The sequence below is a fragment of the Pantoea sp. RCC30.1 genome, assembly GCF_058148845.1.
Genome location: NZ_JBXUHX010000011.1, coordinates 1 through 115343 on the forward strand (window position 1 = coordinate 1; position 115343 = coordinate 115343).

Consider the following 115343-nt stretch of genomic DNA (forward strand, 5'->3'; position numbering starts at 1 on the left):
GTGTAGATGATGGGCATCATCTCTTCGAGATGGTTATCCAGCAGGCGGTAAAACAGCGTTTCGTTGGTGTCCTGAATGTTGCGCAGGTAGACATGCTTATCGTTATTGTTCTTGAAGTCCTGGAACTGACGCCAGGCACGCTGCGCCTGCTCTTCAATCGATTCCACTGCTTCTGGCAGCAGACCGTTGAGGTTGAATTCGTTACGTTCTTCGATGCTAAAGGCGCTGCCTTTGTTCAGCAGGGGGAATTCCAGCAAAATCGGGCCAGCATAAGGGATATACAGCGGGCGTTTACTTTCGTAGTCGAGTTCCATGCAGTGATGCTCCGGTTGCAGTGTTGTCTGGCGTCACGCCGGAAAGGTAGCGCCAGTTTTCTTACCCGTTATAGCTCAGACTGCAGGCCCGGCAGCGGCAGGGTAACCGCTGCGTAAACATTCACGACCGTGCTGCCATCCTGCAACCTGAATTATTCAGAGTAATTTGTGATGACGTGAATTCTGGCGCCAGATCCTATGAAATTTCCCACAGAAGTACAGCGTTTGTTCATAAAAGCTCACAAAACTGTGGCCTCTCTGACAGCGGGTTATGCTTTGTACAGCGTCACCTGCAGCAGCTCACCGCAACCAAATGTTGCAAGCGTCGCCTGCGTGGCGGCGAACTGGCTTAACGTGGCATTTTCCACTTCAGCTAATACCGCTTTTTTTATCTGACGAACATCGCCGCCCTGCATGTTCAGCAGGACCAGTGCCGCCTGAAGGGGCGGGAAGCTCGGGTTAAACGCGGCGTTTTCCGCATAGCGACCGGCGACAATCGCGCCATCCGTGGTGAGCAGCGCAACACCGGCGTGGGACTGACTATAGGGTGCGTGGCTGGCATTGGCGGCGGCAACGGCGGCTTGTACCAGTTCATCGCCCTCGGCCACATAACCGTGATCGACTTTGTCCATCAGGAAGGTCGTGATGTCGAGATCGCGTGGTCCAAAGGCATCCGGCAGATAATCAGCCAGGGTGCTGATCGCACGTTGTGGCAGGCTGATACGAATTCTGGTGCCGCTGTTCAGCTCGTTCATAAACTGACGGCAGTGACCGCATGGCGTGTAGTTAACGGTGATGCTCTCAAGCTGGCGTTCGCCACGCAGCCACGCATGGGTAATGGCGCTCTGCTCGGCGTGAACCGTCTGCTGCATCGGCGTGCCGACAAATTCCATGTTAGCCCCGAAGTACCAGTTGCCGCTGACGCCCCGGGCAATCGCCCCGACGTTAAAATGCGATACGGTAGCAACGGCACAGGACGCCGCCAGGGGCAGCAGCGCCAGCGCCAGCGCATCGGCATCCATTTGTGTCTGTTGTTGCAGTGAGGCGACCTGGTCGGCGCTCAGCACCGCATGGAAGTCAGGATCGTCCAGCAGGGGAGCGAGTGCAGTTTGCAGCGTTAACGGCAATGCCTCAAAAACGGAGAGGAAACGGGATTGCATGTGAGCCTCATTAAATTCAGCAGGGCGATGTGCCAGTCACCGGTTTATATGTGATCCACATCGCTCTGACAATGTAACCTGTGTTGCATGTTTTAACTTTGCGAGATCTCTCGCAAACTTTCAGCCAAACCAGTGCATCAGCAGCGGAAAAATAAACGGCGCCAGCAGTGAGGTGATGATGCCGCAGATCACCAGCGCCAGTGAGCTGAATGCCCCTTCCTGGTAATCAAGTTCGGCAGCGCGCGCCGTGCCGAGGGCATGTGACGCATTACCCATCGCCAGTCCGCGCGCCGCTTTAGACTTCACGCCCAGCAGATTCAGTACCGTGTGTCCGAACACCGCACCCAGTACCCCGGCAATCAGCACACAGATGGCGCTGATGGCGGGAATACCATGCAGCGAACCGGAAACGGCCATCGCGATGGGCGTGGTAACGGATTTAGGCACGATGGTGGCGGCAATTTCAGGCGTGGCACCCATCCACAGGGCAATGGCGGTGCCTGACGTCATGGCGGTCAGGCTGCCGATAAAGCAGACGCCAATAATCGACTTCCAGCGGGCGCGGATCTGATGCATCTGCTCATACAGCGGCAGTGCCAGCGCGACCACGGCCGGTTGCAGCAGCTGATTGAGAATCTCACTGCCCGCGAAATAGCGCGAGTAGGGGAGCTGTAACAGCAGCAGTATCGGGATAATAATCGCCATCGCAACCAGCAGCGGATTAAGCAGTGAGATTTTGAGCCGTATTGCCAGCTTGCGCGCCAAAAAAAAGGCCGCCAGCGTCAGTGGCAGTGACCACCACATTTCACTCATCGGCAGACTCTCCGGCCGGACGGCGGCTGTGAAGCTGGTGGGCGCTTACGCCAACAATGGAGAGGACCAGCAGGGTGCTGACGACACAGGAGACAACGATTGGGCCAAACTGCGCGGTCAGAATATCGGTGTAGCTCATCACCCCGACGCTGATCGGCACAAACAGCAGCGCCATATAGCGAATCAGCAGATGGCAGCCCGGTTTCACCCAACTGACCGGCAGAATCTGCGAGGCGAGCATGGCGAACAGAATTAACATCCCAAGGATGCTGCCGGGCAGTTTAATGGGCAGCCACGAAGCGATGCCGATTCCGGCATATAAGCAAAGATAAATGATGATAAAGGCGCGAAGATAACGTCCGCAGACAGACAGCACGGTGAGCATGGCAGGCTCCTGTTTTCACTGAGCTTCATCATACGCATTAACCGCTTAGCGTGCTAGCGATCACATTTATGGGGTGATGTGGCAGGATCAGGCAAACAATTCCGGGAAACGAAGTGTGATGGGGGGGGTGGAAATACAGAGTAGGAGAGATAACCCTTCGCGCCAGGGATAAGGCGCGAAGGGTAACAGAACGGCACTACGCTAAGCAGTTTAAGCCGCTAAGTACAGACTATTACTTAACTGGCATACCCGGCACAGCACCGCTGTCGACGGACAACACGAACAGATCTTTTCCGCCCGGACCCGCTGACAGCACCATGCCTTCGGAGATACCGAAGCGCATTTTACGTGGCGCCAGGTTGGCCACGATGATGGTCATTTTACCGACCAGCACAGAGGGGTCAGGATAGGCGGCGCGGATGCCCGAGAAAATCTGACGCTTTTCACCGCCCAGGTCGAGCTGCAGACGCAGCAGCTTGTCCGAACCGTCAACCAGTTCCGCCTGCTCGATCAGCGCGACGCGCATATCGACTTTGGCGAAATCGTCGATGGTGATGGTCTCACCGACCGGCGAATCTGCCAGCGGGCCGGTTGCGGCTGGTGCACTCGCTGCGGCAGCATCCTCTTTCGAGGCCTCAATCAGTCCCTCAACCTTCGCCATTTCAATGCGGCTGTAGAGCGCTTTGAACGGCGCAACCTGATGATCCAGCAGCGGCTGCGCAATGGCATCCCAGCTTAGTTCACAGTTCAGGAAGCCTTCTGCGCGGGCGCTCAGGGATGGCAGCACCGGCTTCAGCCAGGTCATCAGAATGCGGAACAGGTTAATGCCCATTGAGCAGATAGCCTGCAGGTCGGCATCACGGCCTTCCTGCTTCGCGACCACCCACGGAGCCTGTTCATCGACATAACGGTTCGCCAGGTCTGCCAGCGCCATGATCTCGCGGATAGCACGGCTGTATTCGCGCGCTGCCCAGGCGTCACCAATCTTCTCTGACGCATCAGCGAAGGTCTGATAGAGCGCCGGATCGGCCAGCTCTGCCGCCAGTTTGCCGTCAAAGCGTTTGGTGATGAAGCCCGCATTACGTGATGCCAGGTTAACCACTTTGTTAACGATGTCAGCATTAACACGCTGCACGAAATCTTCCAGATTCAGGTCGATATCGTCGATACGTGAAGAGAGTTTCGCCGCGTAATAGTAACGCAGGCTGTCGGCATCCAGGTGTTGCAGCCAGGTGCTGGCTTTAATAAAGGTGCCGCGCGACTTCGACATCTTGGCACCGTTAACGGTGACATAGCCGTGTACAAACAGGTTGTTTGGCTTGCGGAAGTTGCTGCCTTCCAGCATCGCTGGCCAGAACAGGCTGTGGAAGTAGACGATATCTTTACCGATGAAGTGATACAGCTCGGTAGTAGAGTCTTTACGCCAGAATTCGTCGAAGTCGATGTCGCCGCGCTTTTCGCACAGGTTCTTGAACGAGCCCATGTAGCCAATAGGCGCATCCAGCCAGACATAAAAATATTTGCCTGGCGCGTCTGGAATTTCAAAGCCGAAGTAAGGCGCGTCGCGGGAGATATCCCACTGCTGCAGGCCCGATTCAAACCACTCCTGCATTTTGTTCGCTACCTGATCCTGCAGCGCACCCGAGCGGGTCCAGGCCTGCAGCATGGCGCTGAACGATGGCAGATCAAAGAAGAAATGTTCAGAGTCGCGCAGAACCGGCGTCGCGCCAGAGACCACGGATTTTGGCTCGATCAGCTCGGTCGGGCTGTAGGTCGCGCCACACACTTCGCAGTTATCGCCATACTGATCGGCAGATTTACATTTCGGGCAGGTGCCTTTCACAAAACGGTCCGGCAGGAACATCCCTTTTTCCGGATCGTAAAGCTGGGAAATCGTGCGGTTCTTAATAAAACCGTTCTCTTTCAGACGACCGTAAATCAGCGCAGAAAGCTCGCGGTTTTCGTCGCCGTGAGTCGAGTGATAGTTGTCATAGCTGACGTTGAAACCGGCAAAGTCGGCTTCATGCTCGCTTTTCATTTCTGCAATCATCTGCTCCGGCGCAATACCCAGCTGCTGAGCTTTCAGCATGATAGGCGTGCCGTGCGCATCATCGGCGCAGATGAAATAAACCTGATTGCCACGCATTCGTTGATAACGCACCCAAATGTCTGCCTGGATATGCTCGAGCATGTGGCCGAGATGGATTGATCCGTTCGCGTATGGCAGTGCGCACGTTACCAGAATTTTTTTAGCGACTTGAGTCATAGTTTGCGTAGCTTTCTGTTGATTGAAAAAACGGGCTTAGATGGTAACTGAAGGCTTCACCTGCGTAAACACAAGGGATTCACCCCCGGCAGGCGCCGCAGATCCACGAGCATCTGATATCATTGAGAATACATCGCTGAAACCCAGCGTAAGCACAGCAGAAATAAGGAGCAGGGGATGACAGCACAATCCCGGGAACCGCATACGCCAGAGGGCCTGCGCGCCATCGTGGCGGGCGTATTGAGAAGCTTTGAGCATCCGACCCTTAAACAGAATCTTACGGCGTTGAAGGCGTTGCATCATGTGGCGCAGCTTGACGGTACGCTGCATGTGGAACTGCTGATGCCGTTTGCGTGGGCCAGCGGATTCGACGTCCTGAAAGAGCAGGTGAGTGCCGAACTGCTGCGTCAGACCGGCGCACGCGCTATTGACTGGCGACTCAGCCATGACATTGCGACCCTGAAGCGGGTGAAAAACCAGCCGGGCGTTAACGGCGTTAAAAACATTATTGCGGTCAGCTCCGGTAAAGGCGGCGTGGGTAAATCCAGTACCGCCGTGAATATGGCGCTGGCGCTGGCAGCCGAGGGTGCAAGGGTCGGCATTCTTGACGCGGATATCTATGGCCCGTCTGTGCCGAACATGCTTGGCACCCAGGATCAACGGCCAACCTCGCCGGATGGTACTCATATGGCGCCGATCATGGCACACGGGCTGGCAACTAACTCCATTGGGTATCTGGTCACGGATGACAATGCGATGGTGTGGCGCGGGCCGATGGCCAGCAAAGCGCTGATGCAGCTGCTGAATGAGACCCTGTGGCCGGAGCTGGATTATCTGGTACTGGATATGCCGCCCGGCACCGGCGACATTCAGCTGACGCTGGCGCAGAACGTGCCGGTGACCGGCGCGCTGGTGGTCACGACGCCGCAGGATATCGCCCTGATTGATGCCCGCAAAGGGCTGGTGATGTTTGAAAAGGTCAATGTGCCGGTGCTGGGCGTGGTGGAGAACATGAGCCTGCATATCTGCAGTCAGTGTGGCTTCCATGAGCCGATTTTCGGCACCGGCGGCGCACAGAAACTGGTCGAGGATTACCAGACGCAACTGCTGGCCCAGCTGCCACTGCACATTGATCTGCGCGAAGATCTTGATGAAGGCGAACCGACGGTGATTCGTCGGCCCGATAGCGAGTTTACCGCGCTCTATCGCCAGCTGGCCGGACGCGTTGCGGCCCAACTTTACTGGCAGGGAGAAGTTATCCCCGGCGATATCGCCTTCCGCGCGCTTTAAGCCCGACCCGACCCGCTGGCATAGTGCGAGGCCAGCGGGTAGTGCATTAATACGTAGCCGCCGTGCTCACCTTCACCCTGTGAAATCATCTTCCAGCCATGTTTCAGGTAGAAGGCCTGTGCCGCTTTGTTCTTCTGCAGGCACTTCAGCGCGCCGGTTGAAGTAAAGCGCGCCTCTACCGCCTCCAGCAATGCGCTACCCACGCCGCGACCCTGCCAGTCAGGATCGACATAGAGGCTGTGCAGGAAGTTATCGTTCTCCAGCAGGCCCGCAAATCCGACGCGCTGGCCGTCAGCTTCCGCGACCAGTACGGTTTCCCCCAGAATCACTCCATCAAAATCTTCCAGCTGCCACTCGCTGCCGTCCAGCCAGCGCCAGTTGTGTCGTCGCGCCGCCAGAAATAGCGTACGCAGAAAAGGACGATCGGCTTCCGTAAACGGACGAATCTCCACAGGTCAGCTCCCTTTTAATCCGGTCTTACAAAACTAGCAGCGATTCGCGGAGAGAGGCGTAAAAGATAAAGCGGGTTAAATGTCATGTAAATCGCTGTACACTGCCTGTCGGGCCAGAGAGCATCAAGCTCTCAGCGTTTGATAGCTTTCGTTAATCAGATTGATAACGTCTGCATATTAGATGTTGGCCCGAAAATTATGTAACCTGCATCACATATTTTAACGGAGGCCACCAGATGTCTATTATCAATACCAAAATCAAGCCGTTCAAAAACGCTGCATTCAAAAACGGCGAATTCATCGACGTAACCGAGAAAGACGTTGAAGGTAAATGGAGTGTGTTCTTCTTCTATCCAGCTGACTTCACCTTCGTCTGCCCGACTGAGCTGGGTGACGTGGCTGATCACTACGAAGAGTTCCAGAAACTGGGCGTAGATATCTACTCCGTTTCTACCGACACCCACTTTACCCACAAAGCCTGGCACGGTTCTTCTGAAACCATCGCGAAGATCAAATACACGATGATCGGTGACCCGACTGGCGCGCTGACCCGTAACTTCGAAATCATGCGTGAAGATGAAGGTCTGGCTGACCGTGGTACCTTTATCGTTGACCCGGAAGGCGTTATCCAGGCAATCGAAATCACTGCTGAAGGCATTGGCCGTGACGCATCTGACCTGCTGCGCAAAGTGAAAGCGGCTCAGTACGTGGCTTCTCACCCAGGTGAAGTGTGCCCGGCTAAATGGAAAGAAGGTGATGCTACACTGGCTCCGTCTCTGGACCTGGTTGGCAAAATCTAATTCCGCTTCGGCCTTTCGACCATTCTCCAATCGGGTGCTGCGGCACCCGATTTTTTGACCAGGATATCACTATGCTCGACACAAATTTGAAAACCCAGCTCAAGGCTTACCTTGAGAAATTAACCAAACCTGTTGAGTTGATTGCCACGCTGGACGAGGGTGCAAAATCAACCGAGATCCGTGAATTGTTGGTTGATATCGCCGGTTTGTCTGACAAAGTCAGCTTCCGCGAAGAGAACGATCGTCAGGTGCGTAAGCCCTCATTTCTGATCACCAACCCAGGTTCGAACAGCGGCCCGCGTTTTGCCGGTTCACCTCTGGGTCACGAATTTACCTCACTGGTGCTGGCACTGTTACAGACCGGTGGGCATCCGTCGAAAGAAGCACAGAGCCTGCTGGATCAGATCGCCGCCCTGGACAGTGACTTCCATTTCGAAACTTACTATTCACTCTCATGCCATAACTGCCCCGACGTCGTCCAGGCGCTGAACCTGATGGCGGTGATTAACCCGCGCATCAGCCACACCGCTATTGACGGTGGCCTGTTCCAGAACGAGATTCAGGAACGCAATGTGATGGGCGTGCCAGCGGTTTACCTGAATGGTAAAGAGTTTGGTCAGGGCCGCATGAGCCTGGCGGAAATCGTCAGCAAAGTAGACACCAACGCGGATAAACGTGCAGCGGAAGAGCTGAACAAGCGTGACGCCTATGAAGTCCTGATTATCGGCAGTGGCCCGGCGGGCGCAGCGGCAGCCATCTACTCAGCGCGTAAGGGTATCCGTACTGGCCTGATGGGCGAACGTTTTGGCGGCCAGGTGCTGGACACGGTGGATATCGAAAACTATATCTCCGTCCCAAAAACCGAAGGAGCAAAACTGGCGGGTTCACTGCGCGCGCACGTTGATGATTACAACGTGGATGTCATTGAAAGCCAGAGCGCCATCAAACTGATCCCGGCTGCGAAGGAGGGCGGACTGCACGCCATCGAAACCGCCTCCGGCGCAGTGCTGAAATCACGTAGCATCATTCTGGCAACCGGCGCACGCTGGCGTAACATGGGCGTGCCGGGTGAAGAAGAGTATCGCACCAAAGGCGTAACCTACTGCCCGCACTGTGATGGCCCGCTGTTTAAAGGCAAGCGCACGGCAGTGATCGGCGGCGGTAACTCCGGCGTTGAAGCGGCCATTGACCTGGCCGGTATTGTTGAACACGTTACGCTGCTGGAATTTGCCGGTGAGATGCGTGCCGACCAGGTGCTGCAGGATAAACTGCGCAGCCTGAAGAATGTTGATGTGATCCTGAACGCGCAGACCACCGAAGTGAAAGGTGACGGCACCAAAGTGACGGGTCTGCACTATATCGACCGTACCACGCAGACCACCCATGAGCTGCCGCTTTCCGGTATCTTCGTTCAGATCGGTCTGTTGCCAAATACCCCATGGCTGGAAGGCGCAGTTGAGCGCAACAAAATGGGTGAGATCATCATCGATGGTAAATGTGAAACCAGCCTGAAAGGCGTGTTCGCAGCGGGCGACTGCACCACCGTGCCGTACAAGCAGATCATCATCGCCAGCGGCGAAGGTGCAAAAGCTTCACTGAGTGCTTTTGACTATCTGATTCGTACTAAATCGGCTGAATAACATTGAGTTAGCCAGACAACAGCCCTTCAGCATTCGTGCTGAGGGGCTTTTTTTATTAGCCTGTTAATAGCCTGCCAGCGTCATCAGCATCATCCAGACTGGCGTCGTCACCGCCGCAAACACCGTAGAGAAGAGCATGCTGGCCGCCGCCGGGCCGGTAATGACATTAAACTTCTGCGACATCAGATAGACGTTAACCCCGACAGCCATCGACCCCAGCAGCACCACCACTTTACTCTCCAGCGGCGGCAGACCGCTCAGCCACGCGATAGCCCATACCGTCATCGGTTGCAGCACCAGCTTCAGCAGGCAGATGGTATAGCTCTCTTTTAAGCCATCCCGCACCCGATAGTGCGCCAGACTCATGCCCAGCGTGACCAGCGATAGGGGCGCAGCCAGCGAAGCCAGCATTTTTAGCGGTTCCGCGGCCAGCAGCGGCAAGGGGCGTTGCAGAAAACTCCAGGCCGTTCCGCTAAGAATGCCGATGATCAGCGGATTCTTCAGCACCCCGATCAGGGTGCGCCAGAGACCTTCCAGCGAGAAGCTGCCCTGTTTTGCCCATTCAACCGAAACGGTCAGTAAGGTCCAGAGGATCAGGCTATTAAACACCAGCACCAGCGCCACCGGGGGCAGGGCTTCTGGCCCAAGCAGTACCGTCGCTACCGGGATCCCCAGCATCACGTTATTGGAAAAGATGCCCCCCAGCGCAAAGACCGAAGCCGCCACGCCATCCAGATTAAACAGCCTTGTTGCCAGCAACCGTCCCACGATAAACACCAGCAGGCAACCGCCGAAGAAGGCCAGTAACAGGCGTGCATCCACCGGCGGGCTTTGCGAAAAGGTACTCATCACCCGAAACAGCATGCAGGGCAGGGCGACGTTAAATACAAAGCGGTTCATCCCTTCGCTGATGCTGGCGGGCCATTTTCCGAGGCGCGTAAGGCAGTATCCCAGCAGGATAAGGATAAACAGCGGGGCTGAGAGGTAAATTTGATGGCTTAAGCTTTCAAACAGCAGTGACATAGAGAGAGTCTGGTCAGACGATGATTAGTTACCAGACTAACAAATTGCTAACTAACTGTTAACTGTAACGGTGCCTGGAATAACCGTTGCCGGGACGCTAACCCAACCAGCGGCGCGCCTGCTGATCGCTGATGTCGCGATAATAGACCCGGTGAATAATTTCGCCACAGCCTTTGCAGCGGGCGGAAATATAGGTGGAGAGATACTGTCTGCCATTAGATGCCACGGCACCCTTGCGTTCAATATTAATATCCTGCCATCGATGGCGGTGTGGAATAAGCGCTAAAAATCGCATCATACATCCCGAATAGTATGAAGTTCCGCTTCAGAAGTTTTCTAACTCCATGAAATAAAGTGTTTTTTACGATGATGCTGCAAGCAGGTTAATTATTATGGGGTAACCAAAGTAACTGCGGGAAATATTACCCATCCGGGTAATAAGCGGGACTACCTATAAAGAGGTATCTTGTTAACCCGCAGCATTAAGCCTTTTTTTGCACTCTCAGGCGTTGATCGGGATCATGTGAATTGTTTCAGTTCTGATTATTTCCCAGGCGGGAGTCCCTTGCTTTCGCTGCGCGGCTTGCCTATGCTGCAAGCCGTAACATGACTCGGGGTGCCGCTTTCCTCACGGAAAGGGCTGAGAAAAACCCGCTGACCTGAACTGGATAATGCCAGCGTAGTCTGGCTGTTATCCATTGAAAATCAAAAAAAATTTCTAGCTTTAACGTCCTGTTTTGATAGTTCATTACTCAATGAGGCTTTCAGAATGGGCCACAGAACCATACGTCACACCATCACACGCAACGGGATTTATTACGTTCGTTTTCGCCTGCCCGGTAATAAATATTTTCGCAAGTCTCTGGAGACTGACAGCTACACCCAGGCTCAGTTGCTCATGTCTTTTGCTTCTCCTGTAATTCCTCTGGTTCAACGTGGAACCATCCAACCGGATCACTTCGGTAAGCGTCTTTCTGAGTATGGCAATCGCTTGAAACAGCAAAAAGATCGCTGGATTGCACATCAGTTTCTCAATTACGCGCTGCACAATATCCAGCCGATGGTAGTTCAGGAATACCGGGAGACTGTTAACCCCGGCAGTTACCAAGCCACAAAAGCAAGACGAGCTAAAAGAAGTGCTAACGCTGGCTGGCGCGTGGAATATGTACAAAAAGGAGAAGGCTCAGAACTGGATGAAGGCTATTTCTCAAGCCAATGAGCGTTTTATGGAAGTCCTGTTCATTGTCCTTGGCGCATCAACCGATGTAACGACCATCTCAAAACAAGATATCAAGCAGGTGATGGAAGTTGTTGAAAACTTGCCTAAGCGCGTTGTGCAACCTTATCGGTCGATGACTGTTCAGCAACTGATCGAGTGTGATGATGTGCCGCCTGAAGATTTGGTAGGCGCTGAGTCTATCCACAAGCATTTGAAGATTTATAAATCGCTGTTCAAAACCTTCCTGACTGACAATAAAGATATTCTGGAGAAGTCTCCGACTGATGGAGTAGTCGCCGCGCCCTCGAAAGTGAGGTTTGGCGCATACAGTGCGGCAGAAATGAGAAAGTTTGTGGGGTGGGCGCTCAAGCAGCCTGACGGCTGGCAGAAGTGGAGTACTCTGTTGTTGGCGTATACGGGAGCCAGAAGAGGGGAGATTGCCAGGCTGGATAAATCACAGATCAAATTTGATGAAGATAGCCAGCGGCACTATCTCCTGATCGCTGAAGGAGGACAGGGCAAAACTGAGAACGCGACAAGACAGGTGGTGATCCACCCCAAACTGATCGAGTGGGGTTTTCTTGATTTCGTTAATCGACAGTGGAAAGAGAAAATCTTCTCATCTGTGTCTGGCAAGAATATGCCGAAGATCGGCAAGGTCTTGGTTGATGTCCGTGATCAGCTTGGTATTCCGTATCTTGATGATTATGGACAGCGGCGGCTAGTTCACAGTTTCCGGCATATCATGATTTCAATCTGTTTAGCTGGCTGGGTTGGTACCTTAGCGCACCTGCAACAGGTGGTAGGTCATGAGAAGAGCGGCTCAGGAATCACCAAGCGCTATCTTCATACGTTCCCGCTTTCCACGGTTTGTTATGTGATCGATGGCTTATGTTGGGAGTAGATCAAAATCTTGTGTGTTTTAGACTGTTCCCGGAAGAAAACCTTCCCCAACCCGATTGCATAGGTGTACGATTAGCGATTAATACCTATACAAAATAAAGGGTTACTGATGGATACAGTAGAAGAGCTAAACGGAACGTACTTCTATGCGGGAAAATCGAATCTTACCGCCTCTGAACTCTTTTTCATGGTGTTTATCTTCAACACGGCTGATCAGTTCGGCATTAAAGACATTGCCGCAATCTATGCACTGTATGCGGGTATGAATGACCAGGATACTCGGACTAAACCGGAAACGGCCCTAAAAGGAACCTCCAGACTTTCAAAAGGCGTGAGGAAAGTATTCGGAAATAGAATGTTCCCGTTCGGGTTGAAAATGCCTACATGGATCGGCGGTTATACTCCGTGGACTGTAAAACGCAGGATGGTGAGGAAGGTTGGTACATGGGTAGGCCGTACTATTCCGTTAGTCGGCGAGGTCGTTCTTTTGGCTGATGTTTCACAGATTACCTACAATTCGATCCGCGAATACAACACCATAGCGCGGGGCGATGATAAATTATGGTGATCGGTGAGGATGACATTGAACAACGTGTATTACACATGTTTTCTGTTCGTGCTGGTGCTTACATGTTCAGGAAAAAGAAGTACGACACGTACACGGCAGAATCAAACATTCATTTTGATGTGCAGTTTGATCAGGATGATGTTGAAGAGTTTGTTGACGATTTCGCCAAAGAATTTGGCGTAGACATGTCAGGTTTTCATCTTGAAACCTACTACCCCGAAGTTAAATTTTCATGGAATCCATTCAAGAAACCTGATCCTGTAGATGTGCCTGATTTCACGATTGACATGTTTATTAAATCGGCTAAAGCCGGGAAATGGTTATACGACTAATTGCAAAGAGCGTTAAAAATGGCTGTACCTGTACACCTGATTTTGAAAGATGATGGCGGATCGCAGATTATGGGATCGTGTGATGTTCACGGAAGGGATGGAAGTATAGAGCTACGCAGCTTGCAACATGGCGTAATTATCCCTGGACCCTGTACACGAGATTGTGTAAATGCCTTTTCTCAGAAGTGACCGTCCAGGCGGTTACCGAACTCGATAATAAAGCGGCTCATTGCCATACGCCAGTCCCTCAGTGGCATCGTCCATTTTTGCGACGCTGCCTGGATTGCCAGCCACACAACCTTCTTCACTGAGTCGTCCGTCGGGAACACCTTACGCTTTTTAATCGCATGACGGATCACGCTGTTCAGCGACTCGATGGCATTCGTTGTGTAGATGACTTTACGGATGTCCGCCGGGTAAGCGAAGAACGTCGCCAGGTTGGTCCAGTTTGCCTGCCAGCTCCGGCTTATCTGCGGGTAGCCGCTGTCCCATGCGCTGGCGAACGCCTCCAGCGCCTGCTGGCCTGCTTCTTCCGTGGGGGCCTGATAGATGGCTTTCAGGTCGCGGGTGACGGCTTTGTAGTCCTTCCAGGAGACGAACCGCAGGCTGTTGCGCACCATATGCACGATGCACAGCTGGATGCGGGCTTCCGGATATACCGTGTTGATGGCGTCCGGGAAGCCTTTCAGGCCGTCGACACAGGCGATGAGGATATCGTTCAGGCCGCGGTTTTTGAGTTCTGTCAGCACATTGAGCCAGAACTTCGCGCCCTCGTTTTCGGCCAGCCACATACCCAGTAGTTCTTTCTGGCCTTCGATGTTGATACCCAGCGCCAGGAACACGGATTTATTGATGACGCGACTGTCCTGCCGGACTTTCAGGACGATACAGTCAAGATAAACTATGGGATAGACTGCATCCAGTGGACGATTCTGACATTCGGTAACCTGTTCCATCACCGCGTCAGTGACCTTCGATACCAGCGCCGGTGAGTCGTCTGCGTCATACAGCTCTTTGAACGCGGCCGCTATTTCGCGGGTGGTCATCCCTCTGGCGTACAATGATAAAATCTGGTTATCCATGCCAGTGATTCGGGTCTGATTCTTCTTCACCAGTTGAGGTTCGAAGGAACCATCACGATCACGTGGCGTACGCAGTTCCAGAGGACCATCACCGGTGGTAACGGTCTTTGTGGAGTAACCGTTGCGGGAGTTGGAACCCGGTTTAGGCTGGTTTTTATCGTAGCCGAGATGGTGGGACATTTGGGCGTTGAGAGCCGCCTCAACGCTGATTTTCTTCAGCAGGCGATCAAACTGGCTGAGATCGTCAGGGGTTTTGAGATTTTTGGCCAGTTCGTTAGCCAGAGCCTGCAATTGTTTTTCGTCCATAAATTAACCTTCATTTGATGCTGGATTGAACATATCAAAATCAGGCAATTACACAAATTTATGTACAGGCTCTATCCCTACAGATCCCCTCACTGGTAAAGTTACTGGCTCCCGTCAACACTGCTCTTTCAACTTCACCAAAGAGATTGATAGTTCATCGCCGTATCTGTTCAAAGCTGTTGCCACAGGCCAGACGCTCAAAAGCGCTGAGTTCAATTTCTATAGAATCAATTACAGTCACGTCGCCGGATTGCTACTCAGCGTCAGACCCTGCGTGATGAACTAATTTCTGATGAAGGTATCCGCCAGTATCTGAAATTCCGTGCTACTAAAGAAGAGTACCTCGCCCGCGCTTTATTTGCCGGACAGGTTTTATCCCCGTTTACCCAAGACTGCCCTGTGCTGGATTTTGAGGATGAATTCGTTCAGACCATAGCAACAGCATCGATCGATGCCACCAAAACAGGTAATGATGGATACTGCCGCGAACAACATGCGTTTTGCTCTTGGTGGTTGGTTGAGTTCAATGCGTGGTGTAGTTGTTCTGTGCTCTCCGGAAGCGTACAAGGCGATCAAGTTCCATCCGTCTATGCTGACTCTAATCAATCATGGTGTGCTGCCGGATAGCAATTTGTTTAACGGTAGTGTTAAGGCAAGTCTGCCAGCATTCCAGGCGATGACAATTGACGGGCTGACCTTTGTTAATACTGGTCTGCTATATCGTGAATTCATTCCGGCAGGACAGGCCTTCATGGTTCCGGTATTCGGTGCAAACAACATTGTCGGGAGTGATTTGCAGTCTTTTGAAATCTATCATGGCCCTGCATCTCGTGATTCTCGTTTGGCGGCAGAAGGAGCAGAAAGTCTTTTCTTCCAGTATTCATGGGAGGATCATCTGCACAATACCACTATCCAATCCGAGTACGATCTGCTGCCAATTTGCTATAACCAGTCGATGATTACCCGTCTGACTGTGAACACTACAGAGGCATAACAGACAGCGTTAGTTTTTGGGGGCGATTTGCTCCCCGCCGCATTTACAGATGAAGAGGAGATATACATATGAGAATCACAATTTCAGGTGTTGGCGGATTGCCTTTGGTGGTCTCACACGTCAAGACGCTGGAGGATAACGATCTGATTAATGTCAGTGGGCTATGTAGGGCGCTGGGAGATATTCTGCGCTCTTCATTTCTCGATAAGGTCGAGCGACTAGGATTTGAGGGGGCTATCAAGCATTACCTCAACGAACAGCGACAACGAAAAGTAAACACCAAATGAGGCTGGGGCAACCCGGCCTTTTTTGTGCCTGTCGTTTGCTATTGGGTCACTTCTTGGGACGCGATGCGGTGCACTTGCCATTTAAGAGGGGGTTGCGTCTTTGACTTCCTGCTGGCAGGATCCTGATCAGGGATTAACGGGACGTTAATCGCAAGCTTTTGATTTTGATTTAAATGACTCGGGGTGCCCTTCTTTGTGAAGGCTGAGAAATACCCGTATTACCTGATCTGGATAATGCCAGCGTAGGGAAGTCTGATGCCTGACCGCATTCGCCTTCTTGTTCGCCGGTTGGGAGCTACGATGACACATCAATCTCAACACCTTTCTGCCGCGCACTTCGCGCCCCTTCTGCATACTTTCCGCCGTCAGTCACCGCTGGTGCACTGCATGACCAATGACGTGGTGCAGAACTTCACCGCCAATGTGTTGCTGGCACTCCATGCCTCACCGGCAATGGTGATCGATGCTGACGAAGCCGCAGAGTTCAGCCGCTTTGCCGATGCGCTGTTGATTAACGTGGGCACCTTAACCCGCGAGCGCCAGCAGGCGATGCAAGCTGCTGTGACGGCGGCTAACCAGGCCGGAACCCCCTGGACGCTTGATCCGGTCGCCGTTGGCGCGCTGACGCTGCGTAGTGACTTCTGTCAGCAACTGCTGAGCCAGCAACCGGCGGTGATTCGCGGCAATGCGTCAGAGATTCTGGCGCTGGCACAGCAGGCCAGTGGCGGGCGCGGTGTCGATACGCTGCATCAGGCGGATGCAGCACTCAATGCGGCCCAACAGCTCGCGGAAACCTGGAGCACGCTGGTGGTCGTCACCGGTGAAGTGGACTACGCCACCGATGGTCAGCGACTCCTTGCTGTATACGGTGGAAACCCCTTAATGACACGGGTAGTCGGGACCGGCTGCGCCCTCTCCGCCGTGGTAGCGGGCTTCAGTAGTCTGCCAGGTGATCGGTTATTGAACGTCGCCGCCGCCTGCCAGGTCATGGCCCTGGCGGGAGAAAAGGCAGCGGCGCAGGCGTCCGGGCCGGGCAGTTTTGCCACCGCGTTTATTGATTCACTCTGGACGCTGGAGGGGAAATCATGAAGCGCATCAATGCTCTGACGATTGCTGGCACCGATCCCAGCGGCGGCGCAGGGATTCAGGCCGATCTCAAGACCTTCTCCGCTCTGGGAGCCTATGGCACCAGCGTCATTACCGCGCTGGTGGCACAAAATACGCAGGGTGTGCAGTCGGTTTATCGCATTGAACCGAACTTTGTTGCCGCCCAGCTCGATTCGGTCCTGGATGACGTGCGCATCGACAGCGCAAAAATCGGCATGCTGTCCGAAACGGCCATCGTGGAGCAGGTTGCGTCCCGGCTGAGGCGTGCTGAGATCCCCTTTGTGGTGCTGGATACGGTCATGGTCGCGAAAAGTGGTGATGCGCTGCTCTCGCCAGACGCCGTGGCCAGCGTACGAGAGCTGTTGTTGCCGCAGGTTTCACTGATTACGCCTAATCTTCCGGAAGCGGCGGCGTTGCTGGATTGCGGCATTGCCACCGATGAGGCGGAGATGCGCGAGCAGGGGCGGGCCTTGCTGGCACTGGGCTGTCAGGCTGTGCTGATGAAGGGCGGTCACCTGGCGGCGGCGGAGAGCCCGGACTGGCTGATTACGCATTCCGCAGAGCAGCGATTCAGTACGTCGCGCGTGAATACGCGTCATACACACGGCACCGGCTGTACGCTGTCGGCTGCTTTAGCTGCGTTGCGTCCGCGCCATGCTGACTGGGCAGAGACGATTGGGGAAGCCAAAAACTGGTTACAGCAGGCGCTGTTACAGGCGGATTCGCTGGAGGTCGGGAAGGGCATCGGGCCGGTTCACCATTTTCATCAATGGTGGTAACGACGAAGGCCCGCATCGACCAGGTAATTGGGCGGTGCGGGCGGTTTCAGGTTCAGGGTGCTTCAAACCAGGCGCTGTTTCGCTCGGCAATCGGGGTGATAGAGAAGATCATCTCCTGCAGATGACGACGCATTGCCGCTTCGGCGGCGTCGGCGTCGTGACACTTCAGTGCGGCAAAAATCTCTTCATGCTGCTCAATCAGCTTGTCCGGTGGAGAGACTTCACTCAGCGTAAGAAACCGCACCCGGTCCATGGCCGCTTTGATGTTCTCAACCGTTTCCCAGGCCAGCTTACAGTCAATGCTTTCAGCAATCAGGCGATGAAACTCATCGTCCAGAGTGAGAAAAGCCTGGCTGTCATGCCGCTCAGCGGCCATGCGCTGCAGCTGCAGGTTATGCTCCAGCGCCATCAGAGCCGGATCGGTAATCTCCAGTGCCGCACGGCGAACCACCGAAACCTCTACTGCCTCCCGGATAAAGCGGCCATCCGCCACCCGCTTAGCGGAGATTTTGCGCACGAAGGTGCCACGCTGCGGCAATACCTGTACCAGTCCGGCTTCGGCCAGCTTGATGAACGCTTCGCGCACCGGCTGGCGTGAAACGTTGAAGCGCGCGGACACCTCTTTTTCCGAGAGCAGCGAGCCCGGCTGAATTGCGCAGGTGACGATATCTTTGCGCAGATAACGGTAAATCTGCTGATTCACCGGTTCGCTGGTAGTAATGGTATAGGCGATCGACATGCAGCAATATCCATATTACGGCTGGCAGGGGCCAGCACGATGGGAAAGTGTCAGTCTAATCAGGGCGCTGCGTCTGCGCCAGCGCTTTGTTACAGCGCCTTCAGCCGCGGTTAAGACACTGATGCACCGTGGCGCGAGCTCCCAGAGTCGTCAGTCTCTGATACCAGTCAGTCAGCCGGGCAACCACATCGGCGTTTTGCAGCAGATCCTCGCCAAACACTTCCCGAATGGAGAGCAGCGCCCGCACACGAGCCTCGCCATCGTCGCTGGCGGCAACGCACTCAGCCAGTTGCTTCTGCATCGGGTCGCGGATCTCAATCGGCTGACCCTGTTCATCAATACCGCCGACATAGCGCATCCAGCCCGCCACGCCCAGCAGCAGCAGGTCGCAGTCGCTGCCACGCTGCAGGTGCCAGCGCAGACTATCGAGCATGCGCTGTGGCAATTTCTGCGTGCCGTCAGTGGCAATCTGGCCGGTGCGATGCTTAATGGCGCGGTTTTCATAACGGGCAATCAGTGAATCGGCGTAGGCGTTGAGATCCACACCCTGAGTGCGCAGTGTCGGTGCCTGCTCATCGATCATCAGTGAACGGGCGGCGGCGCGGAAATGGGGATCGGCCACACAGTCGCTGATGTACTCATAACCTGCCAGGAAGCCGAGATAGGCCAGGAAAGAGTGGCTGCCATTCAGCATGCGCAGTTTCATCTCTTCATAGGGCAGGACATCGCTGACCAGTTCTGCGCCCGCTTTTTCCCACGCCGGACGACCATTGACAAAGTTATCTTCAATCACCCACTGAAAAAAGGGCTCCGCTTCAACTGCAACCGGGTCATCGGATCCCAGACGCGCGCTTAGAGCCGCAAACGCTGCATCGGTCATGGCCGGAACGATACGATCCACCATGGTTGAGGGGAAAGTAATGTGTTGCTGAATATAGTCTGCCAGCGCCGGATCCTGATGCTGTGCCAGTTGCACAACAACGTTGCGGGTCACGTGGCCATTTTCCGGCATATTGTCACAGGACATCACGCTAAAGGCAGGTAAACCCCGATCCCGTCGGCGGCGAATCGCGGCCAGAATCAGACCGGGTAGCGATCGCGGCGAATGCGGATTCTGCAGGTCATGCACGATATCGGGATGATCGGGATTTAAATTGCCACTGGCAGGCTGGTGGCAATAGCCTTTCTCGGTGACGGTCATGGAGACAATCGCCACTTCAGGCTGGATCATGGCATTGATTACTGCCTCAATACCGTCACTTTTACCGTGTAGTGCCTGAGTAATGATGCCAATCACCCGGGTATGCAATGAATCATCAGCCATCTCGGTGAGGGTATAAAGCAGATGCTGCTCACGCAGGGCCTCAATCAACGCGCCGCTGTTGAGATTAACTTCACAATACCCCCAGTCGCTGCCCTGTTCAGCCAGCTTATCGCTGCAGAGCGCCTGATGAGCGCGATGAAACGCACCAAAACCGATATGTACCATGCGGGTTTTTAACTGGCTGCGGTCGTATGCGGGGCGCGTGACCTCAGCGGGCAGGCGATCAATCTGTAACATAGTCCATCCTTATGCCAAACGGGGCGCAAAGCGCCCCGAAATCATACATCTGTTAGCGAAACAACACTCAGACCGAAACCGGTTTACCCCCGGTTTTCGGACTGCGAATCACAAATAACACCAGGAAGGCACCCAGCGCGGCGACACAGCCCGCAAGGATAAACGCGCTATCGAATTTACCGGTGTGCTGAACAATAAACCCGGTGACGATTGGCCCGATGATGCCGGAGAGGCTACCCACCAGATGGATAAAGCCGCTGATGCTGCCGATACGGCTCTTATGCACCACATCCTGAATAATTGCCCAGTAGATTGCGCCGGTGATGTAGAGAAAGAAAATCGACACCGACATCATAATTACCGCAGGCACCACATCTTTTATCGTACCCGCCAGCGCCACACAAATTGCGGCGGCCAGCAGTGAGACAACCAGCACAATTTTGCGGGACAACAACAGCTTGCCGGTGATGTTAAAGATCTTATCGGAGATCCAGCCACCCAGCGCCAGGCCAACGAAACCGACGATCCACGGGATCATGGTGGTGATGCTCATCGATTTGATATCCAGGCCGTGCGCCTGCACCAGGTAAGCCGGGAACCAGCTCAGGAAGAAGAACAGAATGTAGTTGTAGCAGAAGAAGGCAAAAGCGGTGACCAGGATAATCGGCTGGCGCAGGTAGTATCCAAACGGATGAGACGTTTCTGACAGATCAACCTCATCATTCGGGTTCGTTGCTTTCAGGCGATCAATCAGCAGACGTTCCTCTTCGCTGACGCGCTTGCTCTTCGCCGGATTGTCAGCGGCGAAGAAGAGCCAGAACGCCATCCACACCAGACCGATACAGCAGACAATCACAAACGCCGGACGCCAGCCGTAGGCCAGGGCCAGATAACCAATGATCGGACCGGCGACCGCGCCGCCCAGCGGGGAACCGGCACTCAGCAAGCCCATCGCCGTCGCCGCCTGTTTTTTCGGGAACCAGCCGTTAATCGCTTTGTTGGCTGAGGAGCAGATCGGGCCTTCAGCCATGCCGAATAGCACTCGCAGGATCAGCAGCGACCAGAAGCCGGTAGCCAGGGCGGTCATGCCGCAGAAAATGGACCAGGCACCTACCGCCACAGCCAGCACGATTTTGGGGCCATAGCGGTCAGTAGCAAGGCCGCCAAGGAAGTTAAACAGGGCATAGCCGAAAAAGAAGCTGCCGAAAATCATGCCGAACTGCTCAGCATTGATCGCCAGATCTTTTTCCACCAGCGGCACCGTCAGCGACAGGGCGACACGATCGAGGTAGTTAATCATGTAAACCAGGAACAGCAGCAAAACGAGGGTCCAGCGCAGATTCTTGAACATACAAACTCCGTGATCTGTTTTATCTTTATAGTCATGCCGGTGGGTACGCACCGGCTGAGGAGACCTGGTGTTCAGCGGATAATTAACCCATCTGAAGTATGACTTTGCAGCAGGTGCGCGGATCTTTTTCAAACAGGGTCATCGCGCGCTCAATCTCCTGCAGCGGGAAGTAGTGCGTGACCAGTTTCTCTGGCTGGATTAACCCTTTATTCATCCATTCGATCACCTGTGGGAAACGATTGCTGTTAAGACGTGAGGTAAACAGCGACAGCTCCTTGCTGGTCAGGCTCTGCTGAGTAATGCTGCACGGCTCGCCGGAGAAGCCCAGCAGGCCGATGCGCGCGGCCGGTGAGGCGAGAGCAGCCGCTTCAGCCAGAATGGCGGGATGGCAGGCCGCATCAATAATCAGCGTCGGCTGCACGCCCTCAAGCTGTGCCGCCAAAGGGATTTCGCTGTTATCGAACAGTTGATCGGCACCGCTCTGCTCTGCAAGTGCCAGACGTTCCGGCAGGCGGTCCACCACCATTACTTTTTTAACTTTATAGACGCCCTTTAGCACCTGAATCGCAGTGAGCCCCATCGGACCGGCACCATAAATCAGCGCCACATCATCAGGCTGTGGTTTGAGGAATGCCGTGATGTTAGCCGCGATAGTGAAAGGCTCAACCAGACTGGCGAGTTTGTCGGGAATCGAGTCCGGCAGGCAAAAGGCATTTTTCGCCGGAGCCAGCGCAAATTCGCTGAAGCCGCCGTCGCGGTGCACGCCAATTACCTGCAGTGTGGTACAGACATTGGGGCGGCCCACCGAGCAGGGATAGCAGCTGCCGCAGCTCACCACCGGATCCACCGCCACGCGGTCGCCCAGCCGTGCCGGATCAACGCCGTCGCCTACCGCGTCGATGACGCCAAAAAATTCGTGACCAATCACCCGTGGATATTTCGCGAACGGGTTATGACCGTGCCAGATATGCACATCAGAACCGCAGATACTGGCATAAGCCACTTTGACCCGGACTTCGCCCGCTGCAGGTTGAGGCAGTGGACGTTCAGCTACCACCAGTTCACCCGGCTGTTCAATAACAACGCTTTTCATCAGCTTCTCCTTACCAGTTCCACAGGGTGCCATCTTCAAGACGGGCGACCGGGAGATAGGCAGGTTCATAGGGATATTTCGACGCCAGTTTCTCGTTGAATTCAATGCCGAGGCCTGGCTTGTCGCCTGGATGCATGTAGCCCTGGTCAAAGGTCCAGTTTGCCTCAAACAACTCCATCATCTGTTCGGAGAAGCCCATGTACTCCTGCACACCGAAGTTCGGCACCCAGAGGTCAAAGTGCAGTGCAGCCGCCATGCAAACAGGGGAGAGATCGGATGGACCGTGCGAGCCGGTGCGAACCTGATAGAGCGAAGCAAAATCAGCGATACGCCGCATACCGGTAATGCCGCCCGCATGCGTGATGGTGGTGCGTATGTAGTCGATCAGCTGCTCTTCAATCAGCTGCTTACAATCCCAGATACTATTGAACACTTCGCCCACCGCAATTGGCGTGACGGTGTGCTGACGGATCAGACGGAAGCACTCCTGATTCTCAGCAGGCGTCGGATCTTCCATCCAGAACAGGCGATAATCTTCCACACTCTTACCAAAACGCGCCGCTTCAATCGGCGTCAGGCGATGGTGCATGTCATGCAGCAGATGTTCATCGAAACCAAACTTGTCTCGGATCGCGGCAAAGAGTTTTGGGGTGAAATCGAGGTATTTCTCGGTAGACCAGAGCTGCTCTTCGGGCCAGTTACCTTTGGTTGCAGGCTCATAGGCCAGACCTTTGCCTTTCGCCATACCGTAGGTGGTTTTCATGCCCGGTACGCCGCACTGTGCGCGAATTGCTTTGAAGCCCAGCTCTTTGTGCTTCGCGTAGTCATCCATCACTTCATCAATGGAGTGGCCGGTGGTGTGGCAATAGACCATCACGCCGGTGCGTGATGCGCCACCCAGCAGCTGATAAACCGGCATATTGGCGGCTTTGCCTTTGATATCCCACAGTGCCATATCGACGGCGGAGATAGCGGACATGGTGACCGGGCCACGACGCCAGTAAGCGCCCTTGTAAAAATATTGCCAGATGTCTTCGATCTGATGCGCATCACGGCCAATCAGCTGCGGGCAGACGTGATCTTTCAGGTAGGAGGCGACCGGTAATTCACGGCCATTCAGTGTGGCATCGCCAATGCCAGTCAAACCCTGATCGGTAGTGATCTTCACGGTGACAAAGTTTCTGCCTGCGCAGGTTACAAATACTTCTGCCTTTACAATTTTCATCCTGGTTGCCTTAAGTCAGCGTTCAATGATGAAAAAGTACGCTGTTTAATACTACCATACAAGTTGGGGTGGCAGAGTTGTGAACGGAATCACAGAGTGTTTACACTGCCAGAAAATGCCCGTTAAGGGGTGATAAAGCGAGGCTGCAGAGAGGAAGTTATGAAGAAAATGAGCGCTATTGGCAGGAGAAGAAAAAGGGGCTTTCGCCCCTGATATCGGTTCAGGCAAGCAGCGCGCACTGTGGCGGCAGTCGGCAGCTCAGCGCACCCGCCATCACCTCAATCACGAATTCGCGTCCTGAAAGCGGCTCGCCATCGAGGTTAAAGGTCATCTCATGTGGAGAACGGATCGTCAGTGACTCCAGTTGCGTGGTGACGATGCCGGGATTGTCATCGTCGCCAGTCAGCGAGTGCAGCAGAGTCGGCAGCAACTCCTGCGCGGTGACAATGCTGACGTCCAGTCGGCCATCATTGATCAGGGCAGAAGGGCATAACCGCTGACCGCCGCCCGCCTGACGCCCATTACCGATACCGATCACCAGCGCATCACCCTGCCAGGCGAAATCGGGACCGCTGATCTCGCAGGTATCCGGTTTAAGGGTATCCATACGCATCAGGCCGTGAATAAAGTAGGAAACGCCGCCCAGCGCTGACTTCAGCTTTTCCGGGGTTTCGGTGGTGATGCGTGTGCCAAATCCACCCGTTGCCATGTTGATGAAGTAGTGATCCTGGTTCACTCTGGCCAGATCGATGGTGCTGGCTGTGCCCTGAATCGCCAGACGCAGTGCCGGTTCCATCTCTTCCGGGATGCCCACGCTGGTGGCAAAGTCGTTGGCAGTGCCCAGCGGCAGGATACCCAGCACCGGACGATGATCGGCACTGGATGCCGCCAGCGCCGTTGCAATCTCGTTGATCGTGCCATCACCACCGCCCGCCACCACGGTTTCGGCCTTCAGCGCAATCGCCTCTTTGACGTACCTGTCGCCATCACCTTTTTCAAAAGTGACACGCACCGCAATATCAAAGCCGTCTTCACGCAGGGTGGTAATAGCTTCGCGCAGATCGTCATTACCTGCGCCTTTCCCATTCAGGATGAGCAGCGTAAGCGGTTTATTATCCATTTTGCGTTCCTTGAAGATCTACAGAGTAAGAAGGGAATTTATAACATAGCTGCCAGCAGTAAATAATTGGCGAAAGAGAGAAAAAAGAAAACCCGCACGGGGGAGCCGGGCGGGTAAATGAGGTGGTTCCAGGTAAATCTGCCGTTTGTTGTTACTCATTAGCAGCAGGCGGGACTATAAAGCAGCCCTGTACAGGGGTCTGTGATCCTGTTCTGATTTCCTCAAAATGTTTCCGTTAGTAAACGATTATGTGGGTCCCGGGTATCTTCGCCGTGATCGAAGTTGCGCAGGAGCAGCGCAAACCGCAGATCGACCTCTTCTGGCACCCGCAGCCAGACGCGATGGCCGTCGCCCGGCGCAACCTCAGTGGGTTCACCGCGCGCATTCTGCAACGCATCCAGCTGGCAATTCAGGTTTCCTTCGGGCGTCATGATCTCCACGCTATCGTGCAGCATAAATTTGTTTTTCACCGCCACTTCAGCCCATTCGCTCCGGCGCTCGCCAGTAAATTCGCCGACAAACTGCTGGCGATCGGACACGGAAAAGCCCTGCTGATAATTCTGGTAGCTGTCGTGAGTATGACGGCGCAGGAAACCTTCGGTGTAGCCGCGATGCGCCAGGCCTTCCAGCGTTAACAGCAGTGACGGGTCGAACGGCTTCCCGGCAGCGGCATCATCAATCGCCCGGCGATACACCTGGGCGGTGCGGGCGCAGTAGTAATAGGACTTGGTGCGTCCCTCGATTTTCAGCGAATGAACGCCCATCTCGCTGAGCCGCTCCACATGCGCGACCGCGCGCAGATCCCGTGAGTTCATGATGTAGGTGCCGTGTTCATCTTCGAACGCGCTCATCACCTCGCCGGGCTTCATCTTCTCTTCCAGCAAAAACACCTTGTCAGTGGGCTGACCGATCCCCAGCGTTGGCGTGACATCCTGCACTGCGACAGGCGTGTGAATACCGACGATATTCCCCACCTCATCCTGCTGGCCTTCCGCCACTTTATACTCCCAACGGCAGGCGTTGGTGCAGGTGCCCTGATTCGGGTCGCGCTTATTCATATAGCCCGACAGCAGGCAGCGACCGGAATAGGCCATGCAGAGCGCGCCATGAACGAAGACTTCCAACTCCATCTCCGGCACCTGCTGGCGGATCTCGGCGATCTCTTCCAGCGACAGCTCGCGTGACAGAATCACCCGGCTCAGCCCCATCTGCTGCCAGAATTTCACCGTGGCCCAGTTGACCGCATTGGCCTGCACCGACAGATGAATCGGCATCGCCGGAAAGGCGTCGCGCACCAGCATAATCAGGCCGGGATCGGACATGATCAGCGCGTCGGGCTGCATCGCCACCACTGGCGTCAGATCGCGAATAAAGGTTTTCAGCTTGGCATTGTGTGGCGCTATGTTGACCACCACGTAGAATTTTTTGCCCAGCGCGTGCGCTTCATTGATGCCCAGCGCGAGGTTTTCATGGGTGAATTCGTTGTTGCGCACCCGCAGGCTGTAGCGCGGCTGTCCGGCATAAACGGCATCGGCACCATAAGCAAAGGCGTAACGCATATTCTTCAGCGTGCCGGCGGGGGAAAGCAGTTCGGGTTTCATGATGTTCTCACTGATGTCAGGTCAGTATGCCGGCTTAAGCGGCAGGTGCAGGGCCATTAAGCCCTGCAAAGGGTGCGGAATTGTAGGCAGTGAGAAAAGGGAAGTAAATTGATCGGGATCAAACTAGATCAAATGACAGGCATCGGCTTCCCAGCGATAGCCCATGCCGTAGACGGCGCGAATAAAAGGCTGCTCGCTGTCGAGGTTCTCCAGCTTGCGCCGCAGGTTCTTAATATGGCTGTCGATGGTGCGGTCCGTGACCACCCGGTAGTCATCATAGAGATGATTGAGCAGCTGTTCGCGTGAAAAGACTTTGCCCGGTTCCAGCGACAGCGTTTTCAGCAGGCGGAACTCCGCCGGTGTGAGATCCAGCGGCTTTTCGCGCCAGCTGGCGAAGAAGCGGCTCTCATCGACCCGAAGTAACGAGGCGCTCTGCGGCTCTTCCGCCGAACGTCTGACCCGGCGCAGAATCGTTTTGACCCGCGCCACCACTTCACGCGGGCTGAAGGGTTTGCAGATGTAGTCATCCGCGCCCAGTTCCAGCCCCAGCAACCGATCGATCTCCTCGGTGCGGGCGGTGACCATAATAATCGGCAGCTCGGAATGACGGCGGATTTCGCGGCACAGCGTTAAGCCATCGGTACCCGGCAGCATCAAATCCAGCAGCATCAGATCGGGCGGCGTCTGGCGCACATATTCCAGCACCGCGTTGCCGTCGGCGATGTGATGGGTGCGGTAGTTCGAGGCGTGCAGATAATCGATCATCAGCTGCGCCAGTTTCGGCTCATCTTCGACCACCAGAATCAGCGGGTCAGGGTTTTCCATGCTCATAAGCGTCTACACAAGGGGAACATAGCGCAAGTGTAGCGCGATTTTCAGTCCACCTAAATCAGAGTGCGTCGCATGAATATCGCCGCCGTGGGCGTCCGCGATATTTTTACAGATGGCCAGTCCGAGGCCCGAGCCACCGCTGGCGCGATTGCGCGAGCCTTCGGTGCGGAAGAATCGCTCGAAAATCTGCGCCTGATGTTCCCTGTCGACGCCGGGTGCGCTGTCATCAAAATCGATGCACCAGTTGGGAGCCTCATACTTCAGCGTCACTTCAACCCGGCCGCCGCTGTCGGTGTAGCGCAGGCTGTTCTCCAGCAGGTTAGTGAACAACTGCATCAGGCGATCGGGATCGCCAAAGAACGGGGCGTTATCGGGCAGATTCAGCTTCAGCGTCAGGCCATGCGCACGATAGCGTTCGGCAAAGCTGCCCGCGGTCACCTCCAGCAACTGAACCAGATCGGTCGCCTGTTTACGGTAGGCGAGGGCGCCCTCATCCGACAACGACAGCTGATGCAGATCGTCAACCAGCTTGGTCAGCACCACCACTTCGCTCTGCAGCGAGACGATCGCTTCCGGCGTCAGTTTGCGCACCCCATCCTGCATCGCTTCCAGTTCACCACGCAGGATCGCCAGCGGCGTGCGCAGCTCATGGGAGATGTCGGCCATAAAGGCGCGGCGCATGCTTTCGTTTTTCTCCAGCGAGCTGGCAAGAAGGTTGAAGTCACCGGCCAGCTGGCCCAGTTCATCACGGCTGCTGACCTCGACCCGGGTAGCAAAATTACCGGCTGCCAGATGATGAGTGCCGTCCACCAGCCGTTTTACCGGAGCCAGCAGGCCACGCGCCATCAGCCAGGTCGCCAGCGCCGCCAGCAGGGTCGACAGCCCCACGATAATCCAGCTGGTACGCCGCTGCTGTTGATCAAAGTTAATGTCGGTACTGCGCGTCAGCCGCTCCGGCGGCGAGCCAATCACCCAGCCGACCACTTTATGGTTACTGGTGGTAATGTTGCGTCGCGTGCCTTCGGGCGGCACCGGCGATTTTGGTCCGGCCAGCACTTTATACTGCTGGTCGAGGATCCAGAACTGAGTGCGCCAGCCGTGCGGCGGCAGCTGACTGCTGCTGTCGGGATTCTGCTCCAGCGAACGCAGCATGGTGAAGACCAGCCGATCGTTGTGGCGCAGAAAATCCCAGTTGCCGTGCTGCTCATACTGATCGGCCAGCGCATCGCTGAGCAGATTTAACCGCTGTTCGTTGCCGCGCTTGATGTAGTCGACAAAGCCGTGTTCGAAACTGAGGCGAACTCCCCAGTGCATGGTGATCAGCACCAGCATGCAGGTGGCGAAAATCGCCATAAACAGTTTGGCACCGATGCCCAGGCGCAGGTTGAGTCTCATTTTTTTCTCCGGCGTCGCAGATCGACATTGGTATTCACCTGTGGCGGGACACGCCAGAACACCAGCGCGGGCAGGATGATAATCAGCGACATGCACAGGTAGGTGTAAATAAACATCTGATGTTCCGCCGCGCTGTTCGCCGCGCTCTCCTGAGCAAAGGCGCCCAGCAGCAGCCCGGCGATGGTGACGCCGATACTCATCGACAGCTGCATAATCATCGACAGCAGGCTGTTGCCGCTGGACGCCAGCTCATCGGGCAGCTCCTTCAGCGTCAGGGTATTCATCGAAGAGAAGCGAATGGCGTTGACCATACCCTGCAGAAACAGCACCAGCGGCAGCAGCCAGACCCAGCCCATCAGCGCCACCAGCGGGAACAGCAGAACCACCAGCGCCAGCGCCACGGTCGACATCACCAGCACGTTGCGGTAGCCGTAAAGATTGACGATGCGTACCACAATGCGCTTCATCCCCATATTGCCCAGTACCATCGGAATCATCATCAGACCGGCGTGAAACGGGCTGTAGCCCATGCCGAGCTGCAGAAAGATAGGCGTCATAAAGGGCAGCATGCCGCTGCCGATGCGGCCGGTAAAGCTGCCGAGCAGGCCAATGGAGTAAACGCGATTATCGAACAGCTTCAGGCTGAACAGCGCATTGTCATTGCCGCGCGCATGCATCAGGTAGAACAGCAGAGAGAACATGCCGATGAGGATCATCGCACCCAGCAGCAGCGGAGAGCCGCCACTGCTGCGCTGACCATCCAGCGCCAGTGTCAGGGTTGCCATGCCGGCGGCCAGCAGGATAAAGCCACCGAAATCAAAGCGCCGCGTCTGCATGCTGTAGTTGGGCATCAGCATCAGAGTGGCGATAGCGCCTGCGATGCCGACCGGGATGTTGATCAGAAAGATCCAGTGCCAGCTGGCGTACTCCACCAGCACACCGCCCAGCGCCGGACCCAGCAGCGGGCCGATCTGGCCGGGAAGAGTCACAAAGGTCATGGCGGACATATACTGCTCCCGCGGCACGATTTTCATCACCGTCAGGCGACCCACCGGCACCATCATGGCCCCGCCAATCCCCTGAACCACGCGCGACAGCACAAGCTGATCCAGCGTGCCGGAAAGGGCGCACAGCAGCGAGCCGAGGCTGAACAGCAGAATCGCGCAGAAGAAGATGTTACGCACGCCAAAGCGATCCGCCAGCCAGCCGCTGACCGGCAGCATCACCGCCACCGTCAGCACGTAATAGACGATCACCGAGTGCATGTGCAGCGGGCTGACACCCAGGTCATGCGCCATCGACGGGATCGCGGTATTCACGATAGTGGTATCCAGCGTCTGCATAAAGAAGCCGATGGCAACTATCCACAGTTGCCAGCGGACGTTAGTGCTCTGCGTAGTCATCGATCCCCCCGATAAAGACGTCACGCCCCATGCCTGCCGACTTCGCACCCATTACGGCTGCTGCGCGGCGGCCAGCGGGCGTTTTTTGCGCCGCAGTTTATCCATCATTAAATAGACCACCGGCGTGGTGTAGAGCGTCAGCAGCTGGCTCATCACCAGACCACCCGCGATGGTAATCCCCAGCGGCTGTCGCAGTTCGGCACCGTCGCCGCTGCTCAGCACCAGCGGCAGCGCGCCAAACAGCGCCGCCAGCGTGGTCATCATAATCGGCCGGAAGCGCAACAGGCATGCCTGGAAAATCGCCTCCCGCGCGCTGAGCTGGCCGTTGCGCTCGGCCTCCAGTGCAAAATCGACCATCATGATGGCGTTCTTTTTCACAATACCGATCAGCAGCAGAATACCGATCAGTGCGATCAGGCTGAAGGGCGTATCGAACAGTTCCAGCGCCAGCAGCGCACCGACACCCGCCGAGGGGAGGGTAGAGAGAATCGTCAGCGGATGCACATAGCTCTCATAGAGTATCCCCAGCACAATATAGACTGCCGCAATCGCCGCCAGCATCAGCCAGAGCTGGTTGCTTTGCGACTGCTCAAACACCTGCGCCGTACCGGCAAAGCTGCCGCGCACGCTGGAGGGCACGCCAATCGCGGTCATGGTGCGTTCAATGGCCTCCGACGCCTGCGACAGCGACACCCCTTCCGGCAGGTTGAATGAGATGGTCGAGGCCGCCGACAGCCCCTGGTGGTTCACCGACAGCGGCGCATTAGCGGGCTGCCACTGGGCGAACCACGACAGCGGAATCGCTTTACCTTCGCTGTTTATCACGAACATCTGCGACAGGGCGCTGATATCCTGGGTATAGCGTGGATCGACCTCCATCACCACTTTGTACTGGTTAAGCGGCTGGTAGATGGTGGAGATCTGCCGCTGACCAAAGGCGTTATTCAGCAGGGCATTGGCCTGAGAGACGTCGATGCCAAGCCGCGCCATGCTTTCCCGGTCATAGGTCAGCGCCATCTCGCTGCCTTTATCCTGCTGATCGGAGTTCACATCGGCCAGCTGCGGCAGGGCGGCGAACGCCTCGCGGATTTTCGGCTCCCACGTCCGCAGCGCGCTGAGATCGTCCGACAGCAGTGAATATTGATAAGCGGCGTTCGATTCCCGCCCGCCTGCGCGCAGATCCTGCACCGCATTCAGATAGAGACTGGCACCCGGCTCTTTTGCCAGTTTAGTGCGCAGCCGGGCGATTATCTCAAGGGCACTCTCTTTGCGCTCCGACAGCGGCTTCAGCGAGATAAACATCGAGCCGCTGTTGGTCCGCATCCCGCCGGTAAAGCCCACCACGCTTTCTACTGCCGGATCGGCCCCGACAATCTCCATGAAATCCTGCAGCTTGCTGCGCATCGCCTGAAACGAAATGCTCTGGTCGGCAGAGATAAAGCCGGAGAGTCGCCCGGTGTCCTGCTCCGGCATAAAGGTTTTCGGGATATGAACAAACAGCCAGCCGGTCAGGGCGATGGTAGCGAAAAAGAGCAGTAGCACCCAGCGCGCATGGTTCAGCACCACGCTCAGCGACCGGCCATAGCCCTGCTGGATCGCCATCAGCAGCCGACCCACGCCGCGCTGACGCGGCTGGCTGCGCGGCGCGTGTGGCTTCAGCAGATAAGCGCACATTACCGGCGTCAGGGTGACCGAGATAAACAGCGAGATAAGAATCGACACCGACAGCGTAATGGAAAATTCAGAGAAGAAGCGGCCAATCAGCCCGCCAATCATCAGCAGCGGCAGGAACACCGCAATCAGCGACAGGCTCATCGACAGCACGGTAAAGCCGACTTCCCGCACCCCTTTCAGCGCGGCGGCCAGCGGTTTCATGCCGGCTTCCACGTGGCGGGCAATATTCTCCAGCACCACAATCGCATCATCCACCACAAAGCCAGTGGCGATGGTCAGTGCCATCAGCGACAGGTTATTCAGGCTGAAGCCGCACAGGTACATCGCGGCGAAGGTGCCGATCAGCGAAACCGGCACGGCTACGGCGGGGATCAGCGTGGCGCGGCCTGAGCGCAGGAACACAAACACCACCAGAATCACCAGCGCCACGGCGATGATCAGCGACTGCTCCACTTCATGCAGCGAGGCGCGAATAGTGGGCGAGCGATCCTGAGCAATCTCGAGATCAATGGCGGCGGGGATTACCTCATGCAGCAGCGGCATTTCGGCGCGTATGCGGTCCACCGTGTCGATGACGTTAGCTTCAGGGGTTTTACGGATCAGCAGCAGCACCGCGGGTTTACCGCGCGACATCCCGGCGTTGCGCACGTCCTGAACCGAGTCCTCGACGGTCGCCACGTCCGACAGCCTGACCGCCGCGCCGTTGTTGTAGTGCACCACCAGCGGCTGATATTCATGGGCGGTCTGCAGCGCGTCATTGGTGCGTAACTGCCAGCGCTGTTGCGGATCATCCAGCGCACCCTGTGGCCGTCGCTGATTGGCGTTGGAGATGGCGGTGCGCACCGCATCCAGCGAGACGCCCTGATTAAACAGCGCCTGGGGATTCAGCGCCACGCGCACCGCTGGCAGTGAGCTGCCGCCCACGGTGACGTCGCCCACACCCTCAATCTGTGACAACTTCTGCGCCAGCTGGGTCGAGGCGTAGTCGTAGAGCTGACCGGGATTGTAGGTATCCGAGGTCAGCGTCATGATCATAATCGGCGCATCGGAAGGGTTTACTTTGCGATAGGTCGGACGCGACGGCATGCCGGTCGGCAGCAGGCTTTGCGCCGCATTAATCGCGGCCTGCACATCGCGCGCTGCGCCGTTGATGTCGCGGTCAAAATCAAACACCAGAATGATGCGGGTGCTGCCCAGCGAACTGGTGGAGGTCATTTCACTGACACCCGCGATGCGTCCCAGCGAGCGTTCCAGCGGCGTGGCTACCGACGACGCCATGATCTCAGGTGAAGCACCCGGCAGTGACGCCGAAATAACGATCACCGGGAAATCGACCTGCGGCAGCGGCGCCACCGGCAGCAGGCGAAAACCCAGTATCCCGGCCAGGGCGATGGCCAGCGTCAGCAGGGTGGTGGCGACGGGCCGATGGATGAACAGGGCAAAGAACTTCACTCTGCGGCCTCCGTGCGGCCAAAGCGGCGACGGGTGGCGTGCGACAGGCGGTCAAACAGCAGGTAGATTACCGGTGTGGTGAACAGCGTCAGCACCTGGCTCAGAATCAGGCCGCCGACCATCGCAATCCCCAGCGGATGACGCAGTTCGGCACCGACGCCGGAGCTGAGCATCAGCGGCAGTGCCCCGAGCAGGGCCGCCAGCGTGGTCATCAGAATCGGCCGGAAGCGCAGCAGGCAGGCCTGATAGATGGCATCAACAGGCTTCATGCCCTGTTCGCGCTCAGCCGCCAGCGCAAAGTCGATCATCATGATGGCGTTCTTTTTCACGATGCCGATCAGCAGGATGATGCCGATAATCGCCACGATATCCAGCTCATTGCCGCTGAGCATCAGCGCCAGCAGCGCGCCGACACCCGCCGTGGGCAGCGTCGAGAGAATGGTGATCGGGTGGATAAAGCTCTCATAGAGCACGCCCAGCACGATGTACATCGCCACAATGGCCGCCACAATCAGCCAGACGGTGCTGCTCAGCGCCGCCTCAAACGCCAGCGTGCTGCCCTGGAACTGGGTCATCAGCTCAGCGGGCATGCCAAGCTGCGCTTCCGCCTGCGACACCGCCTTCACCGCATCTTCCAGCGAATAGCCGTCAGCCACGTTAAAGGAGAAGGTCGCCGACGGGAACTGGTCGAGATGATTAATGCTCAGCGGCGTGTGACGCTGTTCAATGCGGGCGATGGCGCTCAGCGGCACACTGCCGCCATCGCTGCTGTTAAGGCGAATCGCATCCAGACTCGCCAGCCCCGGTGTGGCGCTATTGTCCTGCTCCAGCACCACACGATACTGATTCGCCTGGGTGTAGATGGTGGAGATGAGCCGCTGACCAAACGCGTTGTAAAGCGCGTTATCGACGTCAGCCATGCTGATGCCGAGGCGGCTGGCGCTGTCGCGGTCAACGTTGACATAGGCTTCCAGTCCCTGGTCCTGCCAGTCACTGCTGACATCGCGCAGCTGTGGCAGGGTGCTGAGTCGGGTCAGCAACGCTGGAACCCAGGTGCTGAGCGACGACAGTGAACCCGATTGGAGCGTGAACTGGTAGGGCATGCGGCTCGCCTGAGTATCAATGGTGAGATCCTGCACCGCCTGCAGCCACAGCTGCACGCCCGGCAACTGGCTGACCTGCTGTTGAAGGCGCTGCTGAATGGCCGGAATGCGGTCGTCACGCTGATCCAGCGGCTTGAGGTTGATCTGCAGCCGCGCACTGTTTAGCGAAGCATTGGTGCCATCCACGCCGACAAACGAGGTCATGCTCTCCACCGCCGGATCTTTCATGATGATGGAGGCAACATCGCGGGTGCGCTGCGCCATGCTGGCGTAGGAGACCGACTGCGGTGCCTGCAGCGTACCCTGGATAATGCTGTTGTCCTGCTGCGGGAAAAAGCCTTTCGGGATTATCATCCACAGCAGCAGCGTCAGCACCAGGGTGCCAAGCGCGACCGACAGCGTCAGCCAGGGATGATTCAGCACCCGTTTCAGGCCGCGGCCATAGGCGGCCACGATACGATCAAACATCGCCTCGCTGGCCCGGGAAAAGCGGTTCTGTTTGCGCAGCGACTCCGCGCTCAGCATTCTGGCGCACATCATCGGTGTCAGAGTCAGCGACACCACCGCGGAAATCAGAATCGCCACCGCCAGCGTCACAGCAAATTCGCGGAACAGGCGGCCAATCACGTCGCCCATAAACAGCAGCGGGATCAGCACTGCAATCAGTGAGAAGGTGAGGGAGATGATGGTAAAGCCGATCTCGCCGGCACCTTTCAGCGCGGCGGTGAGAGGCTTTTCCCCTTTCTCGATATAGCGTGAGATGTTCTCAATCACCACGATGGCATCATCGACCACAAAGCCGGTGGCGATGGTCAGCGCCATCAGCGTCAGGTTATTAATGGAAAAGCCAAGGAAGTACATCGCCGCAAAAGTGCCGATCAACGACAGGGGCACCGCCACCGCCGGGATCAGCGTGGCGGGCACGTTGCGCAGGAACAGATAGATAATCATCACCACCAGCGCCATCGCCAGTATCAGCTCAAACTGCGTGTCGTTGACCGATGCGCGAATATTAGTGGTGCGATCGGTGAGCAGTTTAACTTCTACCGACTTCGGCAGAGCAGCGGTCAGAGCGGGCAACATGGCACGGATGTTATCTGCCGTAGCGATGATATTGGCACCAGGTTGACGCTGAACGTTGAGCACAATCGCCGCATCGCGGTTAGCCCAGGCGCCGAGCCAACTGTTTTCGGCACCCTGTTCGATGGTCGCCACGTCACCAAGACGCACCGGTGCGCCGTTTTTGTAGCTGATAATCAGCTGGCGATAATCTTCCGCGGATTTCATCTGGTCATTGGCTGACAGGGTGATGGAGCGGGTCGGGCCATCCAGGCTGCCTTTGGCCGAGTTGACGTTGGCATTGCTGATGGCAGTCCGCACCGTTTCGCTGGTCAGACCCAGCGCCGCCAGCGCCTGCGCATTCATTTTTACCCGCACTGCCGGGCGCTGACCGCCTGACAGTGTGACCAGTCCGACGCCGCTGACCTGCGAAATTTTCTGGGCGACCCGCGTTTCCACCATGTCCTGAACCTGCGTCAGGGGCATACTGCGCGTAGTAACAGCCAGCGTCATGATCGGCGGATCGGCAGGGTTTACTTTGCTGTAGACCGGCGGATTAGGCAGGTCGTTAGGCAGCAGGTTAGTGGCGGAGTTAATAGCCGCCTGAACTTCCTGTTCGGCGACGTCCAGCGGCAGCGTCAACTGGAACTGTAGCGTCACCACCGAGGCTCCGCCGGAGCTTTGCGACGCCATCTGTTTCAGGCCTGACATCTGACCAAACTGACGCTCAAGCGGGGCGGTGATGGAGGAGGTGACCACATCCGGGCTGGCACCCGGATAGAGCGTAACCACCTGAATGGTCGGATAGTCGACTTCCGGCAGCGCCGAGACCGGCAGGAAGCGGTAGCCCAGCACCCCGGCCAGCAGAATCGCAATCATCAACAACGTGGTGGCGACCGGGCGCAGAATAAACTGGCGTGACGGCCCGCCACTGTGATCGGGAGGCATGACCTGCATTACTCACGCTCTCCTTTTGACGGCAGGGCGGCGCGGGTGGCGCGCGGTGCGTTGCTCTGCGGCGCGACGACCTCGACTTTCGCCCCTTCGGTCAGGCGATCCAGACCATCGGTCACCACGCGTTCACCCGCCTCAAGACCGGCGCTGACCACCACTTTCTCACTATCCTGCAAGCCGGCAACCACGCTTTTCTTGCTGACCTTGTTGTCACTGTTCACCACCCAGACAAAGTGGCCTTCGTTACCCATCTGCAGCGCGGCAGGCGGGATCACAACCGCATCCTGCAGGGTGTTGACCTTGAGCCGCACATTCACAAACTGATTGGGGAACAGCGTGTCGTCCTGATTATCAAACCGCGCTTTAATTTTGATGGTGCCGGTGGTGACATCAATCTGGTTATCGAGGCTCAGCAGTTTGCCACTGGCGATCAGGTTCTGATTGCTGCGATCCCAGGCCTCCACCAGCAGCGGCTGGCCGCTTTTCTGCGCCTTGAGAATGGAACTGATACTGTTCTCCGCCAGGGTAAAGAGCACATCAATCGGGTGCGTCTGGGTGATCACCACGATACCGGTGGTGTCGCCACTGGTGACGTAGTTGCCGACATCCACCTGTTTCAGGCCGACACGACCGGCAATCGGGGCAGTGATGCGGCTGTAAGTCAGATTGAGCTGCGCACTGGCGACGCCGCCTTCATCCGCTTTCAGGGTGCCGAGCGTTTCACTTACCAGTGAGCGCTGGGTATCCAGTTCCTGCTGCGACACCAGCGACGTTTTTGCCAGCTTCTCAAAGCGCGCCAGGTCACGACGGGCGTTGGCCAGCGTCGCCTGATCTTTCGCCAGCTGGCCCTGCGCCTGGGTTAACGCCACCTGATAAGGGCGTGGATCGACTTCTGCCAGCAGATCGCCTGCATTGACCTGCTGGCCTTCAGTGAAGTGAATTGCCAGCAAATCGCCATTTACCCGGCTCCGCACCGTAGCCGTGTTCGCGGCCGTTACCGTACCCAGTCCGCTGAGATATTGCGGCACGCTCTGGCTGGTGGCTGTCGCCGCCTGAACCGGTGCGAGTGGCCGATGAGCACCATTACCGCCGCCTTTGCCGCCTCGTGGCGCGGGCGAATCAGACTGGCTGCTGCTCTGCGGCTGGGCATTGCGCTGCCAGGCATAGTAGCCGCCCGCGGCCACAGCGATCAGGGCCAGCACAATTAGGGTTTTCTTCATAACAGGATGTCGGGTGCTCATGATTGTTGATGCTCTCCAGCAGTGACGTAGTCCCAGGCGCAGGCATCAAATGGGTAGCCTGCAAACGACAGAGTGTAGTCGCCTCTGACAGGCAAAATTTGAAGGAAATAAGGATATCTGTCAGGACCGGGTAATTATGCCTGTTCTTACATTAATCGCAGCACAATCGTCATAAAGCCGTGAAAACACTTTGCTATGCTGAGAGACAGGCAGTTTGTCAGGCAAATCAGGAGCAGATAATGAGTCAGAATCAAACAAGGCAGTTGGGTGACAGTGGTATTACGGTGCCGTTACTGACGTTTGGCGGCAATGTGTTTGGCTGGACGGTGGATCAATCCACCTCTTTTTCTCTGCTGGATGCGCTGGTGGAACGTGGGCTGTGGTTCATCGATACCGCCGACGTCTATTCCCGCTGGGCACCGGGCAATAAAGGCGGTGAATCGGAAACCATTATTGGAGAGTGGCTGAAAAAAAGCGGCAAACGTGACCAGATCGTACTGGCAACCAAAGTCGGCATGGAAATGTCGCCGGAGAAGACCGGGCTGAAGCCGCAATATATCCGTCAGGCCGTCGAAGATTCGCTGCGCCGGTTACAGACTGACTATATCGATCTCTATCAGGCACACCGCGACGATCAGGATACGCCGCTGGCGGAAACCCTGAGCGCGTTTGACAGCCTGATCCGTGAAGGCAAAGTGCGCGCTATTGGTGCCTCGAATTACAGCGCAGCGCGTCTGAAGGAAGCGTTACAGGTCAGTGAAGCGCAGGGCCTGGCGCATTACGAAACCCTGCAACCGCAATATAATCTTTATGACCGCCAGCCTTATGAGTCTGAGCTGGAACCGGTGGTGATGGCGCACGGATTAGGCGTTATCAACTACTACTCTCTCGCCAGCGGTTTTCTCAGCGGAAAATATCGTGATGCAGCGGATGCCGGTAAAAGCGCGCGCGGTCAGGGCGTGGTGGAGAAGTACCTTAACCCGCGCGGTTTGCGGATTCTTGATGCGCTGGATGTTATCAGCGAAGCGCATCAGGTGACGCCGACTCAGGTGGCGCTGGCCTGGCTGATTGCCCGTCCCGGCATCACCGCCCCGATTGTCAGCGCCACGTCGCTTAAACAGCTCGACGATCTGGCTGGCGCAATGCAACTGACGCTGACCCCGGCGCAGATTGAGCAGCTGGACCAGGCAAGCCGTTAATGTCAGGGGGCGCTAGCGCCCCTTTTGACTCTGCGCCTGTTAAAAAATGCGCATCCCGCCCAGAGAATAACCATTCAGAGATCCCGATCACACTTGCATTAATAAACTGATGTTACGGGTAATAGTGCGCACATTTTTATAAAAAACAGAGACTATCCGGCACTATCCTCTGCGCGTCACTTTCCGTAACTCACATAAGAATAAGCAAGATGAAAAACAGAAAAGCACACGCCTTTTCCGCTGCCAGTGTGGCAACCGGCACCCTGATCGTGGCCATGTTTTCCTCACAGGCCCTGGCCGCTGACGCCCTGAGTCCGGACTCCGAATGGATGTTTGGTGACTGGGGCGGCTACCGAACGCAGTTACAGGACGACGGCATTAAGTTTGACGTTAACTACACCATGGAGAGTGCCGCAAATTTAGGCGGCGGCGCTAATACCAACACCACCATGCGCTACAGCGATCAGTGGGCGTTTGGCACCAATTTCGATTTGCAAAAGCTGCTGGACTGGCAGGATGCCGAGTTCCAGATGACCGTGACCAGTCGTAACGGACAGAACCTTTCTGAACAGGTCGCGGATCAACGCACCGGGATGCTCTCCTCGGTGCAGGAAGTTTACGGACGCGGCCAGACCTGGCGTCTGACGCAGTTCTGGTTACGCAAAGGGCTGTTCAACGATGTGGTCGATCTGAAAGCCGGACGCGTGACGGTGGGTGAAGATTTCGATAACTTCGACGGCAATCTGTTCCAGAACCTGGCGCTGGGCAGCGGCCAGGCGGGCAACTGGCGCGGCGATCGCTGGTTCAACTGGCCGGTATCGCAGTGGGGCGGCCGGGTTAAATTTAATATTACCCCGGACGTCTTCTTCCAGGTCGGTTTCTATAATCAGAACCGCGCTAACTATGATCGCGGTGATGGCTTCCGTCTGGATACCAGCAATTCAGAGGGGAATCTGGTGCCCGTCGAACTGGGCTGGAAACCCACCTTCGGGCCGGAGAAATTACCGGGTAATTACCGCATCGGTTATTACTATTCGTCGGTGGATGGTGATGTCTATGGCAGCTGGCGTAACGGCGGCTATCAGGATCAGGCGCATTCCTATGGCGGTTATTTGCTGTTACAGCAACAGCTGACCGCGCAGGATGGCGATGTGAATCGCGGTCTGGGCGTGCGTGTTCAGGCGGTGATGAACGATCACAAGACCTCGAAGACCGACAACTATCAGTCTATCGCCTTTACCTGGACTGGACCGTTTGATGCCCGTCCTCAGGATGAGATTGGCGTGGGCGCATCGCGTATTCATGTGAACAGTGACTACACCCGCTCACTGCGTCAGCAGAATCAGGCTAATGGTGAGAGCCGCTTTGACAGCCCGACCTATCTGCCGATTCAGGAAGGTTCAGAGTACAACTATGAGGTTTACTACAACGCCAAAGTGACGAACTGGATGTCACTGCGACCTAACCTGCAGTATGTGGTGGCGCCGGGCGCAGTCAGTGAAGTGAAAGATGCGTTTATCGGTGGTATCAGCGCCAATATTGCCTTCTGATTCTCAAAAAAACAGCACCTAAACAGACAACTCTCAGACGTAAAGCGATGGGAGTATACGCCAGTAGCAAAGCATAGCGGGCCATGGATGGCCCGCGCTGAGCCCGCCATGGATGGCGGGTTTTGCGTCTTTGCGAAAGGCGTATGCTCCCTGAGCCAGCTCTCTGTTATCCGCAAACAAAAACGGCACCCTCAGGTGTCGTTTTTGGTATTACAGTGCCAGCCTAGCGGAACATCACTTCCGCCCAGCGGGCCAGCCCTGCGGTGACGGAGGCGAAATCATCGCCGCCGGCAATCGGCGTATCCGGCAGCGTCTGCTGCAGTGCCGCACGCAGCAACGGAGAACGCGCACTGCCGCCGGTCAGGTAGATGACATCAGGTTTGATCTGGCTGGTGGCCAATGCCAGCTGCACCTGCTCCAGAATTTTCTCCAGCGGCTGACTGATGGCATCCTGCAACTGATCCACACCAATCTCTGTCTCTAATGCCGCGGCAATAAAGTCGAGGGAGGCGGTATGCGCCGGACTGGCTGACAGCGCAATCTTGCTCTCTTCCGCGGCGCGCACCAGGCGATAACTCAGCTTCTGCTGCCACACTTTCAGCAGGCGAGCCACCACATCACCCTGTTCAGCATCCCGTACTAAATCACGCAGCCACTTGCCACAGGCCGGGCTGTAGAAGTCGCTTTGTGCCGGAACATCATTGATGGCGATGGCGTTCCACCACGGCAGGGCAGGCAGGGCGGTGCCTTTCAGGGTGTTACCGCCCAAACCGAGTAACGGCATCAGGGTTTTAAACGTCAGCATGATATCCAGGTCATTACCGCCCACGCGGCAACCGCTGTGGCCTAGCAGGCTCTCACGGCGGTCCGCCTTATCACGCCACTTTGGTCCCATCAGCAACATCGAGCAGTCGGTCGTACCCCCGCCGATGTCCACCACCAGAACCGTCGTCTCCTGCTTCAGAGTCGCTTCGAAATCGAGTCCGGCGGCTACCGGCTCAAACTGAAACTCCACGTCACGGAAACCGGCGCGATGGGCGGCGCGCAGCAGAATGCCTTCAGCCTGCTGGTTAGACTCATCACTGCCTAAACCCTGGAAGTTCACCGGACGGCCGATCACGGCCTGATCGATAGTGTGATCAAGCTGGCTTTCACCCTGCTTGCGGATGTGCAGCATCATGGCGCAGACCAGATCTTCAAACAGAGCAATCTGTTGTGGCTTCAGGCCAGTGGCACCGAGGAACGATTTGGGGGATTTAACGAACCAGACATCTTCGGGATCGACCATATAGTGCTGCAGCGCGGTAAGGCCAAACTGCACGCTATCAGGCTGGACGTTGATATCTTCTTCGCGGTTGTAACGCAGCGCACGCTGCAACAGCGCCGTGGTTTCGCTGTCCGGTGTTGCCACCTGATGATGACGATAGAGCCATTCGCTGATCGACTCGCGGGTCGGCGCACAGATCATCGACGGCAGCAGGCGCTGATCATTTTCCAGCGTTAACAGACGTGGCGTGCCATTTTCGCTGACTGCAATAGAACAGTTAGCCGTGCCGTAATCGAATCCTATGAACATTTTCGCCCCCATGCCGGAAAAAAGGGGGCGACTTTAGCGCAGCTTCAGCAGTGTAGCAAGCGGGCAGCGAGGGAATTAACGGATGGCGAAGATGCGATCTTCAGCCAGTGAGCGCAACGGCTGACGTTCGGCCACAGCACTGCCCCAGACGCCATCGACATCAAGGGCAGCCAGCGTACTCAGCAAAGCTGGCACCGAAACCGGACCGGCGAGCACCGAAATATTGCGCTGGGTTGCCTGGCCCTGAATGATGGTCAGCAGCATCTCATCCATCAGATTATTGTGAACGTTGGCGACCAGCTCCGGTGCCAGCACCAGATAATCGACCACCTCGTCACTCAGCAGATTAAAGGCCTCCAGGTTACGGCCAAAATTCTGCAATACGATGCGGCAGCCACACTGACGCAGTTGCAGCAGCGCGGCATGGAACTGATCATCCTTGCTCAGCACACTGGCGGCAGGGAAAGCGAAACCACAGTGGCTTTCGGAAAGACCGGCGGCGACAAAACGCTGACAGAGCTGCTGCACAAAGGTGGCATCACCGAGTAGCTGAGCATTGAGCGGCAGAATCACCGGAATGCCTTTTTGATTTAGCTTTTCCACATCGTGGCGGAAAAAAGCCTCAAGAATATTGTTATCCAGACGGCGTCGCAGCGTCTCATCGGGCAGGTTGTTGCGCAGCAGCGTCTCATCCACCAGCAACCCGTCTGCGGTTAACAGCTGCACATCAAGCAGCCAGATAAAAGCTGACTTCGACGTTTTTGGCGGCGCAACGGCCCAGGCGGGCAGTTCGATCTGCAGCGCATCAATCATTGCGGCATCCATATCCTGATGATTGCCTGGCAGCAGTAAGCGATGCTGTTCGTAAATCATCAGCCGCCCGCGTCCGCTGCGTTTAGCGTTATAACAGGCGATATCCGCCTGCGAAAGCACGTCGCTGCTCTGACAGTTTTCTGGTGAAATCTGCGTCACACCCGCGCTGGCGCCAACATGATAGAGGCGACCCAGCCACTGAAAGCGGTAATCGTTTACTGCGGCGACAATGCGCTGCACCACGTCATGCGCCTGATCGACATCGCAATCGGGCATCAGCAGCGCAAACTCATCGCCGCCCAGTCGGGCCAGGAAATCGCTGCTGCGCAGATGATGCTGCATCAGATCTGAGAGTTCGCGCAGTAGCGCATCGCCAGCGGCATGACCCGCGCTGTCGTTGACCGCTTTAAACTTGTCGAGGTCGATAAACACCAGCACATGCTGATGCTGATGTTCAGCGGCATCAAATAGCAGACGCTTAAGCTGAAGCTCAAAGCTGGCGCGGTTAGGCAGGCGAGTCAGGGTGTCATGCAGCGCGCTGTAACTCAGGCGCTTCATCAGCTTGCGTGACTCACTCACATCCTGAATAACCATGACTGCACCCTGTTCCAGACCAGCTTCCGAACGCAGTGGCGTAATGCTGTAGTAAATGTCGATATGACCGCCATCCGGGGTATGAAGCACCAGATCATCCGCGAGGCTGGGGGTGATTTTTTCCGGCGGCAGCTGGCATAACAGCAGGTTCTCTACCTCGGGGCCGTTACGTCCCCGAGTAATGTGCAGCAGCTCATTCAGCGGCTGACCGGCGGCCTGCTCCTGTGACAGGCCACTCATCTTCTCCGCTACCGGATTCATAAAGGCCACGCGCATCTCTTTGTCGGTGCTGATCACCGCTTCGCCGATTGAATCCAGGGTGATCGCCATGCGCTCTTTCTCCTGAAACAGCGCTTCATTCAGATTGCGGAGCGGCGTGATGTCCTGGCAGATACCCAGCATGCGCTCAATCCGACCTTCTTTACTCAGCAGCCGGTTAGCCTGAGTACGCACCCAGCGCTGTCCCTCGGCATTAACCACGCGATACTCCATGTGGAAAGCGCTGCGCAGCTCTATCGCCTGCTGCACGGTCAGCGCGGCGTATTCGCGATCGGTGGGATGCAGCAGATGGATCCAGAGGTCATAGCTGGGCGACTCATGAGCAGCAAGGCCAAACAAGGCGTACATGCGCTTGTCCCATAACATCTCGCCGGTCAGCAGGTTCCATTCCCAGACACCGATGCCGCCCGCTTCATTGGCCAGCGTAATGCGCTCCATCAGCCGGCGATTCACCTGCTCGCTCTGCTTCAGCTCAGAGATATCGATAATCTGCGCAATAAAGTAAAGCGGCTCCTGACTGCCATCCCGGACCAGCGACACAGTCAGTCGTGCCCAGACAATCTCACCATCTTTACGAAAATAGCGCTTCTCAAAAGTGTAGGTATCTATCTCACCCTCCAGCAATCGATTCGCCTGTTGCAGGTCAAGGCTGAGATCGTCGGGATGGGTAATCTGCTGAAAAGTCAGTCGCTTGAGCTCCTCGTCGGGGTAGCCCAGAATCTCGCACAGCGAGCGATTGACCTGCAACCACTTGCCCTGAGGCGCGACCAGCGCCATTCCGATCGCCGAGTACTCCATGGCGTGACGGAAGCGGGTTTCGCTGTCGGTGATGTGGAGCTTTTCGCGCCGGAATGCATCCATCACCAGGGACATAATGTGACTGGGAATCAACACCAGCAGAAACGGCAGCCAGCTGGAGACCGGACCCAGCGCGCTGTTGTTGTTAACCACGCTGACCAGGTCAAAGGCAAGTAGAACCGAGATAAAACTGGCGTTAATAAAGAACAGTACAAATGCCTGCAGTTTGGGCAGGCGGACCGCGCACCAGAAAAGGATCACCACAATAAAGGTAAAGGGCCACGGCAAAAAGCGCAGCGCCAGATAACTGGCCCCGAGGGTGAGCAGCAGCGTCAGCAGGGATTCGGCCAGGCGCAGATCGCTGAACTGCGAGCGACGAAGCGGCCAGGGAAGCAGCAGCAACATTGGGCCTAACACCAGCATGCCGATGATTTCGGAGATCACCCAGGTATAAAAGAAGGGAAACGAGGCGTGGCCGCTGACCTGCAGCGTCCAGAGCGCCAGCAGGCCGCCGAGCAGTGGCGCCACAATGCCTACTGACAGCACCATCTTTGCCCAGTCATGTAGCGAACTCAGCGGCGCGCGCCGATCCAGCAGGGCACGCAGAAGCATGCCGCCCACACCGGCCTGGATAAGATTGAGCAGAGCGAATTTAATGTTAGAGAGGGCAGGTCCGATGACGATGGCATTAGCCATGGCGGTGCCCAGCACGCAGGCGGTCAGCAGCAGCGGTAATTGTCGTGACGGACAGCGGAAAACGACCACGGTCATTAAGGTGGTCGGGAACCAGAGCGGGGAAATTTTCCCGCTGACAACGATCAGCTCAAGGCAAAACAGGGTCAGGACAAACACGACGCAGCCAAGGATCAGCGCCGAGAGCCAGCGGTTTGGCGTGCTATTTTGCGGGGACAGAATATCTATCGTCATGCGGACTTCCGGCAGGGTGCGACGCTCCGCAACGGCGAATCAGGCACCAGTCATTCTCTGACTGCATGCTAGCACATCCGGCAAAGAAAAAAGGGGGGATATCAATATTGCCCGTTATTCGGCGAATTGACGGGCATGTTGAGATTGATCGCCAGTATGTTGATTACTGGCGGAAAAGATCGGCTCGGGTATAGGGCTTCTCCATCCCGGCGAGGCTGGCAGAGAAACGTTCCAGGAACTGCTGCGTGGTGGCAACACGACCATGACTCATTAATACAAACGGCACTAACAGCGCAGCGCCGACCTGCGGCCAGCTGAAGCCTTTGAGCGAGGTGCGGCGCTGAGAGATCAGAAATGCGGTGCTCAGCATGAAGCCCAGCAGCAGACCGGTGACGACTTCACTTTTGGAGTGAGCGTGGATCACCAGGCGCGAGAAACCGACCATCAGCGGAATCAGGTAACCGACCCCAATCGCCGCAATGCGCCATACGGCTTTCCAGCGCCCGGAAATCAGCCACAGCATAACCGGCCACAGCGTGGCGGACATGGCGCTATGGCCGCTGAAACCGGTAAAATTAACGCGGGCGCTGCCGATGCCAAACCCCAGAAATAGAATTTTAGAGATGCTGACGGCCAGGCCAGCCAGGCCAAAAGCCAGAATCCAGTAAAAGACCGTATGACGGTTGTCACTTTTCCACGGCAAAATCAGCGCAATAATCACCGCTGTCGGAATCAACAGCATGCTGTCGCCAAAATAGGTCAAAGTCTTCCAGTGCATACCACTCCTGATGCATCATTCGGTCGGAACGTTTGCGACACGCGTTGTCTGAACAGCGCGCCGCGCAGGCCATTTTTTTTATAGTATGGTGTACCGCTAGTTTATCGGTGAAATGAGTGGCGTCCAAAGGAGAAAGTCTGAAAAGACACCCGCGCCATTTTTCTGGCATCAAAAGGCCGAAATCCCTATACTTAGCGCGAACACACCCTCTCCATTTCGGCCCGTCCGCTGCCCGCATAAAGTGTGACCAGTGGCAGGCTCCAGTTATCAGGTCTTAAAAAAGTATGACTGACAAGTCTCATCAGTGCGTGATTGTAGGCATTGCCGGCGCTTCCGCATCCGGTAAAAGTTTAATTGCCAGCACGCTCTATCGTGAAATCCGTGATCAGGTAGGTGACGAGCACATCGGGGTTATCCCGGAAGATGCTTATTACAAAGATCAAAGTCACCTCACCATGGAAGAGAGGGTTAAAACCAATTATGACCATCCAAGTGCGATGGATCATGATTTGCTGTTGCAGCACCTGCAGGCGGTGAAAGCCGGGCAGGATATTGAGCTGCCGGTCTACAGCTATGTGGAGCACACCCGCACCCAGCAAACGCAACACCTGAAGGCAAAAAAGGTCATTATCCTTGAAGGCATTCTGCTGTTAACCGATGCCCGTCTGCGCCAGGAACTCAACTTCTCTATCTTCGTGGACACGCCGCTCGACATCTGTCTGATGCGCCGTATGAAACGTGACGTCAATGAGCGTGGCCGCTCAATGGATTCGGTAATGAGTCAGTATCAGAAGACCGTGCGTCCGATGTTCCTGCAGTTTATCGAGCCATCAAAACAGTACGCCGATATCATTGTGCCGCGCGGCGGAAAAAACCGTATCGCCATCGATATCCTCAAGGCGAAAATCAACCAGTTTTTTGAATAACGCACGTCCGTCCGGACGTGATGCAGACCGGCGGCAGTCACGCTGTCGCCGGTTCGCTACACTTATGTCATGGAGTTCCCGCAATGAGATTATGCGATCGCGATATTGAAGCCTGGCTGGACAATGGCAAACTGGCCATCGAGCCACGCCCGCCGGTCGAGCGCATTAATGGGGCCACCGTCGATGTGCGCCTGGGTAATCAGTTCCGCACCTTCAGCGGCCACACCGCGGCCTTTATCGATTTGAGTGGCCCGAAACAGGAAGTGAGCGCGGCACTGGATCGCGTCATGAGCGATGAGATCGTGCTGCCTGATGGCGAAGCCTTTTTCCTCCATCCGGGTGAACTGGCGCTGGCGGTAACGCTGGAGTCCGTGACGCTGCCTGACGATCTGGTAGGCTGGCTGGATGGACGTTCATCGCTGGCACGCTTGGGGCTGATGGTTCACGTGACGGCGCACCGCATTGATCCAGGCTGGCAGGGCCGAATCGTGCTGGAGTTCTACAATTCAGGTAAACTGCCGCTGGCTCTGCGTCCCGGCATGTTAATCGGTGCGCTGAGTTTTGAACCCCTTTCCGGCCCGGCTGCGCGCCCCTACAACCGGCGTGAAGATGCGAAATATCGCGGTCAGCAGGGCGCTGATGCCAGCCGTATTGATAAAGACTGATCTGAGGATGTAATGAAAAGAGTGATAACCACGCTGGCCATCCTTTTAGTGGTGGTCGTATCGGGAATGAGCGCGCTGGTGCTGCTGGTCAATCCCAACGACTTTCGTGCCTATATGGTGCAACAGGTCGAACAACGCAGTGGTTATCGCCTTGAGGTCAGCAGCGATCTGCGCTGGCACGTCTGGCCGCAGCTCAGCATTCTGGCTGGCAGGATGAGTCTCACTGCACCGGGTGCCAGTCAGCCGCTGGTTTCTGCGGAAAACATGCGGCTTGATGTCGATCTCTGGCCACTGTTGTCCCATCAACTTAGCGTCAGCCAGGTGTTGCTGAAAAACGCGATAGTGCGGGTGACGCCCGACAGCAGCGCACAGCGCGCAAGAAATGCCCCTCAGGGGCCGCGTGATGCGGAGCCAGCCACGCCGTCTACCGGCTGGTCATTTGATATCGCTAAACTGCGCGTAGCCGACAGTCTGCTGATCTGGCAACAACCCGGCGGCGACGAATATAATTTCCGTGACCTCAACATTAATATGGAACAGGACGCGAACAAGCTGGCGACACTCTCGCTGAGCACCACACTGATGCGCAACCAGCGCAACGCCACACTGAATCTCAAAGGTCAGCTCGATGCCGCGCAATATCCGCATCGCCTTAGCGGTCAGTTGCAGCAGCTTGATTACACGTTATCCGGCGCTGATATTCCGGCTCAGGGAGTTAAAGGATCATTGAGCCTGCAGGGTGAATGGAATGGCGACCGCCAGCAGTTCTCCTTCAGTAATCTGCAGCTCACCGCCAATGACAGCACGCTGACCGGACAGGGCAGTGGTCATGTTGCGCCGCCACAGCAGCTGGCGCTGGATCTGAAAGCCAGCAATCTGAACCTCGATAATTTACTCACCAGTCCGCCTGTTTCTGAAGCGCCTGGCGCGCAGCATGCCACCGTGGCCCGTTCGCCGGTGATAGCAGCGCCGCGCGAACGCACCAATGCGGACTCTCCGCTCAACGACATGGATCTGGCCCTGAAACTTCAGGCGGACAATGCAGTATGGCGTGGTCTCTCTCTCTCCAGTCTTGCCGTAAACGCCAGCAACCAGCGGGGAGTGATGACGCTGAATACCCTCAGCGGCAAGCTGGGCAATGGCAGCTTCTCGGTTCCCGGCATCATCGATATTCGTCATCCAGAGACGCGGGTCAGCCTGAAACCGCAACTCCGCTTAATTGCGATTCAGCCGCTGCTAAAAGCGTTTGAACTGCCGGAAAGTCTGCAAGGCAATCTGAGTCTCGACGGCGAACTGACGGGCGATACGCTGACGGTTGAGGCGGCGAAGCGCAGCTGGCAGGGCAGGGCGACCATCAGCGCCAGCAACCTGAAGCTGGCACAACTCAATCTGCAGCAGATGGTGCAGCGAGCCGTGGCGCGGGTCAGCGATAAGGTCAGCAGCCAGGAAGCCGTCGATGAAGGCATTGAGTCGATCAGCGGCCAGGTGGCGCTGAATAAAGGCGTCCTCAGCTTCAGCGAGATTAATGGCAACGGCCAGAATCTGGGCCTGCAGGGTGCGGGCAAAGTCGACATGGTGCAGCAGCAGCTGGATGTGACGCTGGGTCTGAAAATCAGCGGCTGGAAGGGTGATGATGCGCTGGTGAAAGCGCTCTCCGATCAGCCTATCCCGCTGCGCATGTATGGCGACTGGAACAGTCTGCAATATTCCCTGCCGGTGGATGACGTTCTGCGTAACCGTCTGCAGAGTGAGGCGAAGTCACGGCTGAATCAGTGGATCGATCGCCAGAAAGAGGGCGAGAACAAAGAGAACCTGAAGAAAATTATGCGCCCGTAGCGGGCGCATTCCGTTATCAGGGGGAATCGCTTAAACCTCGTAGTCACCCTCGGGCTGCAGCAGGATTTCAACCTTCTGCACCCGATGATTCTCGACCTGCAGGGTTCGCAGCAGATAATCACCCAGTTGCAACACTTCGCCTTCCTGCGGAATATGTTGCAGCTTATCCATCAATAATCCAGCCAGCGTATGGTAGTCACGCTGCTCATCCAGTGGCAATTTCACATGGAGGGCCAGATCTTCCAGTGGCATATGACCGTTGGCAATCCAGTGGCCTTCACCCTGAATCTGGATATCGTAACGGGCATCAATTTCACCCGCCTCATTCGGCAGATTACCGGCGATGGTTTCCATTACATCGCTCAGCGTCACCACACCTTCCACTGAACCAAACTCATCCACCACAAAAGCAAAATGAGTGTGAGCCTGTCGGAACTGTTCCAGCGCCTGCAGCAGCGTCAGCCGCTCAGGAAAGACCAGCGGCTGACGAATCAGGGCGCGTAAATCGAGAGAGTTATGGTGCAGCGACTGGTGCAGCAGATCAATAACGTGCACTACGCCCAGCGGTTCACTGGAGTTATCGGTTATCAGGATGCGCGTGTGCTGATTGCGGTCAAGGCGCGACATGATCTCTGCCGGGTCATCACTGAGGTCGATATGGTCGACGTCGTGGCGTGAGGTCATGATGCTGTTAACGTGACGCTGACCCATGCCCAGCACACGGGCAATCATGACGCGCTCCTGGCGGTTAAACAGCATACTGGCATCGCTGTCCGCGATCAGTGATGAAGTTTTCGCATCCAGTTCCGCCGGTTCTGCCGTGCCACGCAATAGCCGCAACACCGCTTCAGCCGTCCGCTGACGCAGAGGTCGTCCCGCTGAAAGTACGCGACGACGATTAAAGTGCGCCAGCTGGTTCAGCGCTTCTATGACTACCGAGAAGCCGATTGCCGCGTAGAGATAGCCTTTGGGGATCACAAAGCCAAAGCCTTCCGCCACCAGACTGAAACCAATCATCAGCAGGAAGCTTAAGCAGAGGATCACAATGGTAGGGTGTTTGTTTACAAAGCGGGTTAACGGCTTGCTGGCGAGCAGCATCAACAGAATGGCGATGGTGACCGCAATCATCATGACCGGTAAATCATTGACCATGCCGACAGCGGTAATCACCGCATCCAGCGAAAAGATGGCATCCAGAACTACAATTTGCGCCACCACGGGCCAGAATTTAGCGCCGCCTTTTTGTTGACCGGACTCCTCATCATGTCCCTCAAGTCGCGCATTCAGCTCTGTGGTGGCTTTAAATAGGAGGAAAATCCCGCCTGACAGCAGCAGTAAATCGCGCGCACTGAAGGGATGTCCCCCCAGTGTTACCCACGGTTCTTTCAGCGTAACCAGCCAGGAAAGCGATGCCAGCAGCAATAACCGGCACAATAACGCCAGCAGCAGTCCGATCACGCGCGCGCGGTCGCGAAGTGGCCCTGGAAGCTTCTCAACCAGGATGGCAATAAAGATGAGATTGTCGATGCCTAAAACCAGTTCCAGAACGATTAGCGTTACTAATCCCGCCCATAGCGAGGGATCTGCAATTACCTCCAGCATGTCTTGTTCACCTGAATATCGTAAATTGAGTTTTCTCTGATGATAGTGGAGTGCGAAGCCACGTACAAATGGCAGGGCAGGGGAGTTGTGAACCGATCAGGCCGATATATCGTGCAAAATGTGAACATACCAGTGTGACGCTTTGATTAACTTCAGAGGAGGCGGGGGAGAGTATTCTGAGTCATTTTCTACCTTGAATGAGATATTCACCTGCCGGGCTTATGCGATTTATCTCATCGGGAGTATGGCAATAATCCTAATTTTGAAGAAAGCATTGCACTGCCTGTCAGGCATCAATACTAATTGCTGGTAGTCTTTTTCCTAAAATAGTCCAGGGATAGCGGGACCTGCTTGTAAACAAGCCAGTAATAACTAGTATAGCAACAAGTTAGCAAACTCTGCCCCAGAGTCGTAATTTGCGTACCTATTCGACATTAATCGCAATGTGACGAATGCGTTATTCGCCGATGAACGTCTTTATGATGCAATGCGGTAACGTCATTGCATTTTGGGGAGCACTATGAATGATGACAGCGATATTGGCAGCGACAGCCAAGGGCGGTAGCGTGCCCGAATCGCGTTTTTGTTGATAAAATGAGCAGCGCTGGCAGTGTTTAAGTCAGAGTAATCTGTTGGTATTTATAACGATATTACTGGTTTCATGGTTAAGATCATTGGCGTAAACGCCGCAGGAGCTCCCCTTAGAAACGGCTCAGTCTGGAGAGGTTTCGTCGCTTAATGATTTAACAGGCGATAGCCGTTGCGGGTTTAAGGAAATAAAATAAAAGAGTTAAATATGCGCGATACAGAATTTACGTTTAAAAGTCTTATTACCAAATTAATGCTGGCATGTTCAGACTTAATTTGTTTCAACGCAGCGTTATTTGTGGCGATGATGCTAATTAATCTTCACTCGGGTTCGCCGCTGGCAGATATTTCTGAAAAAGAAATGAATTTAAAAATTGCCACACACATTTGTCTGTCGGTAATTTGTATTGGCTGGTTCTGGGTAAGGCTTCGTCACTATACTTACCGGAAACCGTTCTGGTTCGAATTAAAAGAAGTTTTTCGTACCATTCTTATATTTTCTGTCATCGACCTGTCGATTACCGCACTGTCACAGTGGCAGATGTCGCGTTTTGTCTGGTTACTGACCTGGATTCTGGCGCTCATCTTAATTCCAACCTGCCGCGCGCTGTCTAAGCGTCTGCTGAATAAAAAAGGACTGTGGAAGAAACAGACCATTATTATCGGCAGCAGCAAAAATGCGCACGAAGCCTGGCAGGCACTGCAAAGCGAAGAGGTCATGGGTTTTGACGTTATCGCTTTCTACGACGTTGATGGAACCTGTCCGCAGGAGATCATGAACGGTGTGCCGGTGCTGCGCGACGAGCAGGAGCTCTGGAGCCTGACCAACAGCGAAACCCAGTTTATCGTGGCAGTCGAATATGAGCAGAGTCAGTACCGTGATATCTGGCTTAAATCGCTGGCGATGCACAACTGCCGTTCAGTTTCAGTCATCCCGACCCTGCGTGGTGTACCGCTTTACGGTACCGATATGGCTTATATCTTCAGCCACGAAGTGATGATTCTGCGTGTTCAGAACAACCTGGCTAAACGCACGTCGCGTTTCCTGAAGCGGGCATTTGATATCGTGGGTGCGCTCTCGATTATCCTGATGCTGATGCCGGCGCTGCTGGTGCTGGGCTTCCTGGTTGGCCGTGATGGTGGACCGCCGATTTATGGTCACGAGCGTGTCGGCATGAATGGACGTAAATTCAAATGCCTGAAATTCCGCTCCATGGTCATTAATTCAAAAGAAGTGCTGGAAGAGGTACTTCGTACTGATCCGATTGCCCGTGCGGAATGGGATAAAGATTTCAAACTCAAAAATGATCCACGTATTACTAAAGTGGGCCACTTCATCCGTAAAACAAGCCTCGATGAGCTTCCTCAGCTCTGGAACGTGGTGCGCGGAGATATGAGTCTGGTTGGACCTCGTCCGGTCATTGAAGATGAACTCTGTCGTTATGCTGGTGATGTTGATTATTACCTGATGGCTAAGCCAGGCATGACGGGATTGTGGCAGGTCAGCGGTCGTAATGACGTTGACTATGAAACCCGCGTCTATTTCGACTCGTGGTACGTGAAAAACTGGTCACTGTGGAATGACATCGCCATTCTGTTTAAAACAGTAGGCGTAGTGTTAAAACGCGACGGTGCCTATTAATCGTGAGTCGAAATGAGCGTGCTAACGTGCGCTCAGAGGTGTTTTGCCGTTGTCAGGCGTGTCGTTGAGAGTGGCCATCATCAGGGATATCGCAGTGCACCCATAGTCCGCTATGATGCCAGGCGTTCCGGGTAGACCCTGATAGATGGCCACGATTTATAACAAGTGGAGCAAGGATAATGAACGACAGGTTCAGAGCTTAAGGCTGAAGTCAGCCAGGATTTACTTTTTGTTGGACGCTTACACAGCGGCGGTTTCGCCTCTATCAATAAATAACTGATAGCGAAGATCTAAATGATTACAATCAAAATGAAATTGATACCCTTGCTGGTATCCGCCACATTCCTTGTCGGGTGTACGATCGAACCCGGTTCTCGCCTTTCTACATCAGGAAAAGATGTTGTCGAGCAGCAGGATAGCAACTTTGACATCGACAAATATGTCAACGTCTTCCCGTTAACGCCTTCACTGGTTGAGAAGATGCGTCCTAAGCCACTGGTGGCTCAGACCAATCCTTCACTGCAGAACGAAATTCAGAACTACGAATACCGTATCGGTGTGGGCGATGTGCTGACCGTGACGGTCTGGGATCACCCGGAACTGACGACCCCAGCGGGGCAATACCGCAGCGCCAGCGACACCGGTAACTGGGTGCATTCTGATGGCACCATCTTCTATCCCTACATTGGTCGCGTCCGTGTAGCGGGCCGTACCGTGGGCGAAGTGCGTGACGAAGTTTCGCGTCGTCTGGCTCAGTACATTGAAAGTCCACAGGTTGATGTCAGCATCGCCTCGTTCAAATCGCAGAAAACGTATGTTACGGGTTCTGTGACCACCTCAGGTCAGCAGGCGATCACCAACGTACCGTTAACGGTTCTGGATGCGATCAACGCCGCTGGCGGCCTGGCACCTGATGCTGACTGGCGTAACGTCGTGCTGACGCACAACGGTCGTGAGCAGCGCGTATCTCTGCAGGCACTGATGCAGAATGGCGACCTGAGCCAGAACCACCTCCTCTATCCAGGCGATATTCTTTACGTTCCGCGTAATGACGATCTGAAAATCTTCGTGATGGGTGAAGTGAAGCAGCAAACCACATTGAAAATGGACCGTAGCGGCATGACGCTGGCGGAAGCGCTGGGCAATGCGGCGGGGATAGATCAAACCACCTCCGACGCCACCGGTGTCTTCGTTATCCGTCCACTGCACGGCACCGATCGCAGCAAGATTGCCAACATCTATCAGTTGAACACCAAAGATGCGGCATCCATGGTGATGGGAACCGATTTCCAGCTTCAGCCTTATGACATTGTTTATGTCACCTCTACGCCGCTGACGCGCTGGAACCGTGTGATTTCGCAACTGATACCAACCATTGCAGGTATCAACGATGCGACTCAGGCCGCACAGCGTATCCGCAACTGGTCGAACTAAGGTCTGACCATGATTACGTCCGTGTTAGTCGTTTGCATTGGCAACATCTGTCGCTCTCCTACCGGAGAGCGCCTGTTTAAACGTGCGTTGCCCGATTTAGATGTTCGCTCTGCTGGTCTGGGGGCGCTGGTGGGCCACCCGGCCGACAGGATGGCATCAGAAGTCGCTGCTGCACAGGGTCTGTCGCTGGAAGGGCATCAGGCGCAGCAACTGACGGCCGACATGTGTCGTCGCGCTGACCTGATTCTGGTCATGGAAAAGCGACATATTGAACAGGTCAACCGCATCGACCCGGCCGCACGTGGCAAAACCATGTTGCTTGGGCACTGGCTCAATCAGAAAGAAATTGCGGATCCGTATAGAAAAAGCCGTGAGGCCTTTGAAGAGATTTACGGGTTACTGGAAAACGCTACTCAGAAATGGGTCAACGTATTAAGCCGATAGTTGGGATTATCCATGAATATAAAAAATAAGGTCAGAACCGCGCCGGGAGAGGATTCGAATGGATGGGATCTGGCGCATCTTGTGGGACAGCTAATTGATCATCGCTGGATCATTGTTGCCGTTACCGCATTTTTCATGCTGGCGGGAACACTCTACACACTGTTTGCAACACCGATTTATAGCGCAGATGCGTTAGTTCAGGTTGAGCAGAAGAATGTCAGTACCGTTCTGAACGAAATGGACAGCATTCTGCCACAGATGCCAGCCTCTGATACGGAAATCGAGATTCTTGAATCCCGTATGGTCATCGGCAAAACCGTTGACGATCTGGGTCTGGATACTGTGGTTGAGCAGAACTATTTCCCGATTATCGGCAAGGGTCTGTCGCGCCTGATGGGCAACAAACCTGCTGATATCGCGATTTCGCGTCTGGAAATCCCACGCACTGTCGAAAAACGTAATGTCGAGCTGGAAGTCACCGGTCCGGATAGCTATACCGTTTCTAAAGATGGCGATGAGTTGTTTAAAGGTAAAGTCGGCCAGCTGGAGTCGCACGGTGACATCAGCATGCTGGTGAGCGAGATTCATGCCGATGAAGGCACCAGCTTCACCGTGACTAAGCTGAATGACCTGCAGGCAATCCGTTCAGTGCTCTCTAACCTGACCGTAGCAGACAAAGGTAAAGATACCGGCGTGCTGGGTCTGGAGTATCTGGGTGAAGATCCAGAGCAGATCAGCAAAGTCCTGAACCAGATTGTGAACAACTATCTGTTACAGAACGTTGAGCGCAAGTCAGAGCAGGCAGAGAAAAGCCTGGAGTTCTTACGCACTCAGTTGCCTGCCGTTCGCGCCAAGCTGGATGAAGCGGAAAACAAACTGAATACCTTCCGTCGTCAGAACGAATCGGTTGACCTGTCACTGGAAGCGAAATCCGCCCTGGACTCTTCTGTCAGCGTGCAGAGCCAGTTGAACGAACTGACCTTCCGTGAAGCTGAAGTGTCTCAGCTGTTTACCAAAGATCACCCGACGTACCGCGCGCTGCTTGAAAAACGCAAAACGCTGGAAGGTGAGCAGGCTCAGCTGAACAAGAAAATTTCTGGCATGCCACAGACTCAGCAGGAAATCCTGCGTCTGACCCGTGACGTTCAGTCAGGTCAGGAGATCTACATGCAGCTGCTGAACCGTCAGCAGGAGCTGAGTATCAGCAAAGCCAGCACCGTGGGTGATGTTCGCATCATCGATAACGCGCAGACTGCTAACGCGCCGGTTGCACCGAAAAAGCTGCTGATCATCGCCGCGAGCCTGATTTTAGGTCTGTTTGTGTCAGTGGGTCTGGTTCTGCTGAAAGCCATGCTGCATCACGGCATCGAGAACCCGGATCAGCTGGAAGAGCTGGGCATGAATGTCTATGCCAGCGTTCCACTGTCTGACTGGCAGCGTAAGAAAGATACCGAAGCACTGGCACGTCGCGGCAGCAAGGTGAAAACCGATCCGCACGAAACGCTGCTGGCGCTGGGTAACCCGACTGACCTCTCCATCGAAGCGATTCGTAGCCTGCGTACCAGCCTGCACTTCGCCATGATGGAAGCGAAAAACAACATCCTGATGATCACCGGCGCCAGTCCGGGTATTGGTAAAACCTTTATCTGTGCCAACCTGGCGACGCTGGTCGCAAAAGCGGGTCAGCGTGTTCTGTTTATCGATGGTGACATGCGTCGTGGTTACACCCATGAACTGCTGGGCGCGGATAACAAATCAGGCCTGTCAAACGTGCTGTCCGGTAAAACTGAGTTCAGCCCGGCGCTGATTCAGCAGGGCGTGTACGGTTTCGACTTCCTGCCACGTGGTCAGGTTCCGCCAAACCCGTCTGAGCTGCTGATGCATCGTCGCATGGGTGAGCTGCTGGAGTGGGCGAGCAAGAACTACGACCTGGTATTAATCGATACGCCGCCAATCCTGGCCGTCACCGATGCGTCAATTATCGGTAAGCTGGCCGGCACCTCACTGATGGTAGCGCGTTTCGAAGCCAACACCACCAAAGAAGTGGACGTCAGCTTCAAACGCTTTGCCCAGAACCGTATTGAGATTAAAGGTGTGATCCTCAACGCCGTGGTGCGTAAAGCCGCCAATGCTTACGGACATGGTTATGACTACTACGCCTATGACTACAGCAAGCCAAACAAAAGCTGATCATTGAGTAATAACCAGGGGGCGGTCTGACCGCCCCTTTTTATCGTCCTTTTGAATGACGACACGCATCAATGTACACAGGTTATTCTGTCCAAACCCACAAAAGCGATACCTCTATAAATCGCATGGCGAGCGTCACTCAACAGAATTCATCACCAGCATGGCACTGCCTGCACGCATTTTGTGATCGTCCTTTCAGGCTCACTGAAAAGCCAGTCGGGAAGGCGAAGCGTGATTATTGCTGGCATGAGAACTTGTGGAATTAAGGAATCACACCATGGCTCCATATTGGTATGTATCAGGCTTTTTACTGCTGCTTTCGCTGTTTGAAATAGCGCTAAAAAAAGACGAACGCACAAACTATATTTTGACCTGGCTGCTCTGTTTTGCCGCCGTGACGTTGATTATATTCGGGGGAATTCGCGGCCTCGGCACCGGCATGGATGACTTTCAGTACCGGAGTTTCTTTGAGGACTTTGTAAGACGTATCGAGATCAACGGCTTCTTCAATACCGTTGCGTTTTTCCGTTACGAACCGCTGATTTTTGTGATGGCCTGGCTGACCAGCCTGTTTTCGCACAATGCCAGCATCTTCCTGTTTGTTTTCTGCGCCATTGCTGTTTGCATTAATACTTACTTCTTCCGGAAGATGTCACCCTATCCGGTGCTCGCGCTGGTGCTCTATTCGGCGCACATCTTTATCAACAAAGACATTAACCAGATTCGCTTTGGCCTGAGTTCTGCGCTGTTCCTTGGCGTCCTGTGGTCGATCTATCTCAAGCGCTACTGGTGGGCATTTGCCTTCTTCATTCTGTCGTTCACGAGCCACAATACCGGTGTCATGGTGGTGACGCTGGTGCCATTCCTGTTTATTCGTGACTGGCGCTGGTGGCCGGTAATTATCATCGTTGCCAGCTTACCGCTATCTGTAGTGGGCGGTTCCAGCTTTATTGCCCTGATTGCCGGTCATCTGGGATCGCTGGGGGAGAGGGCATCGGGCTATAACAATGACCCGTCCTACGCAATGGGTGGCAGCATCCTGGCCGTATCGAACCTGAAGAACATCATGCTGGTGTTTGTCTTCTTCTATTTCATGCTGACCGATGAGCTGAAGCGCGAAAATTACGCCCAGTATCGCCTTAACTACCTGCTGATTCTGAGCTTTGCTATCGGCGGTGCGATCAGGATCTTCCTGTACAACTTCCCGTCAGGTTCGCGCCTGTCCAACTATTTGCAACAGGTCGAGCCGATCATCCTGACCTCACTGATTTATCAGGCCAGGCGATCGTGGAAGCCAGCACTGTACGCCATGCTGGTTTTCTTCCTGCTCTATTACCTCTACTACAACACCATTTCTACCAAGCAGGCGGTTACCGGCTATGAAGTGGCACGAGAGTTTTGGCTGGTCCACTAATTAACCCGGCGTCCGGCCCCTCGTGAAAAGCTTCGCGCGGGGCCGGTTGTCGGTAAGAACACAGGTTTTTCATCGACCGTTGTCGAATGAACTGTTTATTTTTGAACAATTTTAATGAGGTGCTGGCAATGAAGGACATTCGTTTCTCCATCGTAATTCCGGCTTATAACGCGTCAGAATCGATTGTCACGACGCTGGATTGCGTTAAAGCACAAACGTATCGCAATTTTGAAGTCATCATCGTGGATGACAAATCGGCGGATGCCGCGGCGCTGGCGGACGTGGTTCGCAGCGAACGCTACCAGGATCTCGACATCAATCTGGTACTTTCTGAGGTCAAACTCAACGGAGCCGGTGCACGTAATAAAGGCATTGAGCTGGCAACCGGTGATTATGTCAGCTTCCTTGACGCCGACGATGAGTGGGCCGCGGACAAACTGCAGCAGGTGAGTGAAAAAATTGCTCAGCTGGAAGCCCAGGGCAAAAAGAACTTCGTCATTTTCAGCCAGGTGAATATCTATCAGGACGGCACGTTCCTGAAAGTGATGCCAATGCAGCCACCGGGCAAAAATGAAACCGTCGCCGAGTATCTGTTCGGCTGTTATGGCTTTATCCAGACCAGCACCATCGTGCTGAAGCGGGAAGACGCCGCGAAAATTCAGTTCGATACCCGCTATATTCGTCATCAGGATTATGATTTCTGCATTCGTGCCGACCGCATGGGCTATGACTTTGTGATGATCGCCGCACCGCTGGCGAACTACCACCTGGTCACGAAATTTGGCTCGAAACACAAAGGCGAATCGGTGAACTACTCGATGTTCTGGCTCGATAGCATGAAGCCGCATCTTACCCCGCGTGATATCCACACCTACAAAGCTTTTAAGCTGCCGCTGCGCTACAAGATGGATGGAAAGTCGATGATGGCGAGCCTGAGCTTTGCTCGCTACTTTTTCCTCACCAACAAAGATAACCGTGCTTATTTTATGAACCGGGTTAAAGACAAGGTCAAAGCACGTTTCGGTGGTGAGAAAGCGATCTCCTGACGCGCACCGCGCCTCGCTCTGCTCCTGATTGTCAGGAGCACCTCTCTTTTCGATTAATTCAGGGTTGAAGATGAATACTTCTGTTGGAACCGTTGGCATTGTCATGCCTATGTATAATGCCCGTCAGACGGTGTTACGCGCTGTGCAATCGGTTATCAATCAGCACTATACCGACTGGCACCTCTATCTGGTCAATGACAAGTCCACCGACGACTCGCTGGAATTTGTGCGTGAGCATTGTCAGGATCCGCGCATTACCATTCTGGATAACGCGGTCAACATGGGCGCAGCAGAGACCCGCAACGTGGGACTGCGTGCAGCCACTGAAGAGATTATTGCGTTTCTCGACAGCGACGATGAGTGGCATGCGGATAAGCTGACCCAGCAGGTTGCCGCCATTGCGGCCGGTGATGATTTTGTGATTACCGAATATCACTATAAAACCCGCAAAGCTGAGCACGACATTACCTACGGCAAACCTTACCTGCAGCAGGAAAATTTTGTGAAGAAGCAGTATCGTGTCTGTTTCTCCTCTGTCTGTTTTCGTCGTCCGCCGCAGGGTCTTTTCTTCCAACGCAAAGGCCACGAAGATTTCCTGTTTTTGTTTGAATTATTCACCCGCTATAAGCAGGCACGCGTAATTCAGACGATTCTGGTCAACTATTACGAATTAGGCGATTCCCTTTCGCGTAATAAGAACAAAGCAGCCCAGTGGCACCTTGAATTATTAAGAATTATCTATAAAAACAATCCGTTAAAAATCTATTACTATTACGCCTGGTATATGGTGAATGGTGTGCTATTTACCCTTAAGCATCGTTAAGCCTGTCGGCAGGATTGTCTTTAAAATTTGAGGTGGATAGCGTTTCATGAAAAAAATTGTCCTGGTGATCAAAGATGCTTATTCGTATGCGGGCACCGAGAACATCTGTAACTTCATGTCAGAGTGTCTTGGCGAAACACATGAAGTCACCATCTACTCGCTGGAAGGCAGCGGTAAAACCTTTTATCCGTTTGAGCATGTCAAACAGATCGTCAGCTTCGAAGGGCAGAGCAACCCGATTAAAAGCGCGGTAGCCCGGATTAACGAAGAGGGTTTCGATACCGTCTTCCTGATCAGCATGGGTCGCCTGAGCGTGATGTTCGCCTTCTGGAATCTGCTGGCAATGAAGAAGAAGCGTGGCAAAGCCTACGCCTGTGAACATATCGCCATTAACTCCTTCAGCAAGCCGATTAAGTTCCTCAAGTTTCTGCTGCTGCGCTACTACGACCGCGTGATTGTTCTGACCGAAAAAGATCATCAGGTGTTCAGCCGCTGGCGCATTCCCAGCAAGCCAATTCCTAACCCGGTGGTTTACAAAAACTATCTACGTCAGACCCGTCATCGTCAGGCGCTGGCGGTGGGGCGTCTGGATAACCAGAAGGGCTTTGATTTGCTGCTGGATATCTGGCGCGACTTCGCCCGCAATCATGCAGACTGGACGCTGGTGATTGCCGGTGACGGCGAATTGCGTCAGCAGTTGCACGATCAGGCGGCCGTGCTGGGCATCACCGACAGCGTGAAGTTTGTCGGTAAGGTCAGCAATATCAATGACTACTATCGCGACAGCGATATGGCGCTGATGACCTCGCGCTATGAAGGCTTGCCACTGGTGCTGCTGGAAGCAAAGTCCTGGTCACTGCCGGTAGTGGCGTATGACTGCCCGACCGGACCCCAGGAGATCATCAACCACGGTGAAGATGGTTTCCTGGTTCCGATGAACGATAAAGCCACGTTCCTGGCGCGCATGGAGCAGCTCGCCAGTGATGACGCGCTGTTCTATGCCATGAGCGAAAAAACCAAACAAACCGCGCTGAAATTCGACGGTAACCAGATTAAGCAAAGCTGGCTGTCATTGGTTTAAACGGAGCTGGAAAAGCTCACTTGCGACGTGCCTCAGGGACACCGCCATGGCCAATGGCCTTATTGACTACGGGAATTGATGCATGAAAAGAAGAGAAGTTTTACAGACCGCCGCCTCCGCTCTGGTGGGGGCTCTCTCCGTGAGCACCTTTTCCAGCTACGCTGCAAAAAGTAACGGTATTGCCCTGAAGCCGGTTGATGCCACTGACATTCCAAAAGGCGACGTGCCTATCCTGACGCCGGAAAATGTCTACGCCATGCCACCGCAGTTCTGGCAGGGCTTTGAGGGCAAACTCTGGATTGGTAAAGCGGGTGTGGATGCCAGCAAACCAGGCAACCAGATCCCGGTTTTCCTGCGCGATGCCAGCGGCAAGGTGTCAGAAATTACGCAGCCTATCGCGCTGAATAAAGGCAATTTTTCGCAGTTTATTCAGGACAATGCTGCGTTGATCGCCGATCCTTCGCATTCGATGACGGTCGAGGACAGTAACGGTCAGACGCTGTTCAACATCGCCGATGTCAGTCGTCCAGGCCCTGCAGATTTCAGTCAGCGCCTGGCGCAGCCAACGGGTTATCAGCTGATTGGTGAGATTCCGTCTGTGGCTGAGTTACGCAAAACCCGTCCGCTGTTTGAAGGGGCCAAAGTTAAGCTGAAAAGCTGGCATGAAGGACGGGAAGTCGGCGGCGGCGAATTTGTCGGCAGCTTCCAGACCGCTCAGAATGATGGCGGCGTAAACTTTTCCGGCGAGGGCTTCTCCTGGCGTCGCGTCGTAGATGATTTTAACCGCCTGACGCTGTTTGATTTCGGCGCAATTGCCGATGGCAAAACCGATACGGCACCCGCCATTATGGCGATGTTCGAGTGGTCTCAGCAGGCTAACCAGCAGATCTGTGTCCAGTTCCCGGCCGGTACCTTCATGGTCTCCGCCTGTAACCTTGGCAATAAGTATCTCAACTTCTTCCGCATGTCCGGTGCGATGGTGAACTTCGGCTACTTCCCGGCGACCACCATTGTCTCTGATGGTAAGTCAGAGTTCGTCTTTGAGATGAATGCCCGTCGTGTCGAGCTTTCCAATCTGAATTTCGACGGTAACAGCGATAAGCGTCCCAACCAGCAGGGCTTTTTCCATAACAACTGTCCTGGTGGACAATATTTCCGTGGTGCCTGCCTGCGCTTTAACGCTGTCGGCGGCACCGCCATTAGCCTGCAGGATACCCTCGATTGTAAAATCGACCAGTGGTACGCCTCACGCTGCACCGGCGATGTGATCAAATCGGGCTGGTCAGGTCAGAAGCAGGGCAAATGGGACCACAGCACCGCAATCGAACTGTCGAACTTCAATGCGCAGTACTGCCGTGGCGGCAAAGTTCTTAACCTGCCGCGCTGCGGTCAGTCGATTATTCATAACGGCTGGATTGAGCACTGTGACAACCCGGGCGATCTCTCCAACGGACAGTGGATCGTCGATGCGCTGAGCCTGGAGGATTGTAAGAATCCACTGATCGCGCACAACACCCGTCTGAATATGCGTCAGACCAGCCTGCAGTCAGGCAGCTGGATCGACAACTCTATGCAGGGCGATCGTCTGCTCAGCATCTGGGAGATGGGATCGACCCGCGTCGAGTCCTATGGCGTCGCGCTGGATGGGAGCCTGAAGTACAACTACATCACCTCGCGCTGGCGTTTAGAGAACAACACTAACCAGGAAACCTGGTTTGATCTCGGCAGCCTCTACTCACCGACGGTGGGTGATTCGTGGGAGATCGAAATCTTTGGTCAGTCGCAGTTCAGCAACGGGAGTGGCGACAAGCCGCTGATGAACCTGATCGGTGATAAGACCACCGGCGGCCGCGCGGTGATCCATGTGCAGCGCAAGAAAGACCGCTCAGAAGCGAGCTGGTCGGCCGAAGGCAGCAGCCCGATTGTCGATGTTCGCTATGTGGCAGAGCATGACACCGATGTGCATATCTACGTCAAACTGGCGGGCTGGACGCCGTCAGTCGCGGTGCTGGTGAAAACGACCGGTAAGGATCGCTTTGTGACCGGCCGCTGTGCGCGGGTCAATGCGGTCATGGAGAAGGGCAATCCCCCTTCGGGCGACGCGACGAAACGTGCGCCACAGCGCTTCAGTCTGCACAACGGCAAAGCGGGTGTGGGTGCTAACGAGCAGGGCGATCTGCTGATGGCGTCCCGTCCGCTCTCCGCCGATCAGGTCGATACCAGTAAGCCGGAAGGCTTTGTTTCCGTGGTCATCAACGGCAAACAGGTCGCACTGCCTTACTTCGCGATTAAGTCGTAACACCTTGCATCACGGTCGCCACAATGGAGGCGGCCGGTTTTAACAGGAGCTGTACCTTTGGGTGCGTTATCCCGTAAAGCATTACTTTAATCAGAGTTCATTTTGCCCATTTCGGATCTGGGCGGCTTTCAGAATTAAAAAAATTCATTCGGAGTTGTTATGAAAATTTTATTGGTGGGTAACCATACGTGTGGGAATCGCGGGGATGGCGCGATTCTTCGTGGACTGATTGATTCAATGCGGTCTGCACGCAGTGATTTAGATATTGACGTTATAAGCCGTTATCCAACCAGCTCCGGTTATCTGCTCCAGCAGGATATTCAGCAGGATGCGCTGTATCTGCACAACAGCAAGTCAGGCAAAGGTCTGGTCGGTTCGTTTAAGCGTAAAGTCGCGAACCGCCTGATGCCCGATATCATGATGGCGCATCTGGGCAAGGGCGGGATCTTTAAGTCTTTCTCTGTACCGCCGCACCTGAAAGCGTTTACTGACAGCCTGGCAAAATATGATGCAATTATTCAGGTTGGTGGATCGTTCTTCGTTGACCTCTATGGCGTGACCCAGTTCGACCATGCGCTCTGTGCGCTGATGGCGAAAAAGCCGATCTACCTGATCGGTCACTCGGTGGGGCCCTTCCAGAACCCGCGCGTCAATGCACTGGCGAACTTTGTCTTTGATCGGGTCGACAGCCTGGTGCTGCGCGAGTCGGTCAGTCTGGACCTGATGAAGCGCGATGGCGTGACCAGTTCTAAAGTGGCGTCTGGTGTGGATACCGCTTTCCTGGTGCGTGCGCGTGAAGTCGAAAATCCGAGCCATAACCTGCTCTACTGGCAGGGTATTATCGATGGCCGTAAAACCATTGCGATTACGGTGCGTGAACTGGCACCGTTTGATAAACGTCTGGGTGTCACACAGAAAGAGTATGAAGCAGCGTTTGGCCGGGTGATTAATGCCATGATTGCTGAAGGCTATCAGGTCGTGGCGTTTTCTACCTGTACCGGCATCGACAGCTATGCCAAAGATGACCGCATGGTCGCACTGACCCTGCGTGACCACGTGACGCAGCCTGAACATTACCATGTCATCATGGATGAGTTTAATGACCTGGAACTGGGCATCCTGCTGAATCACTGCCATCTGACCATTGGTACCCGCCTGCACTCGGCGATTATCTCCATGAACTTTGGCACCCCGGCTGTGGCGATCAACTACGAGCACAAGTCGATGGGTGTGATGAACCAGCTTGGTCTGCCGCAGATGGCAACCGATGTGAAAAGCCTGATGGATGGCTCGCTGATCGACAAGGTAAAAACGGTCCTTGCCGATTACGACAACATCAAGCTTAAGGTCGATACGGCCGTTGCGAATGAAAGGGAAATTGGCAATCGGATCACTGAAGAGATTCTCAAAGTATTAGGGTAATGTGATGAAACTGACTTTTTTCACCATGCGTTTCCCGGTTGCCTCTGAGACATTCGTACTAAATCAGGTGACCCATTTTATTGATGCCGGTTACGAGGTGGAGATCATTTCAGTCTTTCCCGGCGATTTAGTGAACCGGCATGCGGCGTTTGATGAGTATGGTCTGGCGGCGAAGACGCACTATCTGCTGCCGGAAGAGAAAGTCTCGATTGTCGATAAGCTGAACCAGCGTATCAAGCTGGTGCTGCCAAAAGTGACCAAGCCGTCGCTGCTGCGTTCGCTGAATGTGCGCCGTTATGGCGCGCAGTCCAGCAAACTGCTGCTGCCGTCGATTGTGGCGAATGCAAAGCAGACCTTCACCGCAGATGTGTTCCTGGTGCATTTCGGCTATGCCGGTGCGCTGGCGAACAAGCTGCGGGAACTGGGCGTGCTCAAGGGCAAACAGGCGACCGTGTTTCATGGCGCCGATATTTCCCGTCGTCACATTCTGGAAGAGCACAAACTCGATTACGTCAATCTGTTCCGCCAGAGTGAGCTGATGCTGCCTATCAGCCATCTGTGGGAGAACAAGCTGATTGAGATGGGCTGCCCGCCGGAAAAAATTCACGTTACGCGAATGGGTATTGAGCCGGAGAAGTTTAACTTCCAGCCACGCCAGGCGTTCCAGACACCGCTGCGTATCGTTTCGGTAGCACGTCTGACCGAGAAGAAAGGGCTGGATGTGGCAGTTAAAGCCAGCGCCATCCTGAAGCAGCGTGGCGGACAGTTCCAGTACACCATCATCGGTAATGGCGACCAGGATGAGATGATGCGTAATTTCATCGCCCGCGAGGGGATGGAAGATTGCGTCAGCATGCCGGGCTTTAAACCGCAGGAGGAGATCCGCCGTGCGCTGAGCGAGGCTGACATCTTCCTGCTGCCGTCCAAAACTGCCGCAGATGGCGATATGGAAGGTATTCCGGTTGCACTGATGGAGGCGATGGCGGTCGGCCTGCCGGTGGTCTCAACGTTCCACAGCGGCATTCCGGAGCTGATTGAGAACAACGTTTCTGGCTGGCTGGTGGAAGAGGACGATCCTGAGGCGCTGGCGGAGACGCTGCTGAAGCTCTCTCAGGGTGAAGTGGATGTGGCGCCCGTGGTTGCCGCGGCACGCCACAAAGTCGAGACTGAATTTAATCAGCATATCGCCTACGGCGAACTGGCACAGATTCTGGAGCGACTGGTGTGAGTGGATTTAAGTCACAGGCGATTTGGCTGTTCGGCAGCACCTGCTTTTCTGCGGTGCTGCAGGTTGCACAGCTGAGCTTTCTCGCCCGCAAACTGGAAACCCACGAGCTGGGACTGTTAGCCATCATCAACGCCATCCTGGCGGTGGCGGGGGTGCTGCAGGATATGGGGATGAGCAGTTATCTGGTGCATCGCCAGAACATTACCCGTCGTGAGCAGAGCACCATCTACTGGGTGAACGTTTCACTCAGTTTATGCACCGGTCTGATCATGCTGCTGATCGCCTTCCCGGTCTCATGGTTCTATCATCTGCCGGAGCTGGTGGGTCTGATCATGCTGACCAGCCTGAACTTCCTGGTACTGGGGCATCTGTCGCAGTATCAGGCGCACTACATCAAAACTAAGCGGATGGTCTCGCTGGCGAAGATTGAGATGGGCACCAAGCTGTTTGCCTTCCTCTGTGTAGTGGCGATGCTGGAGTTCACCTCGCTCACTGTAGCAGCGGCGATTCTCGGTCTGTTCATCAACGCCTTTACCCGCATCCTCTGCATGATTGCGCTGGGTGAGAAGTCATGGCGTCCGACCTGGGAGTTCGACAAAGCGACCTTCATCGGCGCGATTCGCTACGGCAGCTATCAGCTCGGCTCGCAGACCATTAATCAGCTGCGTACCCAGGCGGATGCGCTGGTGGTGGGTAAAGTGATGGGCGCAGAGATGCTGGGTGTTTACTCGCTGGCGAAAGAGCTGGTGCTGCAACCGCTTAAACTGGTGACGCCGGTGATTAACCGACTGGCACTGCCACGTTTTGCTGAGAAGCAGCACGATGCTGAGCAACTGAAGAAGCTGTTCCTGAAAGGCACGCTGGGGATCATGCTGTTCAGCAGCGCGATGTATCTGGCGATTGGCATCCTGTCACCCGTCATTGTGCGTGTACTTTATGGCGCGTCGCATGAGCAGGTCTATCACCTCATCCCGCTGATGCTGCTGTTTGGTATGTTGCGGCCGATGGGTGGCCTGACCGGGGCGATTTCGCAGGCCAACGGACGGACTAACGTTGAGTTCTACTGGAACATTGTGGCGAGTATTGTGGTGCTGGCGGTACTGGCGACCACCTTTATCTGGCCGAACGTGCTCTACGTGGCGCTGACGCTCTCCATCTCGCAGATCCTGATTTCGGCACTGGCTCATCCGTTCTTTATCAAGCCCGTGATTGGCATTCGGTTTATTCCTTATGCCCGGCAATGGGTGGCGGTGTCGGTGGTATTTGTCGGCATCATGTTGCTGGTAAATCACTTTAATCTGTTTGTGATGCCAGAGTGGTTTGAAGGCTGGCTCTGATTACTACGCAGATATATCAACGGGCGACCTCAGGGTCGCCCGTTTTCATTTATGGCTGGTCTCAGCGCTACGGCGACCAGGGATGGAAATAGCCGGGACGATATTCGATTACTGATTGTCTTTATTCAGTTTATACCGTCGCTGGCAATGGGCAAAATGCCGAATTTCCAAGTTATGACAGAGAGTTACTGTCCGCTTTTCAGATAAAGATTATACTTGGACTTCCGGCCGATCCTGCATAATCGACCCACATCTTCATTTTATTAAACGGAATAAATATGACCAAGCTTAAAGCAGTAATCCCGGTTGCGGGCCTCGGTATGCATATGCTCCCTGCGACTAAAGCCATTCCGAAAGAGATGCTGCCTGTCGTCGACAAACCGATGATCCAGTACATCATTGACGAATGTGTTGCCGCGGGTATTAAAGAGATTGTGCTGGTCACGCATGCCTCTAAAAATGCGGTAGAAAACCACTTCGACACCACCTATGAGCTGGAAGCGCTGCTCGAAGCGCGCGTGAAGCGTCAGCTGCTGAGCGAAGTGCAGTCTATCTGCCCGCCAGGCGTCACTATCATGAACGTGCGCCAGGCGCAGCCACTGGGTCTGGGCCACTCGATTCTCTGTGCCCGTCCGATGATCGGTGATAATCCGTTCGTGGTCGTGCTGCCAGACGTGCTGCTGGATGATTCTACTGCTGACCACATGCGTTATAACCTTGCGGCGATGGTTGCCCGTTTTGAAGAGACCGGCCACAGCCAGGTCCTGGCTCAGCATATGCCAGCGTCCGATCTTTCTGAGTACTCGGTGATCACCACTGAAGAGCCGATTGATCACCCAGGCGACATCAGCACCATTACCGATTTCGTTGAGAAGCCTGAAGATACCGCCGGACTGAACTCTGACCTGGCTGCGGTAGGTCGCTATGTCCTTTCTGCTGATATCTGGGCGGAACTGGAGCGCACTGAGCCAGGCGCGTGGGGCCGTATCCAGCTGACTGATGCCATCGCCAGCCTGAGCAAACATAAAACCGTTGATGTTTCCCTGCTGACCGGTCACAGTTTCGACTGCGGTCGTAAGCTTGGTTACATGCAGGCGTTTGTCTCATACGGCCTGCGCAGCAACGCGCAGGGTCGCGATTTCCGCGAAGCTATCCAGACCATCCTCGCAAAACAACAGTAATTTATTTGCCGCGTCCTGCGCGGCAGATTGAAAGGAGCTCACATGGCAATTTTAGTCACGGGCGGAGCAGGGTACATCGGCTCCCATACGGTACTGGCGCTGTTGCAGCGCGGTGATGATGTTGTGGTTCTGGATAACCTCTGCAATGCCTCACGCGAAGCGATTAACCGCGTTGAGAAACTGGCGGGTAAAAAAGCGACCTTTGTTGAAGGCGATATCCGTGACCGCGCCTGTCTGCGTGACCTGTTTGCATCCAACAGCATTTCAGCCGTAATCCACTTCGCTGCGCTTAAAGCAGTCGGTGAATCTACGCGTATGCCGCTGGAGTACTACGAGAACAACGTCGCGGGCACCGTAGTGCTGCTGGAAGAGATGCGTGATGCCGGCGTCTGGAACTTCATCTTCAGTTCATCAGCAACAGTTTATGGCGCAGATGCCCCCGTTCCTTACGTTGAGACCACTCCGATTGGTGGCACAACCAGTCCTTACGGCACCTCTAAGCTGATGACCGAATTCGTGATGCGCGATTTCGCCAAAGCAGAGCCTAAGTTTAAGTCTATTGCCCTGCGTTACTTCAACCCGGTTGGCGCACATGAGTCAGGCGAAATCGGTGAAGATCCGGCCGGCATCCCGAACAACCTGCTGCCGTACATTGCGCAGGTCGCGATTGGCCGTCTGGAGAAGCTGGGCGTGTTTGGTGGCGATTACGATACGCCAGACGGCACCTGCCTGCGTGACTACATCCACGTGGTTGACCTTGCGGAAGGGCACCTGAAAGCGCTGGACCATCTCAGCAAAGTGGAAGGCTACACTGCCTTTAACCTGGGCGGCGGCAAAGGCATCTCCGTGCTGGAAATGATCAAAGCGTTTGAGAAGGCGTCTGGTAAGGCGATTCCATTTGAAATTAAGCCACGTCGTGACGGCGACCTGCCTGCGTTCTGGGCCGATGCCTCACTGGCGAACACGACGCTCGACTGGCGTGTAACACGCGGCATCGATGAGATGATGCGCGATACGTGGCACTGGCAGAGCAAGAACCCGGATGGGTTTCGGTAGTTGAAAAAATATGCAAACACCCGGCTTTGGCCGGGTTTTTTTTTGCCTGCGTTAAGAGGAACTGCATATTCCTGTTCCCCTTCTTCGACTCAATGCCAGATTGTGACTGAATACGGAATTATCCTGGTCTGGCTTTATTAGCGATTAATCACAATAACAGCTGATCCGACTCTGTGAAGAGGCGCAAAGCGTGATTCTTCATACGCTACTATGCTGTTTTGTCATTGATTACATTTACCAATGCAGTGTGGGAGCAATGTTTAGTCACTCTTAAGTTTTGTCAGTGGCAATCAAAGATTAGGCATATTATTTTTGCCGCACAAAATGTACTATTTGTAGTTATCCCGGAACCCGTATGCGATTGAATAAAATATAATCAGCGCATCGACAAGCTAACCTGTGAAGGCAAGATTCCTATCACACAGCGCATTGGTTGCTGCAAGCCAGGGGCGGTAGCGTGGCTATTTATTCTTAGTGAATAAAAATTGACCCGCTTATATGCATAGCATGTTTAAATTTGTTAGAGGATGTGGAATGTTACTTCCCGTAATCATGGCCGGAGGAACCGGCAGCCGCTTATGGCCCCTTTCCCGCGAACTTTACCCTAAGCAGTTTATCTGTCTGCATGGTGAGCACTCTATGCTGCAGGAGACGGTAAACCGTCTGAGCGGCGTCGAAGCACGCGCACCGATGGTAATCTGCAACGAGGAGCATCGTTTCCTGGTTGCCGAACAGTTGCGACAAATTAACAAGCTATCCCATAACATTATTCTTGAACCGGTAGGACGCAACACGGCTCCGGCCATTGCACTGGCTGCACTAAACGCCGTAGAGCAGGGCGATGATCCGGTTCTGCTGGTGCTGGCCGCCGATCACGTGATTGAAGACCGTGCTGCGTTTCATCAGGCTATCAAAGTTGCTACCGCCTATGCCAAACAGGGCAAACTGGTGACTTTTGGCATCGTGCCAACCGGTCCGGAAACCGGATATGGCTACATTCAGCGTGGCGAAGCGCTGCCAGGCGCAGAAAATGGTCCTTATCAGGTTCAACGCTTTGTCGAAAAACCGAACCAGAGTACAGCCGAGCAGTACCTTGAGTCTGGTGAATATTACTGGAACAGCGGTATGTTTATGTTCCGTGCTAAACGCTATCTTCAGGAACTTGAGAAGTTCCGTCCGGATATTCTGGAAGCCTGCCGTCGCGCCATGGCTAACGTCAAAGAAGGCAACGATTTTATCAGTATTGATAAAGATGATTTTATCGCCTGTCCGGATGAGTCAGTAGACTATGCAGTCATGGAACAGACCGATGCAGCCGTAGTTGTACCACTGGCGGCCGGATGGAGTGATGTGGGCTCCTGGTCTGCACTGTGGGAAGTGAACGATAAAGATGCACATGGTAACTCCCTGAAGGGTGATACCTTCCTGCACAACACCAAAAACTGCTATATCAACAGTGAAGACCAGCTGGTTGCCGCCATTGGCGTTGAAAACCTTGTCATTGTGAACACGAAGGATGCTGTCCTGGTTGCACGTAAAGATCAGGTACAGGATGTTAAGCGAGTGGTTGAATTCCTGAAAAGCGAATGCCGCAGCGAATACCGCCGCCACCGTGAAACTTACTGGCCCTGGGGACGTTGTGATCTGGTAGTCAACACGGGCCGTTTCAACGTTAACCGCATTACGGTGAAGCCTGGTGAAGCTTTTGAGCTGCAGATGCACTATCACCGCACCGAACACTGGGTGATCCTCTCCGGTACAGCCAAAGTCACCATTCAGGATAAGACCCTGTTGCTGACAGAAAATCAGTCAACCTTTATTCCAATCGGTCACCCGCATACGTTAGAAAACCCAGGCAAGATTCCACTGGAACTGCTGGAAATTCAGTCGGGTTCTTACCTTGGTGATGACGACCTCATTTTGATTAAACAACAGTTTGCAAGTAAGTAAGGACAGACACGATCATGGCAGCACTGACCTGTTTTAAAGCTTATGACATCCGTGGTGAGTTGGGCACTGAACTTAATGAAGACATTGCCTACCGCATTGGCCGGGCTTATGGTGAATTTATCCACCCAAAAACGATCGTGGTGGGCGGTGACGTCCGGCTGACCAGTGAGACGTTAAAGCTGGCCCTGGCTAATGGTCTGCGGGATGCGGGCACTGATGTGCTCGATATCGGCATGAGCGGAACAGAAGAGATCTACTTCGCGACTTTTCATTTAGGCATTGATGGTGGCATTGAAGTGACTGCCAGCCATAACCCAATGAACTACAACGGCATGAAACTGGTACGGGAAGGTGCTCGCCCGGTCAGCGGCGACACCGGTCTGCGTGACGTTCAGCGACTGGCTGAAGCCAATGATTTTGCTCCGGTAGAAGAGAGCAAACGTGGCAGTTACAAACAGATTTCCGTACTGGATGCCTATGTTGATCATTTGATGGGCTATATCGACCTGAATAATTTCACTAAACCGATGAAGTTGGTGATCAACTCAGGTAACGGTGCTGCGGGTCATATCATTGATGAGATTGAAAAACGCTTTGAGCAGGCCAAAGCGCCTGTGTCGTTTATCAAAGTGCATCATGAAGCTGACGGCAACTTCCCGAATGGTATCCCGAACCCACTGCTGCCTGAATGTCGTAAAGACACTTCTGATGCGGTGCGTGAGCACCAGGCGGATATGGGTATCGCCTTCGACGGTGATTTTGACCGCTGTTTCCTGTTCGATGAAAATGCTGAGTTCATTGAAGGCTATTACATTGTTGGGCTGTTGGCCGAAGCATTCCTGAAAAAAGAAGCGGGTGCGAAAATCATTCACGATCCTCGCCTGACCTGGAACACCATTGATGTGGTGACCAAAGCCGGGGGTGTTCCTGTGATGTCTAAAACCGGTCATGCCTTCATCAAAGAGCGTATGCGTGAAGAAGATGCGGTTTATGGTGGTGAGATGAGTGCGCACCACTATTTCCGGGACTTTGCTTACTGCGACAGCGGGATGATTCCATGGCTGCTGGTGGCTGAATTGCTGGCAGTGAAAGGGGAGACGCTTTCGGGATTGATTTCGGAACGAATGAAGGCCTTCCCTTGCAGCGGTGAGATTAATTACAAAGTATCTAATGCAACATCGGTTATTGCAGCGTTGAAAACTCAATATCTTAGTTCTGCGATATCCGAGGATAACACCGACGGTATAAGCCTTGATTGTCAGGGCTGGAGATTCAACGTAAGAACTTCCAATACGGAACCTTTACTGCGACTCAACGTCGAAACTGAAGGCAATATTGAAGCCTTGGGTAAAATATTGAAAGAAATCGACTCCGTTATTAAAGCTACGACAGTTTAATTCCTCATATAGTTGATAATATTAATTTCCTAAAAGATGGGTTTACGAATGACGAACAAAATTGCAATTATTACTGGAATTACCGGGCAAGATGGCGCGTATCTTGCTGAGTTACTTTTAAATAAGGGCTATACGGTTTATGGCACCTATCGCCGTACCAGTTCAGTCAACTTCTGGCGTATTGAAGAGCTGGGTATCAAATCCAATCCTTCATTACACCTGGTCGAATATGATCTGACTGACCTGTCATCTAGCATTCGTTTACTTCAGGAAAGCAAAGCGACCGAAGTTTACAACCTTGCGGCTCAGAGCTTTGTCGGTGTTTCTTTTGACCAGCCGCTGACCACAGCTGAAATTACAGGTATTGGCCCGGTCAATCTGTTAGAAGCTATTCGCATCGTTAACCCTAAAATTCGTTTCTATCAGGCATCTACTTCAGAGATGTTTGGTAAAGTGCAGGCTATTCCGCAGAAAGAAGATACACCTTTCTATCCGCGTAGCCCGTATGGCGTTGCAAAGCTGTATGCCCACTGGATGACGATTAACTACCGTGAGAGCTACAACATCTTCGCATCAAGCGGCATTCTGTTTAACCACGAATCACCACTGCGTGGACAGGAGTTTGTGACCCGTAAGATCACCGATTCAGTAGCGAAAATTAAGCTCGGTAAGCTGGATGTGCTTGAATTAGGTAACATGGACGCCAAGCGTGACTGGGGCTTTGCTAAGGAATATGTTGAAGGCATGTGGCGTATGCTGCAGGCTGATGAGCCAGATACATTTGTCCTGGCAACCAACCGCACAGAAACAGTCCGTGACTTCGTTTCAATGGCGTTCAAAGCTGTTGGCATTGAGTTGCGCTTCGAAGGCAAAGATGACCAGGAAGTTGCAATTGATGTCGCCACTAACAAAGTGGTGGTTAAGGTCAATCCTAAGTTCTACCGTCCTGCTGAAGTAGAATTACTGATTGGTAATCCACAGCGCGCGAAAGACATTCTGGGCTGGGAGCCAAAAACCACGCTCGAAGAGTTGTGTGCGATGATGGTAGAAGAAGATCTGCGCCGCAATAAACAAGGGTTCTCCTTCTGATATGACTAATGGCAAAAAAGCATTGATCACTGGGATCAAGGGCTTTACCGGCCAATATATGGCAGCGGATTTATCCGCTGCCGGATATGAAGTTTATGGTTTCGGTTCAACTCCCGCCCAGAATTCATCACGTTATTTTCAGGTTGATCTGACGAATTCAGCACAGGTAAAAAATGCTGTAGACAGTATTCAGCCAGACGTCGTTGTTCATCTTGCTGCTATAGCTTTTGTTGGGCATGCTGATCCAAACGCATTCTATAATGTGAACCTTTGCGGTACGCGTAACCTGTTACAGGCGCTTAGCGAATCAGCAAAACTTCCGGATGCAGTTTTGATTGCAAGTAGTGCGAATGTTTACGGTAATAACACACCGGGGAAATTAGCAGAGTCAGTTCCTGCCAGACCCGCCAATGATTATGCGGTAAGCAAGCTGGCTATGGAGTATATGACCAGCCTGTATTATGAAAAATTGCCAATTATTATTACCCGACCATTCAATTACACTGGCGCTGGTCAGGCAGAAAATTTCCTGATCCCGAAAATCGTCAAACATTTTCGTGAGAGAAAAGAAGTCATTGAGTTGGGCAACATAGATGTATGGCGTGATTTTTCCGATGTGCGTGACGTCGTTAAAAGCTATTCAGCGTTACTTCATTCCCGCTCATTTGGTCAGACTGTCAATGTCGCTTCAGGTAAAATGCACTCATTAAGGGAAGTCGTTGATCTCTGCCAATCCCTGACAGGCCATGATATTAAGATTGAAGTTAATCCTGATTTTGTACGGCCTAATGAAATTAAAGAACTTTGTGGCGATATCACTTTGCTCAGTAGCTTAGTCGGTAAGACTTCGTCTAAAATTCCTCTTAGAGATACCCTGAAATGGATGCTGGAAGCAAAGCAATAAGCGTCGTTTACTCTACGGACTGTATTAAATATCCTTTAACTGGTATTGGCCGTTATGCGTTTGAGCTTGCTAAACAGCTTCAGGAAAGAGAAAACGTCGCGCTGACGTTTCTTCATGGCACTAAGACTCGCGACTCACTGGCAGTCGCGAGTGAGTCGGCTCAATCGGTTCAATCTTTTAAACGCAAATTACAAAAAAGTAAAACCGTAAGTGAAATCTACCGACTGACTTTTCCGGTAATGAAAATGATGGCGCTGAGGAATTTTAAGAATCATATATTTCATAGCCCAAACTATTATCTACCTCCTCGCGTGAAACACTGTGTTGCTACATTTCATGACCTGTCGGTATTTCATTGGCCTCAGTTTCATCCGGCTGGCCGTGTTCACCTGATGCAAAAAGAGTTAAGAAATACCGTTTCGCGCGCATCGATGTTGATCACTGACTCTTATTACACAAAGAATGAATTAATAGATTTCTTTGGTATCGAAGATAATAAAATTACCGTAGCCCCTCTTGCCTGCAATGAACATTTTCATCCTCGTGATGAGGCAGAGACACAACAGGTGCTTGAAAAGTATAATCTGAAGTGGCGACGTTTCTTTCTTTATACCGGTACGATTGAACCAAGGAAGAATATACTCACACTGCTTCAGGCGTATGATCGTCTGCCCGCACTCGAAAAGTCTGCCTTCCCGTTAGTCATTAGTGGTTATAAGGGTTGGGAAAATGAGGCGCTATTTAAACTCTTTGATAAGGGCGAGAGAGAAGGGTGGCTAAAATATTTAGGTTTTGTACCCGGTAAAGATCTGCCGTTTTTATTCAGTGCTGCGACAAGCTTTGTATTCCCTTCAATCTATGAAGGTTTCGGCTTGCCGGTACTTGAAGCAATGGCATCAGGAACGCCTGTGATTTGCTCAAATGCAACTTCACTTCCCGAAGTCGCTGGTGATGCTGCGCTAATGCATGAACCAGAGGATATCCATGCTTTAACGACATACATCCAGATGATGATTGAAAACGCTGATGAAAAGCGCCGTATGATTGAAGCTGGATTAATGCGTGCCCGTGAATTTTCATGGTCACTGTGTGCCGATAAAACTGTTGAAGCTTATGAGCAGGTCGCAAAGTATATATGATTAAAGTGTTACACTGTTATAAAACCTATTACCCTGATACTTTTGGCGGCATCGAACAGGTTATTTATCAGCTTTCCGAAGGTGGGATTAAGGAAAATATAGAATCTGTTGTTTTTACCCATAGTCCGGATTTCGAAAACAAAAAAAAATCACTGGGCAACCATCATATTTATCGGGTTAAAACGCAGTGTGAGTTTGCCTCAACACCATTTTCCTATTCAGCGATAAAAGAATTTAGAGAGTTGGCTCAGAAGGCAGATATCATTCATTATCACTTTCCTTATCCATTTATGGACTTTATGCATTTTGCCGCTGGCATCAAAAAGCCATCAGTAGTGAGTTACCATTCTGATATTGTTAAGCAAAAGGTACTGTTAAAGCTCTATACGCCGTTAATGAATCGCTTTCTTTCAAGTGTAGATCGCATTGTTGCCGCGTCGCCAAACTATGTTGAAAGCAGCCCGGTACTGCAGCAGTTCAAAGACAAAGTTGAAGTTATTCCTTACGGTCTTGATAAACAGTTTTATCAAAATAATGAGCCTGCCGTTCTGCAAAAGTGGCAGGCAAGATTTCCGGATGGCTTCTTCCTGTTTATTGGAACGTTTCGTTATTACAAAGGCCTCCATATTTTAATTGAGGCGGCAAAAAACAGCCGTTACCCAATCGTCGTGGTTGGAGCAGGTCCGATTGAGGCTGAGCTGAAAGCACAGGCGCAGCAGTTAGGCGTGAACAATATTCATTTCCTGGGTGCGCTGGAGGACAGTGAAAAATCTGCCTTGCTGCAGTTATGTACCTGTCTGGTTTTCCCGTCTCATTTACGTTCCGAAGCTTTCGGCATCTCTTTACTCGAGGGCGCACTCTATTCGAAACCGCTGATCTCCAGCGAAATCGGAACCGGAACGACCTTTATCAATATTGATCGAGTCACCGGATTAGTTGTCCCTCCATCCGATCCTGCTGCATTAAGAAAGGCGATGGATGAAATATGGCAGAACCCCGAACTGGCAATGACCTATGGTGCCGCTGCGCTGGCGCGCTTTGAATCGCTTTTCACGGCAGATAAAATGATTCAAAGCTATACAAAGCTTTATAAATCCTTGTTAAGTGTGTGAATTTTTTTTAGAAAATTTCATCCGCGCGACCGCACCATTCATTACCTTTAATCCGCTATCCTGAGTTAACATACTGATCACTTACAAAGTGGTGTTACGGGTAACACCATGCGAGACCACAGACAGGAGTATGTAATGTCCAAGCAACAGATCGGCGTTGTAGGTATGGCAGTGATGGGCCGCAACTTGGCTCTTAACATTGAGAGCCGCGGTTACACTGTTTCTATCTTTAACCGTTCACGCGAAAAGACTGATGAAGTCATCGCCGAGAACCAGGGCAAGAAACTTGCTCCTTTTTATACCGTTGAAGAGTTTGTCGAATCGCTGGAAAAACCTCGCCGTATCCTGCTGATGGTTCAGGCGGGTGAAGCGACCGATAAGACTATCGCCTCCCTGACTCCACACCTGGATAAAGGCGACATCCTGATCGATGGCGGTAACACCTTCTACAAAGACACCATCCGTCGTAACAAAGAGCTGTCTGACCAGGGCTTCAACTTTATCGGTACCGGCGTTTCCGGTGGTGAAGAGGGCGCACTGAAAGGCCCATCAATTATGCCTGGCGGCCAGAAAGAAGCTTACGAGCTGGTTGCACCGATTCTGGATAAGATTGCGGCACGTGCGGAAGATGGTGAAGCCTGTGTGGCTTACATCGGTCCGGACGGCGCAGGTCACTATGTGAAGATGGTTCACAATGGCATCGAGTACGGCGACATGCAGCTGATCGCAGAAGCTTATGCTCTGCTGAAAGGCGCACTGGGTCTGAACAACGAAGAGCTGGCTGAAACCTTCACTGAGTGGAACAACGGCGAGCTGAGCAGCTACCTGATCGACATCACCAAAGATATCTTCACCAAGAAAGACGAAGAAGGTAAATACCTGGTTGATGTGATTCTGGATGAAGCCGCTAACAAAGGCACCGGTAAATGGACCAGCCAGAGCTCTCTGGATCTTGGCGAACCTCTGTCACTGATCACCGAGTCTGTGTTTGCCCGTTACCTCTCCTCACTGAAAACTCAGCGTGTTGCGGCCTCTAAAGTACTGAGCGGTCCACAGGCTAAAGCCTTCACTGGAGATAAAGCGGAGTTCATCGAGAAAGTTCGCCGTGCACTGTACCTGGGTAAAATCGTCTCTTATGCGCAGGGCTTCTCACAGCTGCGTGCCGCGTCAGAAGAGAACAACTGGGATCTGCACTACGGTGAAATTGCTAAGATCTTCCGCGCTGGCTGCATCATTCGTGCCCAGTTCCTGCAGAAGATTACGGATGCTTATGAAGCAGATGCAGGCATCGCTAACCTGCTGCTGGCACCGTACTTCAAAGATATCGCCGATCAGTATCAGCAGGCGCTGCGTGATGTGGTTTCTTACGCGATTCAGAACGGTATCCCGACGCCAACCTTCTCAGCGGCAATCGCTTACTACGACAGCTACCGTTCAGAAGTGCTGCCTGCGAACCTGATTCAGGCGCAGCGCGACTACTTCGGTGCGCATACCTACAAACGCATTGATAAAGACGGTGTGTTCCACACCGAGTGGTTAGATTAATTTCTGACATTATATTTTGATATACAAAAAAGCACATCTTAGGGTGTGCTTTCGTTTATTGAGGATTAGATTGATGGTTGGTATGGCTCGGACTATATGGCGATATAGAGGCTTTATACTAGGAAATGTCAAAAGAGAGTTTCAGGTAAAATATCAAAACTCAATTCTTGGTGCCGCGTGGAACGTTTTAAACCCACTTGCAATGATCACCGTCTATACAGTGATATTTTCACAGGTAATGAAAGCCAAATTGCCAGGCGTTTCCGATACTTTTGCCTACAGTATTTATTTATGCGCAGGAATACTTACATGGGGGCTTTTCTCAGAAATCATTGCCCGAGGGCAGAATGTATTTATTGAGCAAGCAAACCTGATAAAGAAAATAAGTTTTCCCAGAATATGCCTTCCTATTATAGTAATAATTAATGGGCTTTTGAATTTTCTTATTGTTTTTACGTTGTTTACTCTGTTTTTAATACTGACGAATGAATTCCCTGGCGTGGTTTTTGTATCAATAATACCATTAACTTTAGTCCTTGTGATCTTTGCTATCGGTCTGGGGATTACATTAGGTGTTATGAATGTTTTTTTCCGCGATGTCGGGATGTTATTTTCAATCATCTTGCAGTTCTGGTTTTGGCTAACGCCGATTGTTTACTCTCCAGCAATTCTGCCAGTACAATTTCAAAATATTATCAGATTCAATCCAATGCTGGGAATCATTACTTCTTTTCAGAGAGTATTAGTCCAGCATCAATGGCCGCATTGGCCTGATTTAATTTACCCTTTAGCTCTCGGTTTAGTGCTTTGTATGCTTGGCATGCGACTTTTTGTTAAACATTCGGGCGACATGGTGGATGAATTATAATGTCTCGATTAGTTATTGAAAATTTAAGCAAGGCTTATAAACGCTATAACAGTAAACTTGGCAGATTAATTGAATGGATGATCCCCTTCTCTGGTCCAAAACACAGTGTAAAATGGATTATTCAGGATATTAATTTTACGGTTGAACCTGGAGAGTCTCTGGGCATAATCGGTGTAAATGGTGCTGGTAAAAGTACCTTGTTAAAAATGATTACCGGCACAACAAAACCTACTACTGGCTCAGTGAAAGTAAATGGTCGTGTAGCCGCAATGCTCGAACTGGGGATGGGTTTTCATCCGGAATTTACAGGCAGACAAAATGCATATATGGCTGGTCAACTGTTAGGTATAACTGTTGAAGAAATATCAAGGTTAATGCCCGAAATTGAAGAGTTTGCTGAGATAGGTCCTTATATTGATCAACCAGTCAGGGTTTATTCTAGCGGGATGCAGGTCAGACTGGCATTCAGCGTGGCGACAATTATCAGGCCTGACCTGCTAATCATTGATGAAGCTTTGTCTGTTGGCGATATTTATTTCCAGCAAAAATGTATCGAAAGAATAGAAAAATTCAAAAATCAGGGTACAAGTATTCTCTTTGTTACACATGACTTTTCTGCACTGCATAAAATCTGTGATAAGGCTGTACTGCTAGCTTCTGGCCGCTGCCAGTACATTGGTAAAACAGTTGAAGTTGTCGAAAGATATTATGGTTATTTGAACAACAGTAAAGCAGTGGTAAAAGAAGAAAGCCATGTACAGCAACGATTCGTTAAAATCAACAAGTTCGTAAAAGATGTTATCATACTGAATGATTTAAATGAGCCAGTAAATTGCATGGAAGTTGGCAAAAATTACTCATTTGAAATTTCCTGTTCAGGGCTGAGTGAATATTCTGACCCTCATGTTGGTTTCCGCATGCAGGACAGGTTAGGACAGGTACTCTATGAAACAAATACATTCTGCCAGAAAACTGATCTTGAAAATAAGAAATTTGATCGCATAAGATTCTCATTTAAAAACAATCTCACACCTGGTGAATATACTCTAGCAATGGGAATTGAATCAGGCGGGCATGGAGATGGACTGTTTGATACAGTAATATCATTAACCGAAAGGATAATCTCATTTCAGGTAATAGATAACCCAGATATTAATAAATGGGCTGGGATTTTTAATATTGAACCAACGATTTCTGTAAATTAAGGATGGATTATGATTTATTATGATATTACTGACATTATCAATCACTCTAAATTTTCCACTAAAGTCAGTGGTATTCAGCGCGTTGTTCTTGAAGGGCTGCGTGGTTTAGATGGTGACTATACAATATTTTTCATGAGTCCTATTACAGGAAGAACCTATAAAGTTAGTGGGTTAGAAAATATAAAAATTAATGATCTCACTCCTTTTGTAAACCTGTGGATCTACGCTGATATTTATATCTCAAAAAGCAGTGGTAATCTCGATAAGTATTTTGAAAAATTACGCACGCTTGGCAGAAAAAAGAAAGCAGTCAGCGATTCCTATTTTATTTTCTCAAAAATACCTAGTGTCAAAAAAATCAGCCATGCTGCCGTTATTAAATACTTGAGAAATAAAATTAACTTATATGATGGGTTGTCAATCTCTGAAATAGAGAACTTCACAGATGGTGCTTCTGTTGCCTTATTCGGGGGGGTCTGGAACTTCCAGGACAAATACCAGACGCTCATGGAAACAAAATGGCACGGCCTACGTAAAGTCTTTATGGTTTACGATATGATTCCAATTGTGTCACCTTATGTTCCTGACGAACTTAAAGCGATGTTTAAAAAGTACATTCCATTTGTTCTCGAGCATGCTGATAAAATTGTTGTTAACTCTAATAGTTGTAAAATGGATCTGGTAACGTACTGTTCAGGCCGCGGTATTACTGCTCCGGACATCGATGTCGTACATTTATCTCATAAATTACCTTCTGCTTCAGCTACAATAAAAACAGATCCTGACTTTGAATACCCATTACGTGTCAGAAAATTACAGAATGAACAATATGCTTTTTGTGTAGGTTCCATTGAATCACGTAAAAATCACGTAAATCTTATTCTTACCTGGATTAAGTTTTTTAATAGTCCAGAATATGCTAACCAGAAGTTAGTTATTGCGGGTAAATGGCTTTGGGATACTGAGGAATTAGCGAAACAGCTCACTTATTCTGGTCATGTCTATGGCAGCGTTATCGTCATGCATGACGCATCTGATGCTGAAATCGCAGAGTTATACAAGAATTGTCGTTTCACTGTCTTCCCTTCACATTATGAAGGATGGGGCTTACCACTGGGTGAATCGCTTGCACTTGGTAAACCTTGCCTGCACTTTGACACCTCATCCCTCAAAGAAGCGGGATATGGTATGACTGTAGCCGTTGAATATCCAAATTATAAAGAATATTACAATGAATTTAAGAAGCTTATGATTGATGATGAATATTATCAGCAGAGGTTAAATATCATTGAAGAGAACAAGCATAAGTTAAGAAGTTGGCAGGATTTCTCATTGGATATTAAACATGTGTTCAGTGATGAGGAAAAAATACAGTGATTGATAAATACAACGCAATATGGCTTGGGCCTGACTCTCCTGCTAACTATGTTAATGTCAGTCTCGATTTTATTAACACCGCTGATACGCGTTTATCAGCTGAACATTATCATAAATACAAAGTAATAAATTTCACAGAAGCTTGTATTTCAGACTTTCCAAAGTGGCCTTTTGTTCTCGATGAGTTATTTAAACTGAGTGACGGAGAATCTGAGTTCGTAATAAAGTTTAATACACTTTCAGGTACTTTCTCGATACCGAAGTTTTATAAGCAAATTCAGCACCTTTCTGATGGTACTGTTGAGTTACTTTCGCTCGAAGCTACTGATGTTGCAGGCATCTACATACTTAAGTTCAAAGCATTGAGAAGAGCCTATTCCAGTGAACGTTCCTGGAGTTTCGGCATTGTCTGGGATGGTAAAAATGAAAACCATCTTGAATCTTATGTTCGAAGTGTTGAAAAACAATTAAAATATAGTTCAGAAGTTGAGCTTATTATTTGCGGGCCTGCACCTTTATTTGATATTAAGATTGATCACTCTGTAATTAGCAGTGATGAGCATACCGAGAAATATGCCAATATTTCGAGGAAGAAAAATAAAATAATCAAAAAGGCTAAATACGATAATATCTGTATTGCTCATAACAGATATCAGCTAGATGATAATTTTATTAAGAGCTTTGACCGAATCAAACATGATTTTGACGTCTGTGTTGTCAAACAGGTGCTTACTGAAACAGGTGAGCGGGTGCCTGATTGGGTGTCACAAGCGTCTGATCAAAAGTTAACCGCTAACTATCTGCTGACTTACGGTGAGTATTCTCCTTATATGTATGTTCCAGGAGGTTTGGTTATCGCAAAAAGGCACATTTTGCTTGATAACTTGTTTAATGACCTCGGTACATGGAATATGGCTGAAGACGTGGAGTTATCTCAGCGACTCATATCGAAAGATTATATACCCCGTCTTAACAGCAAATGTATAACAAAAGTTTTGCAGCTTAGAAAAGAAATTATCGCAGACTTTATTACTCCTGACCTGAATAATTTCTATCGTAATATAGATCAATTCTCGTCTGGAACGATAAATCAATACAATCATAAGAGTTTCATCTACCGAAATCTGCAGCAATTGTATAGAGATCCAGTTGCATTTTTAAGAAAAATCAAACGGAAGTTAAAGGGTTAGTATAATGAAGCAAAATGATATTATCATTGATGTTGGTGCGAACTTTGGTGGTTTCTCTTTAGAAATAGCTAAAAGAAATCCAACTTATAATGTCTATGCTATTGAAGCTGAACCAAACTTAGCTACTCAGTTAGATGAAAATGCTACGAAAACTGGTTTAGAAAATCATCAGGTTATCAATTGTGCGGTAAATGAAGAAGAAGGAGATTTTCAATTTTATGTCTCCGAACTGGGAGACCATGGCACTTCCAGTTTGCTTCCATTTTCTCAGGACAATATAACGCATGATGAGTATTGGAAAGACCGTAGTGACTTGCATCATTCTAAGAGTGTTGTCGTTCACGCTAAGCCACTCGAAAAGATTCTAGATGAAATTAGTTTTGATAATGTCGCATTTATTAAGATTGATGTTCAGGGTCTTGATCTCGCCGTATTAAAATCATCGGGTTCATATTTGAACAGGATTCAGGCGGGTATGTTAGAAGTGCCCTCTGTGCTTTCAAAGTCCCTCTATGACAATACTAGTGAAGACTTGATGTCCGCGTTAGCGTTCCTGAAAGAGAGTGGCTTCAGTGTTTATGCGGTAAAACCAAACGATCCAGCAGCAAATGAATTCAATGTATTTTTCGTAAAAAATGGTTTGGATTACAAAGAAATTGAGGAAAAGCTAAACCTGCTTGATTTTCATTTCTATGACGGGAAGCATTTCTGGCATGCTCCATCTCATAAACTGGAAAATCCTGAACAACATATTTTAAACTTAAATGAAGTTATTTCTTCGCAAACCCAGGAAGTTGAGTCGTTGAAGTTAAAAATAGACGCTGTACTTTCTGAGAATAAAGAATTGAAGCATGCTTTAAATGTAATTGAAAGTAATAAGGCTGTGCGATTCTTAAAGTTGATCAAATTAATTAAGTGAGAATGATATGCTCAATATTGTAATTCCTATGGCTGGTGCTGGAAGTCGTTTTGCTAAAGCTGGTTACCTGGATCCAAAACCATTAATTAAGGTGCATGGTGTACCAATGGTTAATATTGTTATCAATAACCTTAAGCCTGAACAACCGCATAAGTTTATATTTATTATTCAAAAAGAACACGAGCAACGCTATCAACTCTCTGCACTTTTGAAAAGCTGGGAACCGACTTGTGAAATTGTCACAACAGACGGCCTCACTGAAGGCGCTGCCTGTACTGTTTTGTTAGCAAAAGATCATATCAACTCAGATGATCCGCTGATGATAGCCAATAGTGATCAATATGTTGACTGCTCGATTGATGAATATTTAAATTTCATGACATCGAATAATTACGATGGTTTGATAATGACAATGAAAGCTGATGATGCAAAATGGTCTTTTGTTGGATTTGATGCTGATGGTAAAGTTAATAAAGTCGTTGAGAAAGAAGTTATTTCTGACGAAGCCACAGTCGGTATTTATAATTTCAAAAAAGGTAGTGAATTCGTTAAATCCGCTGAAGAAATGATTAATAAAAATGAGCGTGTAAATAACGAGTTTTATGTCGCCCCAGTCTACAACTATTTGATTGAAAGTGGAGCGACAATTGGTGTATTCAATGTAGGCTCTGAAGCTGATGGTATGTATGGTTTAGGAATTCCAGCGGATTTAGATCTCTTTAAATCTCTTGAATTGTCTAAAAAAGCGACTGCGGGGATATAAAATGGAGATTATTAGCCATCGTGGATACTGGAAATCTCCCAGTGAAAAAAATGCTCTGCAAGCCTTCAATCGTTCTTTTGAACTCGGTTTAGGTACCGAAACCGATGTGAGAGACTTCAATGGTCAGTTGGTAATATCACATGATATTCCAACCGGTAATGAAATGACGGTTGAAGATTTTTTTAAGCTGATAGGTGATAAAACGTTTTCGCTTGCTCTGAATATTAAATCTGATGGTTTGGTTGATAAGCTCAGTCAACTTATTGAAAAATATAATATTCGTAATGCTTTTGTTTTCGATATGTCAGTTCCAGATCAAATTTCCTACGCCAAAAATGGTAAAATTTCATTCTTTTCCCGTGCCAGTGAATATGAACCAGTCATTTCTTTATATGATACATGTCACGGTGTATGGCTAGATGCCTTCAAATCTGTCTGGTATGATGAAAAATACATACAAAATATTCTGAATGACGGTAAGAAAGTTTGCATTGTCAGTCCTGAGTTACATAAACGAGATGATTATAAAGACCTCTGGAATATGCTTTCAGTTTCTGGACTGAAAGATTCCGATAACGTAATTCTTTGCACTGATTTTCCAGAAGAAGCTATTGCTTTTTTAAAGGAGTCAAAATGATCAAGGCTGTTATTTTCGACATGGATGGTGTATTGATTGAAGCCAAAGAATGGCATTACGAGGCCCTCAATAAGGCCTTGAATCTCTTTGGCTACAATATCAATAGATATGACCATTTAACTAAATTTGATGGTCTGCCGACTAAAGATAAGTTGAATATTCTTTCTGCTGAATATTCCCTGCCACGGGAATTACATGCTTTCATTAATGAGATGAAGCAGCATTATACAATGGAAATTGTACACACGAAGTGTAAACCTCTTTTCATTCACGAATATGCCTTGTCACGATTAAAGTCTGAAGGACTCCTCTTAGCGGTCGCATCAAACTCCATAAAAAATACTGTTACAACGATGATGGAAAAGGCCTCTTTGAGTCAGTATCTGGAAGTAATGCTTTCTAATGAAGATGTACAAAAAGGGAAGCCGGATCCGGAAATTTACACGAAGGCCATTGGTCTGTTAGGTTTGAGACCTGAAGAGTGTGTTGTCGTCGAAGATAATGAGAACGGTATCAAATCTGCTACTGCAGCAGGCGCAAATGTGCTGGTTGTACATGATGTCAGCGATGTGACATATCGTAACATTAAAGCTTATATCGACTCTGTTAGTGGAGAATTAAAGTGAATGTAATTGTACTCGCTGCTGGAGAGAGCTATACAGATAGTGCAGACAAAGGTTATCCGCTTTGTCTGACTGAATTTAATGGTGTTCCACTGCTGCAGAAGATTTCTGAAAAACTCGCGTTTAACGCCGGCAAAACTGTTTTCCTTTTTCAGGATAAACATATTAAAAAGCATCATTTAAACAATATTGTTCAGCTTCTGAGTAATGGTAATTTTGAATCTTTTCCTGTTCCTGAAAATACTGCAGGTGCTGCGTGCACCGCACTATTGGGTGTTGTCGGACTGGACCAGGAAGAGCCATTATTAATTGTTAGCGCTAATCAGTATTTAGATATCGACTATCAGGAATTCACAACTGAGATGGAGTCTAAAAATTATGATGCTGGCACAGTAGTTTTTGATTCCGTTCATCCAAGGTATTCGTATGTGTTACTTGATGATCAGAAAACAGTTGTTGAAGCTTCTGAAAAAAATCCAATCAGCCGAAATGCCACGGCAGGTGTTTACTGGTTCAGTAAAACTCGCGACTTCTCGAATTCAGTAATGAACATGATTCGTAAAGATGCACGAGTCAATGAGCATTTTTACATCTGTCCTTCGTTTAATGAGCTTATCCTTTTAGGGAAAACAATAGGTGTTAAAGAGATTGATAAAATTTTTTATCATCCTCTGAAAACTCAAACCCAGTTTGATTCTAATAAGGGTGACCTGTGAAAAGCTTTGAACTCGAGAAAATGACTGCAGGCTGGTTTGTTGGTGGCTTCCAGCCAACCGCTTTTTCAAGTGATACCTGTGAAGTAGCGGTTAAAAGATATAAAAAAGGTTCTTTTGAAAAAGAACATTATCACAAAATTGCGACAGAAATAACTTGCATCGTTGAAGGTGAAGTTATTATGTGTGGGAAGAAATGGACTACAGGCGACATTATAGTTCTGGCACCTGGTGAAATTACATCATTTGAGGCTTTAACTGATGTCATTACGACTGTCGTTAAATTGCCTGGTGCTTTAAATGACAAGTATGTAGTGTAAAAAAAAGGTGGTGTAGATTTACACCACCTTAGTTTTCAGTTCGGTGCTGACTTCCTACTTTTTGCGAAAGCGTTCAGCTAATCACCTTATTTTGTGCTCTTTAGCAAAATAATTTTATCCTACCAGCAAATCCCCGCTCCGAATCTCCTTCTCTCCCGCCAGTCTCACAACCAGCATGCCTGCCGTTGCAAACCTTACCCAGTGTCTCGCATAGAGAATACCGCCATACTCTGCCACCAAGGGGGTGATATGGTCGGTCAGCGGATCGACAATCTCAGCGACCACTTCTCCTGGACGAATCAGTGCGCCCAGCGCTTTACGATGCAGAATCAGACCTGACACCGGCGAATGAATGTATTCACATCCCGCTAACGGCGTAGGTGGATTTTTCAGGGCAGGGGAGGCCGCCGCCGATCCTTCGCTGTGACGCTCTTTAATTACGCCCGTTTCTCCCGGTGCTTCAGCGAGGTCTGGCACGTTTAAACCAATCGGACCGTCATTGATTGCCACGATATCGTCACCGCCCGCGCTCGCCGGGACCAGCTCATCGCCGCCAATGACGGGCGCGGCCACTTCCACGGAAATTGAAGGTTCGCTGTAGCCGATATAGCCGCCTTCCTGCAGCGCCGAAATAATCGCATCCGCATCTTTCTCTGCCTGTTCAGGCGAAACATCACGCATGCCACGCAGCTCAAGCGTCACCGGTAGTAATCCGCGCGGCATCGGGTAATCTTTACCGAACCGTTCTGCCAGCGTCAGCCAGGGTTCACAGCAGGCTTCATCAAACGGCTCTCCGCCGGAGATCTGCGCCAGCAGCTGGACTTCACTGCCTAACCAGCGCGCCAGCGGCTCAATGTCCGGCCAGGCATGCGGCGTGGTATAGAGATGCGGCACGGCTTCCCAGTCACAGTGCAGGTCAATCATCAGGTCTGCCTGACTGGCCATCCGCATCAGCGTGTAGCGTTGCGCATCAAGCTCCGTTTTTGGCACGGTATCGCGATAGTGACGATCGATCGCCTCGCGGATCAGGCTCCGGTTCTGCGATTCACTCTGGGTCAGACTGTCAGCCAGCCCGGCCGCCAGCGTGTTGCCCAGTGACGGGAAACGACGGTTAAAATCCTGACCGGAGAGCGTATGGAAGCGCCCCAGGTGCGTGCCGTGCCAGTGCTGTCCAAGCGCCAGAGGATTGGCAACCGGAACCAGGGTAAAGGCGGCTTTGAGTTGTCCGGCTGACTCCAGCGCCTGTAGTCTTTGTTTCAGAAACCATGCTACCGCCATACCGGGCAGTTCGTCGCCATGCAGCGCAGCCTGGATATAAACCTGCCGCTCGTTGTCCGGAGCAAAATGGAAACTGATGATTTCACGCTGGGTGCCTAAAGAGGCGCTTAACAGTGGATGATGTTGTTGATGCATACCGTGTTAATGTCCTTTAATCGGCAAAGGACGACAGCGCGCCGTCCTGAAAAAGTTAAAGTATAGTTCTGGATCGCGATGAGGACGAAAAAGGGCGACCGCGAGATTATTGCTGGATAGAGATATCCGTAGCGAAGTAGCGCTTCTGAATCTGGTCAAACGTGCCGTTCTTTTTGATTTCGGCAAAGGCGCTATCCAGTGCGGTTTTTAGTTCGGTATCGCCTTTGCGCAGGCCTATTGCCGTGCCGGGGCCGATAATCGGATCCTGAATAATCGGGCCAGCCAGTTCAAAATCTTTACCCTGCGGATGCTTCAGGAAGCCAATGGCCGCCTGTGCCGCATCGGTGAAGACCGCATCCAGTCGGCCTGAAACCAGATCGCTTTCAACCTGTGCCTGATCGCCATAAGGCACCACGGTCACACCATGGGGCTGCCATTTCGCCAGTGCATAGCGCTCCTGTACCGTTCCCTGTTCCACGCCGACCGTTTTTCCTTTCAGGGATTCAACCGTCGGCAAGATGCCCGCGCCTTTACGGGCGATGAGCTGGGTATGGGTGTCATAGAGCGGCCGGGTGAAATCGATCTGTTTCAGGCGCTCTTCGGTAATCCCCATGTCAGAGAGAATGGCATCGAATTTACGCGCCTTCAGCGCCGGGATCATGCCGTCAAACTGGCTTTCGACCCAGACACATTTCGCCTGCATCTGCGTGCAGAGCGCATTGCCCAGATCAATATCAAAGCCAACCAGCTTGCCCTGTGGCGTTTTCGATTCAAACGGCGGATAGGTCGGATCGACTGCGAAACGCACCTGCTCGATTTTCGCCTGAGCGCTAAAAGCGCAGCCTGCCATAACCGCCACAGCCAGCGTCTGACGCAGGCGTTGAGTGAAAATGTTCATGATTTTGCTCTTATTCTGTCGTGATGAGTGATTATGCAGAGTATCGCCGGGCTGCCGGGATGGCAATTACTGCGTTATCTTCACCACGTCAGCCACGCAGAGCGACCGGTAATCTTCGGTGTTAAGAATCACTGAGCGCTCCAGCAGACCGGCGTTAAACGCGATCTCCGGATAACGTTCAAACAGCGCGGGGTCAACCACCAGTCTGAGGTCGGGATGAAAGCTGAACGGCGGGATCGCCCCGAATACGCAACCGGTCAGCAGATCGGTCTCCGCCGGACTGGCGAGTGAGGCGCGTCGTCCACCGACCGCTGCCGCGACTTTGCCCAGGTCCGCCTGCTGATCGGCTGGTAAAACCGCCAGCACATGCTGTTTAACGCCGTTGCCTTTCACATGACAGACCAGCGCTTTCGCGCCCTGGCCAATTTCGGTGCCGCGTATCGCCGCAACCGCTTCACATTTACCGGTCGCCTCATGCTCCATCAGGCGATAGCGTGCCTGGTGCTGGTCGAGCAGGGCGATTAATTTTTCATGGGTCGTCACGGTTCTCTCCCTGAGGTTTGAGTCGCCGTTATTGTGCGGGATAGGGGTGAGGATTGAGAAGGATTCTGCTCAGAATTAGCATCAAAACGAAATTCTGAGCAGCATATTGCACAATTACTTATGGCGGGCGCGCAGGTTGTTAATCACGGCGCTGAAGTCGAGATCCTGATCCTGTAACAACACCATCAGGTGATAAACCAGGTCTGAAGCTTCATTAGTCAGTTCATCCCGATCATTGACAGTCGCTGCCAGCGCGGTCTCAACCCCTTCTTCGCCCACTTTCTGCGCGATGCGCTTGGTGCCGCTGGCGTAGAGCCGTGCGGTATAAGAGCTTTCAGGATCGGCTGTTTTGCGCGATGCCAGTAGTTCTTCCAGCTGATAGAGGAAGGTCCACTCAGGTACAGCCGGTGAGAAGCAGCTGGTGGTGCCAAGATGGCAGGTCGGGCCAATCGGGTTCGCCAGCACCAGCAGCGTATCGTTGTCGCAGTCAGGCGTGATACTCACCACCTGCAGAAAGTTGCCTGAGGTCTCGCCTTTGGTCCACAGACGGTTTTTGGTGCGGGAGAAAAAGGTGACATTGCCTTCTGCCAGGGTTTTTTCCAGCGCCTCTGGGTTCATGTAGCCATGCATCAGCACTTCGCCTGAGACGTTGTGCTGAACGATGACCGGCATCATGCCCTGTGTTTTTTCCCAGTCGAGAAGGGCCAGTTGTTGTTCAGTTAGCACGCGCGAATCTCCACTCCGTTGTCGATCAGAAAGCTCTTCAGCTCACCAATATTAATAATCTGCTTATGAAATACCGAGGCGGCTAAAGCCCCATCGACGTTAGCCTCAGTAAACGCGTCGAGGAAGTGCTGCATGGTGCCTGCGCCGCCAGAGGCGATCAGGGGCACGTTGCAGACTTCACGCATTTTCTTCAACTGCACCAGGTCATAGCCGTTACGCACGCCATCCTGGTTCATCATGTTCAGCACGATTTCGCCTGCGCCCAGCTTCTGCACTTCCTGCACCCACTCCAGCGTTTCCCACTGCGTCACGCGGGTACGCGCTTCGTCACCGGTATACTGATTCACCTGATATTTGCCGCTGGCTTCGTCAAACCAGGTATCGATGCCGACCACAATACACTGCACACCAAAACGGTCCGCAAGGCGGGTGATGAGCGAGGGATCGGCCAGCGCCGGTGAGTTAATCGAAATCTTATCCGCACCAAACTCAAGAATACGCGCCGCGTCCTCCGGGGTTTTGATGCCGCCCGCCACGCAGAACGGAATATCGATCACTTCCGCAACGCGTGACACCCAGCTTTTGTCAACGACGCGGCCATCAGATGAGGCGGTGATATCATAGAACACCAGTTCGTCGGCACCTTCGGCGGCATAGCGCTGCGCCAGCGGTACGATGTCGCCGATGATCTCGTGATTGCGAAACTGTACGCCTTTGACTACCTGGCCGTCACGTACGTCCAGGCAGGGAATTATCCGTTTTGCCAGCATGCGATCGCCTCCGAAACTGTGAATTTATCTTCCAGCAGCGCACGTCCGACAATCACGCCCTGAACGCCGCTGCCGCGCAGTGCGGCAATATCATTGAGGTCGCCAATGCCTCCCGAGGACTGGAAAGCAATCGTCGGGAAACGCGCCGTCACTTCCTGATAGAGCGCAACATTGGAGCCGCTCAGGGTGCCGTCACGCGAAATGTCGGTGCACAGCACATGTTTCAGGCCCACCTGCTGAAAATCGGTAATAACCTCTTCCAGCGTCACGCCCGCCGCTTCCTGCCAGCCACTGATCGCCACTTCTTTGCGGTTACTGGCATCAATGCGGACATCTAACGCGAGCACAATCGCCTCGGCGCCAAACTCTGCAAACCACCGCTTTACCTCTTCAGGCTGCTTCACGGCGGTGGAACCGACCACCACACGACTTGCTCCTGCCTCCAGCAGCGCGTGCACATCGTCACGACTGCGAATACCGCCACCGACCTGCACCGTCACATCAACGCCGTCCAGCAGGGTTTTCAGCAGCGCAATCTGGCGTTTCGCCGGATCTTTCGCGCCGGTTAAATCCACCAGATGCAGCACAGTCGCGCCCTGGTTTACGTAATCCTGCAGACGTGGCAGCGGATCGCTGCCGTAATCGCGCTGCTGACCATAATCGCCCTGATGCAGACGAACCACTTTGCCGTCAATTAAATCTAACGCGGGGATAATCATTACATCTCCAGGAAGTTTTTCAGCAACTGCGCGCCCGCTTTGCCCGAGCGTTCCGGATGGAACTGGACGCCGAAGAAGTTATCTTTCTGTACCGCTGCGGTGAAAGCTTCACCGTAGTGACACTGGGCAATAGTGCTGGCATTGACCGGCATGGCATAGCTGTGGACGAAGTAGAAGTAGCAGCCTTCGTCGATGCCACGGAACAGATGATTGCCCGCCTGTGCGGTAATCTGGTTCCAGCCCATGTGCGGCAACGGCAGGCCGTGAGTGTCCATTAACGACACCGGCTCATCAATGATGCCCAGCGTCGGCACGCCGCCATTTTCATCGCTGCCGCGTCCCAGCAGCTGCATACCCAGACAGATTCCCAGCACGGGCTGGGTACAGGCTTTCACCAGGTCGATCAGGTCACGCTCTTCCAGCTGATTCATTGCCGCCTGCGCGGTGCCTACGCCCGGCAGAAACAGTTTGTCGGCGCGCAGCACCACATCGGGATCGCGGCTCACTTCCGGGGTATAGCCCAGACGTTCAATTGCCCACTTCACCGATGAAAGGTTGGCGCAACCGGTATCCATGATCACCACGTTCATCACAGCACTCCCTTCGAGCTCGGCAGGGTATTACCCTCAACGCGGATCGCCTGGCGCAGCGTACGTCCAAAGGCTTTAAACAGGCTTTCGACACGGTGATGGTCGTTCTTGCCTTTGGTTTTCAGATGCAGTGTGCTCATCATGGCGTAGGAGAGCGAGCTGAAGAAGTGCTCGACCATCTCCGTACTGAGGTCGCCCACGCGCTGATAGTTGAACTCTGCTTTAAACTCGATGTGCGGGCGGCCGGAGATATCCAGCGCGCAGCGCGCCAGACATTCGTCCATTGGCAGCACAAAGCCAAAACGGCCAATGCCGCGTTTGTCGCCCAGCGCTTTCAGCAGTGCTTCGCCCAGCGCCAGACCGGTATCTTCCACCGTGTGGTGATCGTCAATATAGAGATCGCCTTTCACTTCGATGTTCATGCGGAAGCCGCCGTGCACCGCAATCTGGTCCAGCATGTGGTCGAAGAAACCCACGCCGGTATTAATCTTGCTGCCGCCTTCGCGATCCAGCCACAGTTCAACGCGCACCTGCGTCTCTTTGGTGTTGCGCTGCACCAGCGCATGGCGGTCACGCTGGGTCAGACGCTGCTGGATGGTCTGCCAGTTCTCGCCGTCAGCGCCGTAGCGGATAGGCTGAATACCCATGTTCTCTGCCAGCTGAACATCGGTCAGGCGATCGCCAATCACGTAGCTGTTGGCGGTATCCAGCGCGCCTTCGGCCAGCCAGGCTTCCACCATTCTGGTTTTTGGTTTTCGGCAGTCGCAGTGATCATCCGGCATGTGCGGGCAGATCAGCACATCGTCAAACGCGATGCCCTGTGAGGTCAGAACCTGCATCATCAGATTGTGCGGGCCATCGAAATCGGCCTGCGGGAAACTTGAGGTGCCAAGACCATCCTGGTTGGTAATCATCACCAGGCGATAACCAGCGGCCTGCAGCGCCAGCAGCGCCGGGATAACGTCTGGCTCAAACGCCAGCTTATCCAGACGGTCCACCTGATAATCTTCAGGCGGCTCAGAGATTAACGTACCGTCGCGGTCAATAAAAAGGGTCTTCTGGCTCATGCTTGCTCCACAGAAAAGGCTTGCAGCGCGGCGATCACTCGTTCGCACTCTTCACGCGTGCCGATGGAGATGCGCAGGCATCCCGACAGGCCCGGATTTTTGTTCTGATCACGCAGGATAATGCCCTGATCCCATAAGGTTTTGAAGACTTTTGGTGAATCGGTAAAGCGCGCCAGTACATAGTTAGTCTCGCTGGGGAAAACCTGCTCAACGCAGGCCAGCTGAGCCAGTTCAGTCTGCAGCCAGCCGCGATTCGCATTCAGCTGTTCCACATGCTCACGCATCAGCGCAACGCCTTGCTCGCTCAGCGCCTGACCGGCCACATCGGCGACCGGTGTGGCCAGCGGGTAGGGTGCTATGACCTTCATCAGCAGATCGATTACTGGCGTGTTCGCCAGCGCAAAGCCACAGCGCAGGCCCGCCAGCGCAAAGGCTTTTGAAAGCGTACGCAGGATCACCAGATGCGGATAATCTTTCAGCCAGCCGGTCAGAGTCGCCTGCGGGCAGAACTCAATATAGGCCTCATCGGCTACCACCAGCGCTTTGCCAGCGGTCATCGACAGCAGCTGACGGATGTCGTCCTGGTTAATCAGATTGCCGGTCGGGTTGTTCGGGCTGCAGAGGTAAACGACTTTGACGCCATCCAGCTGCTCCGCGATAGCAGGCAGGTTCAGCTGCCAGTCGCTGAGCGCCGGGACGGTGCGGTATTCAATGCCAATGGTTTCGGCGCTGACGCTGTACATGCCATAGGTCGGAGGACAGAACAGAATCGCATCCTGGCCAGGCTCACAAAAGGCGCGCATGATCAGCTCGATGGCTTCATCTGCGCCACGGCTGACCAGTACCTGCTCCGGCGTTAAACCTGCGTAAGCCGCATAGCGCTCAATCACCAGCTTAGGCTGACATTCGGGATAGCGGTTCAGCGTCTGCTGCGACAGCTCAAACGGCACCGGCAGCGGAAACTCGTTGGCATTGAGCCAGACATCTCCGTTGCCACCCAGACGACGCGCCGACATATAGGGCGTCAGGGCGCGCACATTGGCGCGCGCCAGCTGCTCAATATCCTGACTCATGCTTGCTCCTTCAGTGCGGCAACGCGCAGGGTGACGGCATTTTTATGGGCATCCAGCTGCTCGGCGGCGGCCAGTGTTTCAATGGTGGCGGCCAGATTCAGGAAGCCCTGCGGCGTCAGCTCCTGCACCGTCATGCGTTTCTGGAAATCGGCCAGGCCCAGGCTGGAACAGGTCGAGGTATAACCATAGGTCGGTAACACGTGATTGGTGCCCGAGGCATAATCCCCTGCGGACTCCGGCGACCAGTCGCCTAAAAATACCGAACCGGCGCTGGTGATCGACTCCACCAGGTCACGCGGCTGACGGGTCTGCAGAATCAGGTGCTCCGGGCCGTAAACATTGGAAATCTCAACGCATTGCTCAAGATCGCGCGCCACGATCAGGCGGCTGCTCTCCAGCGCCTGACGCGCCGTGACCGCACGCGGCAACTGCGCCAGCTGCTGTTCAACGGCGACCGCGACCGCTTCAGCCAGCTTTAATGACGGCGTCAGCAGAATCACCTGCGAGTCAGGGCCATGTTCGGCCTGTGAGAGCAGATCAGACGCGACAAACGCGGGTGTGGCACCTTCATCAGCAATCACCAGCACTTCAGAAGGACCGGCTGGCATATCAATTGCCGCACCATCAAGGCGCTGACTCACCTGACGTTTTGCTTCTGTGACCCAGGCGTTGCCCGGCCCAAAAATCTTATCGACGCGCGGCACGGTTTCAGTGCCGAAGGCCAGCGCGGCGATAGCCTGCGCGCCACCGACCTGGAACACCTCTTCTACGCCACAAAGCTGCGCGGCATAGAGAATCTCATCGGCAATCGGCGGTGGTGAACAGAGCACCACGCGGCCACAACCAGCGATACGGGCAGGGGTCGCCAGCATCAGCACGGTAGAGAAGAGCGGGGCGGAACCACCGGGAATATAGAGCCCGACAGATTTCACCGGGCGAGTGATCTGCTGGCAGCGCACGCCGGGCTGTGTTTCCACATCCACCGGCGGCAGAATCTGCGCGTTGTGGAAGGTTTCGATATTCCTCACCGCGACGGCCATCGCCTGCTTCAGTTCGTCACTCAGACGTAAGCTGGCTTCTGTGATTTGCTGCGGCGTCACGCGCAGGTTTTCCACCTGCGCTTTGTCGAAGCGGGCGCTGAACTCGCGCAGAGCGTCATCGCCGTTCAGCTTTACCTGCTCCAGCACGTTGCGCACCGTTAGCGTGACGTTTTCAGAGGCGGCAATGGCGGGACGTAACAGCAGCGCCTGTTGCTGTTCGGGGGTGCACTGCTGCCACTCAATCGGGGTAGAAAAGGCCATGGCTTACTCCATCATCTTCTCAATAGGCAGCACCAGAATCGAACTGGCACCCAGTGCTTTCAGTTTTTCCATGGTTTCCCAGAACAGGGTTTCGCTGCTGACCATGTGCATTGCCACGCGGCTCACATCGCCTGCCAGCGGCAGAACGGTCGGGCGCTCAGCTCCGGGCAGCAGGCTAATGACTTCTTCCAGGCGCTCACTCGGCGCGTGCAGCATGATGTACTTCGACTCACGCGCTTTAATCACGCCCTGAATACGGGTCATCATCTTGTCGATCAGCTCCTGCTTGGCGGCAGGCATCTCGCCGTCACGCTGAATCAATACCGCTTTCGAACGATAGATCACTTCAACTTCACGCAGGCCGTTGGCTTCCAGGGTTGCACCGGTGGAGACCAGGTCACAGATGGCATCAGCCAGACCGGCGCGGGTCGCTACTTCTACGGAACCGTTCAGCAAACAGGTTTTGAAGCTGACGCCTTTCTTGTCGAGGTACTGTTTGAGCAGGTGCGGATAGGAGGTAGCGATACGGGATTTATCGAGGCATTCCGGGCCGGTGTACTCGGCGTCTGTCGCCATCGCCAGCGACAGACGGCAGCCGCCGAAATCCAGGCGGCGCAGCGTAAAGTAACGCGGATCTTCACCCTGGGCACGTCGCGAGAGCAGCTCTTCTTCCAGCACGTTCTCACCGATGATACCTAAATCGACCACGCCATCCATAACAAGGCCGGGGATATCGTCATCGCGCACACGCAGGATGTCGATCGGCATGTTCTCCGCAAACGCAATCAGGCGCTGTTGCTGAAGATTGATTTTAACGCCGCAGCGCGCCAGCAGTTCGCGTGAATCATCACTTAAACGGCCAGATTTCTGCATAGCTATGCGTAAACGGGTGTTATCTAACATGGTTCCTGTCCTCTTAATCCTGTCCTGAATGTGTGGTTACGCCAGCCCATAAAAAAACCCCCGGAAGACGATCTTCCGGGGGTTCTCTTGCGTTCACACCACTGGAAGATCTTGAAAGTCTTCCAGCACCAATCGCCTGAAAGACTAGTCAGGATGATGGTGGTGATGATGGTTGAACTGAACGCGTGTCATAATAATCTCGTCGATGAATGAGTATTCATTTGTGGGGTTTAACCTAGCGAAGATGGCTGCGCTTGGCAACACTTTTTTAAACGGGCGGTTCGGAAAGCGCTGAAACAGGTTGTTCTGGTTTGCAATCCGGGGGCAAACTACGGTGAAGTCAGGGTTGATGTTTCACGTCAGGAGTCAAAATGAAGAAGGTCGCGATAGTGGGACTGGGTTGGTTGGGCATGCCGCTGGCCACGGCGTTAACTGCGCGAGGCTGGCAGGTCACCGGCAGCAAAACCACGCCAGACGGTGTTGAAGCCGCACGCCGTTGTAGCATCGAGGCGTTCCAGCTGGAACTGACGCCGGAACTGCTGTGTGATGCTGCCGATATTGAGCCGCTGTTCAACGTTGATGCGCTGATTGTCACGCTGCCCGCCAGCCGCACTGCAGAAGGTGGCGAGGCCTATCTGCAGGCGGTGCAGAATGTGGTCGACACCGCGCTGGTTTACAAAGTGCCGCGCATCATCTTTACCAGTTCAACGTCGGTCTATGGCGGCAGTTCCGGGGTTAAGCGGGAAAACAGCCCGCTGACCGCAGAAACGGTAGCCGGAAAGACGCTGGTCAAACTGGAGAGCTGGTTGCACGATCTGCCGGGGACCAGCGTGGATATTGTGCGTCTGTCCGGTCTGGTCGGGCCAAAGCGCCATCCGGGACGCTTCCTGGCGGGTAAGCAGGATGTCGCGAATGGCTCGCAGGGCGTGAATCTGGTGCACCTGGATGATGTGGTCGAGGCGATTACGCTGCTGCTACAGTCGCCGAAAGGGGGCCGGGTTTACAACCTCAGTGCGCCGAAACACCCGACGCGTGACACTTTCTATCCTGCGGTTACGCGCCAGCTTGGTTTGCAGCCGCCGCAGTTCGCGCCAGAAGCAGTTAAAGACAGCGGCAAACTGATAGATGGATCCCGTATCTGTAGCGAACTCGGTTTTGAGTACCGCTATGACGATCCGGTGAAGATGCCGCTGGAATAACAGGCGGCTGATGTGATGGCGGGGGCAGGGTGCCCTCGCTGAATTGTGCCATCAATCTGCCACTCACATAGTTACAACATACTTTAAGAAACTAAGGACAGGGCAGACTGTGCCCGCAGACACGCCGATGCTAAGCAGGCCAGACAGTAAAGTCTGGCCCTCAGCTTCACACCCCCAATCGATCCCTCAGTGCGTACCACACCGCGCCCATGGCCGTCAGCGGCACCTTAAAGCGCCGCCCGCCGGGGAACGGCAGATGGGGCAGGCGGGCGAAGGCGTCAAATCGTTCGGCATCGCCGCGTAACACTTCGCTGATCAACTTCCCGGAAAGATGTGTGCTGGTCACGCCGTGACCGCTGTCGCCCTGCATAAAATAGACATTCTTTTCCAGCCGGCCAAACTGCGGCATGCGCGACAGTGTCAGCAGGAAATTGCCACTCCAGCTGAAGTCCAGTTTCACGTTCTGTAACTGTGGGAAAGTGCGGCGCAGCTTGGGGCGAATCAACGCTTCGATATCGGCTGGTTCTCTTGCGCCATAGACGACGCCACCGCCATACAGCAGCCGGTTGTCTGCGGTCAGACGGAAGTAATCCAGCAGATAGTTACAATCTTCCACACAGTAGTTATTCGGCATCAGCGACAACGCCTGGTCAGGCGTCAGCGGCTCTGTCGCCACAATCTGCGAACCGCACGGCATGCTTTTCCTGCTGAGGCGCGGCTCCAGTTGGGGTGACAGATAGGCGTTACCGGCGAAGATGACAAATTGCGCACTGACCTCACCCTGGGCGGTCTTCACCCGGTTAGGCGTGCCATAAACGACCTCTGTCGCTGCGGACTGTTCATAGATGCGCCCGCCATGTCGCCGGATTGCTTCTGCTTCACCCAGTGCCAGGTTCAGCGGATGCAGATGACCGCCACGCCGATCCAACAGTCCACCGACGTAGCGTTCGGTGGCGACTTCGCGGCGAATGGCGCGTTCGTCCAGCAGCTCCAGATTGTGATTCCCGTACTGCTGCCACAACGCTTTCTGTTTTTGCAGATGTGCCATCTGGCGCGCATTCAGGGCGGCAAACACGCCTCCAGGCCGGTAGTCGCACTCAATCGCATAACGCTTAATGCGATCGCGGATAATCTCAGCGCCTTCAAACATCATGCCGCCCAGCATGCGGGCGCTCTCTTTGCCGTAACGCTGCTCAATCACATCCACGTCGCGACTATAGGAGTTCACCACCTGACCACCGTTACGACCGCTGGCACCGAAGCCCACCCGCGCCGCTTCCAGTACGACCACGTCGTAGCCCACCTCGGTCAGATGGAGCGCCGCTGAAAGGCCGGTGAAACCGCCGCCAATAATACAGACGTCACACTGAATGCTCTCCTGTAAGGTCGGCCAGGGCGCATGCGGATTGGCTGTCGCTGTGTAATAACTCTCCACATAATTCATAACAATCTCCGGAAGCGCTTAAAAATTGGCTGGCGTGTGGGCACTGACAATGCGGCAGGGAATTTCAGCACTGTTGGTGAAGCTGTGCGGTAAGCCAGTATCAATCACATAGCTCTCACCGGCGGAGAGGTGAAACTGCTGTCCGTTGATGACCAGCGTAATTTCTCCTTCCAGCAGCGTGCCGGTCTCTTCCCCCGGATGACGCAGCTTCTCGCCGGTGCTGGCACCGGGTTGATAGGTTTCCAGCAGCATGCCCAGCGTGCGCTGCGCACGACCGTTGTCGATCAGTTTCAGCGAAACGCCCTGGCTACCAATCTCCAGCAGATCGCTGGCGCGGACAATTATTTTCGGCTCGGCATCCGCTTTGGGTTCCGAAAAGAATTCTGACAGCGACAGCCCATAAACTTTCAGCAGCTTCTGCAGCGTGCTGACCGCCGGGCTGACCTTATCCTGCTCAATGGTGCTGATGGCGCTGTGGGTCAGTCCGGCCAGTTCGGCAACGCGACGTTGCGACAGCCCCATCGTCTGCCGGATCTGCGCCAGCCGTCGTCCCGGTGCCAGCGTGGCATCACTCATCTGCTTTTCCCCTGTGATAGCGAATGGCGGCCTGAATAAAGCCGCTGAACAACGCCTGCGATCCCGCCGTGCTTTGCGGCTGCCACTCGGGATGCCACTGCACCGCCAGGGCGAAGGGATGATGACGCAGACTCACCGCCTCAATCAGGCCATCCGGCGCGCGCGCTTCAACGCGCAGTTGCGGGCCTGGCTCACGTACGCCCTGATGATGCAGTGAATTGACTCTTAGCGGGCTGTCGCTGTCCAGCAATGTCGCCAGCACGCCATCCGGTTCGATAGTGATTTGATGAGCCGGCGCATACTGCTGATCCAGTGGCAGCGTCTCATCTTCATGATGACGCTGAAACGGCGGCTGCCCGCTGACCTCCCTCCACAGTGCACCGCCATTGGCCACCACCAGCTCCTGCATTCCACGACAAATCCCGAACATCGGCATTTTGTGGCTGGTGGCCCAGGTGATCAGCTGAAAGGCGAGACGGTCACGTCCCGGATCGGCGTGCGGCTCTTCGCCCGTCTCGCCATAATGCCAGGGTTCGATATTGCTGGGGCTGCCGGTCAGCAGCAGGCCATCCAGAACAGCCATAGCATTTTCTAATAGATGAGGCGCATTCATCAGACTGTGGGGCAGGGCTAGCGGCACGCCGCCCGCAAGGACAACCGCATCGATATATTTGTTGTGCACCGTCTGAGTTAAATGCCCACCCAGATCGTTCTGGCACATCACTACGCCAATCAACGGCTTGTCAAAAATAATGCCCATCTCACGTCCTCGCATCACTGTTCGAAATATCTACCGAAAGGGCACGTCTGGCGGTTAAGTGTGCAATATTTTTTCAATCTAGCAATCTGCTGGTTGTTGTTCAAACAGATTTGTTACATTTGCACACTTTTTATGTTGGCGCTATGTTAGTGGTGTGGCTGTTATTTTGAGCATTACGCAAACCTAATAGGGGCGGGTGAGATCATGACTAACCTGGTAGAAGTAGAAGACTTTATGCTTCACAGTGAAGAGAAACGAACCAGCGCGTTCCAGCATGAGGTGAAAGCCTGGCTGGAGCGCCATCCTGAAACGCAGTATGTCGATATCCTGTTAAATGATTTAAATGGTGTGTTCCGCGGCAAGCGCATTCCGGTCTCTGCGCTGTCTAAGCTGGAAAAAGGGTGTTATTTCCCCGCCTCTGTGTTCGCCATGGATATTCTCGGCAACACGGTAGAAGAAGCGGGACTCGGCCAGTCACTGGGCGAACCCGATAATCTCTGCCTGCCCGTCTCCGGTACCTTAGTTCCCTCTGCTTCTGACCCTCAACACATTGCGCAACTGCTGTTAACTATGTGCAACCAAGATGGCACTCCCTTTGACGTTGAACCCCGAAATGTCCTTAACCGGCTGTGGCAACAGCTGCGTAACCGAGGTCTGTTCCCGGTGGTAGCGGTAGAGCTGGAGTTCTATCTGGTGGACAAAAAGCGCGATGCTGAAGGCTTTATCCAGCCGCCGTGTTCGCCCGGCAGTGACGAACGCAATATGCAGAGCCAGGTTTATTCGGTGGATAACCTCGATCACTTCGCCGATGTGCTGCGCGACATCGACGATCTGGCGCGTCAGCAGGGCATCCCGGCCGATGGCGCGCTGGCGGAAGCCTCGCCCGGACAGTTTGAAATTAACCTGCATCATACCCGCGACGTGCTGCGCGCCTGCGACCACGCGGTGCAACTGAAGCGCCTGATTCGTCAGGTGGCGGAAAATCACGGCATGACCGCCACGTTTATGGCGAAGCCGTATGAGGAGTACGCGGGCAGCGGTATGCATGTGCATATCAGCATGCTGGATGCCGCCGATCACAACGCCTTCGCCTGTGATGACGGCAGCGATTCGCCGCTGATGAAACGCGCGCTGGCCGGCATGATCGACCTGATGCCAGCTTCGATGGCGCTGCTGGCACCCAATGTGAATGCCTATCGCCGCTTTGTCCCGGAGGCCTATGTGCCGTTACAGGCTTCGTGGGGCCATAACAACCGGACCGTTGCACTGCGCGTACCCTGCGGTGATATCGACAATCACCGTATTGAGTATCGCGTGGCGGGTGCTGACGCCAACCCTTATCTGGTGGTGTCGGCTATCCTGGCCGGGATGCTGCACGGGCTGGATACCCAATTGCCGTTACCGCATCCGGTCACCGGCAACGGTCACCATGCCGAAGGTCTTGCACTGCCGATTCGTCAGAGCGATGCGTTGTATGAATTTGACAGCAGCTATCCGTTACAGAAGTTACTGGGCGAACGTTTTGCCATGGTCTGGCACAGCTGCAAACATTATGAACTGATGCAGTTTGAACGGCTGATTACGTCTACGGAAATCGACTGGATGCTGAAAAACGCCTGAAACGCCGGTTTACCGGCAATTCCGTGCGCTTTTTTTGCATAACATGCCCGGATGGCTTGTATTTCTGCCATGGCTTAGGGCAAAATACGCGGCCTGCAAAATCAGATGATAACCGACGCTTCACGCGCCGGTTATTTTTTTGCATCCAGTTTTATGAGAGCGTTTTTTGCTGACTTAACCGAGGCCGGGCACGCACCCGGATAGATAAACACTGAAAACACGCGTAAGCGTGAGATTGAGGATTAAAAGATGGGGATGTTTTTCACTCTGCCAGCTAACGCTGGTACGCGTTTTCGTGATGACTACGGCGCCGCGTTAACCGCTAACCTTACTCCCTGTCGCTTAATGCGCAGTTGTCCTGTGACCCAGCCCAGCCAGGTTGTCGCACATGGGGGACTGAAGCATGTCGCTTAATACCTCCGCCGCACCGCAGCGTGCGCAACTTAAAAAAACACTCACGTTACTTCCGGTCGTCATGATGGGCTTAGCCTACATGCAGCCTATGACCCTGTTCGATACCTTTGGCATCGTTTCCGGGCTGACCGAGGGTCACGTCGCCACCGCTTATGCTTTCGCGCTGATTGCGATTCTGTTCACTGCCGTGAGTTACGGTAAGCTGGTACGCCGCTTCCCCTCTGCGGGCTCCGCTTATACCTACGCTCAGAAGGCGATCAGTCCGCACGTCGGCTTTATGGTCGGCTGGTCATCTCTGCTGGACTATCTGTTCATGCCGATGATCAACATCCTGCTGGCTAAAAACTATTTCGAATCGCTGGTGCCGGGCATCCCGTCGTGGATTTTCGTGGTGTTGCTGGTCGGATTTATGACGCTCTCTAACCTTAAGGGCATCAAAACCGTCGCCAACTTTAACAGTGTGATTGTGGTGCTGCAGGTGGTTGTCATGGTCGGGATTACCGCGATGGTGATCTACGGTGTGGCAAGCGGCGTGGGTTCCGGCACGCTGGTGAGCAGCCGTCCGTTCTGGTCTGAGAATGCGCATGTGGTGCCGATGATTACCGGTGCGACGATACTCTGCTTCTCGTTCCTCGGCTTTGATGGCATCAGTTCGCTGTCGGAAGAGACCAAAGATGCAGAGCGCACGATCCCGCGCGCCATTTTCCTGACTGCCCTGATTGGTGGTGTGATCTTTATCGCTGCGTCTTACTTCCTGCAGCTTTATTTCCCGGATATCACCCGCTTCCAGCATCCGGACTCCTCACAGCCTGAAATCATGCTGTTTGTCGCCGGTAAAGCGTTGCAGGTCGGCATCCTGATCTTCTCGGTGGTCACGGTGCTGGCATCCGGTATGGCAGCGCACGCTGGCGTATCGCGTCTGATGTATGTGATGGGCCGTGATGGCGTGTTCCCGGAGCGTTTCTTCGGTTACATCCATCCAAAATGGCGTACTCCGTCACTCAACGTGCTGCTGGTCGGTGCGATTGCGCTGATGGCGATTAACTTTGACCTGGTAACGGCTACTGCGCTGATTAACTTTGGTGCGCTGGTGGCGTTTACCTTCGTTAACCTGTCGGTGATCGCCCAGTTCTGGGTCCGTGAGAAGCGTAACCGCACGCTGAAAGATCACGTTCAGTATCTGCTGTTGCCATTGCTGGGTGCACTGACGGTCGGTGCGCTGTGGGTAAACCTGGAAGAAAGTTCTATGGAGCTGGGCCTGATCTGGGCCGCCATCGGGATTATCTACCTGGCATTTGTGACCCGCAGCTTCCGTAATCCGGTGCCGCAGTTCAGCGAAGAAGTTTAATCGCGCTAACGTTGCCGCCCTCCCGCAAGATCGGAAAGGCGGCAACGTTTTAACTGGCCAGCACCAGTTCCCAGCTACCCGCACCTAACCACTCCCGGCCTGCATCACTCATCTTTTTGTCGGTTACAACCACATCAAACCTCTCCAGCGGCAACGCCAGAAATGTCGCAATCCTGTTGTACTTCGAACTGTCACTCAGTAGTACCCGCTTACTGCTCACCTCACTCACCGCCTGCTTCACCATCACTTTATCTTCATCCGGTGTAAACAAGCCTCGCGGCCCCCAGCAGGAGGCCGATATAAAGGCAATATCAATGGCGAGATGACGCAGGCTGCGTGCCGCCGACTCCCCGACACAGGAGCGGTTCTCCCGGCATACGGTGCCGCCTGTGTGGATAACACGGCACTGACTCGCCTCCATCAGCAGATTCGCCACCATAAAATCGTTGGTCACCACCAGCAAATCATCGCGATCTACCAACTCTCTTGCCAGCGCTAACGTCGTGGTTCCGGCATCCAGATAAATGCAGCTGTTACGCGGAATGTGCCGGGCGGCAGTGCGGCCAATGGCGCGTTTTTCATCATTGTAGAGGGCGCTTTTCGTCAGATGCGACGGTTCAGCCGCTAGCCGGTCAGCAGAGCGCACGCCGCCGGAAACCGATAACACGGCACCTTGCTCCTCCAGCTTCTGCACATCACGGCGTATGGTCATGTGTGACACGCCCAGCCGCTCTGTGAGTTCTGCGATGCTCACCACGCCACGCTCGGCGACCAGCGCCAGAATCTGTTGATGACGTTCAACCGGAATCATATCTGCTCCCTGATAATTATCATTTTTTCACATTATAAAGGATCTGCCGGTTAACCAGAACAAAAAACAACAGCAGATACCCCGGCGGCAACGGTTTTTTCAGTGGTGAAGCGCAGTGATAGCTGAAAATATGGCGATGTTAAAAATTGTTCTATTTAACATCGGGGATGTTTTTTTGTGAGGAGAGACACATTTTTAACGGCAGGAAGCTGGCAGGATTAACAGTAACAAACAAATAATCACTTAATTTAACAGTGGAGGCGTAACGTGCCAGCTGAAAACATCTGTGTCATCGGGTTAGGTTCTATGGGTATGGGCGCCGCGAAATCCTGTCTGCGCGCCGGGCTCAATACCTGGGGTGTCGATTTGAATCCCGCCGCGCTGGAGAGTTTACGCCAGGCTGGCGCGCGTGATGCGCAGTCATCCGCCTCAGGGTTTGCAGACCAGCTCGATGCCGTTTTGCTGCTGGTGGTCAATGCGCAGCAGGTGAACGCCATTCTGTTCGGTGAAGAAGGCCTGGCTGCAAAACTGCGCCCAGGCACGGTGGTCATGGTCTCATCCACGCTGTCTGCGCAGGATGCGCAGCAGATTGAACAGCGGCTCGCCGAACACCAGCTGCTGATGCTGGATGCCCCGGTTTCCGGCGGTGCTGCCAAAGCGGCCAGCGGTGAGATGACAGTGATGGCCTCAGGCAGTGACGCGGTCTTTGCACAACTGCAACCGGTGCTGGATGCCGTCGCGGCCAAAGTGTATCGCGTGGGCAGTGAGATCGGCCTGGGTTCCACCGTCAAAATTATTCATCAGCTGCTGGCGGGTGTTCACATCGCGGTGGGCGCTGAAGCGATGGCGCTGGCGGCGCGGGCTGGTATCCCGCTGGAAACCATGTATGAAGTGGTCACCAATGCGGCGGGCAATTCGTGGATGTTCGAAAACCGCATGCGGCATGTGGTAGACGGCGACTACAGCCCGAAATCGGCGGTCGATATCTTTGTGAAAGACCTCAACCTGGTGGCCGATACCGCGAAGTCGCTGCACTTCCCGCTGCCGCTGGCCTCGACTGCCCTTAACATGTTCACCGAAGCCAGCAACGCCGGTTATGGCCGTGAAGATGACAGTGCCGTGATTAAGATCTTCAGCGGCATCACGCTGCCTCAGGCCGGGGAGAAACTCTGATGCGTCTTGGTGTCATAGCGGACGATTTTACCGGTGCGACTGACATCGCCAGTTTTCTGGTGCAGAACGGGCTGACCACCATTCAGTTCAACGGCATTCCTGACAGCGAGGAAATCACAGAGGCGCAGGCGATTGTGGTCAGCCTGAAGAGCCGCTCCTGTCCTGCAGACCAGGCGGTTGCTCAGTCGCTGGCTGCGCTGGCATGGCTGCAGAAGCAGGGCTGTGAGCGCTTCTACTTCAAATATTGTTCCACCTTCGACAGCAGCGCGCAGGGCAATATCGGTCCGGTAACCGACGCCCTGCTGCAGGCGCTGGGTGAAACGCAGACGGTGATCTGTCCGGCGCTGCCGGTGAATGGCCGCACTGTTTATCAGGGCTACCTGTTTGTCGGCGATCAGCTGCTGTCAGAGTCTGGTATGCGGCATCACCCGGTCACACCGATGCACGACAGCAACCTGCTGCGGCTGATGACATCACAGGCGAGGGGCAAAGCCGGACTGATCGCGGCGGCACAGGTCGATCAGGGCGCTGAGTCAGTTCGGCAGGCGCTGGGTCAGCTGGCGGCGCAGGGGATCAACTACGTCGTGACCGACGCCCTGCATCAGGAACATCTGTTAACGCTGGGCGCGGCGCTGAGCGAGATGCGGCTGGTTACCGGCGGTTCCGGGCTGGCCATCGGTCTGGCACGGCAGTGGGCGACGGCTGAGAGTGATGCAAAAGCGGAGCAGGCAGGCCGTCCGCAGGGCGATCGCGCCGTGGTGCTTTCCGGTTCCTGTTCACAGATGACCAATCGTCAGGTCGCCGCGTACCGCCAGCTGGCACCGGCCTGCGAAGTTGAGACTGAACGCTGTCTGGAAGACGCCGGGGCTTATGCCCGGCAGTTATGCGACTGGGTGGAAGCGAACAGCGATCAGGCGCTGGCACCCCTGCTTTTTGCCACCGCTGACGCGCAACACTTGCAGGCGATTCAACAGCGCTATGGTGCGGAGCGCAGCAGTGAAGCCGTTGAGCAGCTGTTCGCCATGGTCACCCGTGAGCTGAAGGAGCGGGGCTGGCAGCGCTTTATTGTGGCGGGCGGGGAGACCTCCGGCGTGGTCGCGCAGAGCCTGGGTGTGACGGCCTTTCACATCGGTCCGACGATTTCGCCCGGCGTGCCCTGGGTGCGCGACATTCATCAGCCGCTCTCTCTGGCACTGAAATCGGGCAATTTTGGCGATGAAGATTTCTTCCGCCGCGCGCAAACGGAGTTTACTGATGTCTGAATCTTTCTCTTTAACGGAACAGCAGGCGCGTGACGAGATGGTGCGTCTTGGCGCATCGTTTTTTCAGCGCGGCTATGCCACCGGCTCGGCGGGCAACCTCTCAATGTTGCTGGAGGATGGCAATCTGCTGGCGACACCCACCGGTTCATGCCTGGGTGAATTGCAGGGTGACCGGCTGGCAAAAGTCACGCCTGACGGCGAATGGCTCTCCGGTGATAAACCCTCCAAAGAGATTGCGTTTCACCGCGCGCTCTATCTGAATAATCCCGACTGCAGGGCGGTGGTGCATCTGCATAGCCACTACCTGACGGCGCTCTCCTGCTTACAGGGGCTGGACACGGACAACTGCATTCGTCCGTTTACTCCCTATGTGGTGATGCGTGTCGGTGATGTGCCGGTCGTGCCTTACTACAAGCCGGGTGATGGGCGACTGGCCGAGGATCTGGCGGCGCTGGCTCCACGTTATCGTGCCTTTCTGCTGGCGAATCATGGCCCGGTGGTGGTGGGGAAATCGTTGCAGGAAGCGGCAGACAATACTGAAGAGCTGGAAGAGACCGCCCGGCTCATCTTTACCTTAGGCGACCGCCCGATCCGTTATCTCAATGATGCCGAAGTGGCAGAATTAAGGAGCCGATAATGCCGAAGTTTGCTGCTAACCTTTCGACGCAATTTACTGAATTGCCGTTTGCTGAACGCTTCGCTGCAGCGGCGGAAGCCGGTTTCACCGCCGTCGAATTTCTGTTTCCTTATGACTATCCCGCCACGCAGATCAAGCAGTGGCTCGATGATAACCAGCTGCAACTGGTGCTGTTCAATACCGCACCCGGCAACGTCGCAGCGGGTGAGTGGGGCGTTTCGGCCATCCCCGGACGGGAAGCGGAAGCAAAGGCGGATATCGATCGCGCCCTGAGCTATGCGCTGGCGCTGAACTGCCCGCAGGTGCACATCATGGCGGCGACGGTGCCGCCCGACGCTGATCGTCAGCGCTACGTTGAGACCTTTATCAGCAATATGCGTTATGCCGCTGAGCGCTTTGCGCCGCACGGCATCATCCTGCTGATTGAGGCGCTTAATCCCACAACCAAACCCAACTATCTTTATGCCAGCCAGTATCAGACGCTGGAGATGGTCGAACAGATCGATCGACCCAATGTCTTCACTCAGCTCGACCTGTTCCATGCGCAACGGGTGGATGGCAACCTCAGCCATCTGATTCGCCACTATGCCGGACGCTATCGGCACGTGCAGATTGCTTCGGCACCGGATCGTCATGAACCGGATGAGGGTGAAATCAACTACCCCTATCTCTATTCACTGCTGGATGAGGTCGGCTATTCCGGCTGGGTGGGCTGCGAATATATCCCGCGCGGCAGCACTACCGCTGGTCTTGGCTGGTTTGCGCCTTGGGCGAGAAAAACCTGATTTAACGGGCTAAAAAAACCGGTGTTTCGGCACCGGTTGAGATTTTTTCGTCCTTTTTCTGACCCTGCACCTGTTTATTATGTACGCCGATACTCAAAAAAATATAACAATTTCTGAGGTTTACTATGTCCACCGCACTGCTGTTAGCCATAGCGACCGCCAGCATCGTGATCCTGCTGCTGCTGGTCATCAAAGCCAAAGTTCATCCCTTTGTCGCCCTGTTAATTGTCAGTCTGCTGGTGGCTATCGCGACCGGCATTCCGGCTGAAAAAATCATGGAAACCATTATCACCGGGATGGGCGGCCTGCTCGGTCACATCACCATCATCATCGTGCTTGGTGCCATGCTCGGGGCGATTATTGAAGCCTCGGGCGGCGCTGAATCGCTGGCGCAACGCTTCAGTAAAACGCTGGGGCTGAAGCGTACCGTTGCGGCATTGACCATGGCGGCCTTTATCCTCGGCATCCCGGTATTTTTTGAAGTTGGCTTTATCATTGTTATTCCGCTGATTTATGGCTTTACCAAAGTGGCGCGGGTCTCGCCGCTGAAGTTTGGCCTGCCGATGGCGGGCGTGATGCTGACAGTGCACGTGGCGCTGCCGACCCATCCGGGCGCAGCGGCGGCAGCCGGGATCCTGCACACCGACATGGGATGGCTGATGATACTGGGGATCGCGATTTCCGTGCCGGTCGGGATCATCGGCTATTACGTGGCGAAAGTCATGAATCGTCACCATTACCATCTTTCAGTGGAGGTGCTGGAACAGTTGCAGATGGCGAAGCCGGAGGGACAGGAAAAGAAAAATGAACCGGCCCCGCCGGGCGCGCTGACCATCAGCGGTCTGATTGTGGTTCCGATTGTATTGATCGTGCTGGGAACGCTGTCCCACACACTGCTGGCTGAAGGAAGCCTGCTGCGTAACGTCATGACCGTGATTGGCACGCCGCCGATTGCCCTGTTGATTGCTTTAGGTCTGGCGGCCTGGCTGCTGGGCGTGCGGCGTGGCTGGAGCAAAGATAAGCTGGAAGATCTGACCGGCCGGGCCATTCCCACCTCAGCCAGCGTGATTCTGGTGGCCGGGGCTGGCGGGGCATTCGGCAAAGTACTGGTGGAGTCGGGCGTGGGTAAAGCGCTGGCGGTCACGCTCGAAACGCTGCATCTGCCGCTGGTGCCAGCGGCATTTATCCTGTCGCTGGCGCTGCGTGCATCACAGGGTTCCGCCACGGTGGCGATCCTGACCACCAGCGGTTTGCTGACCCAGGCGGTGACCGGCGTGACGGATATGCAAAGGGTACTGGTCACCCTGGCGGCCTGTTTTGGTGGTCTGGGATTGTCGCATGTCAATGATGCAGGATTCTGGGTAGTGACCCGTTATCTGGGACTTTCGGTGGCCGACGGTTTACGCACCTGGACGGTGCTGACAACCCTAATGGGGCTGAGCGGTTTTGCGCTGACCTGGCTGGCGTGGACCGTGCTCTGATTAAGCAGCATCAGAAAGTCTGACCCGGCAGGCGATACCGGGTCAGACTCTTAGTGCTTCAGGAGACCAGCTCCTGGGCATACAGATAAAGCGCTTTAAGCTGTGCGAGTTTTTCTGCATCCGCTTCATGCAGATTCGCCAGACCTTCCAGTTCCTGCATAAACGCCTGCACCCGATCGGCATTAAGCACGTCACGACGATGCTGCAACCAGCGTTGCTGCTCGGCATCATCCAGCGTGCCGGGGAAGTTACGCGCCCGGTAGCGGAACAGCAGTTTCGCTACCCGCGCACTCTCAAAGCTCAGGTCCAGCGCAGGCAGATTCGCGGGCGCGGTCTGGCGGATAATATTCATCCCCGCCCGATCGGCATCACTGAAGAAGCCATCATAGAGTTGCGTGTCCACATCATCTGACGGCGTAAACGGCTCCGCTTCGGCAAATAGCGTGACCAGTTTTTCCCGCACGTCGGGCTGCTGACGCAGCAGCGCCAGATTCGCCAGGCAGTGCTGACGATCAATATTCAGCCGGGCCGCATCTTCCGGGCGCAGCGTACTGGCAGGGGCCAGCACTGGACACTTATTGATATGCACCAGTTTAACCGGCACCGGTGGCATATCGCCGAGATCGTTTTTCGGCGTGTAAAGACGCTCACGCAGCGTGTCGGCATCCAGTTGCAGCAGCGGCGACATATCCCCCGCCAGATCGACCACGATCAGCGCATTGCGGTTATCGGGATGCCACGCAAGCGGTACGATCCAGCTGGTGTTACCGCGTGCAGCGCCGAACATGCCGGAGACATGGACCAGCGGTTTCATCTGCGGGATGTCGATCAGGTTTATCAGCTTGTTTTTGTTACGATGGGTAAACAAAAACTCAAACAGTTTCGGCTGCTTCTCTTTTACCAGTTTCGCCATCGCCAGCGTGGCGTAAACATCGGACATCGCATCGTGCGCATTTTCATGGGACACGCCGTTCGCTTTGGTCAGATGCTCCAGCCGGAAGCTGGGAAAGCCTTCTTCATTTTCCGGCCAGTTGATCCCTTCGGGCCGCAATGCATAGCAGGCACGCATCACGTCGAGCAGGTCCCAGCGTGAGTTGCCGTTTTGCCAGGCCCAGCCGTAAGGGTCATAAAAGTTGCGATAGAAGATATTGCGCGTCACTTCATCATCGAAACGCACGTTGTTGTAGCCCACCACACAGGTTTGCTCTTTGGTGAACAGCGCATGGATCCGTTCAGCGAACTCTGCTTCGATCACGCCGCGACTCATCGCTATCTGCGGGGTAATGCCGGTAATCATCACCGCTTCGGGCTGTGGCAGATAGTCATCAGGCGGACGGCAGTAGAATACTTCGGGTTCGCCGACCGGATTAAACTCACTGTCGGTGCGCAGGCCGGCAAACTGGGCTGGCCGATCACGAGAGGGGCTGGTGCCGAAGGTCTCGTAATCGTGGAAGAGGAAAGTGGGCTGTACGCGGTCGTTATTCAAATTTCATATCCGTTCATTGCGTTCACTGACTTAATGAACAGAAAGCGATAAAACGGCTTTCTGTTCGCTCTGTATCCCTGTGCGCAGGCAGAATTTAGCTCTGATCATTATGTCTGATGCGTGCTGACTGCGGGTTCAGCCGTACAGAGCCATTATAGCGGTTCCGGACAGCGGCTGACGCCATCCCTGTATGGTAAACCATATTCCGGTACGTCTGAAACTTCTGATGCTGGTGGGCTGGGCGTGCGTATTCGGCACCCGTGCGCGGGCTTTACCTTCGTATTGTTTGCGCCGTAGATGGGGGTTACTGGTCAATGTCTTTACCAGCGCAATTCTGGCCAATGTTTTGCCGCTGCAGGCATACATTGTGCATTGAACCAAAATCCTGACGGTTCGCGCTCCAGTCCAGATTTAACGCGTTAGTGATGAGCGGTTGACCAATAAATACTGAGGTCAAAATAGGCGTAATCTGCCTGAAAGGATTATATTTGACTCTCTTTGAATAGAAGTGGCTAAAGGAATTAGATTAGAAGAACAAGCCTTCGTGGCAGCATGTAATATTATGGGTGAGTCTGTCTGGAAAATTATGCCAATCGGAGAATTAGTTAAACTGGAGATAATTGCTAAATTTATTCTGACGCTTTCAGTGCATCGCGATCATCTGGCGGCCAGCATCGCTCTTTACGTACTGCTGCAGCTGTAAAAACTCCACAACGATACAGGCTCATTACCGCGCCAATTTCAGTAGACGGCAAGTTCTTCCGCAAGGACGCAATGCTACTTTCATATTTCGCCCCGCGTTAAAAAACACTATATAGAATAATTAATTCAGGTTAATATTGCCCTGAGCACTGGGGCATGAAAGAGAGAGACGTTATGGATAATGTGGACTTAAGCAAACTTAGTGAAAATGAACGGGTTTATATTGAACGTCTGTCAGAAGGTGAGGGCTTGACTATATCTGAAACTTTAAAACGCCTCCTCAGGGTTTTTAAGGGCGTTCTGATATTCATTCTTCTTTTGGCCGCAGTTGGAATCTATGAGTTTGTCCGTTCCGAAAATGGTAGCTTTTACACATATCTTTCAATTTACTTTTTTACGGTGATGGTTTTTTGTTATATGGCCCCAGTGAGGCTGGGGGCCAAAGTATTTTATTACAGGCTAATATAATTATTATTTTTGGTCATAAATATTCTTCAGAGTCATCGCATCCCCTAGCGCCTCCAGAGCTAATGAAGGCGCTCCGACTGTTTTTACATTCCTGATAAAATTTGATGGCAGATAGCGATAAAGTCGCCATGCGTCTGGTTTAAGAACCATCCTTGCTAAACCATATCCTGAAAGGGATAAGTCAGCGATACTGTAAGCAATGCGGCCTACAGTAGGGCTGAAACCGAGGAATTCGGTAGTTGCTGCATAGCCGCCACGTAAGAAACCCTCTGTATCGCTGCGATTCTCACTTATGTTTATATAGCTTTCGTATATATTGTTGATTCCATGCGAGACTATCATTGCTCCCGCAAAAGTACCTATTAAATTTCCGCTGAACAATGACGCGATCCCTATAGTTGCCCCTGCTATAATTTGTGCGGAGCCAATAATTACGCCAACGGCATTGAAAACATAACCCCATCCGTCAAGATGATTAGTTACCAGTTGAGCAGAGACAACTATTTTAGCTGCGCCTGTCCAGAGAGCAGCATCCTGCTGATGAAGGGATTTTTTTTCTTCCTGTAAATTATACAGACAAAGCTTGCATTCACGTTCATCAGTTGCTTTCTTAATTCCCTTAATCTGCGCCTCGATAAAACGTTCTACTTCGTTATTAAAATTAATGTGAGATATAAGATTCTTAAGGTGCTGAGAGGAGAGTCTGCGTGCAGTCATCCTCAGATAGTGATCAGCGTCATTTGCCTGAAGCAGGTAATAACTGTTAAATCTTTTCTTGTCCAGATAGTTATCCATAACATCAACTCCTATAAGTCACCGTGATTTAGTGCCGTCTACGTTTTACTACAAAGTAAAGAGTCGCCAAAATTAAAAATTATCGAATTTGTATAAACTGGCGTATTCAGGTCAGATAGTGGGATAATGATACGTTTACGCCACTAATGAATTTTTAAAACCTCGTTAAGGCGGGGCTTTATTGTTTTATGCCCTTTTCAAATTTACAAGCGGTCTGATCCCGTATGCAGAACGCAACTGTAAATGCTATCGGTATACTACGGACTCATAATCCAGTCCGTGCAGAAGCAGAGGCGGCAAACCCTGTACGGTAGTATTTACGTTGTGGTGAATGCGCATGTTACTCTCCGGTCCTTCCATGACATAAAACCTGCTCTT

At 53.3% G+C, this 115343-nt stretch carries 98 protein-coding genes, 3 pseudogenes, 1 riboswitch and 1 other annotated feature; of the genes and pseudogenes, 57 read left to right on the forward strand and 44 right to left on the reverse strand.

The annotated features are described in order from the left end of the window. The 5 genes and pseudogenes from AC2LB6_RS11460 to metG form a co-directional block, all read right to left on the reverse strand. A pseudogene (locus tag AC2LB6_RS11460) lies at window positions 1-314 on the reverse strand (NAD-dependent malic enzyme); the annotation flags it as partial. Between the two features lie 269 nt (window positions 315-583). Further along, entirely contained in the window at window positions 584-1474 is an 891-nt protein-coding gene (cdd, locus tag AC2LB6_RS11465; protein WP_490093592.1) for a cytidine deaminase, read from the reverse strand. Between the two features lie 120 nt (window positions 1475-1594). Continuing rightward, window positions 1595-2287: a CidB/LrgB family autolysis modulator gene (locus tag AC2LB6_RS11470; RefSeq protein WP_490093593.1), complete on the reverse strand. Its 693-nt coding sequence runs from the start codon at window positions 2285-2287 to the stop codon at window positions 1595-1597. Continuing rightward, window positions 2280-2672 (reverse strand): CidA/LrgA family protein, encoded by a 393-nt coding sequence (locus AC2LB6_RS11475; protein ID WP_490093594.1) that lies wholly within the window; start codon window positions 2670-2672, stop codon window positions 2280-2282. The genes AC2LB6_RS11470 and AC2LB6_RS11475 overlap by 8 nt, the downstream gene beginning before the upstream one ends. A gap of 232 nt (window positions 2673-2904) precedes the next feature. Further along, window positions 2905-4938, reverse strand: a complete 2034-nt coding sequence (gene metG, locus AC2LB6_RS11480; protein WP_490093595.1) for a methionine--tRNA ligase — start codon at window positions 4936-4938, stop codon at window positions 2905-2907. A 177-nt stretch (window positions 4939-5115) separates the two neighbouring features. On the opposite strand from metG, the gene apbC reads away from it, so the two are divergent. After that, window positions 5116-6228: an iron-sulfur cluster carrier protein ApbC gene (gene apbC / locus AC2LB6_RS11485; RefSeq protein ID WP_090959465.1), complete on the forward strand. Its 1113-nt coding sequence runs from the start codon at window positions 5116-5118 to the stop codon at window positions 6226-6228. Here apbC and AC2LB6_RS11490 read toward each other — a convergent pair. Continuing rightward, on the reverse strand, window positions 6225-6680 hold the full coding sequence (locus AC2LB6_RS11490) for a GNAT family N-acetyltransferase (protein WP_434148242.1): 456 nt from the start codon (window positions 6678-6680) through the stop codon (window positions 6225-6227). The genes apbC and AC2LB6_RS11490 overlap by 4 nt on opposite strands. A gap of 236 nt (window positions 6681-6916) precedes the next feature. Between AC2LB6_RS11490 and ahpC the strand changes: the two genes are divergently transcribed. Further along, complete coding sequence (gene ahpC / locus AC2LB6_RS11495) at window positions 6917-7480, forward strand: alkyl hydroperoxide reductase subunit C (RefSeq protein WP_490093596.1); 564 nt, start codon at window positions 6917-6919, stop codon at window positions 7478-7480. 71 nt (window positions 7481-7551) lie between these two features. Next, window positions 7552-9120, forward strand: a complete 1569-nt coding sequence (gene ahpF / locus AC2LB6_RS11500) for an alkyl hydroperoxide reductase subunit F (protein WP_090959473.1) — start codon at window positions 7552-7554, stop codon at window positions 9118-9120. Between the two features lie 63 nt (window positions 9121-9183). Here ahpF and AC2LB6_RS11505 read toward each other — a convergent pair whose 3' ends face one another. Continuing rightward, a complete protein-coding gene (locus AC2LB6_RS11505) occupies window positions 9184-10143 on the reverse strand; it encodes an AEC family transporter (RefSeq protein ID WP_490093597.1) in 960 nt (319 codons plus the stop codon). Window positions 10144-10240: 97 nt separating this feature from the next. Then, window positions 10241-10438 carry a hypothetical protein gene (locus tag AC2LB6_RS11510; RefSeq protein ID WP_490093702.1) on the reverse strand — a complete coding sequence of 66 codons (198 nt, stop codon included), beginning with the start codon at window positions 10436-10438 and terminating at the stop codon, window positions 10241-10243. Between the two features lie 474 nt (window positions 10439-10912). On the opposite strand from AC2LB6_RS11510, the pseudogene AC2LB6_RS11515 reads away from it, so the two are divergent. The 3 genes and pseudogenes from AC2LB6_RS11515 (at window position 10913) to AC2LB6_RS11525 (ending at window position 13165) form a co-directional block, all read left to right on the forward strand. After that, window positions 10913-12266 (forward strand): annotated as a pseudogene (locus AC2LB6_RS11515) (integrase). A gap of 108 nt (window positions 12267-12374) precedes the next feature. Continuing rightward, window positions 12375-12833, forward strand: a complete 459-nt coding sequence (locus tag AC2LB6_RS11520) for an STM2901 family protein (RefSeq protein ID WP_490093598.1) — start codon at window positions 12375-12377, stop codon at window positions 12831-12833. Beyond that, complete coding sequence (locus tag AC2LB6_RS11525; protein WP_490093599.1) at window positions 12827-13165, forward strand: DUF1493 family protein; 339 nt, start codon at window positions 12827-12829, stop codon at window positions 13163-13165. The genes AC2LB6_RS11520 and AC2LB6_RS11525 overlap by 7 nt, the downstream gene beginning before the upstream one ends. A 179-nt stretch (window positions 13166-13344) precedes the next feature. Here the strand turns inward: AC2LB6_RS11525 and AC2LB6_RS11530 are convergent, their stop codons facing one another. Further along, window positions 13345-14553 carry an IS256 family transposase gene (locus AC2LB6_RS11530; protein WP_490093600.1) on the reverse strand — a complete coding sequence of 403 codons (1209 nt, stop codon included), beginning with the start codon at window positions 14551-14553 and terminating at the stop codon, window positions 13345-13347. Between the two features lie 73 nt (window positions 14554-14626). Here AC2LB6_RS11530 and AC2LB6_RS11535 point away from each other — a divergent pair. The 5 genes and pseudogenes from AC2LB6_RS11535 to thiD all read left to right on the forward strand — a co-directional run. Continuing rightward, window positions 14627-14785, forward strand: a pseudogene (locus AC2LB6_RS11535) (type VI secretion system tube protein Hcp); the annotation flags it as partial. Window positions 14786-15004: 219 nt separating this feature from the next. Next, window positions 15005-15547, forward strand: coding sequence for a major capsid protein (locus AC2LB6_RS11540; protein WP_490093601.1), 543 nt, complete (start codon window positions 15005-15007; stop codon window positions 15545-15547). 68 nt (window positions 15548-15615) lie between these two features. Continuing rightward, entirely contained in the window at window positions 15616-15834 is a 219-nt protein-coding gene (locus AC2LB6_RS11545; RefSeq protein ID WP_490093602.1) for a hypothetical protein, read from the forward strand. A 169-nt stretch (window positions 15835-16003) separates the two neighbouring features. Then, a riboswitch (TPP riboswitch) is annotated at window positions 16004-16100 on the forward strand. A 34-nt stretch (window positions 16101-16134) separates the two neighbouring features. Beyond that, window positions 16135-16923 carry a hydroxyethylthiazole kinase gene (gene thiM / locus AC2LB6_RS11550; protein WP_490093603.1) on the forward strand — a complete coding sequence of 263 codons (789 nt, stop codon included), beginning with the start codon at window positions 16135-16137 and terminating at the stop codon, window positions 16921-16923. Continuing rightward, window positions 16920-17720, forward strand: a complete 801-nt coding sequence (gene thiD / locus AC2LB6_RS11555) for a bifunctional hydroxymethylpyrimidine kinase/phosphomethylpyrimidine kinase (protein WP_490093604.1) — start codon at window positions 16920-16922, stop codon at window positions 17718-17720. The genes thiM and thiD overlap by 4 nt, the downstream gene beginning before the upstream one ends. A 52-nt stretch (window positions 17721-17772) precedes the next feature. Here thiD and AC2LB6_RS11560 read toward each other — a convergent pair whose 3' ends face one another. The 13 genes from AC2LB6_RS11560 to AC2LB6_RS11620 form a co-directional block, all read right to left on the reverse strand. Next, the gene (locus tag AC2LB6_RS11560) at window positions 17773-18459 is read right to left on the reverse strand and encodes a GntR family transcriptional regulator (protein ID WP_490093605.1); all 687 of its coding nucleotides are present in this window, start codon (window positions 18457-18459) and stop codon (window positions 17773-17775) included. 100 nt (window positions 18460-18559) lie between these two features. Beyond that, window positions 18560-20020 carry a mannitol dehydrogenase family protein gene (locus AC2LB6_RS11565; RefSeq protein WP_490093606.1) on the reverse strand — a complete coding sequence of 487 codons (1461 nt, stop codon included), beginning with the start codon at window positions 20018-20020 and terminating at the stop codon, window positions 18560-18562. Window positions 20021-20087: 67 nt separating this feature from the next. Next, window positions 20088-21371, reverse strand: a complete 1284-nt coding sequence (locus tag AC2LB6_RS11570; RefSeq protein WP_490093607.1) for an MFS transporter — start codon at window positions 21369-21371, stop codon at window positions 20088-20090. 82 nt (window positions 21372-21453) lie between these two features. Continuing rightward, window positions 21454-22464, reverse strand: a complete 1011-nt coding sequence (locus tag AC2LB6_RS11575; protein WP_490093608.1) for a Zn-dependent oxidoreductase — start codon at window positions 22462-22464, stop codon at window positions 21454-21456. 10 nt (window positions 22465-22474) lie between these two features. Further along, a complete protein-coding gene (manD, locus tag AC2LB6_RS11580; protein WP_136196779.1) occupies window positions 22475-23689 on the reverse strand; it encodes a D-mannonate dehydratase ManD in 1215 nt (404 codons plus the stop codon). Window positions 23690-23909: 220 nt separating this feature from the next. After that, window positions 23910-24809 carry a lipid kinase YegS gene (yegS, locus tag AC2LB6_RS11585; protein WP_490093609.1) on the reverse strand — a complete coding sequence of 300 codons (900 nt, stop codon included), beginning with the start codon at window positions 24807-24809 and terminating at the stop codon, window positions 23910-23912. Between the two features lie 221 nt (window positions 24810-25030). Continuing rightward, complete coding sequence (gene trhP, locus AC2LB6_RS11590) at window positions 25031-26413, reverse strand: prephenate-dependent tRNA uridine(34) hydroxylase TrhP (protein WP_490093703.1); 1383 nt, start codon at window positions 26411-26413, stop codon at window positions 25031-25033. 120 nt (window positions 26414-26533) lie between these two features. Next, window positions 26534-27241, reverse strand: coding sequence for an envelope stress response regulator BaeR (gene baeR, locus AC2LB6_RS11595; protein WP_490093610.1), 708 nt, complete (start codon window positions 27239-27241; stop codon window positions 26534-26536). A gap of 6 nt (window positions 27242-27247) precedes the next feature. Beyond that, on the reverse strand, window positions 27248-28636 hold the full coding sequence (baeS, locus tag AC2LB6_RS11600; protein WP_490093611.1) for an envelope stress sensor histidine kinase BaeS: 1389 nt from the start codon (window positions 28634-28636) through the stop codon (window positions 27248-27250). Beyond that, entirely contained in the window at window positions 28633-30039 is a 1407-nt protein-coding gene (locus AC2LB6_RS11605; protein ID WP_490093612.1) for an MFS transporter, read from the reverse strand. Before AC2LB6_RS11605 ends, baeS begins: the two co-directional genes overlap by 4 nt. Window positions 30040-30090: 51 nt before the next feature. After that, window positions 30091-33165, reverse strand: a complete 3075-nt coding sequence (mdtC, locus tag AC2LB6_RS11610) for a multidrug efflux RND transporter permease subunit MdtC (protein ID WP_490093613.1) — start codon at window positions 33163-33165, stop codon at window positions 30091-30093. Continuing rightward, complete coding sequence (locus AC2LB6_RS11615) at window positions 33162-36284, reverse strand: MdtB/MuxB family multidrug efflux RND transporter permease subunit (protein ID WP_490093614.1); 3123 nt, start codon at window positions 36282-36284, stop codon at window positions 33162-33164. Before AC2LB6_RS11615 ends, mdtC begins: the two co-directional genes overlap by 4 nt. After that, the gene (locus AC2LB6_RS11620; protein ID WP_490093615.1) at window positions 36284-37522 is read right to left on the reverse strand and encodes an MdtA/MuxA family multidrug efflux RND transporter periplasmic adaptor subunit; all 1239 of its coding nucleotides are present in this window, start codon (window positions 37520-37522) and stop codon (window positions 36284-36286) included. The genes AC2LB6_RS11615 and AC2LB6_RS11620 overlap by 1 nt, the downstream gene beginning before the upstream one ends. A 239-nt stretch (window positions 37523-37761) precedes the next feature. Here AC2LB6_RS11620 and AC2LB6_RS11625 point away from each other — a divergent pair, with 239 nt between their 5' ends. Both AC2LB6_RS11625 and AC2LB6_RS11630 read left to right on the forward strand, forming a co-directional pair. After that, window positions 37762-38721 (forward strand): aldo/keto reductase, encoded by a 960-nt coding sequence (locus AC2LB6_RS11625; RefSeq protein ID WP_490093616.1) that lies wholly within the window; start codon window positions 37762-37764, stop codon window positions 38719-38721. 209 nt (window positions 38722-38930) lie between these two features. Next, a complete protein-coding gene (locus AC2LB6_RS11630; protein WP_490093617.1) occupies window positions 38931-40271 on the forward strand; it encodes a carbohydrate porin in 1341 nt (446 codons plus the stop codon). A gap of 223 nt (window positions 40272-40494) precedes the next feature. Here AC2LB6_RS11630 and yegD read toward each other — a convergent pair whose 3' ends face one another. The 3 genes from yegD to AC2LB6_RS11645 form a co-directional block, all read right to left on the reverse strand. Then, the gene (gene yegD, locus AC2LB6_RS11635; protein ID WP_490093618.1) at window positions 40495-41847 is read right to left on the reverse strand and encodes a molecular chaperone; all 1353 of its coding nucleotides are present in this window, start codon (window positions 41845-41847) and stop codon (window positions 40495-40497) included. Between the two features lie 75 nt (window positions 41848-41922). Continuing rightward, the gene (locus AC2LB6_RS11640; RefSeq protein WP_490093619.1) at window positions 41923-45258 is read right to left on the reverse strand and encodes a diguanylate cyclase; all 3336 of its coding nucleotides are present in this window, start codon (window positions 45256-45258) and stop codon (window positions 41923-41925) included. Window positions 45259-45421: 163 nt separating this feature from the next. Then, on the reverse strand, window positions 45422-46036 hold the full coding sequence (locus AC2LB6_RS11645; RefSeq protein WP_490093620.1) for a phosphatase PAP2 family protein: 615 nt from the start codon (window positions 46034-46036) through the stop codon (window positions 45422-45424). 284 nt (window positions 46037-46320) lie between these two features. Between AC2LB6_RS11645 and udk the strand changes: the two genes are divergently transcribed. The 3 genes from udk to asmA all read left to right on the forward strand — a co-directional run bounded on the left by udk (window position 46321) and on the right by asmA (window position 49463). Beyond that, window positions 46321-46962 (forward strand): uridine kinase, encoded by a 642-nt coding sequence (gene udk, locus AC2LB6_RS11650; RefSeq protein ID WP_004571279.1) that lies wholly within the window; start codon window positions 46321-46323, stop codon window positions 46960-46962. 83 nt (window positions 46963-47045) lie between these two features. Next, window positions 47046-47627 carry a dCTP deaminase gene (dcd, locus tag AC2LB6_RS11655; RefSeq protein WP_004571280.1) on the forward strand — a complete coding sequence of 194 codons (582 nt, stop codon included), beginning with the start codon at window positions 47046-47048 and terminating at the stop codon, window positions 47625-47627. Between the two features lie 12 nt (window positions 47628-47639). Next, window positions 47640-49463: an outer membrane assembly protein AsmA gene (gene asmA / locus AC2LB6_RS11660; RefSeq protein ID WP_490093621.1), complete on the forward strand. Its 1824-nt coding sequence runs from the start codon at window positions 47640-47642 to the stop codon at window positions 49461-49463. A gap of 30 nt (window positions 49464-49493) precedes the next feature. Here asmA and AC2LB6_RS11665 read toward each other — a convergent pair whose 3' ends face one another. Beyond that, window positions 49494-51065, reverse strand: a complete 1572-nt coding sequence (locus AC2LB6_RS11665) for a TerC family protein (protein WP_490093622.1) — start codon at window positions 51063-51065, stop codon at window positions 49494-49496. Between the two features lie 796 nt (window positions 51066-51861). On the opposite strand from AC2LB6_RS11665, the gene wbaP reads away from it, so the two are divergent. The 31 genes from wbaP to AC2LB6_RS11820 all read left to right on the forward strand — a co-directional run bounded on the left by wbaP (window position 51862) and on the right by AC2LB6_RS11820 (window position 88001). Beyond that, a complete protein-coding gene (wbaP, locus tag AC2LB6_RS11670; protein WP_283547567.1) occupies window positions 51862-53295 on the forward strand; it encodes an undecaprenyl-phosphate galactose phosphotransferase WbaP in 1434 nt (477 codons plus the stop codon). 294 nt (window positions 53296-53589) lie between these two features. Further along, a complete protein-coding gene (locus AC2LB6_RS11675) occupies window positions 53590-54729 on the forward strand; it encodes a polysaccharide export protein (protein WP_490093623.1) in 1140 nt (379 codons plus the stop codon). A gap of 9 nt (window positions 54730-54738) precedes the next feature. Then, window positions 54739-55173 (forward strand): arsenate reductase/protein-tyrosine-phosphatase family protein, encoded by a 435-nt coding sequence (locus AC2LB6_RS11680; RefSeq protein WP_090959563.1) that lies wholly within the window; start codon window positions 54739-54741, stop codon window positions 55171-55173. A 12-nt stretch (window positions 55174-55185) separates the two neighbouring features. Beyond that, window positions 55186-57363: a tyrosine-protein kinase Wzc gene (gene wzc, locus AC2LB6_RS11685; RefSeq protein ID WP_490093624.1), complete on the forward strand. Its 2178-nt coding sequence runs from the start codon at window positions 55186-55188 to the stop codon at window positions 57361-57363. 277 nt (window positions 57364-57640) lie between these two features. Then, entirely contained in the window at window positions 57641-58777 is a 1137-nt protein-coding gene (locus AC2LB6_RS11690; protein ID WP_136198040.1) for an EpsG family protein, read from the forward strand. A gap of 128 nt (window positions 58778-58905) precedes the next feature. Beyond that, window positions 58906-59823, forward strand: coding sequence for a glycosyltransferase family 2 protein (locus AC2LB6_RS11695; protein ID WP_490093625.1), 918 nt, complete (start codon window positions 58906-58908; stop codon window positions 59821-59823). Between the two features lie 70 nt (window positions 59824-59893). Then, entirely contained in the window at window positions 59894-60646 is a 753-nt protein-coding gene (locus AC2LB6_RS11700) for a glycosyltransferase family 2 protein (RefSeq protein WP_490093626.1), read from the forward strand. A gap of 46 nt (window positions 60647-60692) precedes the next feature. Then, on the forward strand, window positions 60693-61727 hold the full coding sequence (locus AC2LB6_RS11705) for a glycosyltransferase (RefSeq protein WP_090959572.1): 1035 nt from the start codon (window positions 60693-60695) through the stop codon (window positions 61725-61727). Between the two features lie 82 nt (window positions 61728-61809). Further along, window positions 61810-64026: a phage tailspike protein gene (locus tag AC2LB6_RS11710; RefSeq protein WP_490093627.1), complete on the forward strand. Its 2217-nt coding sequence runs from the start codon at window positions 61810-61812 to the stop codon at window positions 64024-64026. Between the two features lie 159 nt (window positions 64027-64185). Beyond that, complete coding sequence (gene wcaK, locus AC2LB6_RS11715; protein ID WP_090959578.1) at window positions 64186-65448, forward strand: colanic acid biosynthesis pyruvyl transferase WcaK; 1263 nt, start codon at window positions 64186-64188, stop codon at window positions 65446-65448. 4 nt (window positions 65449-65452) lie between these two features. Continuing rightward, entirely contained in the window at window positions 65453-66676 is a 1224-nt protein-coding gene (locus tag AC2LB6_RS11720; protein WP_490093628.1) for a glycosyltransferase, read from the forward strand. Continuing rightward, on the forward strand, window positions 66673-68013 hold the full coding sequence (locus tag AC2LB6_RS11725; protein ID WP_031591354.1) for a lipopolysaccharide biosynthesis protein: 1341 nt from the start codon (window positions 66673-66675) through the stop codon (window positions 68011-68013). Before AC2LB6_RS11720 ends, AC2LB6_RS11725 begins: the two co-directional genes overlap by 4 nt. 278 nt (window positions 68014-68291) lie before the next feature. Further along, window positions 68292-69194, forward strand: a complete 903-nt coding sequence (gene galF / locus AC2LB6_RS11730) for a UTP--glucose-1-phosphate uridylyltransferase GalF (RefSeq protein WP_039391521.1) — start codon at window positions 68292-68294, stop codon at window positions 69192-69194. A gap of 42 nt (window positions 69195-69236) precedes the next feature. Next, window positions 69237-70250 carry a UDP-glucose 4-epimerase GalE gene (gene galE / locus AC2LB6_RS11735; RefSeq protein WP_490093629.1) on the forward strand — a complete coding sequence of 338 codons (1014 nt, stop codon included), beginning with the start codon at window positions 69237-69239 and terminating at the stop codon, window positions 70248-70250. Window positions 70251-70784: 534 nt separating this feature from the next. Continuing rightward, entirely contained in the window at window positions 70785-72200 is a 1416-nt protein-coding gene (locus tag AC2LB6_RS11740; protein WP_490093630.1) for a mannose-1-phosphate guanylyltransferase/mannose-6-phosphate isomerase, read from the forward strand. A 14-nt stretch (window positions 72201-72214) separates the two neighbouring features. Further along, complete coding sequence (cpsG, locus tag AC2LB6_RS11745) at window positions 72215-73597, forward strand: phosphomannomutase CpsG (RefSeq protein WP_490093631.1); 1383 nt, start codon at window positions 72215-72217, stop codon at window positions 73595-73597. A gap of 48 nt (window positions 73598-73645) precedes the next feature. Next, window positions 73646-74686 carry a GDP-mannose 4,6-dehydratase gene (gmd, locus tag AC2LB6_RS11750; RefSeq protein WP_490093632.1) on the forward strand — a complete coding sequence of 347 codons (1041 nt, stop codon included), beginning with the start codon at window positions 73646-73648 and terminating at the stop codon, window positions 74684-74686. Between the two features lies 1 nt (window position 74687). Beyond that, window positions 74688-75590, forward strand: coding sequence for a GDP-mannose 4,6-dehydratase (locus AC2LB6_RS11755; protein WP_490093633.1), 903 nt, complete (start codon window positions 74688-74690; stop codon window positions 75588-75590). Further along, window positions 75566-76729 carry a glycosyltransferase family 4 protein gene (locus AC2LB6_RS11760; protein ID WP_490093634.1) on the forward strand — a complete coding sequence of 388 codons (1164 nt, stop codon included), beginning with the start codon at window positions 75566-75568 and terminating at the stop codon, window positions 76727-76729. Before AC2LB6_RS11755 ends, AC2LB6_RS11760 begins: the two co-directional genes overlap by 25 nt. After that, window positions 76726-77841: a glycosyltransferase family 4 protein gene (locus tag AC2LB6_RS11765; RefSeq protein WP_490093635.1), complete on the forward strand. Its 1116-nt coding sequence runs from the start codon at window positions 76726-76728 to the stop codon at window positions 77839-77841. Before AC2LB6_RS11760 ends, AC2LB6_RS11765 begins: the two co-directional genes overlap by 4 nt. 135 nt (window positions 77842-77976) lie before the next feature. Beyond that, window positions 77977-79386, forward strand: coding sequence for an NADP-dependent phosphogluconate dehydrogenase (gene gndA, locus AC2LB6_RS11770; RefSeq protein ID WP_039659816.1), 1410 nt, complete (start codon window positions 77977-77979; stop codon window positions 79384-79386). Between the two features lie 73 nt (window positions 79387-79459). Further along, entirely contained in the window at window positions 79460-80254 is a 795-nt protein-coding gene (locus AC2LB6_RS11775; RefSeq protein WP_490093636.1) for an ABC transporter permease, read from the forward strand. Then, window positions 80254-81459 carry an ABC transporter ATP-binding protein gene (locus AC2LB6_RS11780; RefSeq protein ID WP_490093637.1) on the forward strand — a complete coding sequence of 402 codons (1206 nt, stop codon included), beginning with the start codon at window positions 80254-80256 and terminating at the stop codon, window positions 81457-81459. The genes AC2LB6_RS11775 and AC2LB6_RS11780 overlap by 1 nt, the downstream gene beginning before the upstream one ends. 9 nt (window positions 81460-81468) lie before the next feature. After that, window positions 81469-82836 (forward strand): glycosyltransferase, encoded by a 1368-nt coding sequence (locus AC2LB6_RS11785; RefSeq protein WP_490093638.1) that lies wholly within the window; start codon window positions 81469-81471, stop codon window positions 82834-82836. Continuing rightward, complete coding sequence (locus tag AC2LB6_RS11790) at window positions 82833-84026, forward strand: hypothetical protein (RefSeq protein ID WP_490093639.1); 1194 nt, start codon at window positions 82833-82835, stop codon at window positions 84024-84026. The genes AC2LB6_RS11785 and AC2LB6_RS11790 overlap by 4 nt, the downstream gene beginning before the upstream one ends. Before the next feature lie 4 nt (window positions 84027-84030). Continuing rightward, window positions 84031-84945 carry an FkbM family methyltransferase gene (locus tag AC2LB6_RS11795; protein ID WP_490093640.1) on the forward strand — a complete coding sequence of 305 codons (915 nt, stop codon included), beginning with the start codon at window positions 84031-84033 and terminating at the stop codon, window positions 84943-84945. 7 nt (window positions 84946-84952) lie between these two features. Then, window positions 84953-85708: a glycosyltransferase family 2 protein gene (locus AC2LB6_RS11800; RefSeq protein WP_490093641.1), complete on the forward strand. Its 756-nt coding sequence runs from the start codon at window positions 84953-84955 to the stop codon at window positions 85706-85708. 1 nt (window position 85709) lies between these two features. Further along, window positions 85710-86345, forward strand: a complete 636-nt coding sequence (locus AC2LB6_RS11805) for a PI-PLC domain-containing protein (protein WP_490093642.1) — start codon at window positions 85710-85712, stop codon at window positions 86343-86345. Next, complete coding sequence (locus tag AC2LB6_RS11810) at window positions 86342-86971, forward strand: HAD family hydrolase (protein WP_490093643.1); 630 nt, start codon at window positions 86342-86344, stop codon at window positions 86969-86971. The genes AC2LB6_RS11805 and AC2LB6_RS11810 overlap by 4 nt, the downstream gene beginning before the upstream one ends. Continuing rightward, window positions 86968-87684 carry a sugar phosphate nucleotidyltransferase gene (locus AC2LB6_RS11815; RefSeq protein WP_490093644.1) on the forward strand — a complete coding sequence of 239 codons (717 nt, stop codon included), beginning with the start codon at window positions 86968-86970 and terminating at the stop codon, window positions 87682-87684. The genes AC2LB6_RS11810 and AC2LB6_RS11815 overlap by 4 nt, the downstream gene beginning before the upstream one ends. After that, a complete protein-coding gene (locus AC2LB6_RS11820; protein ID WP_490093645.1) occupies window positions 87681-88001 on the forward strand; it encodes a hypothetical protein in 321 nt (106 codons plus the stop codon). The genes AC2LB6_RS11815 and AC2LB6_RS11820 overlap by 4 nt, the downstream gene beginning before the upstream one ends. Window positions 88002-88115: 114 nt before the next feature. On the opposite strand, the gene AC2LB6_RS11825 is transcribed toward AC2LB6_RS11820, so the two are convergent. From AC2LB6_RS11825 to hisL, 12 genes are all read right to left on the reverse strand, one after another. After that, window positions 88116-89414, reverse strand: a complete 1299-nt coding sequence (locus AC2LB6_RS11825; protein ID WP_490093646.1) for a succinylglutamate desuccinylase/aspartoacylase family protein — start codon at window positions 89412-89414, stop codon at window positions 88116-88118. 106 nt (window positions 89415-89520) lie between these two features. After that, window positions 89521-90312, reverse strand: coding sequence for an ABC transporter substrate-binding protein (locus AC2LB6_RS11830; protein WP_490093647.1), 792 nt, complete (start codon window positions 90310-90312; stop codon window positions 89521-89523). Between the two features lie 66 nt (window positions 90313-90378). Beyond that, window positions 90379-90855 carry a YbaK/prolyl-tRNA synthetase associated domain-containing protein gene (locus AC2LB6_RS11835; RefSeq protein WP_490093648.1) on the reverse strand — a complete coding sequence of 159 codons (477 nt, stop codon included), beginning with the start codon at window positions 90853-90855 and terminating at the stop codon, window positions 90379-90381. 114 nt (window positions 90856-90969) lie between these two features. Beyond that, window positions 90970-91581, reverse strand: coding sequence for a bifunctional phosphoribosyl-AMP cyclohydrolase/phosphoribosyl-ATP diphosphatase HisIE (gene hisIE, locus AC2LB6_RS11840; RefSeq protein WP_490093649.1), 612 nt, complete (start codon window positions 91579-91581; stop codon window positions 90970-90972). Continuing rightward, window positions 91575-92351: an imidazole glycerol phosphate synthase subunit HisF gene (hisF, locus tag AC2LB6_RS11845; protein ID WP_004571310.1), complete on the reverse strand. Its 777-nt coding sequence runs from the start codon at window positions 92349-92351 to the stop codon at window positions 91575-91577. Before hisF ends, hisIE begins: the two co-directional genes overlap by 7 nt. Then, on the reverse strand, window positions 92333-93070 hold the full coding sequence (gene hisA, locus AC2LB6_RS11850) for a 1-(5-phosphoribosyl)-5-[(5-phosphoribosylamino)methylideneamino]imidazole-4-carboxamide isomerase (RefSeq protein ID WP_490093650.1): 738 nt from the start codon (window positions 93068-93070) through the stop codon (window positions 92333-92335). Before hisA ends, hisF begins: the two co-directional genes overlap by 19 nt. Then, on the reverse strand, window positions 93070-93660 hold the full coding sequence (hisH, locus tag AC2LB6_RS11855; protein ID WP_008926061.1) for an imidazole glycerol phosphate synthase subunit HisH: 591 nt from the start codon (window positions 93658-93660) through the stop codon (window positions 93070-93072). Before hisH ends, hisA begins: the two co-directional genes overlap by 1 nt. After that, entirely contained in the window at window positions 93660-94727 is a 1068-nt protein-coding gene (gene hisB / locus AC2LB6_RS11860) for a bifunctional histidinol-phosphatase/imidazoleglycerol-phosphate dehydratase HisB (protein ID WP_490093651.1), read from the reverse strand. Before hisB ends, hisH begins: the two co-directional genes overlap by 1 nt. Continuing rightward, window positions 94724-95800, reverse strand: a complete 1077-nt coding sequence (gene hisC / locus AC2LB6_RS11865) for a histidinol-phosphate transaminase (protein WP_490093652.1) — start codon at window positions 95798-95800, stop codon at window positions 94724-94726. Before hisC ends, hisB begins: the two co-directional genes overlap by 4 nt. Beyond that, window positions 95797-97101 (reverse strand): histidinol dehydrogenase, encoded by a 1305-nt coding sequence (gene hisD / locus AC2LB6_RS11870; RefSeq protein WP_490093653.1) that lies wholly within the window; start codon window positions 97099-97101, stop codon window positions 95797-95799. Before hisD ends, hisC begins: the two co-directional genes overlap by 4 nt. A 3-nt stretch (window positions 97102-97104) precedes the next feature. After that, complete coding sequence (hisG, locus tag AC2LB6_RS11875) at window positions 97105-98004, reverse strand: ATP phosphoribosyltransferase (RefSeq protein ID WP_004571317.1); 900 nt, start codon at window positions 98002-98004, stop codon at window positions 97105-97107. Window positions 98005-98052: 48 nt separating this feature from the next. Then, window positions 98053-98173 (reverse strand) — a sequence feature (His leader region). Beyond that, window positions 98149-98196: a his operon leader peptide gene (gene hisL, locus AC2LB6_RS11880; protein WP_100396937.1), complete on the reverse strand. Its 48-nt coding sequence runs from the start codon at window positions 98194-98196 to the stop codon at window positions 98149-98151. Its footprint overlaps the feature before it by 25 nt. Before the next feature lie 179 nt (window positions 98197-98375). On the opposite strand from hisL, the gene AC2LB6_RS11885 reads away from it, so the two are divergent. Beyond that, window positions 98376-99203 (forward strand): SDR family oxidoreductase, encoded by an 828-nt coding sequence (locus AC2LB6_RS11885; protein WP_490093654.1) that lies wholly within the window; start codon window positions 98376-98378, stop codon window positions 99201-99203. A 166-nt stretch (window positions 99204-99369) separates the two neighbouring features. On the opposite strand, the gene AC2LB6_RS11890 is transcribed toward AC2LB6_RS11885, so the two are convergent. Genes AC2LB6_RS11890 through puuD form a run of 3 tightly spaced genes read right to left on the reverse strand, consistent with a single transcriptional unit; the run spans window position 99370 to window position 101983 of the window. Then, on the reverse strand, window positions 99370-100647 hold the full coding sequence (locus AC2LB6_RS11890; protein ID WP_490093655.1) for an NAD(P)/FAD-dependent oxidoreductase: 1278 nt from the start codon (window positions 100645-100647) through the stop codon (window positions 99370-99372). An 18-nt stretch (window positions 100648-100665) separates the two neighbouring features. Further along, window positions 100666-101223, reverse strand: a complete 558-nt coding sequence (gene puuR / locus AC2LB6_RS11895) for an HTH-type transcriptional regulator PuuR (RefSeq protein WP_490093656.1) — start codon at window positions 101221-101223, stop codon at window positions 100666-100668. After that, complete coding sequence (gene puuD, locus AC2LB6_RS11900) at window positions 101216-101983, reverse strand: gamma-glutamyl-gamma-aminobutyrate hydrolase (protein ID WP_490093657.1); 768 nt, start codon at window positions 101981-101983, stop codon at window positions 101216-101218. The genes puuR and puuD overlap by 8 nt, the downstream gene beginning before the upstream one ends. Before the next feature lie 204 nt (window positions 101984-102187). Between puuD and AC2LB6_RS11905 the strand changes: the two genes are divergently transcribed. Then, the gene (locus AC2LB6_RS11905; protein ID WP_490093658.1) at window positions 102188-103603 is read left to right on the forward strand and encodes a glutamine synthetase family protein; all 1416 of its coding nucleotides are present in this window, start codon (window positions 102188-102190) and stop codon (window positions 103601-103603) included. Between the two features lie 403 nt (window positions 103604-104006). Next, window positions 104007-105365 carry an APC family permease gene (locus tag AC2LB6_RS11910; protein ID WP_010248042.1) on the forward strand — a complete coding sequence of 453 codons (1359 nt, stop codon included), beginning with the start codon at window positions 104007-104009 and terminating at the stop codon, window positions 105363-105365. Window positions 105366-105414: 49 nt separating this feature from the next. Here the strand turns inward: AC2LB6_RS11910 and ygbI are convergent, their stop codons facing one another. After that, complete coding sequence (ygbI, locus tag AC2LB6_RS11915; protein WP_490093659.1) at window positions 105415-106176, reverse strand: DNA-binding transcriptional repressor YgbI; 762 nt, start codon at window positions 106174-106176, stop codon at window positions 105415-105417. A 267-nt stretch (window positions 106177-106443) separates the two neighbouring features. Between ygbI and ltnD the strand changes: the two genes are divergently transcribed. The 5 genes from ltnD (at window position 106444) to AC2LB6_RS11940 (ending at window position 111514) form a co-directional block, all read left to right on the forward strand. Beyond that, a complete protein-coding gene (gene ltnD, locus AC2LB6_RS11920; protein WP_490093660.1) occupies window positions 106444-107349 on the forward strand; it encodes an L-threonate dehydrogenase in 906 nt (301 codons plus the stop codon). Then, the gene (gene otnK / locus AC2LB6_RS11925) at window positions 107349-108611 is read left to right on the forward strand and encodes a 3-oxo-tetronate kinase (protein ID WP_490093661.1); all 1263 of its coding nucleotides are present in this window, start codon (window positions 107349-107351) and stop codon (window positions 108609-108611) included. The genes ltnD and otnK overlap by 1 nt, the downstream gene beginning before the upstream one ends. Continuing rightward, window positions 108604-109248 carry a 3-oxo-tetronate 4-phosphate decarboxylase gene (gene otnC / locus AC2LB6_RS11930; RefSeq protein ID WP_022625000.1) on the forward strand — a complete coding sequence of 215 codons (645 nt, stop codon included), beginning with the start codon at window positions 108604-108606 and terminating at the stop codon, window positions 109246-109248. Before otnK ends, otnC begins: the two co-directional genes overlap by 8 nt. Further along, entirely contained in the window at window positions 109248-110033 is a 786-nt protein-coding gene (locus tag AC2LB6_RS11935) for an HPr family phosphocarrier protein (protein WP_039389460.1), read from the forward strand. Before otnC ends, AC2LB6_RS11935 begins: the two co-directional genes overlap by 1 nt. Window positions 110034-110158: 125 nt before the next feature. After that, complete coding sequence (locus AC2LB6_RS11940; RefSeq protein WP_490093662.1) at window positions 110159-111514, forward strand: GntP family transporter; 1356 nt, start codon at window positions 110159-110161, stop codon at window positions 111512-111514. Between the two features lie 58 nt (window positions 111515-111572). On the opposite strand, the gene sbcB is transcribed toward AC2LB6_RS11940, so the two are convergent. Continuing rightward, on the reverse strand, window positions 111573-113000 hold the full coding sequence (sbcB, locus tag AC2LB6_RS11945; RefSeq protein ID WP_490093663.1) for an exodeoxyribonuclease I: 1428 nt from the start codon (window positions 112998-113000) through the stop codon (window positions 111573-111575). Between the two features lie 508 nt (window positions 113001-113508). Between sbcB and AC2LB6_RS11950 the strand changes: the two genes are divergently transcribed. Both AC2LB6_RS11950 and AC2LB6_RS11955 read left to right on the forward strand, forming a co-directional pair. Beyond that, window positions 113509-113703 (forward strand): hypothetical protein, encoded by a 195-nt coding sequence (locus AC2LB6_RS11950; RefSeq protein ID WP_152551357.1) that lies wholly within the window; start codon window positions 113509-113511, stop codon window positions 113701-113703. 155 nt (window positions 113704-113858) lie between these two features. Continuing rightward, window positions 113859-114170, forward strand: coding sequence for a hypothetical protein (locus tag AC2LB6_RS11955; protein ID WP_490093664.1), 312 nt, complete (start codon window positions 113859-113861; stop codon window positions 114168-114170). Between the two features lie 3 nt (window positions 114171-114173). On the opposite strand, the gene AC2LB6_RS11960 is transcribed toward AC2LB6_RS11955, so the two are convergent. Further along, window positions 114174-114965 (reverse strand): DUF4225 domain-containing protein, encoded by a 792-nt coding sequence (locus tag AC2LB6_RS11960; RefSeq protein ID WP_490093665.1) that lies wholly within the window; start codon window positions 114963-114965, stop codon window positions 114174-114176. Window positions 114966-115343: the final 378 nt, after the last annotated feature.

Bases quoted from the DNA above. Each gene is read 5' to 3' on its own strand.
- hisH (WP_008926061.1), bottom strand. From the start codon at position 93,660: ATGAACGTGGTGATCATGGATACCGGTTGCGCCAACCTTTCATCGGTG.
- AC2LB6_RS11525 (WP_490093599.1), top strand. From the start codon at position 12,827: ATGGTGATCGGTGAGGATGACATTGAACAACGTGTATTACACATGTTT.
- otnC (WP_022625000.1), top strand. From the start codon at position 108,604: ATGTCTGAATCTTTCTCTTTAACGGAACAGCAGGCGCGTGACGAGATG.
- AC2LB6_RS11540 (WP_490093601.1), top strand. From the start codon at position 15,005: ATGCCACCAAAACAGGTAATGATGGATACTGCCGCGAACAACATGCGT.
- cdd (WP_490093592.1), bottom strand. From the start codon at position 1,474: ATGCAATCCCGTTTCCTCTCCGTTTTTGAGGCATTGCCGTTAACGCTG.
- baeR (WP_490093610.1), bottom strand. From the start codon at position 27,241: ATGAGCATGGAAAACCCTGACCCGCTGATTCTGGTGGTCGAAGATGAG.
- AC2LB6_RS11830 (WP_490093647.1), bottom strand. From the start codon at position 90,312: ATGAACATTTTCACTCAACGCCTGCGTCAGACGCTGGCTGTGGCGGTT.
- AC2LB6_RS11905 (WP_490093658.1), top strand. From the start codon at position 102,188: ATGACTAACCTGGTAGAAGTAGAAGACTTTATGCTTCACAGTGAAGAG.
- ahpF (WP_090959473.1), top strand. From the start codon at position 7,552: ATGCTCGACACAAATTTGAAAACCCAGCTCAAGGCTTACCTTGAGAAA.
- AC2LB6_RS11795 (WP_490093640.1), top strand. From the start codon at position 84,031: ATGAAGCAAAATGATATTATCATTGATGTTGGTGCGAACTTTGGTGGT.
- AC2LB6_RS11665 (WP_490093622.1), bottom strand. From the start codon at position 51,065: ATGCTGGAGGTAATTGCAGATCCCTCGCTATGGGCGGGATTAGTAACG.
- AC2LB6_RS11890 (WP_490093655.1), bottom strand. From the start codon at position 100,647: ATGAATTATGTGGAGAGTTATTACACAGCGACAGCCAATCCGCATGCG.
- AC2LB6_RS11545 (WP_490093602.1), top strand. From the start codon at position 15,616: ATGAGAATCACAATTTCAGGTGTTGGCGGATTGCCTTTGGTGGTCTCA.
- AC2LB6_RS11675 (WP_490093623.1), top strand. From the start codon at position 53,590: ATGATTACAATCAAAATGAAATTGATACCCTTGCTGGTATCCGCCACA.
- AC2LB6_RS11695 (WP_490093625.1), top strand. From the start codon at position 58,906: ATGAAGGACATTCGTTTCTCCATCGTAATTCCGGCTTATAACGCGTCA.
- yegD (WP_490093618.1), bottom strand. From the start codon at position 41,847: ATGTTCATAGGATTCGATTACGGCACGGCTAACTGTTCTATTGCAGTC.
- udk (WP_004571279.1), top strand. From the start codon at position 46,321: ATGACTGACAAGTCTCATCAGTGCGTGATTGTAGGCATTGCCGGCGCT.
- AC2LB6_RS11775 (WP_490093636.1), top strand. From the start codon at position 79,460: ATGGTTGGTATGGCTCGGACTATATGGCGATATAGAGGCTTTATACTA.
- apbC (WP_090959465.1), top strand. From the start codon at position 5,116: ATGACAGCACAATCCCGGGAACCGCATACGCCAGAGGGCCTGCGCGCC.
- asmA (WP_490093621.1), top strand. From the start codon at position 47,640: ATGAAAAGAGTGATAACCACGCTGGCCATCCTTTTAGTGGTGGTCGTA.
- AC2LB6_RS11765 (WP_490093635.1), top strand. From the start codon at position 76,726: ATGATTAAAGTGTTACACTGTTATAAAACCTATTACCCTGATACTTTT.
- AC2LB6_RS11520 (WP_490093598.1), top strand. From the start codon at position 12,375: ATGGATACAGTAGAAGAGCTAAACGGAACGTACTTCTATGCGGGAAAA.
- thiD (WP_490093604.1), top strand. From the start codon at position 16,920: ATGAAGCGCATCAATGCTCTGACGATTGCTGGCACCGATCCCAGCGGC.
- AC2LB6_RS11940 (WP_490093662.1), top strand. From the start codon at position 110,159: ATGTCCACCGCACTGCTGTTAGCCATAGCGACCGCCAGCATCGTGATC.
- AC2LB6_RS11935 (WP_039389460.1), top strand. From the start codon at position 109,248: ATGCCGAAGTTTGCTGCTAACCTTTCGACGCAATTTACTGAATTGCCG.
- puuD (WP_490093657.1), bottom strand. From the start codon at position 101,983: ATGGGCATTATTTTTGACAAGCCGTTGATTGGCGTAGTGATGTGCCAG.
- AC2LB6_RS11910 (WP_010248042.1), top strand. From the start codon at position 104,007: ATGTCGCTTAATACCTCCGCCGCACCGCAGCGTGCGCAACTTAAAAAA.
- AC2LB6_RS11605 (WP_490093612.1), bottom strand. From the start codon at position 30,039: ATGACTACGCAGAGCACTAACGTCCGCTGGCAACTGTGGATAGTTGCC.
- AC2LB6_RS11475 (WP_490093594.1), bottom strand. From the start codon at position 2,672: ATGCTCACCGTGCTGTCTGTCTGCGGACGTTATCTTCGCGCCTTTATC.
- thiM (WP_490093603.1), top strand. From the start codon at position 16,135: ATGACACATCAATCTCAACACCTTTCTGCCGCGCACTTCGCGCCCCTT.
- galF (WP_039391521.1), top strand. From the start codon at position 68,292: ATGACCAAGCTTAAAGCAGTAATCCCGGTTGCGGGCCTCGGTATGCAT.
- puuR (WP_490093656.1), bottom strand. From the start codon at position 101,223: ATGAGTGATGCCACGCTGGCACCGGGACGACGGCTGGCGCAGATCCGG.
- galE (WP_490093629.1), top strand. From the start codon at position 69,237: ATGGCAATTTTAGTCACGGGCGGAGCAGGGTACATCGGCTCCCATACG.
- gndA (WP_039659816.1), top strand. From the start codon at position 77,977: ATGTCCAAGCAACAGATCGGCGTTGTAGGTATGGCAGTGATGGGCCGC.
- baeS (WP_490093611.1), bottom strand. From the start codon at position 28,636: ATGAGACTCAACCTGCGCCTGGGCATCGGTGCCAAACTGTTTATGGCG.
- AC2LB6_RS11530 (WP_490093600.1), bottom strand. From the start codon at position 14,553: ATGGACGAAAAACAATTGCAGGCTCTGGCTAACGAACTGGCCAAAAAT.
- AC2LB6_RS11710 (WP_490093627.1), top strand. From the start codon at position 61,810: ATGAAAAGAAGAGAAGTTTTACAGACCGCCGCCTCCGCTCTGGTGGGG.
- gmd (WP_490093632.1), top strand. From the start codon at position 73,646: ATGACGAACAAAATTGCAATTATTACTGGAATTACCGGGCAAGATGGC.
- ahpC (WP_490093596.1), top strand. From the start codon at position 6,917: ATGTCTATTATCAATACCAAAATCAAGCCGTTCAAAAACGCTGCATTC.
- dcd (WP_004571280.1), top strand. From the start codon at position 47,046: ATGAGATTATGCGATCGCGATATTGAAGCCTGGCTGGACAATGGCAAA.
- AC2LB6_RS11645 (WP_490093620.1), bottom strand. From the start codon at position 46,036: ATGCACTGGAAGACTTTGACCTATTTTGGCGACAGCATGCTGTTGATT.
- wcaK (WP_090959578.1), top strand. From the start codon at position 64,186: ATGAAAATTTTATTGGTGGGTAACCATACGTGTGGGAATCGCGGGGAT.
- AC2LB6_RS11785 (WP_490093638.1), top strand. From the start codon at position 81,469: ATGATTTATTATGATATTACTGACATTATCAATCACTCTAAATTTTCC.
- AC2LB6_RS11505 (WP_490093597.1), bottom strand. From the start codon at position 10,143: ATGTCACTGCTGTTTGAAAGCTTAAGCCATCAAATTTACCTCTCAGCC.
- AC2LB6_RS11760 (WP_490093634.1), top strand. From the start codon at position 75,566: ATGGATGCTGGAAGCAAAGCAATAAGCGTCGTTTACTCTACGGACTGT.
- AC2LB6_RS11630 (WP_490093617.1), top strand. From the start codon at position 38,931: ATGAAAAACAGAAAAGCACACGCCTTTTCCGCTGCCAGTGTGGCAACC.
- AC2LB6_RS11705 (WP_090959572.1), top strand. From the start codon at position 60,693: ATGAAAAAAATTGTCCTGGTGATCAAAGATGCTTATTCGTATGCGGGC.
- AC2LB6_RS11570 (WP_490093607.1), bottom strand. From the start codon at position 21,371: ATGTTCAAGAATCTGCGCTGGACCCTCGTTTTGCTGCTGTTCCTGGTT.
- metG (WP_490093595.1), bottom strand. From the start codon at position 4,938: ATGACTCAAGTCGCTAAAAAAATTCTGGTAACGTGCGCACTGCCATAC.
- wzc (WP_490093624.1), top strand. From the start codon at position 55,186: ATGAATATAAAAAATAAGGTCAGAACCGCGCCGGGAGAGGATTCGAAT.
- AC2LB6_RS11565 (WP_490093606.1), bottom strand. From the start codon at position 20,020: ATGTTACAGATTGATCGCCTGCCCGCTGAGGTCACGCGCCCCGCATAC.
- manD (WP_136196779.1), bottom strand. From the start codon at position 23,689: ATGAAAATTGTAAAGGCAGAAGTATTTGTAACCTGCGCAGGCAGAAAC.
- hisD (WP_490093653.1), bottom strand. From the start codon at position 97,101: ATGGCCTTTTCTACCCCGATTGAGTGGCAGCAGTGCACCCCCGAACAG.
- AC2LB6_RS11615 (WP_490093614.1), bottom strand. From the start codon at position 36,284: ATGCAGGTCATGCCTCCCGATCACAGTGGCGGGCCGTCACGCCAGTTT.
- AC2LB6_RS11885 (WP_490093654.1), top strand. From the start codon at position 98,376: ATGAAGAAGGTCGCGATAGTGGGACTGGGTTGGTTGGGCATGCCGCTG.
- AC2LB6_RS11640 (WP_490093619.1), bottom strand. From the start codon at position 45,258: ATGACGATAGATATTCTGTCCCCGCAAAATAGCACGCCAAACCGCTGG.
- otnK (WP_490093661.1), top strand. From the start codon at position 107,349: ATGCGTCTTGGTGTCATAGCGGACGATTTTACCGGTGCGACTGACATC.
- AC2LB6_RS11720 (WP_490093628.1), top strand. From the start codon at position 65,453: ATGAAACTGACTTTTTTCACCATGCGTTTCCCGGTTGCCTCTGAGACA.
- ygbI (WP_490093659.1), bottom strand. From the start codon at position 106,176: ATGATTCCGGTTGAACGTCATCAACAGATTCTGGCGCTGGTCGCCGAG.
- AC2LB6_RS11680 (WP_090959563.1), top strand. From the start codon at position 54,739: ATGATTACGTCCGTGTTAGTCGTTTGCATTGGCAACATCTGTCGCTCT.
- hisG (WP_004571317.1), bottom strand. From the start codon at position 98,004: ATGTTAGATAACACCCGTTTACGCATAGCTATGCAGAAATCTGGCCGT.
- hisC (WP_490093652.1), bottom strand. From the start codon at position 95,800: ATGAGTCAGGATATTGAGCAGCTGGCGCGCGCCAATGTGCGCGCCCTG.
- AC2LB6_RS11575 (WP_490093608.1), bottom strand. From the start codon at position 22,464: ATGAAAAGCGTTGTTATTGAACAGCCGGGTGAACTGGTGGTAGCTGAA.
- AC2LB6_RS11755 (WP_490093633.1), top strand. From the start codon at position 74,688: ATGACTAATGGCAAAAAAGCATTGATCACTGGGATCAAGGGCTTTACC.
- AC2LB6_RS11800 (WP_490093641.1), top strand. From the start codon at position 84,953: ATGCTCAATATTGTAATTCCTATGGCTGGTGCTGGAAGTCGTTTTGCT.
- AC2LB6_RS11805 (WP_490093642.1), top strand. From the start codon at position 85,710: ATGGAGATTATTAGCCATCGTGGATACTGGAAATCTCCCAGTGAAAAA.
- cpsG (WP_490093631.1), top strand. From the start codon at position 72,215: ATGGCAGCACTGACCTGTTTTAAAGCTTATGACATCCGTGGTGAGTTG.
- AC2LB6_RS11560 (WP_490093605.1), bottom strand. From the start codon at position 18,459: ATGTCGATCGCCTATACCATTACTACCAGCGAACCGGTGAATCAGCAG.
- AC2LB6_RS11825 (WP_490093646.1), bottom strand. From the start codon at position 89,414: ATGCATCAACAACATCATCCACTGTTAAGCGCCTCTTTAGGCACCCAG.
- AC2LB6_RS11955 (WP_490093664.1), top strand. From the start codon at position 113,859: ATGAAAGAGAGAGACGTTATGGATAATGTGGACTTAAGCAAACTTAGT.
- AC2LB6_RS11960 (WP_490093665.1), bottom strand. From the start codon at position 114,965: ATGGATAACTATCTGGACAAGAAAAGATTTAACAGTTATTACCTGCTT.
- AC2LB6_RS11780 (WP_490093637.1), top strand. From the start codon at position 80,254: ATGTCTCGATTAGTTATTGAAAATTTAAGCAAGGCTTATAAACGCTAT.
- AC2LB6_RS11700 (WP_490093626.1), top strand. From the start codon at position 59,894: ATGAATACTTCTGTTGGAACCGTTGGCATTGTCATGCCTATGTATAAT.
- AC2LB6_RS11625 (WP_490093616.1), top strand. From the start codon at position 37,762: ATGAGTCAGAATCAAACAAGGCAGTTGGGTGACAGTGGTATTACGGTG.
- hisA (WP_490093650.1), bottom strand. From the start codon at position 93,070: ATGATTATCCCCGCGTTAGATTTAATTGACGGCAAAGTGGTTCGTCTG.
- wbaP (WP_283547567.1), top strand. From the start codon at position 51,862: ATGCGCGATACAGAATTTACGTTTAAAAGTCTTATTACCAAATTAATG.
- yegS (WP_490093609.1), bottom strand. From the start codon at position 24,809: ATGGATAATAAACCGCTTACGCTGCTCATCCTGAATGGGAAAGGCGCA.
- AC2LB6_RS11810 (WP_490093643.1), top strand. From the start codon at position 86,342: ATGATCAAGGCTGTTATTTTCGACATGGATGGTGTATTGATTGAAGCC.
- AC2LB6_RS11620 (WP_490093615.1), bottom strand. From the start codon at position 37,522: ATGAGCACCCGACATCCTGTTATGAAGAAAACCCTAATTGTGCTGGCC.
- hisF (WP_004571310.1), bottom strand. From the start codon at position 92,351: ATGCTGGCAAAACGGATAATTCCCTGCCTGGACGTACGTGACGGCCAG.
- AC2LB6_RS11470 (WP_490093593.1), bottom strand. From the start codon at position 2,287: ATGAGTGAAATGTGGTGGTCACTGCCACTGACGCTGGCGGCCTTTTTT.
- AC2LB6_RS11510 (WP_490093702.1), bottom strand. From the start codon at position 10,438: ATGCGATTTTTAGCGCTTATTCCACACCGCCATCGATGGCAGGATATT.
- AC2LB6_RS11690 (WP_136198040.1), top strand. From the start codon at position 57,641: ATGGCTCCATATTGGTATGTATCAGGCTTTTTACTGCTGCTTTCGCTG.
- hisB (WP_490093651.1), bottom strand. From the start codon at position 94,727: ATGAGCCAGAAGACCCTTTTTATTGACCGCGACGGTACGTTAATCTCT.
- AC2LB6_RS11740 (WP_490093630.1), top strand. From the start codon at position 70,785: ATGTTACTTCCCGTAATCATGGCCGGAGGAACCGGCAGCCGCTTATGG.